Raw genomic sequence first — 115,343 nt, forward strand, 5'->3', positions numbered from 1 at the left:
ACGTGATTTAAATCATCAGGCATCAGGCTGGCAATTTTATCTGCCAGTTTAAATGACAACGGATGTGCATATTGAAAACCCGGGGAATAGTCCAATGTACCCAATTGCTTGGAAATAGCCTGATTAATTTCGGTACGTGAATGCCCTGCTCCGCACGTCCATAGGCTGGACAGGCTGTCATAAATGCGCCGACCTTGATCATCAACCAGCCAGTTTCCTTCAGCGGAGACAATGATACGTGGATCTTTTTGAAAATGACGATTAGCACTAAATGGCATCCAATGCGCTTTAAAATTCAATGATTGAAAAGAATTTCTCTCTGACATTTTTTAATTCCTCGCACAAGGTTGTAGCAAAGAGTTTGCAATGAAACTGCATTCAAGTTAAATCTCAATTATCGAATCACTAGTTATGAGTTTACTTACGTAAATGAAACTAACCAACTTTAGTCAAGCAACTCAGCCAGATCACACTAACACACCGCTTTCTAAAAATGGTTTAACAACCTCACCTGAAATACAGTAAGATTAATTATTGTGGAAATTGATCTGGATCATTAGCTTGTTAGCGCTTTTTCGTCTGTCACAACATCGAACTCCAGCTATTATCGCCCTACTAGCGATTTTGATGTTGTTCATTGCACCAGTGGTATCAAAAAGCCTGGAGTGTGACCGTGATGGAACAAAAAGCGAGATGAACCATTGCATGTCTATACCTGACATGCAACATAGCAACAACAACCATCATCAAACATCTTCGTCATCACATTCCATGAATCACCATGGTGTTGATCACGTTCATATGGGATTGATGGACGATATCGCCTGTGGTTACTGCCAGCTTCTGATTAACCTGCCATTATTGGCAGGGAGTTTTGTTCCTTTTATATTGCTGACACTGACTATTTCCCGCGCCCCACCAACACCACGTTTCTTGGGTCCAATAATTCGGCTGTTTTACGGCGAATCTCAACCTCGCGCCCCACCCCTTAATTAATCGTTTACCTGGAATAACGCATTTTATTTTTCTTGCCTTACTTTGCTTGTAAGACAATTAGTTATTATTTCAGACAAATTACAGAAACAGAATTTGTTGTTAATTAAGGAATATGCTTTTTATGTCTACTACACAATTGTTCCGCTTATCTCCTCTGACAGCCGCTTTGGCTATTGCACTTGCTATACCAACCACTGGTTGGGCTGCTAATGTGGAACACACTAAAGAGACAAAAGAAACACAGGCTATCAATAATGACGTGATAACTGTGGCTGCACCTGCGATTTCACCACTTAATGTGGCCTCTTCGCTAAAAACTCCCCGTCAGCCAATACCTGCCAGTGATGGTTCTGATTACCTGAAAACCATTCCCGGATTTTCCCAAATTCGTAATGGCGGTACTAATGGCGATCCCGTATTCCGTGGCATGTTTGGTTCCCGTTTACGGATGCTGATTGATGACGGTGAAATACTGGGAGCTTGCGGTGGACGCATGGATGCACCCAGTTCTTATATTTCACCTGAAAGTTATGATGTCCTGAGTTTGGTTAAAGGCCCACAAACCGTACTTTGGGGATCTGGTAACTCAGCAGGAACCATCCGTTTTGAACGTACTCGCCCCCAGTTCGAAAAGCTTGGTGCTCAGGGAAATGTCAGTACAGTGGTCGGTTCTAATGGACGCTGGGACGGTAATGCAGATATAAGTCTTGGTAATGAATTGGGTTATATCCGTCTGATCGGTAATAAGTCCCGTTCTAATGATTATAAAGATGGTGATGGTAATCGTGTTCCCTCTCGTTGGGATAAATGGAATGCTGATATTGCGTTAGGCTGGACACCTGATACAGATACTTTACTGGAGTTAAGTGCCGGGCAAGGTGATGGTAAAGCACGTTATGCCACTCGTGGCATGGATGGTTCCAAGTTTAAGCGTGAAAGTTTTGGTGTGCGTTTTGAAAAGTCCAATATCAGTGAGGTATTTGACAAATTTGAAACCAATTTTTATTACAACTACGCCGACCACATGATGGATAACTATTCCATGCGCCAATCGAAAAACAAAATGGTTTCAGAGCCAGATCGTCTGACGATGGGCGGGCGCATGATGGGGACATGGATTTGGGAAGATTTTAAGTTGCAAAGCGGTGTAGATATGCAAACTAATATCCATCGAAACAATACAGATCATAGTATGGATGAATCTAAACGAAATGGCTGGAAGAAAAATGCCCGTTTCCGTGATTATGGTATTTTCGGTGAGTTAACTTGGGATGCGACTGAACAAAGTAAAGTCATCGGCGGTGCGCGTTTGGATCGTGCGACAGTATATAAATATGAAACTCAGCAAGAACGCAAAGACACCCTGCCTGCGGGTTTTATCCGGTTTGAACATAACCTGAAAAATGTCCCTATGATGTTCTATGCTGGTCTTGGTTACACCGAACGTTTCCCTGATTATTGGGAAATGTTTTCGGGTAAAGCAGGTAAAAATGCTGTGACTGACATCAAATCTGAGAAAACCACTCAGTTGGATATTGGGGCACAATATGACGACCAACACCTGAAAGGTTGGGTATCGGCTTATGTAGGTAAGGTCAATGACTTTATCCTGTTCCGCTATAGTCATGTTCCTACACAGAATATTCCTGCTCATAATATTGATGCTACTATCATGGGCGGCGAAATGGGGGTTGCTTATAAGCTGAACGATCATTGGAAAACAGATGCAAGTCTGGCTTATTCCTGGGCGCAAAATACCACTAATAGCCGCCCATTACCGCAGACTCCTCCTTTGGAAGCCCGATTCGGCCTGACTTGGGATTATGGTGACTGGACTAGCAGCGGGTTGTTGCGTCTGGTTAACAGCCAACATCGAGTGGCAATCAATGAAGGCAACGTGGTAGGCAAGGATTTTGACAGCAGTAAAGGATTCGCTATTCTGTCTGCAAATGCGGCCTATAAGGTAACCAAGGATATTCAAATCAGCGCGGGCATTGACAATATTTTTAATAAAATATACAGCGAACACCTGAACTTAGCGGGAAGTCAGGGTTTTGGTTATCCCGCTGATACCCAAGTAAACGAACCAGGTCGTACTTATTGGGCTCGGTTTAACGTTAAATTCTAATCATTTTTTCTCTTCTTAGATCTGGCTCTCCCTGACTTATATCAGGGAGAGTTTTTTTAACTATTTTTAAAATAAGATATTTCAATGCGAGAATTTAAAATTAGATTTTAAAAAAGATACTTTTTCAGCCTAACTCAGAATTGGGTCATAAACCCGCATTGTTAGTCAGTGTATCGAGTGGAATTAATGGTGTTTATCCTCTTTGCGAATTACGCATGACGGGTTTTAAAAATAACCATATTTGTTTCTTGCCAGACCATTTAATTTTCCGTCAGGGTGTAGGCCTGATTTCAAAATAGTTCATCTACATGCGATGACACTATTTTTTATTCCTTATATAATCTCTGAATACTGTATTTTTATACAGCATATCGATTTTCTGGCACTTTTGTTCAATAACAAAACAAAATCAGATTTACTTTTAAACGAAATGATTGAAAAGAAATCAAACCAAGAAATGCTTGCTGCAAGTTATGGTTGGTTAAGCCTTATCGCAATTATTCTCGGTTCATTATTCGGTTCGTTCTGATAAACGCACATTTCATTTAACTAAGGAGCTACATATGTCTACTGTCGTGTTGCCCCGCATTATGGAAGTAGGTGGTGGATCTATCGCCCGTCTGCCACAAATTCTACAAAATATTGGCAGTAAAAAACCGCTGATCGTGACAGACAATATGATGATTCAATTAGGTTATCTGGACAAATTACAATCTATCTTGCAAGATCTGGGCATTGAAAATGAAGTTTATGCTGACACAGTACCTGAACCCACTGCGGTCTCGATTCAAGCCGGGATTGAAAAGGTAAAAGGCGGTTTATTTGATGCTGTTATTGCACTCGGGGGCGGCAGCCCGATTGACAGTGCAAAAGCAATTGCGGTAATGGGTAAATTGGGGGGCACAATCAACGATTACCGTTTCCCTCGTCAAGTTAATGAACAGGGGCTTCCGATCATTGCCATTCCGACTACTGCGGGAACGGGGTCAGAATGCACTCGCTTCACCATTATTACCGATGAAAAAACGGACGAAAAACTGCTTTGCGCTGGCGCAGGATTCATGCCGGTTGCCGCTATCATTGACTATGAACTGACGCTCAGTGTTCCGGCCAGGACGACGGCAGACACGGGCATTGATGCGATGACTCACGCCATTGAAGCTTATGTCAGCCGAAAAGCCAATCCCTACTCAGACAGCCAAGCCATTGCCGCCATGAAACTTATCGGTCCCAATTTGCGCAAGGTATACCACGATGGCAGTAATAAGGCCGCCCGTGAAGCGATGATGCTCGGTTCAACCCTTGCGGGTATTGCATTTTCCAATGCATCTGTTGCACTGGTGCATGGCATGAGCCGTCCTGTCGGGGCGTTCTTCCACGTTCCACATGGATTATCTAATGCCATGTTACTTCCCGCTGTCACCCGTTTCTCTTTAGAGTCTGCTAAAACACGCTATGCCGAATGCGCGCGTGCGCTGACTTTTGCAAAATTAACAGATAATGATGACACCGCCTGTGAAAAACTACTGACCACATTGGATGACTTAAATGCAGCGCTTTCCGTGCCGACACCCGCGCAATTTGGCATGGATAAAAAACACTTTTTTGCTGTTGTAGAAACAATGGCAAAACAAGCGGAAGCATCCGGTTCACCAGGCAATAACCCGAAGGTTCCCACCATCGCTGAGATGGTCGCCATTTATAAACAATTGTGGAATGGCTGAGTTTGAGTGCTATTAGTGGTTATTGACCGGATGTTGCATCGCTTTTATTCCCGGCATCCGGTTCTTTCTTCCACTACCTCGCTGACAACATATACCTGTCTTCTTTCAAACTGTAGTTTTAGACAGAAAAGTGTCCATATTTGATTCTGTAAATGATCTAATCATTTCTTGATGCCCTATGAAGTACTTTATTCCGGTGTAATATTTTCAGTAAATAAAATAATATTTCTCTAGATTTATGTTTTGTTTTTTATTACTTATTAAATTGTTTACCTCCACCACTCTTCCAAAAAAATTAATACCACACTACGAATAATAATATTTTTTAAATATAAAAAATAATGAATTAGTGAATGGATTCACTAATATTTCCGATATGATTTTCCTAAAAAACCATTTCCTTAGCAAACATCTTTGAATATATTTTTTCATTAGAAAAATCACATCTTAGCAACATTTTTAATCTAAAAAACGCAAAATATCTAATTTAACAGTCTATATAGATATCGTCATCTGTTGGTGTCTTCTTTATTTTTGTTACCAAAATGTTATAAATTAGTTAATTCGAATTATTGCATTTTAGTTATAATTATTATGCTATAGCACATTGCAGGTGGAGAATATTATGCCGAAATCATCCCGCTAGTAGTCTGATCATATGGGGTGAAAATAACCTGCTCTGATTTTTTCAGTTTATATCACCGGTTTTATTAATAAGGACTTTTCAAAGAGCAATGTGCCAGAAAGCGAATTGAAAGCCGCCACTTTATAAAAAATGGAATCTCTATTATGAAAAAAAACAACTCGGCACGACCGATATTTTTGTGGGTGACATTATTTTTTGGATTATTACCTGCCGGGGCATCAATGGCTGCGACCGAATATCAGGAACAGGGTAAGAAAAATTTACCTGATAGTTGGTTATCAGAGGAATTTAATCATCAATGGGGACTAGCTGCAATTGGTGCCCATTATGCTTATGCACGCGGTTATACAGGGAAAGGCGTTAATGTTGGTGTATTAGATGAAGCTGTTACTAATCACCCTGAATTTGCAAATAAATTGAAAATCCTGAGTCCAGAAGATCCTTGGAATTATGACGAGAATCCCTATACCGATGTTATCAGTTTCGGTGCCCATGGCAATCATGTCTCAGGAATTATTGCGGCAAACCGGGATGGCAAGGAAATGCACGGTGTGGCATTTGATGCAGGTTTGATTACTGGAAAATATTTGCAAAACGATTATAACCGTACAGAAGCCATGATCCAGAGTAATGCACGTGTCATCAATAACAGTTGGGGGGTTCGCCCGAACTATTATGTTGATCAAAATGGTAACCCCAAACGGAGACCCGATGGCACGATTGACTACTACAAAGTCACTCTGCAAGATGTGATCAATTATGTCACACCTATTAAAGATGAATTGGATCGGTTAAGTCGTTCTCCAATACCAGAACTTGATGACTACATAACCAGAAGTGCAGGTTTATTGCGTGCAGCACGTCATGGAAAATTAGTTGTTTTTGCAGCAGGAAATGCAAATAACTATAACGTGACCTGGATGCATGCAGGTACTCCCTACTTTTTCCCTGATGCATTGAAAAATTACCTCAGTGTTGCCAACCTGGCCCGAGAGAATAAGATTAACGTCTCTTCAACAAGCTGTGGATATACTGCCAGTTACTGTTTGTCCGCACCAGGGACTAAGATTTACAGCAGTACAGGTGATTTTGTTTCGAAAAATGGAAGCTATATTAACGAGCATGCTTTAAATAATGGTGAGTTGGAGATTGATCCTACCTATGCGGCTTATACAGGTACATCAATGGCATCGCCCCATGTAGTTGGTGCGGCGGCTGTCTTGATGCAACGATTTCCGTATATGACCGCAGGACAAATCTCTGATGTTCTGAAAACAACAGCGACAGATTTGGGTGAACCAGGCTTGGACGATCTGTATGGTTGGGGAATGTTGAACCTGAAAGAAGCGATTGATGGACCTAAGATGTTCATTACTGAGAAAGACATTTCCCCCAAATATTACATTCCAGGCTCCTATACTGAAACTCAGTTTATCGCCAATATTCCGGGATTAGGCGGTATGCTTGAGGAAGGAACCACGGTCGAACGGGTATGCGACAGCATTGAATGTGTTTATGACATCTGGAGCAATGATATCAGCGGTCACGGAGGATTGACGAAAACCGGTAAGGGTATTTTGGATCTTGCGGGTAAAAATAGCACCTATAAAGGCCGAACGTTGGTGGAAAAAGGTCTGTTACAGGTTAGCGGTTCCATTACCTCAGATGTTACCGTTCACGATGGAGCAACTTTAGGCGGAAGCGGTACGGTTGGTTCTATCGTAGCTGACACTGGTGCCAATATTGCACCTGGTGATTTATATTCATACGGTACAATGAGTTCAAGCGGTACAATGAACGTCAATCGTGATGTTACCTTCCATACTGGTTCACGTTATTTGGTAGAAGTTGCACCAAATAGTCAGGGGCAGAGCGATCGCATTCTCAGTAATGGCTTAGCGACCCTGAACGGCGGCGAAGTGCAAGTCAGACTGGAAAACAAAAGAAACCTGTTGTCAAAACCAGAAGTTCGCAGTTTGCTTGGTCAGCAATACAACATCCTGCAAGCAAACCGTGGTATCAATGGTAAGTTTACGACTGTAGTACCAAATTATTTATTTGTTGGTACAGAACTGAGTTATCAACCTGACCGAGTGATGTTGGATATTAAACGTAATTCCACCACATTCGCCAGTTTAGGTACGACAACTAATGAACGTGCTGTGGCTCATGCAGCCGATAAACTAAGTCTTGGTCATCCGGTTTATGAAAGTATTTTAATGTCTGACACGGAAGCACAGGCTAGCCAAGCATTCCAACAACTATCTTCTGGGCAGATCCATGATGATATCGCTATAGCTCAGGTCAATAGTAGCCGCTATTTGCGTGATACATTAAATACCCGTTTGCGTCAGGCTGATGGTGAAATTGCTGGTCAGGATATCAAAGCAGATAAAAATGGTGCTTGGGTGCAAATAATAGGTAACTGGCAACGTGCTAATGGGAACAGTGACGTCAACGGTTACCGTGTGTCCAATTACGGCGTGTTATTGGGTGCGGATAAAGAATTGGGTAATGACTGGCGGTTAGGTGTTGCCACCGGCTATACCCGTTCTTCGCTGAAAGGGGGTTATAGTACTTCAGCACGCAGTGATAATTTCCATTTGGGTCTATACGGCAGCAAACAGATTGATGCTCTGGCATTGCGTGCTGGTGCTGCCTATAGCTGGCATCGTTTTGACACAGAACGTTCGGTAGATTTTGGTCGCCAATCCGATAACCTGAAAGCTAAATATGGTGCACAAACCGGGCAATTGTTTACTGAAGCGGCTTATGGCATTAACACATCCTGGCTGAACTTAGAACCATTTGCCAACTTGTCATATGTTAACTTCCGCAACAATAGCATTAATGAGCACGGTGGTGCGGCTGCGCTACACGGTAATAAACAATCGAAAAACGCAACCTTCTCAACATTAGGTTTACGTGCTGACCAAAAATGGAAGACGGAAAATGAAATAACAGTCGGCCTGTATGGTGAATTAGGCTGGCAACACCAGTTCGGGAGCGTAGATCGCGGTACTAAATTAAGTTTCAGTAATAGCGATTCAACGTTCACCATTAACAGTGTTTCTCCAGAACGTGATGCCGCTGTCATCAAAGCTGGTACAGAATTGGGTCTCAATGAAAACACGAGACTGTCATTGGGATATAGCGGTGTATTGTCAGGCAGTAACAAAGATAACGGAGTGTTCTTGAACGCGGCTTGGAAGTTCTAATCATAATCTGTTGTTTAATAAAAAACTCACTGTTGGCAACGGCTGGCAGTGAGTTTTTTATTAGGGCATTTGTATCAACTTTCATACAAACCACTTCGCTAGAACTGATCAATGATTAAAGATCATAATTTATTCAGGTCATCAATACATGTAAAGGAGAATAAATATGACTTATCATAAAATTATATTAATCAGTTTATTGTCAGCTTCAGCAGGTACAACTGCCCTACCGATTTCAACAGCAAATGCAGATAGTAATGCTGCACCACTGATGAAGTCGACTGATCCCGGCGCTGAAAAGTACAGAACGGTCGGTAAATTCAATGGTTCATCCCACTGTACCGCGACTCTGATCTCTGGTGAAAATACACCGAGTAAGGATACACCTGCATTGATATTGACCGCCGGTCATTGTGTAGATAGCAATGTGGATACAAACAACGTGATTGTTGATCAGCCGGCACCGGAGTATTGGCGATATACACCAGATTATTTCATTGATAAAAAGGACGATTTTTCACCAATAAAAGTCAGCCGAATTTTATATTCAACGATGAAATATGAAGATATCGCGGTCTTACAATTGGATACAACTTATGGTGATTTAGCTAAAAAAGGCTATCAACCCATGAAGTTGAAAAAAAACCTTAATATGAAAAATCAGCCCATTGTATTAACTCATATTCCTGTCGATAACGTTGACTATAATTACGCTTATCTCAGAAAATCTGAGTGTGATATTACGGGTAAATCCCCATTATTGTATGAAGGCTCATCTCCATGGATTTGGTCTCCAGTCTTTTCTGTGAACTGCGCAGGTGTAGCCGGTGGAACATCTGGTTCTCCTGTTTTTGAAAAAGATAAAATAGATGTCATCGGTGTTCTTAATACAACAACAACACCAGGAATGACAGGTTGTGGATTTGGCAGGCCTTGTATTGTTGAAAACAATAAGGGTGTTCCAGAAGAAAACTACAGTTATTTTATTCCTGTAGATACTATAGCCAATGCGTTGACAAAGGATAACAAACTTGATTTGTCTAAGCTCCAGAATAATAGCGGTGATGTTTTGGAAAGAAGTCCATTTTTCTCTCCTTTTGTCTCTCAAACTGTAGATCCGTCCACTGGTGAAAAAGCAAAATGGAATGTCGCTATTAAGGAAGATGCTAACGTTAAAAATATCCGATATAAAACTGGCTTAATCAGTGGTGTGGACTGTTCGGATGCTGCGGGATATGGCGCTTCTGTTCCTTCCAGTCAGGAACCTCTGGAAAATATGCTTGTTCCAGAGAAAGACGGAATCTATAAACTCTGTGTTATTCATCAGAATAATGATGGTCAATGGCAGAATACAAAAGATGCTTCAGTCATGCTGCGAGAAATTGATAATACTCCTCCGACAATTAAACCAACTATAACCAAGCAGGATGTTGGAGATCAATGGATGGTCACTGTTCAGGTATCTCGATATGAACTTGCGGGCTTCAAGGTGAAATATGGCCCAAAAGCAAAAACAAACTGTGAAGACAAAGAAGGTTATTCTTTCCCATGGAGACCGTTTATTATTCTGGATAAAGCTGAATCCCCATGGCGTATTTGTGCATATGGCGAAGATCAGGCCAAAAATATCGGCCCGATTAACTCACTTGATATTGAATAACTGCTACTAAGACAATTACCTCGATAGTTGATTCAAGAAATTCACTGCCAGCTTTTATTGACAGTGAATTTCTTCTAAATTTTTCTGACGATAAATATCATTTCCTACACCCGTTCATCATAAATATTTCCTTGCCAGAATACATCATTTGTGAGCTGGTGGGTTTTGATTTTGCAATATCTAACATTGGGGCGGCAATATCACATCCAGATACCACTTTATCTGGTTTTCAGTCGTTATCGAAATCGTAGAATTTGGCTAATTTGCTATCCTGATAGAGTCGATCAATTGCCATACTTGATAAACCTTAGTATTATTCAAAATCTCTCATTAATATTTTTTCTTCCGCGTATATCATTTCCATAACACTAAACATTCTGCTTTAGATTTCATCAATTAATTTCAGCTAACTCATTATATCCTTTTAATCATGGGGGACTATATGTCGTCGCAACGTGTTGTTTTACCTCTTTTTTCACTTTCTGTATTTTTCATTGGTGTAACAGAATTTATGTTATCTCCCATGCTTAAACCACTGTCCGAAGCCTTTAATACCACGATAGATGAAGCCATCCGGTTAGTCTCAAGTTATGTCCTGGCCTACGCCCTTGCTGCCCCTATTTTTGGATGGCTGTCTGATTGGATAAATCGGCGCAAATTGTTGCTGGTATCCTTGTTATTTCTTTCACTTGATGGGTTGGCATTGACGATAGCACCTAATCTAGAGATAGCAATTGGATTGCGTATATTGGGAGGCATTGCTTCAGCCGCGTTGATTCCGACAATATTTGCATTAATTGCAGAAATATTTCCACCATATAAACACGCTTCGGTGATGGGTGTTGTTATGTTCGGTATGACTGTAGGGATTGCGGCAGGTCCCATTCTTGCGGGTATTTTAACGGAGTTATTTCATTGGAAGTTGCCGTTTTTGGCAACAACAGCGGGAGGATGTCTACTTTTCCTCATAAGTAGAAAATATATTCCATTTCAAATTCTCTTTTGGAAAAACGCACGACCTATAAAGATTTTTCACAGTTGGCAATAGATCTCCAGTTACGTAAAGGTCGTTCTATTATGCACGAATTAAGTAATGAAGAAATTACTTATCTTATCAATTACATTGAAAAAGAGGTGGGGGCCAAATCTGATATTATTGAGAAAGATTTTTGGACTATTTGGATAGGTATAAAATAGCGATATAAAAATAAAAGACTTGAAAGAAAACACTCTCAAATCCAATCTACACCGTTTTTCCAACTGGAAGTTGAAATATCCAGAATAAAAGACCAGCCCGAGAAAATTCTCGAGCTGGCTATAAATTAATTCCTTATATATTAACTAATTAAAATATCATATATCTAATATTCAAAACAATATTTATTAACTAATGAATAGAATATAATCGTTTGATATCAAACGTGATTTTTATCATTTTCGTCAACTAATTGGTTTAATTTCTTGACAAATATGGCTTGCAATTGCTGCCAGTACTCTTCGAAATGTTCTTCATTACGTAAACAGTACGTCATTACTGCTGCACGCAGTACATAGACACAGCGGACTTTTTCCCATTCACTACGGCTAAAACCACATTTTTCTGCGTAATACCACGGTGTGTCACCATACTCTTTGTAATCCAGTATGGTTGATGATGTGAGAAAATCATTGGTATAAGCACGTCCTGTAGAATACGAACACAGTTCATAGAGTCGTTTGTTGAGAACATTATGATTAAGCAGACTGTCGTTACCGACTTCTTTGAATGTGAAATTGATCATATGGAAGTCAGGTGATGACATGATATGAGCTTCAAACCGGTGTTTACCCACTTCTATTGGCGGCATACCGGCGAGTTTATTCAATAACCTTTGTGCCGTAACAATACCAGCAGCAATCACTTTCCCATATCCACTAATATTTAGCGGTAATAAACGATGAGTGGCCCAAAGTGCCGCAGCTGTAGCACCAGATTTTGACCCTTCCATGATAGATGAACCTAGAATTTTCCGATTATTGTTTTCAGTATTCGTTTCAGCATTCGTTGCTTCAAAGGTACCGTTTTCTTGAAAGACATACGCCGCACGGGAAGATATTAAATCTAGAATACGCTTGTCTTTCATGCAGATGGCACCAGCAGCGTATTGAATGAAACCTACTTTATGCGGGTCAATGGTAATTGAATCAACTTCTTTCAAGGCCTTGAAACTTTGGTAAACTTCTGGCTTTGGCCAACTGATATTTTCTGGCATCATTTCCATTGAACGGTGATAATCAGCCAACTTATCATACTCTATAAATTTTCCTTCTTCATTCAGTAACATAGTACAAGCATATCCTGCATAAGCGGCATCAACATGGATATAGAATGACTTTCCATAACGCTCTTCACATTCCTGCCTTAATGCAATAACTTCATCAATCCGATCAATTGCCCCAACTTCTGTTGTTCCAACAACAGCAATCATCGCCAAAATTGACTCATTCTTTTCAATTAAATCAAAAGTGATTTCGCGCATACTGACAACATCAGTTTGATAATTTTTATTGACGGGTAGTGGAACAATGTTTTCTTGACCAATACCAAAAATATCGGCTGCTTTCATCCAAGAGTAATGTTTAGATTGTGGAACTAACAACTTGCCTAGAATTTCCGGTTTCACTCCAGTACCCCGGCATGTTATATCGCGTATTTCCTCAAAAATTCCTCGCTCTTGTAACTCGCTGATTAAATCCAGAATTTCAGTTGTTGGCATATTCATCAATTGCTGGTGTGATTTATGGCTGACCAAATCTTTCGTTTCAGGGTGTTGAGATATTGCAAAAGGTAATGTTTTTAAGTTCCTGGCAACCCACAATCCTTCATAGTTAGCCACTGTTCCACCAGAAGTGATGTGCCCCCAAGCTTTTTGAGGGTCATAGCCAAACATGCGGCAGAGATCCAATCCGGATTCAAGCTCCAATTCTGTTGTCGTGGGAGATGCTTCATAAGCACAGTTATTCGGGTTGTACATCATGGCCATAACATAGGCAAGATTAGAAACCATTAAGGTATCACTGTTGATGTGACCCAGATAACGGGGAGAAAAGAAAGGAATAGATGTGTTTTTCAGTTTTGCTGATAATTGATTCAATATTCCTTCTGTTCGATAAAGTGTTTCTCTGTAGTTACTTTCATAGCGATCCATGGATGTAATTAAAGCCGCGTCTCCTGGATGAAAGCTTGAACGCCAATGCATGTGCTCACTAACTGCATACTCCATCATTTCTCTAAAAAAAACAGCATTCTCGGACTTTGGACCTAAAAACAATGCATCTACGTTCAAATTTTGATGAATCAACTTAGCCATAATCACGCAACCTTTTAACTTATTTTTGTATTTGCAGTAAATTTATAAACTTATTAATAATATTGTTTTTATTTTCTGCGCTAATGACGGAACGATTGTGACGAAGGTAAAGACATTGTAGTAACTGATTGAAAATAAAATTTATTTATTTTATATGGACTCATAAAAAATATTCTGCAATATATAGAGAGTCAATCTACTGCATAGATATAAAACATAAATCTTATAATATTAATTATAAGTTAATAATTAAGTTGAAATTTGTGCGCTACCACAAAGAAATGAGATAGCAATCCCATAATGAATATGCGGTAATATTTTTTAATGAAACTATAAAAGAGGAGGTATTCACGCATGACAAATTGGTGACGTTGTCACTAATCTGTCATGCGGAACGAAAGAATAGAATAATTAATCGGGATAGAGTGAATTATCGATCATGTATTGCATATAATGAAAAATGTATACTGATTAACCAACTCAGCAATAAACATAATAATTGTCCCGAGAATAATCGAAGTGTTATTACGAATCAAAAGCTTATCTCTTCCCTTCCATAAGGCATAAATCCAGATTGCCATTCCAATAATATATAAGCACCAAGAAATCATTCTCAGCCCAAAAGCACTTTTAACATTAAGCTCAACCGGATGAGGAAAATGAGGAAAGATAGCACTGTCATTAATTATTGTTGTTTCTGTTAACCATCCCATATAGGGGTGTTCAATGAGTCTCGTTGTTACACTGATAAATACGACAAGCAAGGCTGCCATCATCAATTTAATGGATAATTTTCCTCGGATGTATTTCCTTAGCGGGTAACCGATAAATGACAGTGCCAATGCTGGACCTAATGTAAATACAGCACTATAAAACAGAAAATAGGTATTAACATTTGTCCATATGAGCATGGCACTATTAACATAGATAATTGCCATATAATAGAGGTCAATTAATCCAATTACACCAATAAAGAACATAATGTAAACATGTATTCTTTTTACTAGCACTGTAAAAATAGCATAAAAAACAAGCAACCCAAAATAGATGGCAGCAAAGATTTTTCCTATGTTTACACATTCTTGTATAATATTGCACAATGAATGATAAATATTAAATGGACACCCCAGAATATTCAGAGAGGCGACTAGCCCTAACCCTGCCAATAATCCACTCACTAATAATGTTCTTAGTAATATTTTTTGCACAAGAATAGTCACAGGATATTGCCATGTGTTTAATTCGTGCTTAAGCCAGTAAATAAAAAGTGCGCTCATCAATACAAGCCCCACTGAGCTTTGTACTATCATTGTAAATGCAATTAATAACCATTCGCTCATGTTAACTCTATTCCATTTTTCTGTAACCAAACAACATCATCGACGCGTATTACATCCATATATTATTGATTCAATTTTAGTTTGATTGAGATTTTATATTGTACATCTAAAATTTTACGTGACTTCACTGTTAACAAAAAAATTCATTTTTTTCGCTCATAATGGTAAATAACGTGATTAATGGAAGTATCTTGCCCTTATCAGGGCTACTTAAATATGTTAAATTCACTCATATCAATCACTTCTAATGAGCATTCCCTATGATCCCGGAAAAACGTATTATTAGTCGGATTCAATCTGGTGGTTGCGCAATCCACTGTCAGGATTGTAGCATCAGCCAGCTCTGCATTCCTTTCACCTTAAATGAACATGAGCTTGATCAACTTGATAATATCATCGAGCGTAAGAAACCCATCCAGAAAGGGCAAACGTTATTTAAGGCTGGTGATGCGCTGAAGTCACTCTATGCCATTCGTTCTGGGACCATCAAAAGTTATACTATCACTGAAGAAGGTGATGAACAGATTACAGGTTTTCATCTTGCAGGTGATCTGGTTGGATTTGATGCCATCATTAATACTGAACACCCAAGTTTCGCCCAAGCTCTGGAAACATCAATGGTATGTGAAATTCCATTTGAAACTCTGGATGACCTTTCAGGGAAAATGCCTAATCTCCGCCAGCAAATGATGCGTTTGATGAGTGGCGAAATCAAAGGTGATCAGGAGATGATTTTATTGTTATCGAAAAAAAATGCGGAAGAAAGGTTGGCCGCATTCACCTATAACCTGTCTCGCCGCTTCGCACAACGTGGTTTTTCACCTCGAGAATTCCGTTTGACCATGACTCGCGGAGATATAGGCAATTACCTTGGTTTAACCGTTGAGACAATCAGTCGTTTACTTGGTCGTTTCCAGAAAAATGGTATTTTGGCAGTTAAAGGTAAGTATATTGCCGTTGAAGATATGGATAAATTGACTGAATTGGCTGGCAAGGCTCCTGCTAATGCACCCTAACGTTACCTAAAATTTAAGCCAGATCACTATATTTTGCTGATCTGGCATTCTCTTTGCCTGTTATAGTTATCCATATTGGTTTATCTTCTGTATGCAAGAAGCACCAGACTCCGCGAGGAACTCAATATGGCAAACTACCAAAATCTCTTAGTTGCAATTGACCCCAATCAGGATGATCAGCCAGCATTAAGACGGGCTGCTTATATCATTCAGCGTAATGGGGGTCGGATTAAAGCATTTTTACCTATTTATGACCTTTCCTATGAAATGACTACCCTGCTTTCTCCAGAAGAAAGAAGTGCTATGCGTAAGGGCGTGATTGGTCAGCGAGTTGCTTGGATAAAACAACAAGCTCATTATTATCTTGAATCAGGAATTGATATTGAGATTAAAGTGGTTTGGCATAATCGTCCTTATGAAGCCATAATTCAAGAAATTATCACTGAAAAACATGACTTGTTACTGAAAATGGCTCATCAACATTCTCGATTAGAGTCCATGATTTTTACTCCACTTGACTGGCATTTGTTACGCAAGTGTCCTTGTCCAGTCTGGATGGTGAAAGATCAAGTATGGCCTGATAACGGCTCTGCTGTTGTTGCCGTCAATTTATCCAATGAAGAACCTTATCATACTGAACTCAATCTAAAATTAGTTCGTGAAACGCAAGATCTTGCTAATCGAATTGTAAAAGATCCTTTGATTCACCTTGTTAGTGCTTACCCTGTTGCACCTTTAAATATTGCAACTGAACTCCCTGATTTTGACCCCAATGTGTATAATCAGGCATTACGTGGTCAACATTTGATTGCAATGAAAGAATTGCGTCAAAAATTTTATATTGATGAACAGTATACTCATGTTCATGAAGGTGTACCGGAAAAGGTCATTCCTGAAGTCTGTGATGAACTCAATACAGGTGTGGTTGTTTTAGGCATTCTGGGTCGAACTGGTTTATCTGCTGCGTTTCTTGGTAATACAGCAGAGCATGTTATCGATCGACTTAAATGTGATCTGCTGGCAATTAAGCCTGATGGATTTATTTGCCCGATTAGTTTAGATGATGAATAAAACAATTGCTGATAAATAGATTGCCAAAAAACAATTTGTGCAACTGGCCACTTAAATCGACCAGTTGCTTAACACTGTGCCCTAGAACCTTTTTCACCAACGCCAGTTCTATCGCATGATGAAAATTACTCTAGTTCTTTGTACGTTCAACTGGCTTTATATTGAGTTCATCCTCATCCTCCTTTGATACTAATATGAAACGGCTGACATTGGGGTTTAATTCCATCCGTTTAACTATTTTTGACAGTAAAATTATCTTCTTCAGCGTCTGAGTTCCGATGCTTTCAAGCTTTATATAGCGCTTAGCCGCCTGTTCAAGATTGACAATGCATATACTGGTGTCTTCTAATGCCTGATGAAGCAGTTCTAGATTTTCGCCACTGCGCCAGAGTGATAGGTTGGCTAATCTGCTATCAGAAAACCGGACGGCTGAACCCTGACCCCGATCATCTATCGTGATATGCCGATAGTGAGCCAATGTCTCGGAGGGGGAAAGCCTGTAACACAATTTGTCTGAACGTCCGGTGATAGCCAGCCGATCGATACCTGCCAGTTGCGGCAGACTGATTTTTTCACCATAAGGAACCTGACCTACCTGCAACACCAGACTCTCCGATGTTCGGTTAACAAAACGGTAATTCCCCACTGGGGTAGACTTTCTTTCGCTAACTTGCCACAATTCTCCGGTAGTCTGATCATGGACATAACTGGCTTCCTGCCCAGCAACCTGACCCAAGTAATGCAGAACATGATCCGGATTAAGTTCGCTGGAACGAAGCGTTTTCCCTTCTTTCGGCAGATACCACGCAGGATAACCACGCTCAGAAAACAGTCTAACGGCTTGCGGTAATGCAGCTTCATTCCTGAGTGCCACAATGGCTGAGGCAATTTGATTGTCCGTGCGCCCCTGCAAATGCCAGGCAATCAGCATCGGACGGTCTGTCATATTGGCGTCAGCTGACAGCAGTAAGACCGCACCGTCCGGGGTTTCCAGCCGGAGTGTATTGCCCTGACGAACCGCACTGTGGTATTGATGGCCGTCCCGGGGCCAGGGTTCCGCAGCAGGTTCTTCAGAGAGCACCCGCTTTTCACTCAATTTAAAGTTAGTCTCCGTCGATAGTGGCTGACGATATAACTGATGGTTATCGGTGTCAAAAATCCATGCCTGACTGCCATCCCCCGCCAAACCAAGGTAGTCCAGAGTGTGTTCTGTATTGAGACCAACTCTGCCCTGCACCACCTTATTTTTTGTACTGTCATACCAGGCACTGACGGGTTTTCCGTCTTTATCCTGCAACCCCAACAGTAGCAGGGTACTGAATCGATCTGGAGTATCCTGCGTCATCTGCTTCAGTACGTCAGTCAGCGTCTTCTGGCCATGTTGTTGCAGCTTCTTTTGTTGCAGTTGCAGCCAGTCTGTCGTTACCCCGATCAGACGGACACTGCCCTGATCACCTGCCAGCCATAGCATCCCCCAGCTGGAGAGTGCAACCAACTGCTTGTTCACGATGGATACGGATCTGATATCATCAATAGCCACCTTGCTGACCGGAGTGCCGGACAGGCCATTATCCTGCTGAAAATAAAGACTATGCCTCTGATGACTGTAAAAATAATAACCCGGTTTATCACCGGTCGTGGTGAAAACGAGGGTGAAATCCGCCGTCAGGGCCAGAATGCTCCGTTTTTTATCGTTCAGCCCAACCAGAATGCCGTCATTCTCCTGATCCGGATTGTTCCGTTTTTTATCGTTCAGCCCAGCCAGAATACCGGCATCCTCTTGATCCGGATTTATCCGGTTCATTCTGACCACATTCTGCAGCTGTTTTCCATCAGTCTGTAACCAGTAATGTCTATCCACACCCGCTACTTGCCCAGAAAGGCCGATGACCTCCGCTGGGCTGCCTTTAACTTGACGTTCCGGTGCGCAGAGATCGCCGATAAACCACTGAGTCGCCGCCAGTGGTGCCAGCAGGCCATTAAAATCACCGTCACTGGAATCGAGGGAGACAGGCAGAGAGATTTTTTCACTGACTTTCTCCAAACCCGCCAGCATAGCTGTATTCCCGTCAACTGCCACCAGTTTTAGTGTTTTCTCTGCCACCTGATAAGTATACGAGATACGACCTTCATCCAACTGCTGTTCCACCACGAACCAGAGCTGGTCATTGCTTTGCATCACGTGGCTGCTGATTTTTTCCTGATCATTCCCCGATAATTTTATCGGCAGATATTGCCGAAGAACTTCGCCAGTGGCAATGTCCACTTGCCATAGCGTGGCATCACGGTAAAACCACGCCTCATCACCTTCAACTTTCGCCAGCTCTGCATAGCTGAGAAAATCTGCTGCGTCAGGAACGTTGGTGTAAATCATACGATCACGACCGGTCTCATAGAATGCACGGCCGACAAGACGGCTTTTCGGCGGCTGATAGTTTTCCACCACTAAGTACGGTCTGTTGTGATGCTCAAAATTGCTTAATTGACTGAGATGTTCATGCAACTCCTGCAAGTTGTGATACGACTTAGCATTTGTTACGTTCTCTGTTATCTGCCACTGATTATCTTTGTCCTGCTCGACAGAAAATACCCCTGCATTATTTATCAGGGAAATATTATCCGACGCTTCAGGCAGGGTTATCTCTATACCGCCGATATGCAGTAGTTGTTTGTCATCTTTTTTGCTGAGGCTGGGGATAACATGAGAGCGGATATGACTGGCTTCCAGTACCCAGTGGGTATCAGTGTTTCCCTGTAAGGACAGAGAGACACCCTCCTGCAAGCTGATACGGTATTTACCCTTCCCGCCAATTAATTGGTAGGACAAGATCCCGTGAACCTTCTCTTCCTCCGGCAACTGCTGGATGACAATGTCCCGGTCTTCATCGTCCAGAATGATGTCAACTGGCGTCTTAACAAAGTCCGGCTTTATACGGCGTACCACACGTTCTCCGGGAAAAGCATAAAAATCAAAGTCGAATCGTCCGTCTTCTTCCAGTCGTCGCAGAACGTCAAACCCCCGGTCGTGGCGGCCAGTGACGAAGGGCAGGATCATATATTCGTAATTAATGTAGGACTTCATAGTAACTGGCAGGATCAATATGTCACTGCTTCTGGGATGGAAATTGAAGTTGACCTGTGCCTGTTTGTAACCGATGCCTTCACGGATATTAATTGCATGATTTTTATCAGTATCAGCCGCTCTGCCGGGCCACCAGAAAAAGTAATTACTCCGGCCTGAGCCCCATGAATGAGTCGGGTCGTTGCGATAGAGATATTGGCTGTCAAAAGTCAGGTCACCGTGGCGCAAATCGAGTTTACTAATCACTGCGCCGGGGATCGGTTCCATCACTGTGTAACGGTTGCCATCTTTCGTTACTTTTTCTGTCTGCCGATATCCCCCCTGCTGATAAGCGGCTTCCAGATCGGCAAAATAATTGCCTACCGCCTTTGCATCATCGACTACCCTGCCGAACGCCTCGGCCAGGGCTGTAAAACCAATCCCTAAACCTGCCAGTGGCACCGCTAGTGAGGAGGCAAAACCCGCAACAATGGGGGCACCGAGGATCCCGGCACCAATACCCACGCCAGTTGTCACCAGGCCAGCACTGTCAAACGCCAGCTGAGTACCATAAACAGCCTTCTGGGATTCATTCTGCGCATGCGCCAGTTCTATGCTGTCCAGTACCACACTGGCGATATTTAATCCGATCCCGACCCCCGTGCTGACATGTGACAGTGATGAAAACAGGCTACTTGTCACTCCCCGGCCTTCACTGGCCACTGCCCTGTACAAACTGGCGAGTTTAGCGATGTCTTCCAGCCCACCATGAGCCATCTGCGCCAGATTAACATAAGTGTGCACCTGCAGTGCTGTCTTTAACGTAGAGGGAAGCGTATTGGGTACCTTATCACTGGCTACAGTGGTGCGGCTTTTATCGGCAAACCAGGGGATCAGAGTCTGAATGATAAAGGCGGAATTCAGCCCGTGTACAGCTTCTACTTCGGGGATACCTGTGCGCAGGGTGAGCTTTCCTTCAGTATACTCGTGGGTTTTGCTGATAGTATCGAGATCTTTATCATAAGAATGAATAAAATCAATAATACGTCGGTCATCCGTCATGAGTGTCTGGGGAGGAAGCTCAGACTGTGCCGTATTAATAAACTGTAAAGAATAACTTCCTGATTGGGACTTATCCTCTCTGAGACTGCCCAGTACTGGTAGCCATTCTTCTGCGGACAATGTTTTTTTGCTGTACAGCTGCGCCATGGCCTGCTGAAAATCCTCTGTGCGGTTAAGCATCGCCAGCAGCCGGATGTCAATCTGCTCATTGTCTGGAACCAGAGTTGTTTTGTTTCCCAGTGGCGGGTTAACTCTACTTCCTGTAGGGACTGATTTACCTGGAGTTACTTCTACTGCCCATATCCTATGCTCCGGATTAAAAACAAACGTGGCTTTATTACCGTTTTCCGTGAGTTGTTTCCGGCCTTCAGGGCTGACCATAATTTGAGTGGTATAAGCCTTAACAGAACGCGGATGAAGAATACGCTGGTCAAGCGACTGAGCAAACTTTAGTGCATAACTTTCCTGCTGACCTTCACCAGCCAGTGAACAGCTCACCATACTGATATGTTCAGGAGAAGTAGTAATTCCGGAATTTGTGCAGAACTGGCTGAGTTGTGACGCAAGGTCTTGCGGAGTGCGTTTGGCCAGCGTCTGGTGATTAAGCTGATCCTCCCCATCGCGGCTATGACCAACCAGCTGCCAGCGGATTTTTTCTTTATCCTTCAGGATAGTCAGGTCACCATGAACCATCTGGTATTGACCGCGGACATCCAGCTGCACCAGTACCGAATCAGGGTGTTTTCCTGCCAATTTTGCCGCTGCCTCCATGACTACCGGGTCGTTTTCAAGCTGAATAATCAGCTGACCATCAAAGCGGGACGTTCCACCCTCATGGTAAGCCTCAATGACAGGCTTTTCCCAGTTACTGACAGGTTTTCCATCGAACGAAGCAACGCCCTCTGGTTCCTTCTTAGGACCAGAGCGGGTAAAACGCGGTGAATGGAACTTCTCAGCCTCTGGCAAGCCCTGATTGATGATCGGCAAGACTCGTTCCATCACTCCGGCATACAGTTCACCCTCTAACACCCTTTCTTTGCCTGCATCGCGGTACTGATCGAACATCTGTAACATGTCTTTGCCAATACTACCCTCCCCCTCCGGTTCGTAACGCGCAGCGACGTAGAAGGTTTCAAAGAACGAGTGATAGCCGTTACGGATCATGAAGGCCGTATTGGCCATCTGGAAGTTCCAGTATTCCTTGATGCTCAATGTGTTACCGAACAATTCCGGCAAGACGTTACTAACGGTTTGGGTGGTCCCGGAAATTCCGCCTACAAACGGGGTGTCGAGGTCACTCATGTAGCGTGTGGCTTCATTTTTAGGGGCGGGACGGAACTGGTTGTAGCTGCGGTATTTATCTTCCTTGATCCGGTACGGGCCATCGGCATATGCCAGCTCCGGGTGGGTATTGAGGATAAGATACGGGTCGGTCTGATTCAGCCGGTTATTGATTATGACCTTGTTGTCACCTTTTTCCGACATCAGCGCAGCATGGGGATTGACTGGCACCGCTGCCTTGGAAAAACTATCGGCTAGCGGGCGCAGGACATGGAACAATGCTTGTTTGCGCAGGCTCCGGCCCTCATTACCTGACAACAGCGCCTTGGTTGTTTGGTACAATTGCGCATCGTCAATCTCCAAGCCCTCCAAACCACGCAATAACAAGGTGAACAGTTTTCTGTCTAATGACCGTTCAACTGCAACTTGATCAAAGACATGTACTCTTGGGTTGTTTGGATGCTGTGCCGCGTTATCACTGGCGACCCGTTGGGTTTGCTCGTCGATAGCTTGCTCACGCCATTGCTCGTACAGCGGTGCCAGTAGCAATTTGGCCTGGGCAATGTCACTCTGCACATAGCCACCTTGTAGGATCTTGTTCACATCATGGTTTTTTGCCAGATTCGTCGCCAGACTGAACAACAGAGAGTCGTTATTGCGGCTCTGCCAGACTGACTCAGCGAAGTCCTGTTCCCACAGTACCTTGTTCAGGTTGTTGCCCCTGATATCGCGTAGGCTGCTGCGAATGTCTTTTGGCACCAAAACCCCTGCCGGGGTGATATGGTTACGTTCAAGCAAACGCATCAGCTGTTTCATAAATACAGCGCGTTCGGGGGTGTCTTCAATCAGGCGTTTTGCCTTGCTATCATCTTTACGCAGTTGTTCCAGTTTCTCGAAAAAGGCAGTGTTGTATTTATACAGGGTGTCAGTCTGCGCTTTGCTCAAGTGACTGCTGCTGACCTTATCACCCTCGACATCACCCTCGACGGTTATTACCACAAAAGGTGTCGCGGAGCGGTAATCGTTGCCCTGAGGCATTTCCAACAGATACTGGCGCTCGGTAAAACCGACCGATCGTTCAAGCTCATGGATATTGACGAACAACCCGTCACGATCCTGGTGGTAATTGTTCTGGTAAAACCCTTCGACACTGATGGTCTGGAAGCTTGTTATATCCGCGTTTTGATTGATTAGCTCGCTCAAGGCACCAGCCAGTGGCACTTCGCGGGTGATGATGGTATTCGGCGCCTGTCCGGAGACTTGGATCCCAATCTGGTTCGGAACTTTGCGATCAACGTTGATCAACAACAATTTTTTCCCGTTATTTAGCAACTGCGCCTTGAAGCCTTCTCGTAAGGAGTGTTCCGACACCAGGTGGTTGGCGAAATACTGCTCGACGAACTTGGTTTTGACCAACACAGAGCGAATTGGTGCATAGGTCGGTGAACGGAAGGAAGGTGGCTCATTCTTCAGCCGGTATTGTTGCTGCCAGGCCAAGGAGCGGGCTGCGGTACCGAAAGAAAAGTTGAGTACCCCATCAGTTGGTACTACCAACCTGCCGTTCTCTAAGAAGAAATCCTTGAAACGACCATCGGTGCTGGCATTGACCAGCGCAACATTCATGCGGATGTAGCCAGGGCGCTCCTCCATCATCAGTAATGAAATGTTCACCGGCAGATCATCGGAGGCTTGGGGGATCTTGACGAGGGCGTCGAGGGCTGTGGTTTTCTGCTTCTCAGGCGGTGCATTGAGAAATTTGTCGTAAAGGGTCTTGATATTTTTGGCGGCTTGCAGTCTGGAGAACAGCCTCACGTATTCTTCGGTGAACGTGGATTCAGCCACCTGAATGGTCAACTTTCGTTCCAGATGGCTGATCTGCTCATTCATTTGGTCTTGCTTAATTGATGCATTGACCATCAGGCCTGCCACTGTTAAGGGTTTATCGCTGCCGTTATTGAGTTTGAGCAGAGCCTTTTTCCAGATATTGTTATAGCTCGTGATGGCCGTCTGCTGACGGCTATACAACTCAATGTCGCGGTCTAGTTGCTGCTTATAGGCAGTGGTCGCCGGGGTGTTGGGTATGGCGTTCATCTGCTGTCGTCGTTGCTTTAAAGTTTGCAGCTGGTCGCTTACCGAAGAGGGAGTGTCTTGCATCTGAAAGTACTGGGCGGCCAGCACACTCAAAGTACTTTGCTGCATTTCCTGCAGCCGCTCGCCTACCTGACTGATGTAGTCGTCACGCTCGCTGGCATTCATGTTGAACCATTCAGTCTGACGACCCCCTTCCTTGATCTGTAGATCGATCAAAGTATTGAGCAGGTTTTTGAATTTTGTGGACATATAAACCATTACAGTAATCCTTTATCTGTTTTTGAGCGAAGCTCTTCGCGCTTCGAGAATTAGTCAGAATATCTAAAAATACCTAACTATGTTGATAATTATTATCAAAATGATAACTACTTGCAATTGCGTTTTAAGCAAATAATTGCAGATATAAATCAATTGGTTTATTTATAACAATGAGGTTTTTTATTGAATTTTTTTCGTTTATTTTATTATCTAGATATGACGTAGAGGGCTTTGTAACGACCTTTGCCAGTTTCGATATGACGGTATGGCTTATTCATTTAGTATTTTCGTCATTTTCGGATAGCGGCATCACTTGTATAAAAGCAAAATGGTTATTAAATGATGCCGCTAGGCATGAAACGAACGGATCGCATTACAATTGACATGAGTAAAGAAGATCAATTTGATTTATGTACAGAAATTTCTTTAACGTTTGAGTTAATCACCCCCCAATATACTAAAAAAACCATCATCATCATTATTATTATTCTGTAAAAGATAAATTAAACAATAAATAGATTAAAAATCCAGATTTCTGGCTGCATTTTTTAATCGCTCATCTCCACGTCGATCGTACTTTTGGGTTGTAGTAATACTTGAGTGTCCCATCGCATCTTTGACGGTAATGATATCTTCACCATTATCCAGCATAACTGATGCAAATGTTCTGCGTAGATCATGGGGAGCAAATTTCTCCAATCCACTTTCTATTCTGCGTATTTCAAGGATGTGATAGATAGCCTGGTCTGATAAACGATTATCTGTAACATCATCATGGCGGCGAATTCGGGTAAAAAGTGGGCCTGGATGATCGCCACGAACTTCATCAACCCAACGATTTAAGCGTTCCCATGTTCCTTCCGGCATATAAGACAGACGTTCTTTATTACCTTTCCCCATAACTCTTAATGCTTGTTCTCGACGAATTATGTGTTTCATATCAAGCGAAATAATTTCTGAACGACGAAGCCCACATCCAACAAGCACACCAATAATTGCAGCATCACGCAGTCCTTTTGTACTGAGATCATTTTCACAGGTAAAAAATAAAGTTTTTATTTCATAACGTTCAAGTGCCCTGCCTTTTGGTAAGCGATTTCCCCTGACAGACCGAACCTGTTTTATGTGCTGAAAGCTATCGGTGTCGAGTTGCTTCATAGTCCATGCCTCCAATGCAACACCTTTCAAAGCAGAAAGGTAAGTATTAATTGTTGCCGGTGCTTTACCTGAATCTGAAAGCATTTCCATGATAGCTTGAATATGGTGACGTCGCAGTGCTCCCCAAGTACAGTCCTGAATATTTTGATACCCAAGCATTTTTGCCACAATATTCAGAAATGACTTCATGGTCTGACGACTGCGTTTTGATCCAAGACTGACAAGATACGCAATTGCAGGGTTATCATATATCTGTGTTCCCGGAACGGATAGAGGCATCATTATGTCCGGTTCTTGTCGGGAACTTCTCAATATAATCAGTGATTTTTTATCATCATTATTTTCGTAGTTATCTTCATTTTGATTATGGCGGGTCAAAGCTGCCTCCTGACTTCAATGTCTACAGTTTGCCAAAAACGTAGCCCATAGATATAAGCCCATTCCTTATTGACTATTTTTGACTCAATTCTAAAGTCTTTTAAGGGTTACGTTCTGTGAAAAATAGGGGTGATTACTCATGCTATTTTATTTCATAAACTTTACTTTTTCAAATGTATATTTTAATAAGTAGAATGAATGATGGATAAAATATCAAATTAATACAACAAGTTATATATAATGAGAAAAACGTTGTTACTACTGTTCTTAATATCTTTTCTGCAATCTGCAGGGAAAGAATGGGCGATAACTGACTAAGTGTTAACTCTTATAGTTTGTGGGGTTTGTTGTATAACAGACTATTTTTTTGATTCAATGCTAATGAAAAATATCGCGCAATAGCAAGTAAACATAATTTCTATTTCACTTTACATTCTGATGATGATAAAAAGAGCTTCATACTATAATATGAAGCTCTTTGGATATTAAGACGATTTTAGATTATAAAGATCGAAGGATAGCTTCGACGCTCGCTTTTGCATCACCAAACAACATTTGTGTATTTTCTTTGAAGAATAATGGATTTTGCACTCCGGCATATCCGGTATTCATGGAGCGTTTAAATACAATAACGTTTTGGGCTTTCCAAACTTCCAATACTGGCATTCCAGCAATAGGGCTTGAAGGATCTTCCTGAGCCGCCGGGTTTACCGTATCATTGGCCCCAATGACTAAAACAACATCTGTTTCAGTAAAGTCTTCATTAATCTCATCCATTTCCAAAACAATGTCATATGGAACTTTGGCTTCAGCAAGCAGAACATTCATATGGCCTGGTAAACGCCCTGCGACGGGATGAATACCAAAACGGACATTCACGCCCTTCTCACGCAGTTTTGCTGTAATATCATGAACCGGATATTGCGCCTGAGCGACTGCCATACCATAGCCCGGAGTAATAATCACTGATGTGGAGTTTCTCAGTAGTTCAGCGACATCTTCCGCTGTTGTCTCACGATAATCTCCCATATCTTGTTCAATATCTGCCGAAATTCCATCAGAACCGAAACCGCCAGCAATAACACTGATAAAGGAACGGTTCATCGCCTTACACATAATATAAGAAAGGATGGCACCCGAAGAACCGACTAAGGCACCAGTGACAATCAGCAAATCATTGCTTAGCATGAATCCTGCCGCCGCCGCTGCCCAACCTGAATATGAATTCAGCATGGAAATAACTACAGGCATATCTGCACCACCGATAGAGGCAACAAGATGCCAACCAAAAGCGAGTGCAATGATGGTCATAATCAACAGTGTGAATACTTGCAAACCAATATTTTCTGTTCTGATAAAAGTGAACATAAGTATCAAAGATACGATCAGCGCCGCTAAATTGAGTTTATGCCTGTGTGATAACATCAATGGCTTAGAAGAGATATTTCCGCGCAATTTACCAAATGCCACAACTGAGCCAGTAAATGTCACAGCACCAATGAATACGCCGAGGAAAACTTCTGTAAGATGGATATTTTCCATAACAGGGGTGGCGAAGATATCATGGGTGATAAAGCTATTGAATCCCACTAAAACTGCAGCCAAACCAACAAAACTATGCAGGATGGCGACCAATTCCGGCATCTGCGTCATTTCGACTTTTTTGGCAAGGCGAATACCGATAACAGCACCAATGATCATTGCCAAAATAATCCAGCCAACTTTGCCGGAGTCAGGCCCCAGAATAGTAGCAATCAACGCGATTGCCATACCAACAATGCCAAAAATGTTACCCCGTTTTGAACTTTCATGGCGAGAAAGCCCTGCAAGGCTGAAAATGAATAAAATGGCGGCAATAATATATGCCGCTGTCACTACTCCGTTCGACATAAGTTACTCCTTACCCTTTACGAAACATTTTCAGCATACGTTGAGTGACAGTAAAGCCACCAAAAACATTAATGCTGGCAATCAATATGGCAATGAATGAGAAGAAACTTACCCATCCTCCCTCACCAATTTGCAGTACAGCCCCAACGACAATAATCCCTGAGATAGCATTGGTGACAGACATTAATGGTGTATGCAGTGAATGACTCACGTTCCAGACAACGTAATACCCTACGATGCAAGACAGTGCGAACACAGTAAAATGAGATAAAAATTCCTTCGGGGCAACATGAGCTAACCAGCCATATAGAATAATTGCCACACAGGCAATTCCATATTTCAGCCACGAAGATTTCGGGTTTTCTACTGGTTTATCCTCTTTTTTCAGCGGCGAAGGTTTGGGGGCTGGTTGGGCGGAAACCTGGATCGGGGGAGCCGGCCATGTGATTTCTCCTTCTTTAATAACAGTAACTCCACGCACAACGACATCATCAAAATCGATGGTGATTTTCCCGTTTTTCTCTTTACACAGTAATTTCAGTAAATTGACCAGATTCGTTCCGTAGAGCTGAGATGATTGAGTTGGCAGGCGGCTGGGTAAGTCAGTATATCCGATAATTTTCACACCATTTGGTGTCACGAAAAGTTTATCAGCTTGCGTATATGCACAGTTACCGCCGTTTTGGGCAGCCAGATCGACAATCACACTACCTGATTTCATGGAATCAACCATTTCTTTGGTAATGAGCAGTGGTGCTGGTTTTCCGGGTATCAACGCCGTAGTGACGATAATATCAACCTCTTTTGCCTGCGCAGCGAATAATTCCATTTCTGCTTTGATAAAGGTTTCTGACATGACTTTTGCGTAACCATCGCCGCTACCAGCCTCTTCTTTGAAATTCAATTCCAAAAATTCAGCCCCCATGCTTTGAACTTGTTCCTTAACTTCGGGACGTGTATCGAAAGCACGGACAATTGCGCCAAGACTACCGGCAGCACCAATGGCAGCCAACCCCGCGACACCCGCTCCGATGATCATAACTTTAGCTGGTGGTACCTTACCTGCTGCTGTAATTTGCCCTGTGAAAAAACGACCAAACTCATGGGCCGCTTCGACAATGGCTCGATAACCAGCAATATTCGCCATTGAACTAAGAGCATCTAAAGATTGTGCCCGGGAAATTCGTGGCACCGAGTCCATAGCCAGAACCGTTACCTTACGTCCTGATAGTTTCGCCATTAATTCCGGATTTTGTGCCGGCCAAATAAAGCTAACTAGCGTAGCACCCTCCTTCATCAAGGCTATTTCATCATCTTCGGGGGCATTCACTGTAAAAATGATATCTGATTGCCAGACTTGATGGTGTTCTGCAATCTCTGCTCCTGCTTTTTGATAGGCAACATCATCAAAACTGGCAAGTTGCCCTGCCCCTGACTCAACTATGACGCTAAACCCCAATTTACATAATTGCTCCACGGTTAATGGTGTGGCAGCAACACGAGCTTCATTGGAGAGCCGTTCTTTTGGTACACCAATATGCATAATGTTTCCTTCTCTGAGAATGAAATATATTGCCGATTATTACCTGTTGAAGCCTATTTAACGATTAGATTGATTTTATTACTGCTATCAGAAAAATCTATCAATAAAATAGTAACTCAATGAAATTAGTGTCAACAGTTTATTATGGTTGAAGTAAGAAAAACAAAAAGACGTTTCAATATAAACAATACTTCAGCTCGTATAACTCTCTATATTTATTATAATTATTAGAAACATATACCAAAAAATAACGATCGTTTATTTGGGGGGCGCAAATTCTTGCGACAATTAGCATTATTACATGTAATAATTACGCTCTATGTGATACATAACAATGTTCAGCCCGTTATAAATATTTTAATGCGCAAGGCGAAAGGATTTTTTATGAAGCTGAAGACAACGATCATCGCTACCGCGGTGTTCTCATTAACCTCGATTACTGCTGCACATGCGGCTAAAGAATTAACTCCAGAACAAGCCGCAGAGCTCAAACCCTTCGAGCGAATCGCAGTCACTGGTCGTTTTAATGCAATTTATGAAGCTGCTGATGCAATTTCACGTCAGGCGGATAAAAAAGGCGCTGAAAGTTTTTACATCCAAAGCCTCGACGATCTTAATGGACGGGGAAATTTGCGTGTTGTAGCCGACTTGTATCATAAAGATGCGGAAAAAGCAGATAAAACACCTAATTATCGCATCTACCGTGGTATCAAGGAACTTCCTAAAAATGAAGCAATTACTTTAGAACCTTTCGATACTGTCACCATGAATGGTTACTTTCCTACTGACCCTGACCTGAAAGAAGCTATTGCTAAAGAGGCTAAAAAGAAAAATGCAGCCTCTTTCTTTATCGTTCGGGATATTGCACCAAATAATGGCGGAAACCAGATAGTTACAGCATATATCTATAAAGAAGATGCACCAAAGCGCAAGGTTCAATCCAATGTTGCTGTGATCCCGGCCGACTCTGATACTGGGCGCCAAGCTCTGGCACAAGGTGGTGAAGAAGCTAAGAAAGTGGAAATTCCCGGCGTTGCTTCTTCAACTTCAACAAGCAATGTCGTCGGTCGCTTTTTTGAAACCCAGACATCAAAAGGTGGGCGTTACACTGTAACCTTACCTAATGGTGCAAAAATTCAAGAACTGAACAAAGCTTCCGCCGCCCAGATGGTTCCATTTGACTCCATCTCTTTTTCTGGCTACTACACAACTGCACCGGAAGTTTCTTATCAGGTTGCAAAACGTGCAGCAGAGAAAGGTGCAAAATACTATCACATCACTAGAGAATGGCAGTCTAATGGTGGTAACGTTACTATCAGTGCTGATTTATTCAAATAATCAGAACACGATTACTCCCATTTATGAAAAAAGGCACAAATGTAATATTTGTGCCTTTTCGCTCAGTCACTTTTCTATTTCATGAGCTTTGTCTGTAATACTTTCAACTATTTTTTAAAGCAATTCCATCGGGTTCTGCTTTTTAGGTCACGTAGCGGAACAAAGGCTGCTGCTTGAATTTGTTTTTGTTCCAGAGCAGCAAAAAGAACCGGATTTTTGATAATTCTGTCATGCCAGCCAGTGTTCCATAAAGCGATCCCATTAAAATCTACTGGACTTCCCATAATCAAGGAACCTAGGGTAGCTTCAGCTTCATTAATAGTAATAAATTCGCGTCCCTTTATAAGTTGAGGAGATAAATACCGCTTAAAACCCTCAATCCAGTCGTCAATTGAGCCATAAAATGACTTCCATCCCGAAAACTGCCCCGCCGTAGGGTCGATGATGATGGCTTGACCATTAATACTTGCAACGACAGCATAATGATTGGCTGGTGTTTTATGGTGAAGCCCAGTCCACCTAAGTAAGCCGATCACGCGATAAGGTATGTTGCGTTGTATTAGAAGTTCAACTATCCGTTTTGCACAAACGAGACATTTCCCATGTGGATTATGAGAGTAATCCACGATCAGGTAATCATTTACAATAAAATCAATAGACACGATGCTTTCACCTTTCGGTTGTGAAGTGTAGGAAATCGCAGAGCCAGAGGTCATACTGAGTCGTATACATTTGCATAATTGTTCATTATTTGTTTTTTTCATTATAAGAATCACAGTAGGTACAATGATAAATGTTTGTCTTATGAACACTTATATAATTCTTAAGTTGATAGTGTATTTTAGAAAAATTATCAGTAATTCATTTCCTTACTTTTCTGCATAAAATTTATTTTTTTTTGCATAGTCAACCATTGCATACAATCCCATCACTCCGTAAAATCGCCATGTTTTTTAGATTAATCTACTAAATCTTCTTTGCAATCCATAGCATGGATGCAATAAATATCCAATATGTGTTCGATATTTAGAGCAAGTGTTCTGGCTAATCGTATCGATTATATTATTTTTAGGAACGTATCTTTGGAAAAGAAATTAGGCCTCACATCTCTGACAGCCTTGGTACTCAGTTCGATGGTTGGTGCCGGTGTATTTAGTCTGCCACAAAATATGGCACAGGTTGGCAGCCCAGCTGCATTAATGATTGGTTGGGGAATAACAGGCATAGGCATTCTCTTTTTAGCCACCTCTTTGCTTTTGCTTTCGCGCCTTCGCCCTGATTTGGACAGCGGCATTTTTACGTATGCACGAGAAGGATTTGGGGAGTTAGTTGGGTTTTGTTCTGCATGGGGATATTGGTTCTGCGCCATTATTGCTAACGTTTCTTATTTAGTTATCGTCTTTGCAGCATTAAGTTTTTTCACTGATACCGAACATTTCGTGATCTTCGGGGACGGTAATACCTGGCAATCGTTAATAGGTGAATCTATTTTACTTTGGTTTGTCCACTGGTTAGTTCTTCGAGGTGTGCAGACTGCTGCGGGAGTCAACCAATTAGCCACGGTAGCAAAATTATTACCGTTAGGTATGTTTATTATTTTGGCTATTATCGCCTTCAAAATGGATGTATTCTCTTTTGATTTTACTGGTATTGAAATGGGAGTTCCGGTCTGGCAGCAAGTTAAAGATACGATGCTAATTACTTTATGGGTTTTCATTGGGGTTGAAGGTGCTATTGTTGTTTCAGCCCGAGCCAGAAAGCGTAAAGATATTGGTATCGCTACAGTACTGGCTGTCATTTCTGCATTGGGTATTTATGTACTTGTTACCTTACTCTCACTAGGCTTAGTTACACGACCTGGATTGGCAGCTATGCGGAACCCTTCCATGGCAAATCTAATGGTAGGGTTAATTGGTTCTGCGGGGGAAATTGTGATTATTGCCGGATTGATCATTTCTGTTTGCGGAGCTTATTTAAGCTGGACAATCATGGCGGCAGAAGTACCATTTATTGCTTCATTACACGGCTCATTTCCTAAAGCATTCAATAAACAAAATAGTAAGAAAACGCCTGAGTCATCACTCTGGATTACGAATGGAGCAGTCCAGCTGGCTTTAATTTTCATTTGGCTAAGCGGAAGTAATTATAATACGTTACTCTCTATTGCTTCAGAGATGATCCTTGTACCCTACTTTCTTGTTGGTGCATTTTTAGTGAAAGTAGCATTTGAGCGTAGTAGCCGTGCTTTATTATCGATTGCTGTGGGCGCCTGTATTTATGGATTATGGTTGCTTTACGCATCAGGTTTAGTCAATTTGCTGCTTTCAGTCGTGTTATATGCTCCGGGTTTACTGGTTTTTCTGTATGCGCGTAGACAAAACGAAGAAAGAACACCACTGAATCCCATGGAAAAATCGGCTATTGGGATTTTATTTCTAGTAACGATTCCTTCCACGTGGCTATTAATACACTAACAATGAGTCATTATTGCTGGATTGCTTCAGTTTCAAGTAGGTTTTTTAAGGGGGGAAATTTATTTCTCCTCTTATTTTTTGTCCAAAACCTGCTGAAAAACCAATCAAATCTGTTCTTTTGTTAAAAAGTATATTTTACCGTATTGAGTTTTTTTGGATTGACATGTTTCTGGATCTTTAATCTTTTATTTTTTTGTTTCATATATATTTTGTTTTTTTAATCTAAGTGTATGTTGTAACTAAAATGATGAAGGGTAGTTCATAACGCACTCAATACATAAATATTAATTATTGTTTTTACCTGGTTTATTTGAAATATGAATTAAAATTGTCTATTCCATGAGATCTTCTTGTTAGCCATTACTAATAACAAGTTAACTTTAAATAGATTCAATGTGTTCAAATTTGATTTAAATCAAATTATAAATTTTGACATAAACAAAATATTTAAAATAAAAATCAAAAGAGGGAATGTCAATCATAAATACATAATATTTAGTTAAAAACTCAGTAAAAAAATAAATCGCAAACATGTATGTGTTTTACGCCATATTTATTTTCACAAAACATCACCAATTAATAATTAATCTTATAAAACAGAATAAAAGTTCATTAGAGATCAAAAAACATTCTATGTTATGAATAACAATGCTATCAATGTTGATTTTACGGATTAAAAATCCCGAATAAGTAGATTAGTCAAGTTATTATTTTGAACTTTTCTAATTGATCGCTACTATATTCTTCGACTTATCTCTTGATAAGAAAATATGGACTGTCGTTTACCTATTATTTATCGGATGTAAATCTAGATAATTCACTTGCTGTATTAATGTACGGCTTTAATGTTAACTCAATAATCTATCTCTCTGTCGCCTAAGCTCGTCAGAGGTGGGATATATTAAGAAATGAAAAGCAAATTAATTATTTCATCTTTATTTGTTTCATCTGTATTTATGTCCGCTGCTCATGCTATTGATGGACAAATCAAATTTACGGGAAAGATTACTGCCACTGCGTGTAAAATCGATTCAGATTCCACTAATCAAACCGTAAATATGGGAACTATCAGCTCAAGTTCATTCAACGGAGCTTATAGTACTTCTGCCCCGACTCGCTTTAGTATTAAATTAACTGATTGCCCAACAGATTATCACCATGCTCAAGTCAAATTTGATGGTAACACAGACAGAGTCGGCAGTCGTTTTTTAGCACTAGACAATAATAAAGGAAACGCGGCTAAAGGTGTTGCGCTTGCTCTTTATGAAGATGACAGTAACACGTTGATTAATATAGCTGAAAACTCACGTCCTCAACCCTTGAAGGACAAAAAAATTAATAAGCTGAATTTCATTGCCAAATACATTGCGACAACTGACAGCACCGTGACTGCGGGTACGGGTGATGCAGTAGCTCACTTCACTATCATCTATAACTAATCGAATACTAATGGAATTCATGGCAAGGAAGCCAAAACAATATAACTCAGGACAATATCATTCAGGTTTAAATGACCAAAAATGATACTGGTTCGTTAATTACATTGATTGAAACATAAGAATAATATTGTTTGGAGCAACTACTTTGAAATATTTTCGCATTTTGTTTTTTATTTTAATCTACATTTTCAGTATCAATATCTCTTTTGCTGGTGTCGTAATTGGCGGCACACGAGTTATTTATATCAGCGACCAAAAAGAAGCGTCTATTTCCATTAACAATCCAGAAACAGGTATCTCTTACCTCATTCAAACGTGGGTTCAAGGTGAACACGGTGAAACTAAACCACCCTTTATTATCACTCCCCCACTCTTTAAATTAACAGCAGGGAATGAGAATATTTTACGAATTGTTAAAACCGGAAATAATTTACCAAATGACAGAGAATCTTTGTTCTGGCTCAATATCAAGTCTATTCCTGCTACGACCAAATCAGAACAAAACCAATTGCAAATCACGGTAAAGTCTCGGTTTAAGTTATTCTATCGCCCTGCCGACTTAGCAGAATATGCGGAAACTGCTTATAAGACCCTGAAGTTCAGAACCGATGGCCATAAGCTCATTGTAGAAAATCCAACACCTTATTACGTCTCTTTTTCTGAGCTGACAACCGAAAATGGGATAAAAAATTATGAAATCCAATCCCCCGGTATGATCCCTCCTTTTGAACAACTAAGCTGGGATATTCCGATTAAAAACATCAATAAAGTAACTTGGAAAACTATTAATGATTTTGGCGGCATCACGCCAGAAGAAAAACGTATGTTTTGAACAAAAATCATTCCATATATACCCAATAGATTTCAAAATATAATGTGAAAGATGGCGGGTATATCAAAATTAGAAAATTATCATGGATAACTACCGTCATTATCTTCAACAAAAAATTTCTAATAATTGGATGTTGTTTATTAAGTTAAGCCTGCAATATTTATATCGGAAAGCGCTTTTCAGTGCGTTGTTAACTTCCTGTTTTCTGGCCTATAGCAATAAAGTTTATTCTGAAGAGCATTTCAACATCAATGCATTGGAAATCCATTCAGATTTTCCAGAAGATATTGATCTGTCAATTTTTACTAAAGATGATCAGCAGCCACCCGGTCGTTATTGGGTCGATATTTATCTTAACCGAGAGCAAGTAAATACCGGAAATCTTGATTTTATTATCGTAAACAATAGACTCTCACCAAAACTTAAAATTCAGCAACTCCGGGAAATGGGAGTTAATATTGATTCATTCCCTTTGCTCCGTGATTTATCACAAGAGACAGAAATTTCTGATCTAGGTCAATATATCTCATCTGCATCAACTTTTTTTGATTTTAAACTTCAACGACTGGATATCAGTGTTCCACAGGCTGCATTACATAATCAAGCCAGAGACTATGTACCACCTAATTTATGGGAACAGGGATTAACATCTCTGCTAGTCAATTATAATTACAATGGATCTTTGGCTTGGCAAGATAACCAATCCGGCTCTACAAAAAATCATTTTCTTAATCTTAGAACAGGCGCTAACTGGGAAGCATGGCGTTTACGGAATTATTCCACCTATAGCAGCCAAAATAGAAAATGGCAAAATCTGAATACTTATCTTCAACGGGATATTCATGCCTTAAAAAGCCAATTAACATTAGGTGATAATTACACTTCCTCACCTATTTTTGATAGTTTTCAATTTTATGGTGCTCAATTGGCTTCTGATGACAGTATGTTGCCTGATAGTCTGAAAGGATTTGCTCCAACAATCCGAGGAATTGCACAAAGCAATGCTCAGGTAATCATTAAACAGAATAGTTATATTATCTATGAGACTTATGTTTCCCCCGGCCCTTTTGTTATCAACGATCTCTATCCAACAGTTTCTACCGGTGATTTAGAAGTTATCGTCAAGGAAGCAGATGGAAAAGAACATCGTTCTATGCAATCTTTTTCTACAGTACCGATCATGTTACGGGAAAATAGCCTACGGCATTCCCTGACGTTGGGAAAATATAAATCCAATTCTCATCAAGATAAGGAACCCTTTTTTATGCAGGGTACGGTGATATATGGTGTTTCCAATCATGTCACTGCTTATGGCGGGACAACAATCGCAAAAGATTATCAATCAGTGGCATTGGGTACAGGCTATAGCCTTTCTGATTGGGGTTCCATCTCTTTTGATGTGACTTATGCCAAAACAAATTCAGTACCCAGCGGAAACCATTATGGTCAATCTTATCGCTTTCAATATGCCAAAGATCTCTCACAAACCGGTACTAGCCTCACGCTCGCGGGTTATCGTTATTCAACTCAAAATTTTTACGATTTCAAAGAAGCAAATGAATTAGATGCTGCAAATGGCGGAGGTATTTACAGTGGTACCAATAAACGCAGCAAATTGCAGCTACATATTAACCAGCCTCTGGGTGACTGGGGATCTGTCTATTTCTCTGCCTTGCAGCAAGATTATTGGCATCAGAAAGGTTATGAGAAAAGCATCAACGCAGGTTATAGCACAAGTTACAACTCAATCAATTATAACCTGAACTATTCCCACAATGGTTTCCCGGGTGAAAATCGCAATGAGCAGATTATCGCATTGAGTATTCAGATTCCTCTTGACCGTTGGCTGAAAAATAACTGGGTAAGCTATAACATGACTAACAGCAAAAACAGTGATACTTCTCATCAGCTCGGTTTGACGGGTAGTGCTCTTGAAGATAACAAGCTGACTTACAATATCCAGCAGAATTACACTCACCATAATAAAACTAATGGCGGAAATATTAATGCGGAATATAAAGGAGCATATAGCCAAGTTAACGCCGGTTACAATTACAATAAACATTCCAAGCAACTGACTTATGGTTTAAATGGTGGGATTGTCGTCCATCCCTATGGCGTTACCCTTTCCCAATCTTTGGGGGATACTCTTGTATTGGTGCGTACCAATGGTGTTCAGGGCATTAAAGTACAAAACTATTCTGGTATCAAGACTGACTGGCAAGGCCATGCGATCGTGCCTTATGTCAGTAGCTACCGAAAAAACCGCATTGCTCTGGATACAAATTCGATGGGTAATAACGTTGATATTGATATTAATACGCAAACCATCGTCCCAACTCGGGGTTCATTGACTTTGGCCAATTTCCAAACTCGAATTGGTCACCGTGTCTTACTTACATTTTCCCACAACGATAAAGAGATCCCCTTTGGTGCAATTGCAACATTGGAGCAAGAAAATGAGATAGATGAACCCAATAGTACTATTGTCGGTAATGATGGTCAGGCTTATCTCAGTGGTATTCCTCAGTCAGGCCGGATATGGGTGAAATGGGGTCATAAAGATGTTCAAGAATGTCATGTTAATTATCAACTTCCAGAGGAAACTCCAGAATCTGGTCTGTACATGCTGAATGCATCCTGCGAGTAACAATTTGTGAATAACAATTTACATATTATGGAAATTATTTATGGCTAGCAGCTTAAAACTATTAATGGCAAGTTTATTTATTGCCGGCCTGATGAGCAGTTTCGCCAGTCAGGCAAACAATCAGTGCCAATATTATCCAAATATGACTGCTAAAATGACACCCGTTTCTTTTGGTACTATCGTCATTCCCAGAGATTATCCCATCGGAACAACCATCAAGGAGATTCGCCTGGATCAAATCGATGAGCAAGGACATATCGCTTTTTGTGATCAACCAACGCAAGCCTCGTGGGACAAACCTGATTTTACGCCAGCACATTACAATTACGATGCAATTTATGAATCCGGGGTACCCGGCGTGGGAATACGTATCAATACGTGGGGGCCAGGTTATGGCATTGGTTGGTTGCCCAGAGCAGTGGCACATCCCTACTACTGTAATCCACGAGACTATTCCCCTTACAACGGACTAATCTATTGCGGAAATACTTGGGGTTATTTAACCGTGCAATTAATCAAAATTGCACCTACCACAGGCTCAGGAAATACGCATAGACGGGTATTAACCCGAGCTCTATTGGGCAACGCTCTTATTAATACTTTCTATTTAGAAAATACGCGCATCGTTACTCAAGGGTGTTCACTCACTCACAGCACAACCTACGTTAATATGGGAGAAATCAAAACCAATGAGTTTCGGGGTATTAACAGTACAGCAGGAGAAAAAGGTTTTGACTTAAAATTGGATTGTGATGCCAACCTGAATGCCTCAGTTTCATTGGATGGCCGACCGGCAAAAGGAGCTTCCAACAATATCTGGGCATTGGATTATAATAGTGACAACGTCACAGCAACAGGTATCGGGATGCAAATTTTATTTCTCAACAGACTTGTATCAATGCGCGAGCCAATTAAAATCCGTTCCAGCGATCCGGTACGACATTTTGAGCTCCCATTACGTGCCCGTTATATCCAGACTGACGCACGAATTACGCCGGGTAAGGCAAATGTGACTACGACGGTGACGATTACTTATCAATAATCATCGCAATTTTAGGATGGTGAACCCCGCCCCAAAATTTATTTGATATCTTACACTTAGTTAAATGATTAATAATGACGAATGTAATGATTCGCTGATTTTGGGTGTTTTGTTATAGATACAAGTATGTTGTAACTATAAATGGATTGGTTTTTACATCAATCCATGAGCTTCATGGGCCGCAGCAAAATTACGACGGCCCATGATTTGCTACGACTCGATATTTTCCATCGTCTGTAAAATACGCTTATCAGATATTGGATACGCTGTACCCAATTGCTGGGCAAATAAGCTAATGCGAAGTTCTTCGATCATCCAGCGAACTTCTTTTACTTCCGGAAATTGTTGCTGCTGAACAGACAGTTTTGCCTGCCATTGTTGCCACTGTCGCTGAATATGTTCAATCCGACTCATATGCGCTCTATCTTTATTAGGATCAATTGCCAATTTTTCCAATCGACGCTCAATACCACTCAAGTAACGCAAAACATCCGCCAGACGTTTCCAACCGTGAGAGGTGACAAATCCATTAAAGACCAAACCTGAAATTTGTTCTTTAATATCCGATAACGCAAGTGCCAGAGCAATATCTACCCGCCCTTTTAAGCGTTTGTTGATGTTAAAAACCGAGGTCAGGATCTGTTCTACCTGTTTGGCGATATCAACGACGGCATCATTCAAATCAGCACGTACTTTATCCTGCAAGCCAGAAAATGCCTGTTCATTCCATGCCGGGCCACCGTTTCCTGCAATCAATTTGTCCACACCGCAGGAGATGCAATCATCAATCAAATCTAATACTTTTCCGTATGGGTTAAAATACAGCCCCAGTTTAGATTTATTCGGTAATTTCTCATGCAGATATTTAATCGGTGATGGAATGTTCAGCAACAACAAACGGCGTGTTCCTTCCCACATTGCATTTTGCTGTTCTGATTCGGTTTCGAATAGTTTTATGCCAATGCTGTCTTTTTCATCCACCAGCGCCGGAAATGCTTTAACGGAATAACCACCGCGTTTTTGTTCGTAACGCTCAGGCAATTCGCCAAAACTCCAGATGTGCAGACCACTTTGTTCAATACCATCATCCGCAACAGCCGAAAGTGTTTCTTGAACTTTTCCTTTCAATTTGAGTTTCAGCACTGATAAATCTTTGCCTTCAGCCAATGCTTTGTTTTTCTCTCCGAGAATACGGAATGTTATTTTCAGATGATCAGGCACCTGTTCCAATTTCCAGTCATCACGTGACACCGTCATACCCGTCATACGGCGTAATTCTCTTTCAAGGCTATCCAATAAAGTCGCTTGTGGTTGTGTAATCCGCTCCAAAAATGCCTGCGCATAATTAGGTGCAGGTACAAAATTACGGCGTATCGGTTTTGGCAATGATTTAATCAGTGCAATGACTAATTCATGGCGAATGCCCGGAATTTGCCAGTCGAATCCTTCATCCTTAACCTGATTTAATACCGGTAACGGGATATGTACAGTCACGCCATCAGCATCAGTTCCCGGTTCAAATTGATAACTCAAACGGAATTTTAAATTATCCTGATGCCAATAATTCGGATAATCCAATGCGCTGACTTTATCTGCATCTCCCTTAATCAACATGCTCTTTTCAAAGTTGAGCAATTCCGATTGTTCTTGACTCGCCGTTTTCCACCAACGGTCAAAATGACGGGCGGAAACAACGTCTTTGCCAATTCTCTGATCGTAGAAATTAAATAAGGTTTCATCATCCACCAGAATGTCCCGGCGGCGGGATTTATGCTCCAACTCCTCAACTTCTTCACGCAATTTCAAATTGGCACGGAAAAATGAATGATGAGTTTTCCAATCCCCTTCAACCAAAGCATGGCGGATAAATAGTTCACGACATAACATCGGATCTGTCTGGCTGTAATTCACTAATCGCCCCGCCACAATCGGCAAGCCATACAAAGTGACTTTTTCCGTTGCCATCACTGCGCCCTGTGATTTTTGCCAATGTGGTTCGCTGTAGTGGTGCTTAATTAAATGTGCGGCCAGTGGCTCTACCCATTCGGGTTCGATACGCGCAGCAATGCGTCCCCACAACCGGCTGGTTTCCACCAATTCAGCAACCATTGCCCATTTAGGGTTTTTTTTAAATAAGCCAGAACCTGGAAAAACAGAGAAGCGAGCGTTGCGTGCACCGGTATATTCCTGTTTATCTGTATCTTTTTGCCCGATATGGGATAACAGACCAGTCAACAAGGCAATATGAATACTGCGATAGTCCGCTTCCTGACTATTAATCGGCAAACCAATTTCTTTCACAACCTGTCGAAGCTGGGTATAAACATCCTGCCACTCTCTGACGCGAAGATAATTCAGATAATCCTGACGGCAAAGTTTGCGGAACTGAGAGCTGGACAGAAGTTTCTGCTGTTCTAGCAAAAAATCCCACAATTTCAGGTACGCAATGAAATCCGAATCTTTATCCGCAAAACGACGATGTTTTTCATCAGAAGCCTGCTGTTTTTCCAGTGGCCTTTCTCGTGGATCTTGAATTGATAACGCGGAGGCAATTACCATCACTTCACGGACACAGCCATGGGCTTTCGCTTCCAGCACCATACGAGCCAAACGTGGATCGATAGGCAACTTTGATAATTGATGCCCCATTGGTGTCAGTCGATAGACCTCTTGCGACAGAGATTCAGGATCAATGGCACCCAATTCCTCCAATAAACGGACACCATCTTGAACATTGCGTTTATCTGGAGCTTGAACAAATGGGAATGCACTGACATCCCCTAAGCCAATTGATGTCATCTGCAAAATGACAGAAGCCAGATTGGTACGCAAAATTTCAGGATCAGTAAACTCGGGGCGTGATAAATAATCCTCTTCCGAATAGAGACGAATACAAATCCCATCTGAAACACGACCGCAGCGCCCTTTTCGCTGATTGGCTGATGCTTGAGAAATAGGTTCTATCGGTAAACGCTGCACTTTGGTTCGATAGCTGTATCGGCTGATACGCGCATATCCTGTATCGATCACATATTTAATGCCCGGCACAGTCAACGACGTTTCCGCTACGTTGGTTGCCAGGATAATGCGGCGACCGATATGGGATTGGAATATCCGATTCTGCTCACTGTTAGACAGCCGTGCAAAGAGTGGCAAGATTTCAGTATGAGGGAAATCCTGCTTACTGAGCGCATCCGCCGTATCACGAATCTCTCGTTCACCACTCATGAACACCAGTATGTCACCTGAGCTTTCACACCCTAATTCATCCACTGCATCAATGATGGCTTCAAGCTGATCCCGATCACTGTCATTATCATCACCAGCCACTGGACGATAGCGGACTTCCACTGGATAGGTACGCCCAGACACTTCAATAATTGGCGCATTGTTAAAATGGCAGGAGAAACGTTCAGGATCAATGGTTGCGGAAGTAATGATAATTTTCAGATCAGGGCGCTTTGGCAACAATTGACGTAAATAACCAAGAATGAAATCGATATTCAGACTGCGTTCATGGGCTTCATCAATAATTAGCGTATCATATTGCAACAACAGACGATCTTGCTGCAATTCTGCCAGCAAAATACCGTCAGTCATCAATTTGACTAGTGTATTTTCACTGACCTGATCATTAAAACGGACTTTATAACCGACTGTCGAACCCAACGGGGTTTCCAGTTCATCCGCAATACGATTGGCAACCGAACGGGCGGCCAAACGACGGGGTTGAGTATGCCCAATCAGCCCTTTGATACCCCTGCCCAATTCAAGGCATATTTTGGGGATCTGGGTCGTTTTACCCGAACCGGTTTCCCCGGCAATAATAACAACCTGATGATCCTGAATCGCTTTGTAGATATCACCTTTTTTCTGACTAACAGGTAAATTTTCAGGGTAGTTAATTGAGGGATATGCGGCTTGGCGATTAATGATTTTTTGTTTTGCAATCGCAATATCCGTAGAAATGGATTCTGCCACAGCCTGCAAGGAAGCTTGATTCTTAATTTTTGCTGCCCCATGCAGACGTTTTCTCAAACGGAACTGATCGCGCAGCGATGTGTGATCAAGTTCAGCGAATAATTCAGCGAATGTTGCTGTCAAAGGTGATTCCACAGTAATAAATCCTTGTGACGTTCTTAAATTGAGTAGCGCTGTCTTTGCAGGCTCAGAGGATAGTTTCTTATGATTTAAACATTAGAAGTGTAACATATCTTGTTCAACTCCATGTACTTCATATCTATCTCCCTGCCAATTTACGGCTTTGTTGGCTGCGAATACACACTTCTTTCAGTCATTCAATGAATTTGAATGGTTATCTCAAAATATCAAGCTATCGCTTGAACAATTCCTTATATAAAATACCAAACATCACGCGATAATTAATCAAGTTGTTAATTTCAAATCATCGTATTAATGTTTAATAAAGGAAATAAAGAATGAGTAACGTACTGGTTCTGAAATCCAGCATTCTGGCACAATTTTCTCACAGCAATAAAATGGCCGACTATTTTATTGAAAAATGGCGAGCCAATAGCTCAGATAGCAACATTACTATACGCGATCTGGCAGAAAACCCCGTTCCGGTATTAGATGGAGAGTTGGTCGGAGCCTTGCGTCCAAGCGATGCAGAATTGACAGAGCGCCAAAAATCAGCTTTGGCCCTGTCAGATGAACTGATTACAGAATTAAAAACACATGATGTTATTGTAATCACCGCACCAATGTATAACTTCACCATTCCAACTCAGTTAAAAACCTACTTTGATCTGGTTGCCCGCGCTGGCGTAACTTTCCGCTATACGGAAAATGGTCCCGAAGGTTTGCTGAAAGATAAGCGTGTGGTTATCTTGACCAGCCGCGGCGGCGTTCATAACGATAGCCCTACAGATTTGATAACGCCATACTTGCGTATTTTTCTCAGGTTTATCGGTATTACGGACGTGGAATTCATATTTGCGGAAGGTTTGGCACTGGGGGCTGAATCAGCCCACCAGACACATCAGGATGTCCGGGATGCGGTGGATACTATCATCGAAAAAATGACACAAACGCAGCCCGAAGAAGCTGTCGCTTAATCAGGATTGAGTGCGCCAAACGGCGCGCTTATTTCTTCACCCAATTACCATTAATACCAAGCACATACTCCCCTGAAACTGCGCGATTCACTAATTTTTCACCCGTTATTTTCGCAACTTGATCTGTTGTCATATTATTCTGAGACGCTATTTCAGCATATTTCTTTTCCCGTTCCCCATTAATCCTTTTAACCATAGATTGAGCATTCAAGGTGTTTTTTACGGGAGACAGATAGCCACTAAATGTCTCGCCCACCAGGCCTTGTTGTTTGGCTTCATTCAACGTCATGCCTATGGCAAAAGAACTGAATAGCAGACCCAACAAAAATATTACTCCTGCTTTTTTCATATCTTAGCCTTTAGAATAAGTTAGAATTATTTTTGAGCATATCTTCAATTTGTCGATCAATCTTAATATGAATTTCATGCTCAATTTTTACATTCATATTAATATTGATAGGCTTATCCGGTGTTGCTACCTCCAGCCTGACACACCCCAGTAATGCCAAGTTAACCAACATTATTCCAGCCCACATCATCCCCATTTTGGCTATCGGCAACCTGAATCCAGTTTCTGTTATCATTTTTCACCCCTGCCCATTACAGATATATTCTTCTGTAACCATTCTTCCAGATCATTGCCAAAACGCAGACTACGCCATAATTGAAAAATATTCTCTTCATGGCGATAGTTGAGCCTGACTTCACGTTTTCTATCTACCAGAGGATTAACACCACTGATTTCTGAATGCAATGTCAATATTCCCAAGTTATCGAGATTAACATATGCATGCGAACGGCCGATTTCTAAATAACGCAGCCAATCCATTGCCATACCTGCTGATAAATCATTTTTGCCGATGGAATCCACCGTGTCTGTATCCAACCTCAATGTCAAATAACCCTCGTTGGATACCCAGCCTTTCTGAATAATCCAGTATTTATCATTTAACAATACAGGCAATTCACCGCTGATTTTACCTGACATCGCCATTTGTTTGATTTTTAACACGCCAAACAATTTACTCAGGCTTAATTTGTTAAATTTCAATACAGCCGCTTCTTTTTGTGGGAGCTGTAACTTATCCATCCCCATTTTGCCATCCAGAATATCAACGTTTACATTGGTCAGTACCAATGGTTTTGGCTCAGTTGGTGGATAGAAACCCAGAAGATCAGCTGTCACGTTATGCATATCAAACAATCCATTGATTGCTTTAATTCGCAATTGGACAGGTGATGTCAGCCCTAATTGCCAAGTATGATCCTGCAAACGCCACGGCAGAACAAAATTCAACTCATCAACGGTTCCATTTTTCAGCCACATACCGGCATCTTTGACTACCCAATGACCACCAGCACGTAATCCTTGCCCCTTCGACGCTGAGAAAGCGGCTTGTGCATAAACATTTCCACCACGCACCGTAATTCCTAAGTCTGGCGGAATCAATGTCTGAAATACTAATAAGGATTGCCGTGGCCAGCGGGCTTCACCTCTTAATCGTTCACCATCCCAACGCCCATAAAATGGAATGGGGCCAATCCCCTTGGAGTACAATTTACCATTCAGAATAAAATTGTCCGGAGATTGACCATTCAATGTGGCCTTAAAATCAAAGAGAGGCAAAAAACCACCAGAGCGAAATTCTATTCCCTGGGCTGATAATTGCAAATCTCCCATTAATTTTGGACGATCTAAGGCACGCTCCCAAACCAATGGCGTGATTAGTTTTAAACGCGGAGCTTTCATTTGCACAGAACCATGCTGAATGCGATCAAATCCTGTATTCAACGTCTCCACTGTTACCTGTGATTGCAGCCAATTTCCCTTACCGGCAATATCCCATTTGGCGTGTAACGGAGGTAAATTCCCATTACCCCAATAACGCCATTTCCAGTTTCCCTGATCGGGTATAAAATCTGCTGCATACCCATCTAAATGCAATTTAAATTTTCCCCAATAGTCGTCCCGTGCTTTTACAATGGCTTGAAGACGACCGGTGAGTCCATTACGAGTCAGATAAGTCCCGGCCAAGGGCAAACGAGCTTCTGTAATAGTAAAGGTTTCACTAATTTTTCCCCATGCCCGAAATAATGCCCCTGATTGAAAAGTGATTTTAGGGGAAACGAATGATCCGGTGACAACAGTAGGCAATGACATCGTCATAATCATTTGGTCGCTATTCATTTGCCCAGTCAACTGAAACGGAATATGAGTATTGGTGACATTAATTCGTGTCGGTTGTACGGAAAGAACAATATTACCTTTACCCTGCTTATTTTGAGTGACTAAATTTAACCGCCCACTGACAGACATACCATCCAAGCCTTTTTGCCATTGTTCAAGCGTGATATTCACTCTTCCAGATAATGGCTGGCCGGCATCTGTCCACTGCCATCTACCACCGGTTATCTGAAATTGAGATGTATTGAATGACCAGGGCAATTCCGCCAGTATTTGTTTTTTCTTTTCTGCACTGACGATAAGTTGGCCACTCTGCCCCTGCCATTTCAGTGCTAAGTGTAACGGCTCAGGATATTGACCCAGAGATAAATAAGCGGTGATTTGACCTTGTTCTGGCAGGGTTTCAAGATCTAAAGGTAAGGCAATATTCCCATTCAGCTTAATTTCTTGCTCCGGTAACCTTACAAAAAGTTGCTGAATAATGAGCGTTTTTTTATCTGTAATACTTGCACTTAGCTTTAATTGCTCGCCTTGATAAGAGAATATTTGATTTTGAGGAGATGAATTAAATTGAAGTTTACCGGAAAATGTCTGCCAAGGAGAGAGAGTAAAATGTTCAGCAATAAAATTAACAGAAGGTATAGAGGATAATATTTTCTGAATGGATAGAGGAGTTGACTGTTTTTGCATGACCGTTAATTGCGCCAAGCATTGGCTTTGACTATCAATATTCGCAGTGTGAACATCCCAATAACGATCTTGGGTATTTCCGTTAAGTGAATATCCTAATGATAGCCCAGACACACTGATCCATTCACATTTTTTCACTTTCAATGATAGATCATCCAACCATAACCCACTCTCTTTCCATTTAGGCTGGCTTAAAGAAAGAGTAACTCCTTGTGGCAACCAATGACTGGCAATCAATGGCAACCAGCGCGGAATTGTATACCAACCCACCAGTATCAATAACACCAACAACATTACTATCACTGCGAACACTTTTAATATCTTGGTCATCACATCCATATCTCTTCTTTTTCAACCTAAGAGCAACTTCCTGTTATGATAGTCTCATATCAGGCTATAAGCCGATTTATTATACAAGCTATCGCTATGAATAGCTTATCAGCAATTTATTCGAGTATAGAGCGATAAATAATGCTTATAACCTTCAATAAACGTCATTATTGCGAGCAGCTTATGCGGCAAAGTGGATTCAATGAATGGGCTCGAATGATTTTGCAGTTACTGTATTGACGGAGGTGTTGCTATGAAATTGGTGGTTTATAGTACAAAGCAGTATGATCGTAAACATCTTGAAATGCTCAACCAAAAACTTGGTCTAGATTATCATATCGAGTTTTTTAACTTTCCTCTGAGTCCACAAACAGCCAAAAATGCCATTGGTGCAGATGCTGTCTGTATTTTTGTCAATGATGATGGCGGACGTGAAGTGCTCCAAGAACTGGCAGAAATGAATATCAAAGTATTGGCCCTGCGTTGTGCCGGATTCAATAATGTCAATCTTGACGCAGCCAAAGAATTTGGCATTCAAATTGTTCGAGTCCCCGCTTACTCACCTGAGTCAGTTGCTGAACACACTGTTGGGCTTATGTTATGTCTGAATCGTCGTATTCACCGCGCCTACCAACGAACCCGCGATGCCAATTTTTCCCTTGAAGGTCTGACTGGTTTCAATATGTATAAACGTACCGCAGGTATTGTCGGCACGGGAAAGATCGGCCTCGCTACTTTACGAATTCTGAAAGGTTTCGGTATGCATTTATTAGCACATGATCCTTATCTAAATCCTGAAGCCTTGGACATGGGTGTGGAATATGTAGATTTAGATACTTTATACGCTGAATCTGATGTAATTTCCCTGCATTGTCCCATGACACCAGAAAACCATCATTTATTGGATGAAACAGCATTCAGTAAGATGAAAAATGGTGTGATGATCATCAATACCAGCCGGGGTGCGTTAATTGACTCCATTGCTGCCATCAATGCACTAAAAGAACAAAAAATTGGCGCATTAGGTATGGATGTTTATGAAAATGAACGTGATTTATTCTTTGAAGACAAATCAAATGACGTTATTCAAGATGATATTTTTCGCCGTTTGTCTTCCTGCCATAATGTGCTTTTTACGGGTCATCAGGCATTTTTGACTGAAGATGCGTTAACCAGCATTAGTGAAACGACTCTACAAAATATCCAGCAATTAATGTCTGGAGAAACTTGTCCGAATATTGTTGAATAATCTCAGCGCATATCTGGGGATAAAATGAAAAAAGTGATTCAGTTAGTGGTCACCACCCTATTACTCACAGCATGTCAGTCTCCAGGAGTCAGTGCTACGGAGAGTGTCACAAAGAGAGGTTTGCAAAATCATCATTTTGATTTAATCAGTGTCAATAATGAGGATATTTCGAATAAAAATGACAGCAAACTCTCTATTTCATTTGATGGAAAAATGAATATATCAGGCACTATGTGCAATAACTTCATGGGAGTCGGTAAATTAAAAAATAATATCCTGACAGTAAAAAATTTGACCGGTTCTGAGATGTATTGTGTTAATGAAAGGCTTAATCAGTGGGATCACGTGCTCAATGACGTATTAACTAAAGGGGCAAAAATCAGTTTAAAAGGTAAGCAACTTACATTAGTTAATGGTAAGAATACGTTAGTTTATATTTTGCGGGATCTCTCTCAGTAATCTTGTACTCAGTGAGCAAGATACCGTCTTCTGATGCAACATTTTCTGCCTTGAATTATTTGTGTTTACATGATCTTTGATTACCCGGTGCAATGCTGGGTAATTTGTTGTTTTCTTAATTATATCACTTTGAAAAATAAACTTATTTTTTATTTTTATCATTTGAATTGTTCGGCTTCTATAACAATACAGCTAATTTCATGCTTCATTGTATTAAATATTAGAATGGTATTTATGCTGCTTACCCAATATATATTAAGTACTGTCGATATCATTTTTGTATCAGACAGTCAAAGCCACTACCGTGCAGCTATGGAAGTTTATTTGATAATGAGGGAAAGAAAAATGAACAACAGATTGATAAGCTATATAGCGTTTGTAGGGGTTTGGATCACCATAACACTGACGATTGGCGTTATTTTGTCATAGAAATACAAAATAAATCAGTTTAATAACCTCGTTTCGGCGGGGTTTCTTATATCCAATAGATTTAGAAATGCAGCTCTTATGCCTTGGGAATAAATCTCCGGGAACATAGCTAATCATATATTTATAAAAACAGTGAATGCTTAATCAAAATCGCCATATTATTTCAAAAAAATAATACGGCTTTTAATGTAGTCTATGTACACAGACGTGTACATTATTCTCTATGAATACTACTGACTATTGACTATTGTTGATTACCACTAATGTTCATTCACACAAAATCATTCTCCCGAACCGGATTCCGTATGTTGTTTCTCGGGATATAACGATGCGCTCCAGTTACTGTAAGTGCAGACAAATATTGAAGGTTCTCTATTCGAGAAAGGCGTTGCCATAGATTTTATTTTTTCTGCTAACTGAATAGATTCCAACGATGAACTACCAATATAAGTTCCACTTGGGAGACGATGCCACTTTCCATTAGGAAAACGGATAGATTGACTAAATTGATTCGCCGTCATCCTTTTATATAATTTCTCATAACCGTCAGAACCTGTGCCATAAAGCTCCACACGAATCAAATAACTTGCCATTTCTCTTTCCTTGTATTGACGATTTAGCCAGTAAGTTATCATTTTTCCTTGACTATTAAAAGCCAGAAAAGCACAGTAATAATCTGATATCAATGGCAATTTAAGAAATTATATTTTTTTGTATTATTTTTTATCGCATTGTCTTAGGCATAAGGTAATTATAAAAAAACCACAAGGAAATAATATTCAATGAAATAATTTGATGCATTAAAATTTGTTGCAATGAATGATTGAATTTATTTATCTTTTCACTATTATCTAAAAAGTTGTTATCTGAAACCATTAAACTTAATGTTATTAAGTAAATAAAAAAACAATTAATTACCACCAAATCAGTAATCACATCTTTATTGATTTAAATTTATAAATTTGAAATTAATAATGAAATGAGAAAAGTCAATGATTAAATATGTAACCGGATTTATGTTTTCTAAAGACAAAAAGCATGTATCCCTTATTTCTAAATTACAACCCAGTTGGCAAAACGGAAAAATCAACGGCATCGGCGGAAAAATAGAAATAGGTGAAACCCCTCAACAAGCAATGGCAAGAGAATTTTCTGAAGAGGCTGGTATTGAAACACATCCTGACCAGTGGAAATTATTTACTGTTTTAAATCGCCCGAATGTTTATCAGGTAAACTTTCTCTATACGTATGATGATCGGGTTTATTCTGCAAAATCTATTGAAAAAGAGATCGTCAGTATTTATGAAACCAATGCGTTGCCTGATAATGTTATTTACAATTTGCGCTGGTTAATTCCTATGGCTATCGATGAACATTTACGTTTCGATAACTCGATAGAAATAACAGAAATGAGAGGTTAGATACCTCGATAATCATCTGCGCAGAAATAAAATATATTTCTGCGCAGATGATTTATATTTGTTACTTCTTAGCTATTGCTGTTCTGACATCAGGGAATCAAACCAAATATTAAAACAACGATGCCCCAAACATTCGTCATTGATATAAAATCCATTTTATATCAATGAATGAAGAAACTATTCAGGTTTATTAAGAATATGATCTTCCCAATCCACCACATCCACTTCACGTACAGCGATATGCCTGACAGAGATGCGCTCCGCATGCATGGCTGATTTTGAACCACTGACCAAGGGATGCCACGGCAGCAGTTTTTTTCCTTCTCCAATCAAACGATAAGCACAAGTCTGCGGTAACCATTCAAAAGTGACCATGTTTTCACGGGTTAATTTGATACAATCAGGTTCATATCTGAAACGATCTTCGTAATTCTTGCACTGGCAGGTTTTAATACTCAGTTGATTACAGGCAACATTGGTAAAGTAGATTTCATCAGTATCTTCATCCATCAACTTATGCAAGCAGCACTGGCCACAGCCATCACATAATGTTTCCCACTCTTGGTCTGTCATTTGTTCCAGGTTTTTTACCAGCCAGAAAGGTTGAGACATAATTTCTGTCATTCCTCATGTTAAATCGCTCTGGTTGTCAAAACATGTTTATTAAGAACAACGTTCAACACATCACCAGATTGTAGTGGCCCTACGCCTTCAGGCGTTCCCGTCAAGATAATATCGCCCGGACGAAGGGTAAAAAAACGCGACATATAGCTAATCAACGGGATGATCGGCGTGCGCATGTCACTCGTATTGCCGTTTTGGCGTAATTCACCATTTATGGTTAAAGAAAGCCGGGCTTTTTGTGGCTCACCAAAATCATTAACCGGAATAAAGCCCGATATTGGGCATGAGCCATCAAACGCCTTGCTCTTTTCCCATGGTTGCCCCGATTGTTTAAATTCACGTTGCAAATCACGCAGTGTTAAATCCAATGCAACCGCAAAACCTGCGATTGCCTTACTCACTCGATCTTCATTGGCGTTCTTGAGTGTCGAGCCAATCAAGATGGCCAATTCAATTTCATGGTGTACAGAGCCGAATTCCTGAGGAATGGAAATTGGTTGGCTGAGATCACAGAGCGCCGTTTCAGGCTTGATGAATAATACTGGCTCCTCAGTGGATTGGGAGCCCATTTCTTTCATATGCTTGTCATAGTTACTACCGACACACACAACCTTATTAGCAGGAAAGTTCAGCAGTACACCCTGCCAGTCCCTATGCTGATACATAATATTCTCCTTTGCCTGTTTTCAATCCAATTATTTCAAGCGATGATTGCTTAAAAATTCGATTTTCAGTGAGTAAGGAAATGAACTCGTTGTGTAATACCGTCCGCCATCATACCAACACTGAGGGCAAAATAGTAAGAACGATTCCAATGCATAATAGTTCGAAAATTTTGCGTTACCCAGAATGCCCGTTGTTCCGGATCATCAGGGATAACAATCCAACCTTTGGTATTGGCCGGTAAATTAGCAAAGTGTGGCGATGAAACACCCAATGTCTGCCATTGAGCAATGGTTTTTCCCTTCTCAGTCTTAACACCTTCTAATGCTACGTCAAAACCAGCAGGTAATGAGATGGCATACCCCCACGGTAGTCCTTTTTGCCACCCTTCTTTAGCCAAGTAATTGGCTGTTGACGCAAAAACATCTTCCTTATTGTTCCAAATATCAATTTTACCGTCTCCATCTCCATCTGCACCATACGTCAAATAAGAAGTCGGCATGAATTGGTTTTGCCCCATCGCTCCGGCCCAAGAACCTCTTAAAGTTTGCCCTTCATCAATATACTGATTTTCCATGATTCCCAGCGCTGCCAATAACTGTTTAATAAAAAATACTTCACGGCGACCTTCAAAGGCTAGCGTGGATAATGCTGAAATAACATCTTCTTTTCCCTGAATCTTGCCAAAACCACTTTCTAATCCCCACAAGGCAACAATATAGGCTTTCGGTATACCATATCTGCGACTGATTTTTTCCAACTGAGGAAGATGATTTTCATATTGAGTGACCCCTTGCTCAATCCTCCAAACTGGCAAGACTTGGTTCAGATAGCCATCCAATGTGACCTTTTTTTCTGGTTGATTACGATCAGCCTTAATGACTCGTGGAATAAAATGAATATTGGCAAATGCTCTATCTAAGGTTTTTTCACTGATTCCCTGCTCGCGAGCCTGCTGCTTCAACAAAACCACATATGCAGGAAATTGTGTTGGCTCACGCGAACTTAATGGAAATTGATCTTCCAGAGCTTTAACGTCTGTTTTTGCCAGAGGGATCAAAACGGATTGCTTATACAACTGTTTGTTACTTGATGCACTGCACCCAGTCAACAGGGTTGCCGCCAATAAAGCCACTCCGGTTATTAATTTCATACATCAGCTCCTTAGTTCAGACCCTGGCAATTACCAGCCATCCTCTATAGCTTAGTTGGTTTGTTTGATGCCAGATGTTCATTGATCAAACTTTCCACTGGGGGCGGTACTTGTAAGTAAAATCCTTGTTCACTCAACGCTGCTTTTACTTTTTCAATATCTGCATTGGCTAATTTTTTTCTGTCTGATAATGAAATCATCATTGAATATTGAGGCTGACCGAATGTTTTTAATAACTCTTCCGGAACGCGCGAAAAATCGTCTTTTTTTGTAATATAGAGATATGTTTGGTCACGTTTCAGGCTTCTGTAGATTACACAAATCATTGTTATAAACTCTTTTAAATTAACTCTGCGACTTGCTTGAATAATTCACTAACTATAACATGCTTATTATATTTAAGAATATCGTCTCCCTGAGTCTATTCTAGGAAAATGATTAAAAAAAACCACCCCGGGAAACTTAACCTTGCTGAGTCAAAATATCGATGCCACAGTCGCCAATTGAGCTAAAAGGCAGTAATTTTACGCTTTCGGTTGTTCATTTGTATGATGAACAGCCGGAAATCATTCATAGAGCTATACAGGAAAAAATGCAGCAAGCACCTGAATTCCTCAAAAATGCTCCCGTTGTCATTAATATATCTGCCCTCCCTGTCGGCGCAGATCTTATTGCACTCCATCGAGCTATCGAATCGGTTGGATTGCGTGTTGTTGGCATCAGCGGTTGTCAAGATGAAGAACAACGAAAAATTGTTTTGAAATCTGAACTTCCTTTATTGAAAGAAGGTAAAAGTAAGAAGGTTCTTACTCAAGAGAATAAACCTACTGAACCTATTTTCAAAAAAACTCGTATAATTAATACGCCTGTTCGTTCAGGACAAAGAATTTATGCACCAAATAGTGACCTCATTGTGACAAGTAATGTGAGCGCTGGTGCAGAATTAATCGCTGATGGAAATATTCATATATATGGTGTGCTACGTGGACGGGTATTGGCAGGCGCATCTGGCGATCAAGAAAGCCAGATTTTCTGCACCCATTTAAATGCTGAACTCACCTCTATTGCCGGTCAATATTGGCTCAGCGAAAAAATACCAGAAATTTTTGTCGGTAAAGCCGCAAAATTACGTCTGGTGAACAATGAATTAACTATTGAAACCTTAGTCTAGCCCTTATAACAAGGAATCGCTTCATGGCACGCATTATTGTTGTTACATCTGGTAAAGGTGGCGTTGGCAAAACCACTTCAAGCGCGGCCATTGCTACCGGTCTCGCCCAAAGAGGAAAAAAAACTGTAGTTATTGATTTTGATATCGGTCTACGGAACCTCGATCTGATCATGGGTTGTGAACGCCGAGTGGTCTTTGACTTCGTGAACGTCATTCAAGGTGATGCCAGCTTAAATCAGGCACTTATTAAAGATAAGCGCACAGAGAATCTATACATTCTGCCTGCCTCTCAAACCCGCGATAAAGAAGCTCTCACCCGTGATGGCGTCGAGAAAATTCTGAATGAATTATCTGAACAGAACTTTGAGTTCATTATCTGCGATTCTCCTGCGGGTATTGAAAGCGGTGCATTGATGGCACTCTACTTTGCCGATGAAGCAATTATTACGACAAATCCGGAAGTTTCATCTGTCCGTGATTCTGACCGTATTTTAGGTATCTTAGCATCTAAATCACGCCGAGCAGAACAAGGAAAAGAGTCTATCAAAGAGCACCTTCTGCTGACTCGTTATAATCCGGGGCGCGTGAACCGCGGAGATATGCTTAGCATGGAAGATGTACTGGAAATTCTGTGTATTCCTTTACTTGGTGTCATCCCAGAAGATCAATCTGTTCTTCGGTCATCGAACCAAGGAGAACCGGTTATTCTGGATAAAGATTCTGATGCAGGTAAAGCATACGAAGATACAGTTTTACGTTTACTCGGTGAAGAACGGCCTTTCCGTTTCATCGAAGAAGAAAAGAAAGGCTTTTTAAAACGCCTGTTTGGGGGGTAACGCATGGCTTTGTTAGATTTCTTCCTGTCGAGAAAAAAACCGACAGCCAATATTGCCAAGGAGCGGCTACAAATCATCGTGGCAGAGCGGCGCCGTGGTGACTCTGAGCCTGCTTATTTGCCCGAGATGAAACGGGATATTCTGGCAGTAATCTGTAAGTATGTACAAATCGATCCAGAGATGCTTTCTGTACAGTTTGAGCAAAAAAATGATGACATCTCTGTACTAGAACTTAATGTAACATTACCTGAGATGGAAGAATCGCCAAAATAAAGCATCAAATTATGCTATTTAATTTAAGGCCATGACTTCGCAAGGATAAATCGGGATGTTATTACATCCCGATTTAAGAACCAGATACACATCAGTTAATGCCTTTTTTAAGTTAGCATCACTGCTCCAGGCTATTGCCCAGAATAATTTGCCAATATTTCAGCAATAGGTTCAGCCAACAACTTACCACGCCAACCTCTGAGCAATTCAGGTTCAGATCCCAGCGATTTCAGTTTCCAATGACAATAAAGTAGTTGGTTAATCTGTCGGCGAGAAGCCAGAAACTCTGCACTGAAACGATGAGGTTCACTCACTCGGGTGACCACAGCTTTAATTTCTTTGAACGCCTTGCGGTAGCCCGGATAATCAATCAAATTCATAATTTGAGACGGACATTCTTCTTCTGGAATATCTCTGTTTTCCGCGACCATCGCCAGCAAACGGCGACCATGACAACGAATTTCCTGTCCGCTCAATCCTAAAGCATCTAACTCTCCCAAGGAAGTCGGCATATAACGGGCAACCTGCCACAAATTTTCCTCGCGGATCACGAAATTAACCGCCAGATCACGCTCTCGCGCCTGATTTAGCCGCCATGCAGCCAGTTTTTTCAAACAAGCCAATTGTCTTGGGCGTAACTGCCATGCATTACCAATGTCTTTATAAGCACATTCTGGCATCAATATTTCATTACGCCGTTGAGCAATCAAATTACTTTCATCTTTTGCTGCATCCAAATATCCCGCCTGCTCCGTTTTTTCCAACAAAATATCAGCAAGTGGCAATAAGTAATAAACATCGGCCGCAGCATATTTGCATTGTTTTTCGCTCAACGGACGAGCTAACCAATCGGTACGGGATTCGCTCTTATCCAATTCTACATTCAAGTATTCAGCAACCAACGTTGCAAAACCACATGATATAGGATGACCGATAAATGCAGCCAATACCTGAGTATCAATCATAGGTGTTGGCAAGCATTGAAAGCTATTCCCAAAAACCTCTAAATCCTCACTACCAGAATGAATAAGCTTTAGTACATCTGGATCAGTCAATAACTCCCTGAGGGGTTGCCATTGTGAAATTTCAAGAGGATCAATAAGAGCAAGCTGTTCACCATCAAACAGTTGTATTAAGCCTAATTGGGGATAATACGTCCGTGTACGAACAAATTCGGTATCTAATGCAACTCTTGCATTTTTTTTTGCCTGTTCACAGATTGATTGCAATTGGACATCGGTAGTAATCAACTGATAATTACAATTTAACAAAAAAATATCCTTTAAATACATTATGTTGTATAGCCGTAAATACTAAAAAAATATAATAATGCACACAGTTATGTACAGACAATAAAAATTTCTAAACATCCTTTATCCGGATAGCTATTTCTATAGTATTAAACACGCTTTTCACTTACCACAACTTTGATAAAGAATGCCAGCCGCAATATGTGAATACGAATACGGCTGGGGTTATCCATCTTTTTTCAGGCAACTGTTTTTATCAGGTCAAACTCACTGCTCAAAATCAACTGGATATAAGAATAAACAGGAATCAATTCGTAGCAGCATGATTCGCTTTTGCCATCTCTTCATTACGCAATTCTTTACGAAGAATTTTACCTACGTTGGACTTTGGCAGCTCATCGCGGAATTCAATGAGTTTCGGCACCTTGTACCCTGTCAGGTAACGACGGCAATATGCCTTCAGTTCATCCTCGGTTAAACCGGAATCTTTACGAACTACAAATACTTTAACAGCCTCTCCTGAGTTTTTACTCGGAACACCCACCACGGCTGATTCTAATACTTTAGGGTGAGAAGAAACAACGTCCTCGACTTCATTTGGATAGACATTAAAACCAGAAATCAGAATCATATCTTTTTTTCGGTCAACAATGTGTAAAAATCCGTTTTCATCTATATTGGCAATATCCCCAGTCGCCAACCAGCCGTCTTTCAGAATTTCGGCAGTGGCGTCAGGACGGTTCCAATAACCTTTCATCACCTGTGGCCCACGCACCCACATTTCACCTGCTTCTCCTTGTGGAGCTTCATTACCATCGTTCCCTACCAGTTTTATTTCTGTCGAAGCAACAGGGAAACCGATATTGCCACTGTAATGAACTAAATTATGAGGATTGGCTGAAACTAAAGGAGCACATTCTGTCAGACCATAGCCTTCCAGCAAGTGGCATCCTGTCAGATTCTCCCATTTTTCGGCTACCACTCTTTGCACGGCCATGCCGCCGCCAACAGATAAACGCAATGAGGAGAAGTCCACTTTCTGGAATTCAGGGTTATTCAACCAAGCATTGAACAGAGTGTTGACACCCGATAGTGCAGTGAAACGGTAACGCGAAAGTTCCTTGATTGTTCCGTTTACATCCCGAGGATTGGTAATCAGCAGATTTTGCCCACCCAGTTCAATGAACAGTAGGCAATTTATTGTCAAAGCAAAGATATGGTACAGCGGTAATGCTGTTACCACTAACTCTTCACCTGGTTTCATCAGCGGAGAGTAATTGCCTTTGGCCTGTTCAAGGTTCGCCAGCATATTACGGTGAGTCAGCATTGCACCTTTAGCCACACCGGTGGTTCCACCCGTATATTGAAGGAACGCCAAATCCTCACTTTTTACATCTGGTTTGACATACTGCATACGGTAGCCCTTATGCATAGCACTACGGAATGCAATAGCATCCGGCAGGTGGTATTTAGGGACGAGCCGTTTGATATATTTGACAACGAAATCGACAAGAGTTCCTTTCGGACGAGAAAGTTGGTCTCCCATACGCGTCAAAATAACATGCTTGATTTGTGTGTTAAAAACAATCTTTTCTAAGGTATGAGCAAAGTTAGAAACGATAACAATGGCGGATGTTCCACTATCATTCAGCTGGTGCTCCAATTCACGTGGAGTATAGAGCGGGTTGACATTAACAACTATCATTCCAGCTCTCAGAATACCGAACAACGCTACAGGATACTGCAATAAATTTGGCATCATCAATGCCACGCGATCCCCTTTTTGCAGCCCCAGTCCATTCTGTAGATAGGCAGCAAAGGCACGGCTACGCTCTTCCAATTTACGGAAAGTCATCACCTCGCCCATATTAATAAACGCGACTTGATCAGCATAATGCGCCACAGCATTTTCAAACATTTCAATCAACGACGAATAACGGTCGGGATCGATTTCTGCCGGAACATCTGCCGGATAATGTTTTAGCCAGACTTTTTCCAAGTTGAATACTCCTGAAATCTAATTGCGGTGTAACTACTGACCATAAAACAAACCAGAACTATACATTTAACAAATTATTAACTCAGCGTACCAGTTTGAAAAGCAACAATGTTCAGGTTGGCGATACACATCACTAATTTAATATAATTAATTATGGTAAAAAATAAGGCAGCTTCAGCCGCCTTTGTTTTTTACTTTACTTATCAATAAGTTACTTCATTAATTAATTTTATATTTATAATTAGTTGATTATACACCAATTTACTAATTTTTGACTTAAAGTTCTTTCTATTATTCCAAATAGTTATATAAATAATGCTTCAATAAAAGATAATTATTAAGAATAAAGTTTAAGATAAAATCTCATGTACAAAAAGTAGCCCTATAATCAATTGGGCTACTTAGATTTTAGTTGTCTGTATCAATGTGATGCCGGAAGGATTTATTCAGTTAAAATGGTTGCAACTGACCTAGGTTCAAATGATGAAACGCACGGCGCACCGAGATCACAGTAATATTCCAATCCCACTCTTTGAGATTCATGCCAGCTCTTCAATCCCGAGGCGTTGATTACAACATAATTGTACGGGCTATTACCTACTTTTCCCTTTTCAATACTAGTAATCAAACCTACAACAGTTACATAATGATCTTTAAAGTCGCTGGGTTCTAAAAAATAATTCACATAGGCATAAATTCGCCCCAAAGAAGCTGTCCCTAAACGTGGGGCTGCGTTACCTGCCAGTGGTAAAGTAGAAATCTCCAACCGAGTCTGGTCTTTTTCATTTAATATACTGAGAACCTTCCCACCAAAACGCCCTTCATGCCCAATATATAATTCAGGGGCATTCTTGACAGAAGATAGCTTTTCCACCAGTGTTTTAGTTGTTCCTTTGATGACATCAGGCACTGATACACAACCGACAAGTATCATTGTTCCCAATAATACTGCCGTTTTTATAATGCTTCGATAGTATGTTCCATTGAGCATAACCCCTCCAACTCAGGAAAAGTCGAATCGACTCATTGTAACCCAACTATCTATACCAATGGATAACACACCCAGCAACAAGTTACATAAATTTAATTTTTTTGGAAACGCAACATCCTTAGCGACCCGGTAATTTTTTCCATGTTACTTCATTACGCAGATAAACAGGCTCAGCATGTTCAACCACCGTTGTTTCTCCTGCTTCCCACATTTGAAGCGCCAGTGGCAACATATCTTCCGCATGGGGCAAGGTAATGTCACTGGTTATCAGTGTCAAATGACTATCCAATAATTGAGGATAAGCATCCCACCCTGTTCCTGCAATCACCCATTCGCCTGACAAGGAACGCATAATTTCTTGCGCCTGCTCAGGTTTTAAAACCGCCTCCGTCTCATCACCTTGCCACTCTCCTTGTAAATTACGACTATATTGTCCCCAATAGACTTCACCCATGCGTGCATCAATAGCAACCAAAACATTTGTTGACCCTTTCAAGCGAAATGCACCTTGTGCCATCGTTTTTAAGGAAGAAACACCGAGCATGGGTAATTCGGCTCCCAATGCCAAGCCTTGAGCAATGCCAACCCCAATCCGTACACCAGTAAAACTGCCCGGTCCACGGCCAAATGCTAATGCATCCAATTGTTGCAGACTGACATTACCTTCCAACAATACTTCTTGAACCATCGGTAAAATACGTTGAGTATGCTCTCGTGGGGATATTTCAAACTGTGCCTCAACAAGGCCATCATTCAAAAGTGCAACAGAACAAGCTTCAGTTGCGGTATCAATAGCTAAAATACGCGTGGACATGCCTTAACTCCGGCAAGAATAGAATTCGAAATAAGGGGCTATACTACCACAGCCCCAACAATTTTACTTTGACTATGATGGGCGTGATTTAAGAAACGTAACCGCTTTTGATAGATCACGGGTACGAGGTGCTGGCGGTAAACTGTTCAGAAATACTTCACCATATGGACGCATCACTAATCGATTATCACAAATGACAACCACACCATAATCATCAATATCACGAATAAGACGCCCGACACCCTGTTTCAAACTAATCACCGCATCAGGCAGTTGCACTTCATTAAAAGCATCGCCACCCTTAAGCTGACAATCTTCAATACGTGCCTTAAGCAAAGGATCATCCGGAGCTGTAAATGGCAGTTTATCAATAATTACACAGGATAACGCATCACCCCGAACATCTACCCCTTCCCAGAAACTTCCTGTAGCCACCAGCAATGCATTACCCGCAGAAATAAATTGTGACAGCAATTGCCCCTTGCTGGTTTCCCCTTGTACTAATACCGGCAATGTCATGCTGGCACGGAATTCTTCAGCCAGACTACGCATCATTTGGTGGGAAGTACAAAGGAAAAAACAACGCCCCTTATTGCTTTCGATTAATGGTTTCAACATGCGGGCTAGCCATTTTGCGCCACCATTCTGATTTGGCGATGGCAAATGACGAGGGACACACAATAGCATCTGCCGCTCATAATCAAAGGGACTGGGCAAAAGCAATGTCTGGGCTTGTTTCAGCCCTAAACGCTCCGTGAAATGGTCAAGCTGTTCATTGACCGATAAAGTTGCCGAAGTAAAAACCCAACAACCTGATTTATCACGGATCATCTCACTGAATTTATCGGAGACAGACAGTGGTGTCAGAGCCAACAAAAAATGCCGACCATAACTTTCGAACCAATAACTGTAATTGGGTATCGTGACATCAATGAGACGTTTAAGGCGGTTGCGATAAATCGTTGCTCTTTCAAAAGCCGCATCCAGCATGGCTGAACGCCCCAAAGAGAGTTTCATTACGTCATAGCAAAGTTCCAGAGCATCATCCAAACGCACTAATGCCCTCTGAACCTGCTGCCGCTGTAAAACTTCGCGCAAATTACCCCGATAACTAGTTCCGCCCAATGATAAACGGAAATCCTGTATGCTTTGACTGAGACGATCAGCACTTTTTTGCAACTGAGCCTGATCCCGGATTTCAGTACGGTAAGCCATGACAATATCCCGCGATAAATCCATCAATTGCCGACTACTTAACTGCTGCCCAAAATATTGACTGGCGATATCAGGAATTTGGTGAGCTTCATCAAAGATCACCACATCCGCCTCCGGGATTAATTCCCCGAATCCGGTATCTTTAACTACCATATCCGCCATAAATAAATGATGGTTAACGATCACCACATCCGATTCCATCGCCTTACGACGGGCTTTCAGAACAAAACATTCCTGATAACGAGGACAATCACTGCCAAGACAATTATCATTAGTACTCGTGACCAACGGCCAGACTGTGCTGTCTTCTGCCACTTGGTGACACGTACTGATATCTCCCTCTTCCGTTTGGGCCGACCAATGTCTTAGTTTGATCACTTCCGCCAATATTTCAGTTTCCAACTGAGAATGACCAATTGACTGTTGTTCTAAACGCTCAAGGCACAAATAATTTGATCGCCCTTTTAACAATGCAAGATTACCGGTAAAGTTCAGAGCATCAACAATAGTCGGGAGATCACGATTATAGAGTTGATCCTGCAACGCTTTGGAACCTGTCGAAATAATCACCTTTTTACCAGAACGCAAAGCTGGTACAAGATAGGCAAATGTTTTTCCAGTTCCTGTTCCCGCTTCCACGACCAATTGCTGCTGTTTTTTAATAGCAGCCGTAATAGCTGAAGACATTTCCCGCTGGGCATCACGTGGTTTAAAACCCGATATGGCCTTGGCAAGTACACCATTTTTCGCAAAATCGTCTGACACAAACCGTCTCTTTAATAAAATGATTTTGATAATAAAATGTTTAATATAAACAAATATATAAAAAACAAAAACATGAAAAAAAGCATAGTATGTACACACATGTACAAATAGAAAAAGCACTCAATACGGCGCATAACAATTAATTTTACACTATTTAGATAGGAAAAATTGAGGTTAGCTACAAAGTAAGAAAAAGAAGCTATTTTCACTACAGAGCAGAACCCTGCCCTTTAACATATGAGATTATCCCATGTGTACCTATGCAGAGTTCCGGCTTCCTCCAAAATGGCGGATTCATCAGCTAAATTTTCAGCCAATTAGAACTAAGCAAAAAGTTTAGCTGAATGCGTTGCCTCCGTTTGAAACGGAAACGTGAGTTAAAAGGTGAGAAATCTCACCTTTTTGTATAGGGTGAAAAGATTACCAGATTCACTGAACGAGGAATTCTACACTGATATCCATATACGATGAACTTCCGTAAACGTTAGTCTGATTGCAGTCAGCATTTCCACAAGTAGCGCTCTTAACTATATTCGGACACCCTTTAATCACCGTATACCAACCTACCTCACTGAAATCGTATCCACGCTCAAACCTCAAAGCACAACTCATAGAGCCACTAGAAACCGACCACTCAACCCATTTAGGTCTAAGCGTACAAGCACTAAATACATTATCATTGTCTTGTAAATGGGTACTTTGGTGGTTGCCGGGAGCAATATTTATCTGATCTGCACCACTATCATACATACAGTCGGTGCTTTGTTTGACTATCACGAGATCATTGACAGAAAAAGAGTCATTTTTAAATTCCATATTATAGTCAGCAGAAAGAACCTGTTTTTTTTCTGCATTAACCATTTTTTCATCTGCCAAAACTGGGGATATCAACAAACAATATAAAGCTGCACAAAATAATATATTGACAATCTTCATGTCGTGCTCCTTCTGATGAAATGCCTAAAAAATATTTCGTCAATATTTTTTGACTCGTGATTACTTCACCGTTAATGGAGTGCTGAGATAATAATTGCTATATCATATAGGTAATTTAACCTATCCGATTTAGTATAAATAAACGCCTCTGATAAGCGTCACTCAAAAACCAGCAGGTAAGTGAGGCGATTTAATATGTTCTCATTACCTCACTTTGCTATTAGAAAAGAAGCGATATCAGTGAGTAGAGATTAGTGAAAGCAATGTATTAAAAGACGGGAAATCCCGCCTTTAGGTAAGTTGTTGATTCATTGCAAAAGATTAATCATTCCAGTTTAGGTTAGGGGAGTTGATAATTTGAAAAAAACAACTAACTCTTCTTCACTTAATGTTCTTTCACCTTTGGTGGTGATTTTTTAATAAAATGTGGCAGAATTATGCCAACACTGAGTTGTAATAACCACCCAATTCAGAAAAAAACTGTATGAATTAACAGGAGATTTAATGACTATTAAACGCATTGATCCAGATACCCGCTGGTCAGAAGCGGTCGTTCACAATGACACTATTTATTATACTAGTGTGCCAGAAAAGCTGGACTGTGATATCACAGAACAAACAACCGATACACTGGCGGCCATTGATACCCTGTTACATCGTCTTGGTTCAAACAAGAGCAAAATCTTGGATGTTACGATTTTTCTGGCCGATAAAGCCGATTTTACAGGTATGAACGCAGCCTGGGATGCTTGGGTTGTTGCAGGAAGTGCCCCAGTTCGCTGCACTGTTCAAGCTGAGCTGATGAATCCTAAATATAAGGTAGAAATCAAAATCATCGCCGCTTTATAAGCTGAACCCGAACTTACCAAAAAGAGCATGGCATTGAACACATTATCAACTCGTCCAATGCCATTTTATAAATGAATTTATCAAATAAACTTTAAGGAATGGGGCATGAAAAATTAAGCCATTTTAATCATTATCATGCCAATCAATAACAGTACAATTCCCCACCATCCCTTAAAATTCAGACGCTGATTAAACATAATCCAACCTGCTGCGATTGTAGCAATAATGCCGAATGCACCCCATAAGGCATAAGCAATGGAAAGTTCAATTCCTTTAACGGCCTGAGCCAACGCACTAAATGCGCCTAAAACAGCAGACAGTGATAAAATACCTATCCAAAGACGCTGAAACCCATTGGATAATTTCAATAAAATATTCGCAACAATTTCAAGAAAAACAGCTAAAACCAAAAACGCAGCATGCCACCATTCAAATTGAGTTAACATGTTATGCTTCCTTGATTTTTTTATTCAGAACATTCTCCGGGGCTTTTTTCGCACCTATTTTAATCAAAGCAATTCCTGATATCAGCAGTGTCAACCCTCCAATTTTCATTAATGACAACGATTCATTGAACCACAGTACACTAAAAGTCGTGATAAACAGGATACCGATACCTTCCCATAAGGCGTAAGCCACTCCTAATGCCACTTTTTTTACGGCAATCGCCAACAAAATATAAGAAGTTGTGATCATGGTGTACATCACGATCATACCTGTAAAATCACCCGAAATACTGGCGTGTTTCATTGACAAAGTACCAATCACTTCTGTCACAATCGCCAGAGCAAGAAATATCCAATAAATCATTTTTTTCTCCTGAACATACTAATAGGTATGCCAAGACATCAAGCTGTATATGCCAACAGAATCAGACGCAAACTCAAATACGCGATATCAGAATCAAACTGACGTTTTAGCAAAATATTTTGACAAACAAGAATTTTATCGGTGAAGAACCGATGAACAGGAGAAGGCCCTAAAGGGCACCGCACCAGTAGTGCTCACTGGATAAGATAGCGGAAAGAAAAAGAACGTGGGTGCAACGTTGAATTTTATTACTATGTTGAATGTTGACGCTTTTGGCGCTATTCATGATGTTTTATTCTTTCATCACACGATTACTACTGTGTGATATACTACGAACCCTCATATAAGTAGACTTAATAACTGGAATACTTTTACCATAACCAAAAATAAAAAGCAACGAGATAACGCTGAACTTTCACTTCGCTATTTCTATGATAAGGGATCACCGGAAACGGCTTTTGTTTTTCAATAATATTCTTCAAACGCTGACTATCATATCGTTTATCAGCAATCCCAAAATCTGATTTGGAAGGCAGATCGCGCCACGGAATTCACATTCTCATGCGATAAAGAATTTCATTAGCAACACTAATCTACCATTAAGGAATACGGCCGACTTTATCCCCATACTTGTCTAAATAACTTTTGGGGCAATATGCAATTAGTGGCGTTTAAGACAACCTTATCCCCTTTAGGAAAATAATGACCACTCCGATTATTCCACATAGTCAATCGACCATCGTCGAAAAATAGCTCTCCTGCCAACAATACAGGGTATTTTGCATAGTCAATATCTTTATCACCTAGCTGAGAAATATTTTTATTCTTGCCATACAATCGAATCCTGCCTTTTATTAATGACGTATGACCTATAGCAGGAATCCGATTAGGATCATAAAGACCACATATAACTGTCAGAGGCATATCGGTGTAAATAACGTATAGATAATGACCATCTGGGACATGTAGCGTTATTGGTTCTATACTTTTCATAAAATAATGAGCGTCACCATCTCCTTGTAATTGGCAGTGCGTGCGCTCAAGGATATAGATTTCATCCAATTGAGCATGGGGTTGCTGCATAGCAAGTCTGCGCCCTTTACCTACAGGATCACGTTTAGTATTAAATGCGTCCAAGCAATTATAATTAATTATTTCCCCTCTATCTGCGTACGTTTTATGGAGGTTTGTCAGCGCGTTTTCTGGTGCATATTCGCAATGACGGTGTATCCGATCTGATACCCATTGATCCCTAGCGCACACTTCCTCATCATGCTCTTCAATGCATCCTTCATCACGCCTCAATGACTGTGGAAATAAGCGTGACTGTTGACCTTGGCGAAATTTTCTACTTATAAAATTACCCATCTTATCTACCTATTTGTTCTTAGAAATGCAGCTAATTAATAATTAATTAAAACTATTTTTTCCGTGACTAATATCAAAAATATTTGAAAATAAACTCAGTTTGGGAAAGTTAGAAATATTCAACAACATGATATTATTTGAATAAACATTAGAAAACGGTACTGGGATGGATGAGTACCGCTAACAAAGCTGCTGTTTGAAAAAACAAAGGGGATGACCGGACATAAGTCCGGCTTGAGTATTTTTATGTACAAATTTAATACAACCAAAGAGTATGCAGGTTACTCAAATTCATTCCATGAGCGTCCATCACGGGTAATCAAGGCAATGGAAGCAACCGGTCCCCACGTCCCTGCCTGATAAGGTTTAGGAGGTTCATTATCCGCCGCCCATGCTTCCATGATAGAATCTACCCATTTCCATGCTTCTTCCACCTCATCACGGCGGACAAACAACGCCTGAATACCACGCATAGCTTCCAGCAACAATCTCTCGTAAGCATCCGCAAGGTGCGTTTGATTAAATGTCTCGGAGAAACTCAGATCCAATTTGGTAGTCTGTAAACGATGTTTATGTTCCAGCCCCGGTGCTTTATTCAGCACTTCAATGTCGATACCTTCATCTGGTTGTAAGCGAATCGTCAACTTATTCTGCGGTAATTGTTGGTAAGATTCAGCGAATAAATTCAGCGAAGGCTCTTTGAAATAGACGACAACTTCGGAACATTTAGCAGGTAAACGTTTACCTGTTCTCAGATAGAAAGGCACGCCAGACCAGCGCCAATCATCAATATCAACACGGATCGATACAAAGGATTCCGTTTTACTGGCTTTATTCGCGCCCTCTTCTTCCAAATAACCGGGAACTTTCGTGCCATGCACAAAACCTGCGGTGTATTGCCCACGAACAGTTTTTTCCCTGATATTAGTATGATCAATCCGACGCAATGAGCGTAGCACTTTCACCTTTTCATCACGAATACGATCAGCACTCAGGTCAGCCGGTGGAGACATGGCGATCATAGTCAATATTTGCAGAAGATGGTTCTGGATCATATCGCGCATTTGCCCAGCCTGATCGAAGTAACCCCAGCGCCCTTCAATGCCGACTTCTTCAGCAACAGTAATTTGCACATGATCGATTGTGTGGTGATCCCAGTTATTGACAAACAGTGAGTTAGCAAAACGCAGTGCCAATAGGTTCAATACCGTTTCTTTACCTAAGTAATGGTCAATACGGTAGATTTGTTTCTCATTGAAATATTTTGCTACTTCATCATTGATAGATCGGGAAGAGATAAGATCTGTTCCCAGTGGTTTTTCCATCACAACACGATTGGGTTCTTTATTCAGCCCCGCAGCTCCCAATCCATGACATACTGCACCAAACGTATTGGGTGGCATAGCAAAATAGTGAATGGTAGGCAAATTATCCTTATTAAGTATCTTCGCCAATTGGGTGAAATGTTCCGTTTCATTAACGTCCAGATTACAAAATTCCAGACGTGAGTTCAATTTCTTCCACAATTCTGGGTCCAATTTCTCGGACATAAATGTAGTTAACGCTTCTTCAACAACTTTGATATAGGCTTTCTTATCCCAGTCAGCTCGGCCGACGCCGATAATCCGAGTATCAGAATGGATATAACCCGCTTTTTCCAATTGGTAAAGGGAAGGCATTAATTTCCGGCGTGCTAAGTCTCCTTTCGCCCCAAAAATTACCAAATCACAAGCCTGAGCTGTAGACGTCACCGCCATGTTGCATCTCCTCATCCTCAATTACGGGATATTGTAATTTTTTTACAGAAACTGCGTGTAATGTACTCTTTTGGTTATAAGCAGTAAACAATGATTGTTTATATATGCCTTATCCCAGCTTTTTGTACACTGTTTTGACATTCATGCTAGTTTTGTATTTATACTGGGTACGGGTTAGGGTCTGTACCAGATAATGTTCATTGATTGAAAGTTTACAACGTTTAAGAAGTAATCTTACCAAGTTGAAAGTTAGACACTTGTCATATTTTGATGAAAAATATCAAGTTACCCGGTTTTTACCACTGCCAGCCTTCAATAACAAGTAGTATATTTTCATGAAAATGATATAGATTTCTCCTGTTAATGAAATCGTTAAAACCGAGGTTAAACCACGTCTTATGAACACATTGGAACGGCTCCAAAATAGTCTTGATGTTTTGAGTAAGTCAGAAAAAAAGGTTGCGCAGGTCATCCTTGCCTCACCCCAGACAGCTATCCATTCAAGCATCGCTACTCTGGCCAGAATGGCGAATGTGAGTGAACCTACGGTTAATCGTTTTTGTCGTCGTCTGGACACCAAAGGATTTCCCGATTTCAAATTGCATCTGGCACAAAGCCTTGCCAATGGTACTCCCTATGTAAATCGTAATGTGGAAGAAAGTGACAGCGTCACATCTTATACCAATAAAATTTTTGAATCAGTCATGGCAAATCTTGAAACAGTTAAAACTAATCTGGATATCGCGGCAATTAACCGGGCAGTTGATCTGCTGACCCAAGCTAGAAAGCTCTCTTTTTTTGGCTTGGGAGCATCGGCGGCGGTAGCTCATGATGCGATGAACAAATTCTTTCGCTTCAATATTCCGGTAACCTATTTTGACGATATAGTGATGCAACGAATGAGTTGCATTAACAGTACCGAAGGAGATGTTGTTGTGCTGATATCCCATACAGGACGAACGAAAAATCTCGTGGAAATCGCCAAACTGGCCCGTGAAAATGATGCGACAGTGATAGCCATTACTTCAACAGGTTCCCCATTGGCCCAGGAAGCTACCCTCTCTATCCTTCTGGATGTCCCTGAAGATACCGATATCTATATGCCGATGGTCTCCAGAATTGCGCAACTTACCATCATTGATGTGCTGGCTACCGGTTTTACACTGCGACGAGGCTCAAAATTCAGGGATAACTTGAAGAGGGTCAAAGAAGCATTGCGTAATTCGCGGTTTGATAAGCATCAATAAATCATAAAATAGACTGTGTTTTTGTTCACTATTTATCAATTCTCCAGACTGATAGCATAGTAAGGTTTCCCGCATCTGCATCTTTTACAGTGCGGGGTTGATAATCAAGAAATTAAATGGTTATCCTACGATAATCGGAAACTCATATACCCAATGGATTTCGAATTGTAGTTCGAAAAACGAGGGATACTTCACAGGTCAACGGAGTAATACATGTCCAGACGGCTCAGAAGAACGAAAATCGTCACTACACTTGGTCCAGCAACAGATCGTGATAGCAATTTAGAAAAAGTTATCAGTGCGGGAGCCAATGTCGTCCGCCTCAATTTTTCTCATGGTACAGCAGAAGATCATATCCAACGTGCTAATAAAGTACGTGAAATAGCTGCCCGCTTAGGCTGCCACGTTGCCATCTTAGGTGATCTTCAAGGACCCAAAATACGCGTATCCACTTTTAAGGAAGGAAAAATTTTCCTCAACGTTGGGGATAAATTCCTGCTGGATGCCAATCTGGGTAAAGGAGAAGGAGACAAAGAAAAAGTCGGAATCGACTATAAAGGTCTTCCGTCTGATGTTACGACCAGTGATATCCTGCTATTGGATGACGGACGGGTTCAATTGAAAGTGCTGGATGTTCAAGGCATGAAAGTCTTCACAGAAGTCACTGTAGGAGGCCCTCTTTCCAATAATAAAGGTATCAATAAACTAGGTGGCGGGTTATCAGCCGAAGCGCTGACTGAAAAAGATAAGGAAGATATCATCACTGCGGCCAAAATTAATGTTGATTACCTAGCCGTTTCTTTCCCCCGTTCAGGTGAAGATCTGAATTATGCCCGCCGACTCGCGCGTGATGCAGGTTGTGAAACCCAAATCGTCGCAAAAGTGGAACGTGCTGAAGCCGTCAGCAGTGATGCGATTATTGATGAAATCATTCTGGCATCTGATGTTGTTATGGTTGCCCGCGGTGATTTGGGTGTCGAGATTGGTGATCCTGAGCTGGTTGGTGTACAGAAAAAACTGATTCGCCGTGCCCGTCAACTGAATCGTGTCGTAATTACCGCCACGCAAATGATGGAGTCCATGATCACTAACCCAATGCCAACCCGTGCTGAAGTCATGGATGTTGCCAATGCAGTATTGGATGGTACTGATGCCGTTATGCTCTCTGCCGAAACGGCAGCGGGTCAATATCCAGCAGAAACGGTTGCCGCCATGGCACAAGTCTGTTTGGGTGCTGAAAAAATGCCAAGTATTAATGTTTCCAAACATCGCCTGGATATGACATTCGAAAGCATTGAAGAAGCTATCGCGATGTCAACCATGTATGCGGCTAACCACCTGAAAGGTGTCAAAGCCATTATTGCCATGACTGAATCTGGTCGAACAGCCCGCATGATGTCTCGCATTAGTTCAGGTTTGCCAATCTTCTCTATGTCACGTCATGAATCTACCTTAAACCGCACTGCCCTTTACCGCGGTGTCACTCCGGTTTATTGTAGCTGGCATACTGATGGCATCGCTGCGGCAAACGAAGCGGTAAACCGCCTGCGCGATAAAGGTTATCTTTCTTCAGGTGACCTAATCCTGGTAACGCAGGGTGATCAGATGGGAACTATTGGTAGTACTAATACCTGTCGTGTACTTGAAGTAGAATAATCATTCATAAAATATATATAGGGTCGTATTATCACGATCCTATTATTTCCACAATAAGCACATCATATATTTTGTGTTTTTTATTTTTCAATATATTGTTGCCTATCCTCATTACCGTAATATAAAAACTAACCACCTCATTAAATTACTCTATTTCACTATGCCCTATAAATTTTATATTACAGCTTGCAAGATTAAAGTCACTTATTATTCCCGTACTGTGAGAGATAATAAATATTGAGGCATGAGAAGTACATGTCTGACTTTTAGTGACATAACTTATGAAAAATAAAATATTGACAAAAAAACAATAATATATTATTAATTAAGTGTTGATATCAACATCTTCCATGTAAAATAAAAAACTTACAAATGTATTAAAATATATAAAACCTCTCTAAATTAAGAATGGAGATAATTATGATTAATGCACTAAATGAAACAAATACAAATCAGGAAGCTTTAAATTCTCTATCTGCATCATTCAAAGAAACAGAATTATCCATCAGTCTGGAATCATTAGATAGCCTGAAAAACAACCCAACAATTCCAGAAATCAGCGCCTGGAACTGGAGCAAAAGTTTTCAGGACATTTAATTAAAAAAACAGGGTAGCCAACAATGGTTACCCTACATATTTTCACTATGTGAATTTATTAAAAATAATAATTACTTATATTTATAATAGTACAATAACAAGAATTATTAACAGATAAAACTTATAGAATCAACTAATTAAACTAATTTGAAAGAAAAGCATAAAAATTGTCATTATCAAAATAATGTGCTATACAATATCTATACTTTAATCATTTTTATCATACAGAAATCATCTAATAAAAATGCCAAGATAAAAAGGAATAGTAGAAATAAATGAATGTAAACAATAAATCAAATATAATAAAACATGCCAACATGGCTTTATTGATACTTTCAACATCCGTTATAATGTTAGCAATTTATTTGTTTTCTATTACTTTATATTCCGATTCTCATATTGATAACAATCAATATAATAGTGATTTTTATCGGGTAGAAACAACTTTTAACTTACCCAATGGAGAACGAGTTAGATCTGCACAATCCCCTTTACCGCTGATTAATGAACTCCAAAAAGAAGCTCTAGTTAATCAAATAGAGTATTTTTTCAAAATTAATATAACACTAGAAAAAGATGACAGAAAATTTCCTAAAGTATCAATAATAGCTGCCAGCAATGGATTTTTAAACACGCTATCTCCTTTTAAAGAAAAAGAAATCTCTTTAAAGAGAAATGAAATTCTTATCACGAAAGAATTTAATGACCAGTATCTTCACCTGCGATCCCCCAAAGGAAAGTCAATTGTGTTAAATAACCAAACTTATGTCATTAAAGATCTATTGGAAAAACGCAAGGATAGTAGCCTCAATATAAATGCTATTATTTTATTCGAACCAAATCTGATCAAAAGTTACAACATTGAACAGTCTAATTGGTATGATACTCATGCCTATTTATTCATTAAATTATCGAATAAAGTACAAAAAGAAACCCAAGATAATCTACTAAAAAATATCATCGTAACTAGCGCTCCTAACCTACCAGGGGCTCCATTCACTGCAAGTGAATTTATCCATCTTTCTCTAAAAAAAATGAAAGACATTCACTACCAAGATGGCTTACCAGATGAAATATCCATTGGATTATCAAAAGGGGTTATCTACAGTTCATATGCTGCGTTTGCATTTATACTATTTTCTGCAATTACCAATTACTATAATTCAATGTCATCTAGCTCAACAGAACTAAAAGAAATTTACCAATTAAAGAAAGCATTAGGTGCATCAACACTCAATATTATTTACGATTCATTGTCAAAAATTCTGGCCGGAACCATCTTATCAATTATCTTATTTTTGTTATTAATCCTATTTACAACTAATACCTCATCATATATTAGAGAACTATTTAATGCCCTAGAAAGAACAACATTAATATATATAGCAATAATTTCCATATTTGTTGCCATAATAATAGCTTCATTAATACACCTCTCATTTTTACTGCGTTTTTATTTTTATCAAAAAAATAGAAAAACCGATATGAGATACGAAACTGTATTTTTTTTCTGGTTCAAGAAAATATCAATATCCACTCAATTATTTGTTGCTGGTATATCCATTTATCTTGTTACAGGTTTAATCAACCAATATATCCAACTAACGAATTTTTACGTGCCTTATGATAATACCAATACATTATCAGTAGATATAAACAATGATAATAATAAAAGTTTAACTATAGATATATTAAAAAATGAGCTTATTAATAGTGCAAGTATAACATCAGCTACATTCAGTAGTTGGCGTCCATTCGATATGTCAAGAGAAAACATTAATATTTATTACTCAGGGCAAAAAAATAATGATAGTTACACTTCTTCAAATGTTATTATAGCAGATGAAAACTTCACTGATGTTTGGAAAATGAAAGTTATTGCGGGTAAAAATAATCACTTATTTCAAAGCAATGATGAAAATACTGTCAATGCTATAGTGACAAAAGCGTTTTTGACGCAAAATAATATAGTTAAATTTGACGAAATATTAAACAATTACTATTGGTATATGTCGGAACATAATAAAATTCGAATCAGATTCATTCAAATTATAGAGAATTTCAACTTAGGCTCTATTGATGAAAATTTTAAACCAATAATAATTTTTATAAAAGAAGGAAATAACAGATACTTCTCATTTAATTTTAATAATATAAATAACATTCCAATAATATTGGATAAACTATCAACATATGGATTTAGTAAAAATGAAGTCGATCTTACCAGCCAATTATTTGACTTTTATTATGATAATTATTGGAAAATAATTAAACTCACCTCTACAGCCGCTATACTTTCTATTATTCTATTGATGATATCTTGCTTTACGACAAGTATGACTGATTTCAATAACATGAAAAAAGAATTAAGCATCATGGAATCTATTGGTGGTTCAATTTACACCAATTTAGTCTATTTTTTATCAAAAAGTATTTTTCCCATGATAGCCTCAACTTTTATGGCATACTTATCAGGAAAATTCATATTCAATTACTTCGCTAAAGAATATGGAGAAATTTATACAAACAGCTTTATATATAGTGGTTTGGCCTTATCAGCAACTATGATATTCACTATTGGATTGACAATTGTCATATATTTTTTAAGCTATAGAAAACTGTCTTCTACTAAATTCTTGTGAGAGTGATAATGGATATCAAAATTGAGAGAAAAAGCACACATAGAAAAGAGAAATTATTATCCCTTATCTTCTTTATACTTTTCATTTTATTTGTTTTATTTATTATCTATTATGCTTTTTCAACACCTGAATTATCTGTAAAAAAAGATGAATTGACTCAATTTAAAGTCATTATAAAGAAAAATGAAGACATACTTAAAACAAGAGCTGTTGTAGTTCCCGATAATAGTGTCTCAATTTCAACAGAAATAGGCGGAATTGTTACAGAAATATTTAAAAAACCATCGCAAAACATATTAAAAAATGAAAAAATAGTAAAATTATCAAATTTCGACTTTACTTTGAAAAATTCAGCCATGTTAGTAGACGTTACAGACAAATTGAATAATTTGATAAATATAAAAATAAATCTACAATCTGACTATAGAGATATAAATAATAAATTTTTAGAAACAAAAAAAGAGTTAAAAATCTCCGAAGATAAGCTAAAAAGATACAGTAACATAACAAACAAAAATTATGTTCCCAAAGAAATATTGCATGAGTTAAATCTTACAGTAGAATATTGGAATGAAATGTATCATTTTTATAGTAAATTAAAGTTTGAAAAAGATAAATACATAAATCAGCAATTAAAGGAAATAGATGATACTGTCAAAAAACAGAAAAAACTTTCTGAAATAATTGAAAGCGGGTTTGAACAACTCTCAATAAAATCGACAATATCTGGAAATATTAGCTCACTAAACTTGATCTTAGGCCAGCGGCTCAAGCCAGGAGAACAAATAGCTGTTATTGATGATTTATCAAGTTTCTATTTCGAAGCTGAAATAAATGAATATTACTTAAACAAGATCATAGATAGTTCTTCCGCAAACTTAACATATAACAATAAGATTGTTCCATTATTGGTGAAACTGATTTCATCTGAAGTAAACAATGGCACATTTAAGGTCAGATTTATATTAAAAGAATTAAGAGACATCGATTTTAAGCGAGGTCAGTCTGTTGATATCTCTGTGAAACTAGCTGAAGACAAAAAAGTATTTTCTGTTCCATCTTCTATGGTCTTTTTCCTTGATAGCCAACACTATCTCTTTGTTTTAAATAAAGATAAAAATATTGCTGAACGTACTCCTATCTCTATTAGCTCAGATGATGGAGTCCACACAGATATTAAAAGTGGCATTTCTGAAAATCAGACCATAGTCAGTTTTAGTAAGAAAAACGTCGTTAACAATAGTACAGTAAGGATTGAATGATATGATTAACATGGTCAATGTTTGCAAATCATATAAAACAAAGTTTATTCAAACAAATGTTCTGAGTGACATAAACATTAATATAGATAAAGGAGAATTTGTTTCTATAATGGGGACGTCAGGTTCAGGAAAATCAACTTTACTGAATGTAATTGGAATGTTTGAAACCTTTGACAACGGAAAGTTAACAATAAACAACAGAAATATTTCAGGATTGAAATATTCACATAAAATTTCATTAAGACGTGAACTTATTGGTTATATTTTTCAGTCATTTAATCTACTACCTAATCTTACTGTATTCGAAAATATAGAACTACCACTGAAGTATAGAGGTTACTCTAAGTCACAAAGAAAGGATAAGGTTATTAATACAATAAATAAATTTGGTTTAAAAAACAGAGAAAATCATAAGCCCATACAACTATCTGGAGGTCAACAACAACGAGTTGCTATTGCCAGAGCAATGATATCCAGTCCAGCTATTTTATTAGCTGATGAACCAACAGGTAATTTAGATAGTGTAAATGGAGAAAAAATTTTATCTTCACTTAAAGAATTAAATAACAATGGTACAACAATTGTCATGGTCACTCATTCTTTGGAATCTGCTAAATTTTCTGACAGAATTTTAACCATGAAGGATGGTCATTTAATAACTTAGTCACTAACCATTAAAGAGAAATTATATATGGATACAATAATTCCTATAAAATTCTTGGATCTTTCTCAACCTCCTAACTCTGGTATTAATCCCAAAATAAATTATAAGCAATTGGCTGCCAGAATTATTGGTGAAATACCTGATCAAAAAATGTTAAATAGAGAAGAACTTGAGCTATACAATAAAGAGAAGAACATATATTTTGGTGCAGAAAAAATTAGCGCCAATAAACTTGTTGTTGTCATTAAAGCAACTAGACTTTGTAATTTAAGATGTACTTACTGCCATTCTTGGGCAGAAGGTAAAGGAAATACTTTAACTTTTTTTAATCTAATGAGATCTCTCCACCGATTTCTATCTATTCCAAATATAAAACGATTCGAATTTGTTTGGCATGGTGGTGAAGTCACTTTACTGAATGTGAATTACTTCAAAAAGTTAATATGGTTGCAAGAGCAATTTAAAAGACCAGATCAGGTTATTACTAATACGATACAGACCAATGCAGTAAACATTCCTGATGATTGGCTATTATTTCTAAAAGGCATTGGGATGGGTGTTGGCATCAGTATTGATGGTATCCCAGAAATACATGACAGCAGAAGATTAGACTATAGGGGAAGACCAACATCCCATAAGGTAGCAGCAGGTATGAAAAAATTACGCCATTATGGAATACCGTATGGCGCATTGATTGTTGTCGATCGCGATGTTTATCAATCAAATATAGAAAAAATGCTCTCTTATTTTTATGAAATAGATTTAACTGATATTGAATTTTTAAATATCGTTCCAGATAACAGGCTAAAATCTGGAGATGATCCGGGAGGAAGCTACATTACTTACCATGATTATATCAATTTTCTTTCTAATGTTTTTCACATTTGGTGGAATGGCTACCGGGATAAAATTAATATCCGTCTATTTGATGGTTTTATTAATAGTATTAAATATTCTCAAAAGAAAATTTCAGATTGTTATTGGGCGGGTAACTGCTCACAAGAAATCATTACCCTTGAACCAAACGGAACTATATCTGCATGCGACAAATACGTTGGTGCAGCAGGAAATAATTATGGTTCAATCATAGATAACGATTTAGCTTACCTCTTGAAAAAATCTGATACAAATAAAAACCATCTTGTAGAAGAAAAAAAATCATATGAAAAAATGCATAGATGCAAATGGTTTTTCATATGCAATGGTGGATGTCCCCATGATCGAGTCATAAACAGAAAACATAACCCATATTATAATGATTCATGTTGCGGAACAGGCAATTTATTGGAAATAATAAAACAAACAATAAGTTAATATATTTATTAAAAATGTTACTGTAAATATTTAATAGCTTATCCCCCTAATAAAAGAATAATTATCAATTAGGGGGAAGGTTTAATCAGTCGATAAAAATAAATTTCTACACATTCTTTATTTCAACAAACCTTAAGTTAAAGATCTTCTCTCTTATAGGGTTCAATATCCCCTTCTTTCCGCGTCTTAAGCAGTTTTAATATCCATGTATATTGTTCAGGATTAGGTCTAACCATCTCTTCTAGCTCATGATTCATACGACGAGCAATATACGCATCATCCTGCCCTGCAATATCATCCATTGGTGGCCGGATATAAATATCCAGTTGATGGGTTTGGCTGTTATAAACAGGAAATAATGGAATAACAGCTGCGCGGCAAACTTTCATTAAACGCCCGACCGCAGGTAATGTCGCTTTGTAAGTGGAGAAAAAATCAACAAATTCGCTGTGTTCTTCACCATGATCCTGATCGGGCAAATAATAACCCAAAAATCCCTCACGTACCGATGCAATAAAAGGCTTAATACCTGCTTCACGGGAATGCAAACGGCCACCAAAGTGTGTGCGCACTTTATTCCATAAGTAATCAGCTACAGGATTGCTCTGATGGTTGAACATGCCTGATATTTTGTAACCACGTGCCGCCAAAAGCATAGCTGGAATATCAATCGCCCACCCATGAGGAACCATGAGAATGATATTTTTTCCTTGTGCTTTTAAATCATCAAGAATTTCATCACCATGCCACTGAGTTCGCTTTAACGTCGATTTAGTACCTTTTAGGCAAAGTTCTGCCAACATAACAAATGACTGAGGAGCGCAAGCAAACATTTGGTCAATTACGTCTTCCCGCTGCTGGTCTGTTAATTCAGGAAAGCAATAAATTAGATTTATTTTTGCCCTACGGCGGGCACTTTTTGCTTTTCTGCCAGCCCAAACACCTATCTTCGCCAGTAATGGATCACGCCATTTTACTGGAATATAAGCTAACCCCGCCAATATTCCCACACCAGCCCAAAGCCCCCAATGGCGAGGATGCAAATAAGAGCAATGAAATTTAGGGATATACCCCAATTTACTATCTGTATCTTTCTCTTTGTTCATGAGCTAACTCTGATGATTCCAATGCTCGTTTTCGAGACTCAAACTTCTAACAAAAAATAACACAAAAGCGGATGATACCAATCATCCGCTTTTGTGTCTGTCAATTATCCGGCATTAATTCATTCAATCGAGTAATAATTGAGGCTTAATATCCTTAACCATTGCAATATATTCAGCTCGCTCTTTACCACTTAATCCACCAGAACGTGGTAATTTTGCCGTAAGTGGGTTAACAGGTTGCTGATTATCCCAAAATTCAAAATGCAAATGTGGACCCGTTGAACGACCTGTATTACCTGATAAAGCAATGCGTTCACCGCGCTTCACTTTCTGGCCCGGTTTTACCAATAATTTTCTTAAGTGCATGTATCGGGTGGTGTATTGACGCCCATGGCGAATGGCGATGAAATTACCTGCTGCTCCATCAAATTTAGCGACAACCACTTCCCCATCACCGACTGCCAGAACCGGAGTTCCTATAGGCATGGCAAAATCAACCCCTCGGTGTGAAGTGATCCGCCCTGTCACTGGGTTTAAACGACGCGGATTAAAACTGGATGATACTCTGAATTGTTTCGTTGTAGGGAAACGCAAGAAGCCGCGTTCTAAACCGGAAGCATGACTATCATAAAAACGGCCGTCATCAGCCCGGAAAGCATAATAATCACTTCCGCCACTTTGCAGGAGAACGCCCAATAATTGGCTCTGCTCACTCTTCCCATCAAGCATTTCACGGGACATCAGGACAGAAAAACGATCGCCTTTACGTAATTTACGAAAGTCTATCTGCCATTGCAGAGCCTTAGTAACCTCACGGGCTTCGCTTCCGCTTAATCCAGCAATGAGGGCACTACCATTAAAACTGCCGTCAACAGTGCCTCGGATAACACTATTTTTCCACTCGCCTTTCTGAAACTCTTTTGTTTCGCTAAACGTATCCCCTTCACGGGTATAATCTCGTGTTTCTCGACGTGATATATTCCACGTCAGCGTTTTTAAATTACCGTTTTCATCAATGGACCAAGATAGCGATTGACCAATTCCTAAATTACGCAGCGCTCTATATTGATTTGCTAACAAAGCCACATCTGAAGAATCAATCCCAAATTGAGTCAAAATGGAACTTAAAGTATCACCATTGGAAACAACATATTGATGAGGGACATTTGCCGTTGCATCTGAACTGCCCTCTTCATCATTAATTCCTTCATCAGGCAGTTGTTCATTGATATCGCCGACCTCATCATCGCTCGCATCAGAGATATGATTAGGCGTACTGAGAATAATACTACCTGGCCGTTCTTCTCGCTCATGATAAACAACCGGCCGCCACACTGCGACCGCCAAAGTGACTAACGTCAAAGACCCAAGCATGATCTTGTGTGGTTTAGGTAGATTGTTGTATACCAAAGCGATAGTTTTAACTATCTGCTGCACTAATAAAATTCCTTATTGTACTAATTCAGGCAGCTCAAATATTGTTTTGACAACTGAGTTATAAATTTTATGTAGCTGTCTTTGTCCAATACAATGCCACTCCCTAATGGGTCAAGTGTCCCGATCTTCACACCGGTATCTTTTGCTATGGCATGAATGACGGCAGGCCTGAATTGAGGTTCAGCAAAAACACATCTTGCTTTCTGTTCAACCAATTGTGTTCGTATATAGTGTAATCTTTGCGCCCCGGGCTGTATTTCAGGATTAACAGTGAAAACCCCTAGCGAAGACAATTTATAATGTTTTTCAAAATAACTGTATGCATCATGAAAAACAAAATATTCCTGCTTTTGTACAGGCTTTAAAATACTAGCAATATTCTTATCAGATTCTATAAGCTGTCCATTGAATTTACGTAGGTTTACTTCTAGTTGCTGTTTTTGTTGAGGGTAACGCTCAACAAGTCGATTATATATTGCCTGAGCGGCTTTCTCTGCAACCTCGGGAGAAAGCCAAATATGCATATTATATTCACCGTGATGATGATGTTTGTGATCAGTTTCATGTTTATGCTGATGCGATTCACCTAAATCATTATTATCACCACTATTTTTCAATAACAGTGGTTTTATAGTAGATAATTCAGCCAGTACCAGTTGTTTATTACTGTCTATTCTAGAAATTGGTTTTGCCAGAAAGGTTTCCATATCTGGGCCAATCCAAACCATTAAATCAGCTTGATTGATTTTTCTGATATCCAGAGGCCGTAAAGCATAATCATGTGGAGATGCACCATCAGGTAAAAGCACTTGAGTACCTGTTACACCATCAGCAATAGCGGCGGCAATAAAACCTAGCGGACGAATAGATGTAACAACATCTGCCTGCGCAGCGTTGTTCACTCCAGCCATCAGACCAGTCACTAATGCGATTTTGTGAAAAAATTTATGCACGTATTTCTGTGGTTTGTGTAACATAATATGAATATTCCATGCAGTAATTTGAGGTTTGTTATATTATAACATTTCAATGTTTCTGCAAGACACTTTTAACATGCCAACTATGATTACCCTAAAAAATGTTACGGTTGAGTTTGGTAACCGCAAAGTATTAAACAATATTTCTTTCACTCTCAAACAAGGCAAAATCCTGACACTGATTGGTCCAAATGGAGCCGGAAAATCAACGTTGGTTCGTGTTGTCCTTGGTTTAGTTCCCCCTACTTCAGGGATTATCGAACACAACCAAACGCTGAAAATTGGTTATGTTCCGCAAAAACTTAGCCTTGACCCCACACTTCCCCTGACTGTTAAGCGTTTTATGATGCTAAGACCTAATGTAAAATCGGCAGATATCATACCGGTGTTAGACCGGGTCAAAGCAGCCCATTTATTAGATCAGCCGATGCAAAAGCTATCAGGCGGAGAAACTCAACGAGTTTTGCTTGCCAGAGCGTTGCTCAACCACCCTCAACTTCTGGTACTTGATGAACCAACACAAGGCGTAGATGTCAACGGCCAGCTGGCACTCTATGATTTAATTAATCAAATCAGAACTGAGCTTAATTCCGCTGTACTTATGGTATCCCATGACCTGCATTTAGTGATGGCGAAAACAGACGAAGTTTTATGCCTTAATCAACATATTTGCTGCTCTGGTACCCCGGAAGTGGTGTCTATGCATCCAGAATTCATTGCCATGTTTGGCCGTCATGGTGCCGAGCAACTGGCAGTCTACCGACATCACCATAATCATCATCATGATCTGAGAGGAAAAATTATTTTGAAAAATGGTGGAGAACCACGTCGATGATTGAACTATTACTTCCCGGCTGGTTAGCCGGTATTTTATTGGCAATTGCCGCAGGGCCTCTTGGTTCTTTTGTCGTCTGGCGCAGAATGTCCTACTTTGGTGATACATTAGCACACGCATCACTACTGGGTGTCGCGTTTGGCTTCTTACTGAATGTGAATCCTTTTTATGCCGTTATTGCCGTCACATTGATATTAGCCATTCTTTTAGTCTGGCTGGAAAAACGTCCTCAGCTGGCAGTTGATACATTGCTGGGCATTCTGGCTCACAGTGCCTTATCTCTGGGTTTAGTTGTTGTCAGCTTTATGACCAGTGTACGGGTCGATATGATGGCCTATTTATTTGGCGATTTATTGTCTGTCACTTATGAAGATCTTTGGCTGATTGCAACAGGTGTTGCGATTGTTACCGGATTGCTGACACGGCAATGGCGTGCGCTGTTATCAATGACAGTTAGCCAAGATCTAGCTTTTGTTGATGGGATTAAAATTCAGCGCCTGCGGGTTCTATTGATGTTAGTGACAGCATTGACCATTGGTCTGGCGATGAAATTTGTCGGGGCGTTGATCATCACTTCCCTACTGATTATCCCGGCTGCCACCGCACGCCGATTCTCTCGCACACCAGAACAAATGGCTGTTTTTGCTATTATTGTCGGTATGCTTTCTGTCACGGGAGGGTTAACATTATCCGCATTCTATAATACCCCTGCCGGGCCTTCGGTAGTGCTTTGTGCGGCAATGTTATTTGCGTTGAGTTTAACGTGTAAGGCAAGAAGCTGATTATTGGTAAAATAATCTAAAGATTGACTACCTCCCATCCCATGGGCCGGTAGTCTGTTTTCACCATATGCCCGAAAGTACAGATGCAACAATCTCTATCACTTTTTCTTTATTTTGATCAATAAAGAAATGATCTCCTGATACAACCTGTACCGTTAAGTCTTCACTGGTTAATTCTGACCAAGCATAAAGTTCAATCGGTTTAACATCTGGATCAGCATCCCCATTTAAAACTGTTATCGGGCTTTTCAGGACAAATCGCTCTGGTTGGTAGATTTCAGCCATTTTGAAATTCTAAACCCAAAAGAGACGATTTTTTATATTTGATAATAGTTATCCATGTATGGATTATAGAGAAGGTCATACAGAGATTTTTCTTGTTGGGCGAGAAATTAGAGTCACTCCAGTCGATTACGCAACAGTTATTGAACCTTTCATGGGGAGATTTAACGACCCATCCCCTGCTTAGCTACCAGCCAGCACTTCAAAAAACTGAACTGGTATATTGCCATAGTAGTGGCTTATACGCTCTCTTTACTTAACCCAAAATGTCGGTAAGCATGATTGGTTGCCATTCGCCCTCTTGGTGTGCGTTGAATAAATCCTTGTTGGATCAGGAAAGGTTCTAAAACATCTTCTATGGTTTCTCTTTCTTCACCAATCGCCGCCGCCAAGTTATCCACCCCAACGGGACCACCCATAAACTTATCAATTATGGCAATCAACAATTTACGGTCAAGGTAATCAAACCCTGCCGAATCCACATTCAGCATATCAAGAGCCTGAGCCGCAATATCGTTATTCACAGTTCCATCGCCCTTGACCTGAGCAAAATCACGTACCCGACGTAATAAGCGGTTGGTTATACGGGGAGTGCCCCGTGAACGCATTGCGATTTGTCTTGCTCCATCGTCCGAGACACTCAACCCCATATAATGGGCACTTCGGGAAACAATACTCTGTAAATCATCAACATTGTAAAACTCAAGGCGTTGCACAATACCGAATCGATCACGCAGCGGTGAAGTTAAGGAACCGGCACGGGTCGTTGCACCAATCAGTGTAAACGGAGGAAGATCAATCTTAATCGAACGGGCAGCCGGCCCTTCCCCAATCATGATATCCAGTTGGTAATCTTCCATCGCAGGATAGAGAATCTCTTCAACAACCGGCGATAAACGGTGGATTTCATCAATGAATAGAACATCGTGAGGTTCCAGGTTGGTCAGCATGGCAGCGAGATCCCCCGCCTTTTCCAGCACCGGGCCAGATGTTGTTCGGAGATTAACGCCCATTTCATTCGCTACGATATTTGCCAATGTGGTTTTGCCCAATCCAGGGGGACCAAAAATCAATAAATGATCCAGTGCATCCCCACGTTGCCGCGCCGCCTGAATAAAGATTTCCATCTGCTCACAAACATGAGGCTGCCCAACATATTCAGATAGAAATTTTGGCCGAATAGCGCGATCAATGGCTTCATCATCTTGCAGAACTTCTGCTGAAACCAGACGGTCAGCTTCAATCATCACTTAACTCCTGCGATTATAGAACTGCACGAAGCGCTTCACGAATTAGCGTTTCACAATCTGCACCCGGTTTAGCCACTTTACCCACCATCCGGCTGGCTTCTTGCGGTTTATATCCCAGAGAAACTAGTGCGGCGGAAGCTTCTGCTTCAATATCAGCATCAGAATTCGCTTGTTTGGTGGCAGCAGGCAAACTAATGTCACTACTTTGGCTAAACAGATCGCCATTAAGCCCTTTAAAGCGATCTTTCATTTCGACCACCAACCTTTCAGCGGTTTTTTTACCCACTCCCGGTAATTTAACCAATGAAGCAATAGCTTCCTGTTCAATAGCCGTAACAAATTGCTGAGCAGACATGCCAGACAGGATAGCCAGAGCCAATTTCGGCCCAACACCATTTACTTTAATTAATTCACGAAAAAGAGCGCGTTCTTGTTTGTCATTAAAGCCGTATAATAACTGGGCATCTTCACGCACAATAAATTGCGTAAATAAAATAGCTTCTTGCCCAATTTCAGGCAGTTCATAAAAACAGGTCATTGGCATATGAACTTCATAACCGATACCATTAGTTTCCAATAACACCAACGGTGGCTGTTTTTCCAACACGGTTCCTCTCAAACGCCCTATCACTGTTTACCCCCTGAAAATAAAAATAAATCGTTCCGCTAGCTTATAGCACAAAAAAGGCTGGACGTATATCCAGCCTCGCTCATTTCAGACGGCCCCGCGTTAAATTTAATCGTGCATCTCCGACCCGTAGCAAATTTTGACTAAGATGACAATGTGTAATAGCGATAGCCAACGCATCGGCGGCATCAGCCTGCGGATTGGCAGACAATTTCAACATTGAACGAACCATATGCTGGATCTGGCTTTTTTCGGCTGCCCCTGTACCCACTACCGTTTGTTTAACCTGACGGGCAGCATACTCAAATACCGGAACAGATTGGTTAGCCGCAGCTACAATCGCCACACCACGTGCTTGCCCCAATTTCAAAGCTGAATCTGGATTTTTTGCCATGAAAACCTGTTCTATTGCAAAGGCATCAGGCTGGAATTGAGTGATGATTTCGGTAACGCCTGCATAAATCCTCTGTAAACGACTGGGTAAGTCATCTACTTTTGTTCGGATACAACCGCTACCAAGATAAATAAGTTGTCGTCCCTGCTGGCGGATAACGCCATACCCTGTGACTCTGGAACCGGGATCAATACCAAGAATAATCGCCATATCGAACTGTTCGCCTAGATATGTGCCTAAGATATGGGATAAAACGTTAGAGAAAGTACTTTGATATTAGAAGCACTTTCTCTACGCTGTGAACCCTGAAATTAATTACAGCAATGCTGCAATTTCATCAGAGATTTCACCATTATGGTAAACTTCTTGAACATCGTCAGAATCTTCAAGCATATCGATCAGACGAAGTAATTTAGGCGCAGTTTCCGCATCCAGTTCTGCTTTGGTGGATGGGATCATAGATACTTCTGCGGAATCCGATTTGAAGCCCGCTGCATCCAGTGCATCCTTAACGTCACCAAACGTTTCTGGTGTAGTATAGACGTCAATCGCACCATCATCATAAGTTTCAACATCATCAGCACCTGCTTCCAATGCTGCTTCCATCACCAGATCTTCATCCAGGCCCGGAGCGTAGGAAATTACCCCTTTTTTGGTGAACAAATAAGAAACAGAACCATCTGTACCCAAGTTACCGCCGGTTTTGGTGAACGCATGACGAACTTCAGAAACAGTGCGATTGCGGTTATCACTCAGACACTCAACCATCACCGCTGTACCACCCGGGCCATAGCCTTCATAAATGATGGTTTCCATGTTATCTGCATCATCGCTGCCAACACCACGGGCAATCGCGCGATTTAAGGTATCGCGAGTCATGTTATTAGACAGTGCCTTATCGATGGCGGCACGCAAACGTGGGTTAGACGTTGGATCTCCCCCCCCCAGACGCGCAGCCGTCACCAATTCACGGATAACTTTGGTAAAAATCTTACCGCGTTTTGCATCCTGTGCTGCTTTGCGGTGTTTCGTATTGGCCCATTTACTATGACCTGCCATGAAAATATCTCCGATAAAACGTCTATACCCATCATTTTTCAAATTGCAGCTTAGTAGATAGACTGCACCTTAAAATTTATTGGAAACAATAGACTAAATAACAAATTCTTCAATTGCCTGCCGATTGCTCCATGACTTGGTCAATTCAGCAGCTTCTTCAGCCACCAGCCATTGATAAGCCAGATGTTCAGTCAGCAGGATCATTCGCTCTTCAGGTAATGCCAGCGAGAACCAATGTTCTTTATTGCGTGTCACTCCTGATGCATATCTATGTCTTAAGTGCGGGAAAATCTCATAATAGAGACTGCGTTGGCAATCTATCAGCTCAATATCTTCCTTGGTAACATCAATGCCAATCTCTTCCTGAACTTCACGCAACGCCGCCTCCAATGGTTTTTCTCCCTCTTCGAGGCTACCTGTTACGGACTGCCAGAATTCGGGATCATCACGTCGCTGTAACATCAGCACCCTTTTGCTGTCAAAGGCATAAATCATAACCAATACAGATTCAGGGCGCTTGTAAGCCATTATTCGCTCTCTTTTTTAATAACTGAAATTGCCAGTTCTTTCAATGATGCCGGATTTGCGAAACTTGGTGCATCAGTCATCAGACATGCCGCTGCTGTTGTTTTCGGGAAAGCGATTACATCACGGATATTATCGGTACTGGTCAACAACATGACGAGACGATCCAGACCGAAAGCCAAACCTGCATGTGGAGGTGTGCCATATTTCAGGGCGTTCAGCAAGAAACCGAATTTTTCCTGTTGCTCCTGCTCGTTGATGCCCAGAATTCGGAATACTGTCTGCTGCATTTCATTGCGATGAATACGAACAGAACCACCACCTACTTCGTAGCCATTGATAACCATGTCATAAGCGTTCGCAATAGCTGATTCTGGGTTGCTTTCCAATTCAGGGGCCGACATATCATACGGAGATGTAAATGGGTGGTGCATTGCCGTCAAACCACCTTCTCCATTGTCTTCAAACATTGGGAAATCAACGACCCAGAGCGGTTTCCAACTTGCCAGATCTGTAATGTTCAGATCACGGCCCAGTTTCAGACGCAATGCGCCCATTGCATCGGTAACCACATTTTTCTTGTCAGAACCGAAGAACAGAATATCGCCATCCTGTGCATTTGTGCGGGACAATAAACCTTCAACCACCTCAGCGGACAGGAATTTGGCAACCGGGCTTTGTACTCCTTCCAGACCGGCAGCACGGTTGTTAACTTTCATCCATGCCAGACCTTTCGCACCATAGATACCAACAAATTTGCCATATTCATCAATCTGCTTACGGCTTAATTCTGCACCACCCGGAACACAAATGGTGGCAACGCGGCCTTTTGGATTGTTTGCCGGTTCTGCGAAAACAGAAAACTCAACATCTTTAACCAGATCTGCAACATCCACCAGTTCCAATGGGTTACGCAGGTCTGGTTTATCCGAACCGAAGCGACGCATGGCTTCTTCGAATGTCATGATTGGGAAGTTGCCCAAATCAACACCACGTACTTCCTGCCACAGTTCACGGATCATTTTTTCCATAATTTCGCGAACTTGTTCGGCCGTCATAAACGAGGTTTCAACGTCGATTTGAGTGAATTCTGGTTGACGATCTGCACGCAGGTCTTCATCACGGAAGCATTTCACAATCTGGTAATAACGGTCAAAACCGGACATCATCAATAATTGTTTGAAAAGCTGCGGAGACTGAGGCAGTGCATAAAATTCACCTTTATGGACACGGCTTGGCACTAAATAGTCACGAGCCCCCTCAGGTGTTGCCTTGGTCAGCATAGGTGTTTCCACATCAAGGAAACCAGCATCATCCATGAAACGACGAACAAAACTGGTGATTTTTGCACGAGTCTTCAAACGTTGTGACATTTCTGGACGACGCAGGTCGAGATAGCGATACTTCAGACGCTGTTCTTCGCTGTTGTTCTGATTGCTATCCAGTGGCAATGGCTCTGACCGATTGAAAATCATCAGACTTTCCGCAAAAATTTCAACTTCGCCGGTTGCCATTTCTTTATTGATTTGGCTGTCAGGGCGTGCACGCACAATCCCTGTAATTTGAATACAAAATTCATTACGCAGTTCAGAAGCCTGAGCAAAAGCCTCTTTCTGGTCTGGGTCAAAGAATACCTGAACGATACCTTCGCGATCTCGCATATCAATAAAGATCAAACCGCCCAAATCACGACGACGGTTTACCCACCCACAAAGGGTCACTTTTTGGCCTTCATGGGATCGGCTCAACTGCCCACAATAATTAGTACGCATACAATATCCTTTTACTCAGCTCGTTATGCTTTCTGCTGCGGAAATTTTGGCATTATTCTTCTTAGGAAGAATTGTCAAAAAAGGCAGCCATTATACTGGAAATTCTGACCGGAGATAAGGCTATAACATCGTTCTTACTAAGACAATTTTTTGCTACCAGATAACATTCACCGCATTTATCATTAAATACTATGATTTATAGCGACAGTTTTCTTTTTGGGGTTTATCATCATCTGGCCGTTTTTGGATTAGGCAATGGAGTTAAAAATGGTTAGCTCGCTTTATATTGTATTGGGCGCACTATTATTGATTAAGCTGTCTCTGGATGTAGTCAAATTAAGAACGCAATATCGGATAGCCTATGGCGATGGCGGTTTTTACGAATTGCAAACAGCCATCCGGGTTCATGGTAATGCTGTTGAATATATCCCAATTTCAATGCTGTTATTAATCATGATGGAGATGAATGGAGCAGCCGTCTGGATGCTACATATTTGTGGATTGGTGCTGCTTTCAGGTAGAGTTTTGCACTACTTTGGCCTGCGTCATCGCGAAATACACCGGCGGCGTATGGGCATGGCCGCAACATATATCTCAATGATAATAATGATTATCACCAATATTTATTATTTGCCGTGGGAGCAAATCTTCTCTCTATATATCTAATGCTCACCATGTATGCGCCTATATCCCATTGATTTCAGATAAAGTGTATAAGCCATACATATCCATGCCAACTACAAAAAATTGTGATGCCATGACATCACAAAATTCTATCATTACCCAAGGCGGTATTACTGCCGCCAGAGGGTTTCTGCTGATCCCTTCTTTCTGCCCTTTCCTGCATCCTGCATTCTGCTAGAATAACCGCTTCTTATTGTTTCCAAAATCAATGCTGTTATGTCAAATCAAGATCCTCATAATCAACGGGATAGCCTGTTATCCACTCCCATTGCCAATTTAGGTGACTGGAGTTTCGACGAACGTGTAGCCGAAGTTTTTCCTGATATGGTGAAACGCTCCATTCCCGGTTATTCCAATATCATTTCCATGATAGGTATGCTGGCAGATCGTTTTGTCACGCCAAACAGTCAAATTTATGATCTCGGCTGTTCACTTGGTGCAGCCACATTATCGATCCGCCGTGCTATCAGTACTAATGATAATCCTGACAGCCATACAAATGGTTGCCGTATTATCGCAGTCGATAACTCGCCGGCAATGATAGAACGTTGCCGGCGTCATATTGACTCTTTCAAGGCCAGAATCCCCGTTGAGGTAATCGAACAAAACATTCTTGATACCGACATTAAAAATGCATCCGTAGTTGTGCTGAATTTCACATTACAATTCTTGCATCCTGATGATCGCCAAAAAATGTTGGATAATATTTATACAGGATTAAAGCCCGGAGGTGTTCTGGTTCTGTCTGAAAAATTCAATTTTGAAGATGAGCACATTGGCGAATTACTGTTCAATATGCACTATGATTTCAAACGAGCCAACGGTTACAGCGAACTGGAGGTCAGCCAAAAACGCAGTATGCTGGAAAACGTTATGCGGACAGATTCCGTTGAAACCCATAAAGCACGTCTCAAAAAAGCCGGATTCCAGCATGTTGAAGTCTGGTTCCAATGCTTTAATTTTGGTTCATTACTGGCAATAAAAGGGACTGAACAATGATCGATTTCGGTAACTTTTATCAATTGATTGCCAAAAACCACCTGAATCATTGGCTGGAATGTCTGCCTGCACAATTAAACCATTGGCAAAAAGCTTCATTGCACGGTCAGTTCAGTTCATGGGTAAAAGTGCTAGAAAGATTGCCTGAAATTAAACCGACTCAGATTGATCTGAAAAATGGTGTCATCGCTCTCCATGAACCAGAACTGTCAAACGGTGAAAAAGCCCGTATTCACAATATCCTGAAAATATTTATGCCATGGCGTAAAGGGCCTTTTTCTCTGTATGGCGTTGAAATTGATACCGAATGGCGCTCTGATTTGAAATGGGATCGGGTTCAGCCCCATATTTCGCCTTTAAAAGACAAAACTGTACTTGATGTCGGCTGTGGCAGCGGTTACCACATGTGGCGCATGGTGGGTGAAGGTGCACAGTTAGTTGTTGGCATCGATCCAACCCAACTCTTTCTTTGTCAATTTGAAGCCGTCAGAAAATTGCTGGGTAACGACCAACGCGCACATCTTCTGCCCTTGGGTATTGAACAATTACCGGAACTAAAAGCCTTTGATACTGTATTTTCAATGGGAGTACTCTATCATCGCCGTTCTCCACTCGATCACCTATGGCAACTGAAAAACCAACTACTCTCCGGTGGTGAACTCATTTTAGAAAGTTTAGTGGTCGAAGGTGATGAATACCAATGCCTCATTCCCGGTGAACGTTATGCACAAATGCGGAATGTCTACTTTATTCCATCAGCTCAAATGCTGAAAGTCTGGTTGGAAAAATGTGGTTTTGTGGATGTAAGGATTGTCGATCAGGCACTCACGACACCAGATGAACAACGTCAGACAAAATGGATGAAAACTGAATCGCTAACTGATTTCCTTGACCCTGACGATCAGAATAAAACAGTTGAAGGCTACCCTGCGCCACTACGTGCTGTCCTTATTGCCCGCAAGCCATGATGCCATAATATTGATTGTGAACTGCTCATTTTGGCAGTTCACATCCTCAGGAACTAACCCAAATAAAACCGTATCCCGCAGTCCTCAAACTACAACCTGAAAACGAACGGGGCAAATGCTATCTTTTCCGTTGAATCAAGCTAATCACTCCCTGCATAGACTCAACTAGCTGACCATCAACACAATAGTGGGAATATTCATCGACATCGCAATCATCTGAACTCATCGTTACCCCAGCTTTCCGGTATTTCATCGAAGAAGGCTTAAGTTGACCTGCCGAACTGTGAACTTCCGTCATACCAAATTCCAGAAATTTACTGACGTTACTTACCCTGACTCCCGCACCCGGCATAATAATGGGTCCCTGACTGGCTTGAACCAGCTCTTTCAACAGGGGTAACCCCATTTCAGCATTTTGCTGCTGGCCTGAAGTTAAAATACGCTTTACACCGAGTTCTGTCAGTTGTTCCAGAGCGACATGTGGATCAAAGCACATATCAAAAGCACGATGAAAAGTAACCTCCATATTCCCTGACAACGACATCAATTGTCTCATCCGAAGTCGATCGATATGACCCACTTCATTCAAAATACCAAAGACAACGCCCGGAAATCCCATATCCCGGAGATAGGCGACATCATTTTTCATGACTTCAAAATCAATGTTGTTGTAACAGAAATCGCCCCCTCTTGGCCGTACAATCGGATGTACGGGAATAGATATCTGCTGTATAGCTTGCCGCAATGCTCCTGAGCTAGGAGTCAAACCACCTTCCGGCGGGCTTGCACACAATTCAATGCGATCAGCGCCTGCTTTTTGCGCAATCAAAGCACAATTTACGCTATAACAGCAAATTTCCAGCGTTATCATTAAAAGCCCCTCATTATAGCTTCGCAACAGACCATTTATACCCTTCCTTCTTCAATCGACTGATTTATTGCCCCTTATTGATTGGCTATTCTGCAACTCGAAATCTATTAGATATATCTGTTCCCAAAATCATTATGAAATTAATGATAATGAGATTGTGTGAAAAACAATAGTTATAAAACAATGAGTTAAATGAAACATCGGACTTGAAAATTAAAATATAGGTATTTATACACAAGCAAAGAAGCTGCCCAAAACATTCTCCGCTCAGGAATTGCCTCTTACTCTATAGTATTAGACATGTTTTCCGCCAATCACAACGTTGGAAGGTTCACACTCTGGAACATTGAGTAAACATTTGGACGAGAAATATTTAATTTTGTGATAATAACCAATATATAATATCTGTATATGGGATTGATGCCTTGATGGATTCCAGGCCTCACGTGATAAGTGAGACTTATTTTGATTGATTACTGACTAAACTTCACTCTTGACAATGTCTTTGATAGAAAAAGGATGAAACTTAACCGTGACTTCACTATTTGTTATAGCCAATGTTGGATTCGGTAATCTTTCATTATTTCCTTTAGGGTGACTTTCCTTTGTATGAAAACCCTCAGGCAGAGGATCTGGAAGCAATCTGTAAGCTTCATCCATAAGTTGCTCTGGCTGTGTTGGCAGAACAAGTTCAATATGTTCCCACCCTTGGTGAATATATTGTTTTTGACTCGGATAAGGCAATTCAACACAATCAATCCGCCAGCCAAGTAAGATTATTGATTGTTCCAATTCAAACAAACAGATTGGTCGTCCATTAATAATGCTTTCAGACATCAAATGACCACATTGTAGAAAACCCCAGCGCCAACGCTCTGCCAGTGAAACTTGATTACAACGCAGTGAAATATGATCTGCGGGATATTGCGCAAAATCCAAACCAGAATCTTCGCCAAATTGTTTTAATTTTTGCGCAAACACACCCAAATCAGCAGCTAAATCCTGCAATTCAGGAACTGTTGAAAAATGAATCATTTTATTCTCATTAAAAAAACCATCAAAATCGTTCTCTCCCCCTGCAAAACATAACCTAAGTAATGTTAAATGGCGAAGAATCGACTGAAAGGCAAACTGAAAACGAAAAGTAATACCACCACCAGCGGCTGATAGTAGCATGCAGGATACTGAATATGATATAAACCCCGTTATTTTCTCATAACCCACGCGTGTGAAAGCATGTGCATAATTCAAATGCAGAAACTTTCGTGCGTAACTTAAGGTAACACGGTGAATATTCAAGGCATTCTTTCAGAAAAAATCAGCCACGCGCTGATTGCAGCTGGTGCTCCAGCCGACAGCGAAGCTCACGTCCGTCAATCTGCAAAAACTCAGTTTGGTGACTACCAAGCGAATGGTGTCATGGCGGCAGCTAAAAAAGTGGGCATGCCACCCCGACAATTGGCAGAAAAAGTCGTTAGCTTTCTGGATCTGCAAGGAATTGCCAGCAAAGTTGAAATTGCAGGGCCGGGCTTTATCAATATTTTTCTGGATAAAAGCTGGATTTCGGCCAATATTGAATCAGCGCTGAAAGACAAAAAACTGGGTATCGCGCCAGTCGAATCTCAAACCATTGTTATCGATTATTCTGCACCGAATGTTGCCAAGCAAATGCACATTGGCCACATTCGTTCTACTATTATTGGCGATGCGGCGGCACGTACCCTTGAATTTCTGGGGCACAAAGTCATTCGCGCCAACCACCTTGGTGATTGGGGAACCCAATTTGGTATGCTGATCGCCTATCTGGAAAAAATCCAGAATGAAAATGCCAGCGATATGGCTCTCGCGGATTTAGAAGAATTCTACCGTGAAGCCAAGAAGACTTACGATGAGAACGAAGAGTTTGCCGTTCGCGCCCGTAATTACGTAGTAAAACTGCAAGGTGGTGATGAATATTGCCGTGCAATGTGGCGCAAACTGGTTGATATCACTATGTCACAAAATCAGGAAACCTATAATCGCCTGAATGTCACCCTGACTGAAAAAAATATTATGGGTGAAAGTTTGTATAACGATATGCTGCCAGGTGTCGTTGCAGATCTGAAACAGAAAGGCCTTGCTGTTGAAAGCGACGGCGCTACCGTGGTCTATCTTGATGAATTCAGGAATAAAGAAGGCGAACCAATGGGAGTTATCATCCAGAAAAAAGATGGTGGCTACCTTTACACTACAACAGATATTGCCTGTGCCAAATACCGCCATGAAGTTCTGCATGCCGACCGCGTCCTTTATTATATCGATTCACGCCAGCATCAACATTTAATGCAGGCATGGACGATTGTTCGCAAAGCCGGTTACATTCCTGAATCTATGTCACTTGAGCACCATATGTTCGGCATGATGTTAGGCAAAGATGGCAAACCTTTCAAAACCCGCGCCGGCGGTACAGTAAAGTTGTCTGATTTATTGGATGAAGCCATTGAACGTGCGCATACCCTGATCCGTGAGAAAAACCCGGATATGCCTGAAGATGAACTGAAAAAAGTCGTTCAAGCTGTTGGTATTGGTGCGGTGAAATATGCTGATCTTTCCAAGAGCCGTACCACAGACTACGTTTTTGACTGGGACAACATGCTCGCATTTGAAGGCAATACCGCACCTTATATGCAATATGCCTATACCCGAGTAAACTCTATCTTTAAACGTGCGGAAATTGATGAAAGCAGCCTGACACAACCAGTCATTCTGAACGAAGAGCGTGAGCAAGCTCTGGCAACCCGTTTGTTGCAATTTGAAGAAACGATCACGACTGTTGCCCGCGAAGGTACACCTCACGTAATGTGTGCTTACCTGTATGATTTGGCTGGCTTATTCTCTGGTTTCTACGAACATTGCCCAATCCTGAATGCAGACAGCGAAGAAATGCGCCAAAGCCGTCTGAAATTGGCTCTGCTGACAGCAAAAACCTTGAAACAAGGCCTTGATACTTTGGGTATTCAGACTGTAGAACGGATGTAATAACCTTTTGCTAAAACTGGCATGACTTTTCGTGCCAGTTTTCCTGCCTACCCAATATTTTCTCCCTCTTTTTATATTTCTAATAAATAATCGGAATGAAAAAGATTGAACACATAAAAACAATGTTGACACAAAGAAAAGAAGAATCTGATCACGCTGAATGTTTAAATGAATTATGTCGGCAAGAAAGACGGAAGTGATGCCGCTCAATAAATAATTGGGCGGCATTTAACAAAAGTTTGATCAGCTAAATAATTAGTTCATTCCCCGAAGAGCAAAATCTTTAAATCGAAAACCCATCAAAGCCAATGCAACAAAATAACTACCTGCGCCAGCAATCACAACGCCCATTAATCGTAGCAGGCGCATCGCCATATTGCCCTGCTCCCACGCTGGCATAAACCACAATACCGTCAGTAATACGCCGACCATAACCAATATCGCCACAACCAATTTCAACAGAAATCCACTCCACCCTGCCAATGGTTTGAAGATATCACGTTTACGTAATTGCCAATAAAGCATAGAGGCATTAAAACAGGCAGCCAGACCGATAGAAAGCGCCAGCCCTGCATGCTTCAATGGGCCAATAAAAACAAGGTTCATTAACTGAGTCAAAATCAGGGTTGCAATCGCAATCCTAACCGGCGTTTTTATATCCTGGCGAGAATAGAAACCCGGTGCGAGAACTTTAACAACAATCAATCCCATTAACCCAAAGCAGTAAGCGATTAATGCCCGCTGAGTCATTTCTGCATCAAAGGAAGAAAAATTGCCGTATTGAAAGAGTGATACAGTTAATGGTTCCGCCAAAATACCTAATGCTACTGCACAAGGTAATGCCAAAAGAAAGCAGAGACGCAAACCCCAATCCATTAATTTTCTATATTCTTCATGATTTCCACTGGAAAAACTTTTTGCCAGTGAAGGCAGCAAGATCGTTCCTAATGCTACCCCCAAGACTCCAGAAGGCAATTCCATTAAACGGTCGGCATAATACATCCACGAAACCGAACCTGAAACCAGAAATGAAGCAAAAATAGTATTGATGATCAAGGAAATCTGGCTAACAGAAACCCCTAAGATCGCCGGTCCCATCTGGCGTATAACACGCCATACACTGCTGTCACGAAAAGAAACCCTTGGTAATACCAGCATGCCTATTTTTTTCAAATGAGGAAGCTGGTAAGCCAATTGCAAAACCCCACCGGCAACGACCGCCCAACCCAATGCCATGACCGGCGGATTACAGTAAGGTGCAACAAACAGTGAGAAGACGATCATACTGAGATTGAGCAACGTTGGTGCAAAAGCGGGGACAGAAAACCGATTCCATGTATTGAGGATTGCTCCTGCCAAAGACGCTAAAGAGATCAAAAAAATGTAGGGAAAGGTAATTCTCAGCAGATCATGGGTTAAGGCAAATTTATCCGGTGTATCCGTGAACCCCGGAGCCGTCACATAGATAACCCAAGGTGCAGCAATCACCCCGATTATTGTGACTATCGCCAGAATCAATGTCAGCATTCCTGACACATATGCGATAAACGTACGTGTTGCTTCATCTCCCTGCTGATTTTTGTATTCAGCCAGAATAGGCACAAACGCTTGAGAAAAAGCGCCCTCAGCAAAAATACGGCGTAGCAAGTTCGGCAGCTTGAACGCAATAAAAAAAGCATCTGTCGCTACACCAGCACCAAATATGCGGGCAATGATAGCATCTCGAATAAAGCCCAGAACGCGCGAAAACATCGTCATTGAGCTAACCGCTGCCAGTGATTTAAGTAAATTCATGGTGTTATTCTAAAAAGTGATTTTTATGAAATGAACATAAAAGATGTAAAGCTATCACCAAGATGTCATAAACGTGGTAGATAAAACATTCCGGTGAGATAGCAGCCGTGTTTCAAGTCTAACAGACAAAAATTATGTCTACATTGGTTATATAACTATAGTTTCATAAGCTACAAACTTATAAACCCGTCTTTCCCCACATATCATCAGTCAGTGATGTCAGTACATGGTCTTGCCAGATACCATCAATCATCAAATAATTCTTGGCATAACCTTCCCGTTCAAATCCTAATTTCTTGAGGAGATTTCCACTGCGGTGATTATGTGGCATATAGTTGGCCATAATCCGGTGCATTTTCTGGTGGCGTTGCATATAACGAATGGCAGGCTGCAACGCTTCATACATCAAACCCTGTCCCTGCCATTTTTCGCCCAAAGAGTAACCCAGATAACAAGAATAAAATGCTCCACGCACAACATTCGTGAAATTAGCAACCCCTATCACCTCATTTTCATCAGGGTCTAACAGTAAAAAATTAAATGCAGCCTCTTGTCTTTGCAGCTCGGCAAGATAACTCAATCTATTTGTCCATCCTGAAGGTTGATAAAAACTACCATCCCTTGTGGGTTCCCATGGTTTAAGAAAATCTTTATTTTCCGCATAATATTCAGCCAATCTATAGGCATCACGTTCATATACCAAACGAACAATCATCCTATCAGTCATAAAGCGAATCTTAGGCGATGCAGAACGATAACCAAACATGCCTTCTCCCGATCTTTACCTTGAAAAAATCCTCAATAATTTAGCTCTTATAAGAGTTTTTATCACCGTCTCACGATAAAAAAATATCATCTATACTCCTCTATCTTAAGGATAAAATTCAGTCCAGAATAACAAAAATTTATATTTATTTTTTCATATTTTGATGGTGCGAAATGTCATTAGTTTCACAAGCTCGTAGCTTGGGTAAATATTTTCTTTTATTCGACAATTTATTGGTTGTTCTGGGATTTTTCGTTGTTTTTCCCTTAATTTCAATTCGTTTCGTCGAACAACTTGGCTGGGCTGCCGTCATTGTCGGCTTTGCACTGGGTATGCGCCAATTTGTGCAGCAAGGGCTTGGCATTTTTGGCGGGGCTATTGCAGACAAATTCGGTGCCAAGCCAATGATTGTTATCGGAATGTTATTACGCGCATCGGGTTTCGCCATGATGGCAATGGCTTCCGAGCCTTGGATACTAATCCTTTCCTGTGTTTTATCAGCATTGGGCGGAACTCTGTTTGACCCCCCACGGGCAGCGCTGGTAATCAAGTTAACCCGTCCCCATGAGCGCGGTCGCTTTTATTCATTATTATTAATGCAAGATAGCGCAGGTGCTGTAGTCGGTGCTCTGCTAGGAAGTTGGTTGCTGCAATATAATTTTGATGTTGTCTGCTGGATTGGAGCAATAATTTTTGTACTGGCGGCACTATTTAATGCATGGTTTTTACCTGCATATCGCATATCAACAACCCGAACCCCCATCAAAGAGGGTATGAACCGAGTCATTAAAGATCGCCGGTTCTTTTACTATGTGCTGACATTAACTGGTTATTTTATTCTGTCGGTACAAGTCATGTTAATGTTTCCGATTATTATCCATGAAATTTCCGGCACACATACTGCCGTTAAGTGGATGTATGCCATTGAAGCTGTGATTTCTCTGACATTGCTTTATCCTATTGCCCGCTGGAGTGAAAAATATTTTCGACAGGAACAACGCCTGATGGCCGGGCTGTTTTTAATGAGCCTCTGTATGTTCCCAATCGGTTGGGCAGATCAACTGCATCTCTTGTTTGGCCTGATTTGTCTGTTCTATCTGGGCATAGTGACAGCAGAACCTGCACGTGAAACACTCAGTGCTTCACTGGCTGATCCACGGGCCCGTGGTAGTTATATGGGGTTCAGTCGACTGGGGCTGGCGCTAGGAGGTGCATTGGGCTATACCGGCGGCGGATGGCTTTATGACACAGGAAAAACCTTGAATATGCCACAATTACCATGGATTTTGCTGGGTTTGACAGGATTAATTACTATTTATGCTCTTCATCGTCAATTCAATCGGAAAAAAATTGAACCCATCATAATGAGTCAGCCTTAACCATGTAATACATAAATCATGTAATAAATAGTGTAAGATCTACCCGTTGAAAATAAAAGGAGACAAGATGAGACAGTTTTTATTAGGAGTAGTATTGATACTGGTAGGGTTAGTCAGTGGCTGTGACCAATTCAAAGAATTCAGCATCAACGAAGGCCTACTCAATGAATATTTATTAAAAAGAGTTCATTATCAGAAGCAAATTAGCCTTCCCGGTGCAGCCAAAGCCAATATTACACTAGGGGATTTAACCAGTCAGGTCGGCCGCAAAGATCCAGAAAAAATTGAACTGTCCAGTCAGGCAAAAATTCAGTTAATCACTTTATTGGGTAATGTCCAAGCTGATATGAAACTTACTATCAGAGCTAAACCGATATTTGATGCAGAAAAAGGGGCTATTTTCATTAAGGGACTGGAAATTGTAAACTACCAGACAACACCAGAAAAAGTCGCCGCTCCAATTAAGGTGTTAATTCCTTATCTGAATACTTCTTTGAGTGAATTTTTTGACACTCATCCTGTTTATGTCTTAAACCCAGAAAAAAGCAAGACTGAAGCAGCCGCATCAAAATTAGCCAAAGGTTTGGCAGTTAAACCGGGTAAATTAGTTATTGACTTGGCTGATAAATAATTTTTATTGTCAATGAAATAATAAGAGCCAGTTACTAACTATAATTGGCCCTTATTTGATCCACAATCTACCAATAATTTCGTCTATTTAAATAGTTACCAGCCTGATAAAGTGACATTGTCACTCAGATTCAAGTTCTTCACGCAACGCTTGCAGTGCTTCACGGGTAACAATTGCCAATGTTCGATAAAAACTGCTAGTTGCATGAGCTTCCACTTTACCGAGAAACTTTCCGCACCAAGGCAGTAAGTATTCATCAAACAAAGTGATTTGGGCTTGAACTTCATCTTCTGCTGCCTGATCTTCCAACCATGACGCAGCCAATAACAAAGAGCCAAATTGATCAGCCGGTGCATCAGACAAAGGCATACCCCGCTCTGCTAAAAACTGACGCACTTCACTTTCTTTTTCATCCGTATAATCAGTACGGCAAGCTGCAACACTTGCTGACTCTCCGGTAAACAGGGCGTGATAATCCGCTTCGATAACCGACAATTCACTGTTTTGCTGCAATCGCTCCAATAACTCATCCTGCTCCAAAGGCCATGCTTGTTTCAATTTTCCATCTGCAATCATGGTAATGAGGGGTTGCAGAACAGGATCTTGTGGTGCCCGATTAAATAACGTTCCCAAAATACGACAAACAATAGAAAACTCGTTCATAACTTCATCCAATCCCAATAACTTACCTAAATAATGAATTCAGTTATTGTCCCTAATCGTCTGCCTTGCTGTAAAGCGGCTTGTTAATAACCGCTGTTAATATCAACGAGACCAAAAGGTTGCTTACCATTTTCCATCCGTCGGATATTTTCGCAAATAGCATCCATAGCCTCATCAGGAATGGTATTTGCTGCAATATGCGGAGTTATATTAATGCGAGGATGAGTCCAGAAAGGATGTAAATTTGATAATGGTTCTTCGGCAAAGACATCAAGGGTCGCACCAGCAACATAACCTTTATCAATTGCAACCAGCAAATCCTGCTCGACGAGTTGAGCACCGCGTGCAATATTGATTACATATGAACCCGATTTTAACTGACTGAATAGTGAAAGATTAAGAATACCACGAGTTTCCGTTGTATCTGGCAGGATATTAATCAGCACCTTACATTCAGAAAGAAAATCGCCCAATTGCTCTTTTCCGTAAAAACTTTCGACGTTATCAATTTGTTTTGGCGTTTTGCTCCAACAACGCACATGAAAATCAAACCCCTTCAGTTTTTCGATAACGCTGCGCCCTAAAACGCCGGCACCTAAGACGCCAATAACAAAATCCTTTCTATTGTGTCGAGCCAAAGGTTTCCAAAGACGCTGTTCCTGATATTGCTTATATTCATCCATGCGACGGAAATAGTGTAAGACTGAAGTCATCGCATATTCCTGCATCTGCTGCGCCATTCCGGTATCTTCAAGACGTATCAGCGGAACGCTCGCAGGTAGTGTGCCGGGTTTTTTCAACTCTTGCTTGAGAACGGAATCGACACCCGCTCCGAGTACAAATAGACCTTTTATCTCCTGATGATTAGCCAACATTTCATAAGGAGGAAGCCAAACTAAAGCGTAATCGGTAGGAGCATTATCACCACGAACCCATTGCCGAACTTTAGCTTCAGGTAACCTAGCCTGTATCCCCTGAATCCATTCATCAGCATTAAAATAAGGGTGGAAGAAAATGATGTTCATAAAATCTCATTCCTTTTTGTTTTTCCGATAGGGTCAACCTATTGCTTGGAGGTTGCAAGCCTCTGATGTAAAGGAGTGAATGAAAATATTGATAATGTTATCTGGTTAACATATTTTTCATGATTCGTTGCAAAAAAAAGAGGGTTCCCTTCCTTCCGTAATTGACTGCCAAGCGCACAAATTGTTTTTTATTTGTCTAATCAGTCAAAAAGCCAGAAAAAATACTTATAAGCATGTTGACGCCCGCCCTGCTTTTCCCTATAGTAGCGCCCCGTTGCAACGGTGAACACAATCTGAATTCCTGTGGCAACAAAATATGGTGAGGTGTCCGAGAGGCTGAAGGAGCACGCCTGGAAAGTGTGTATACGTGAAAACGTATCGAGGGTTCGAATCCCTCCCTCACCGCCATATTCTATAAGAGAGCCTGAACAAAACGCTCAGGCTTTTTTAGTGCCTTAGAAGGCAAATAGGTATCTTCTATAAAGATATTGAAAAACAAAATTCGGTGAGGTGTCCGAGAGGCTGAAGGAGCACGCCTGGAAAGTGTGTATACGTGAAAACGTATCGAGGGTTCGAATCCCTCCCTCACCGCCATATTCTATAAAAAAGCCTGAACATATGAACTGACCCCAAAAAGTTGGACATTTTAGTTAAGCGGCATGTAAGGCCTGATTTCGATATTCTATCGGAGTTAGGCCTTTTAATTTCACCTTAATCCGTTTTGTATTGTAATATTCGATGTATTCTTCTATCTTTTCAATCAGTTCATCAGCATCTTTAAAGTACTGTCGGTGATACATTTCTGTTTTGAGTAAGGCAAAAAAGTTTTCGGCCATCGCATTATCCAAACAGTTCCCTTTCCTCGACATACTTTGCTTAATATCTTTATCAGCAAGTTGTTTTTGATAAGCCCTATGTCGATATTGCCAACCTTGATCACTGTGAATGAGTGGCTTAGCGTGAGCATCTAGCCTCTCTAATGCCTCTTTTAGCATTTCAGTCACTAAAGGCAGACTCGCCTTTTTCGCCACGTTGTAAGCGATAACCTCTTGATTAAATAAATCAATAATAGGTGATAGATAAACTTTTTGTTCATTCACTTTAAACTCCGTCACATCCGTTACCCATTTCTCATTCGGTTTTGTCGCGTGAAAATCTCTTGCTAACCAATTCGGTGCTGTTTTACCCACTTCTCCACGATACGAACGATATTTCTTCGGCCTTACCGTGGATTTTAGGTTTAATTGTCCCATTAATCGTTGTACTGTCTTGTGATTGATTTTAAAGCCATTTTTTCTCAATGCTAAATGAATGCGACGATAGCCATAACGACCTTTATGCTCATGATAAATAGTCTTAATCATCTCTATTTCTTGTTCATAAGCACGCGTTTTTTTAAGCGCTTGACACTGATAGTAAAACACGCTTCTTGCAAGATTAATGGCACAAAGTAAGTGCTTTAATGGATATTTCTTTTTAAGAGCTAAAACAATTAACGCTTTTTCTTTGCTCGTTGGCGTTTCTTCTGTTCCAGCCCCTCTAACTTTTTTAGGACAGCATTTTCTGCACGTAAATAAGCTAATTCTTCTTTAAGTTCCTCAACTGTCATTTCGTCATCAGACTTCGGCGGAATTTTAGGTCGTGATTTCATTGGGGGTCTTCCTCGCTGAGGACTTTCAAGCCCTTTGATACCTGTTTCATTATACTTATCAAGCCAGACTGATAAGGTACCCGGGGTCGTTAAATTGAGAACTGCGCTAGTGTGAGTGAGAGACCAATCATTTGTCCACATTAATTTCAAAGCATGGAGTTTTGTTGCAGCACAAAGAGAGTGAGGCGTTGGCAAAAAAGCGTTATCACCATGAATGGCAACAACTTGAGACCAGTATCGAATTTGTCGAGAAGAGATTGAATATTCCGCTGATAGCTTATCCGATGCGTTACCTGCTAGACATCGTTTAGCAATCATGATTTTTAGTTCACGACTATATTTAGACATAAAAAACCCCCAGTCATTGGTTGTCCAACTATTGGGGGTCACTTCAATATGTTCAGGCTTTTTTATTTCTATGTTTTGCCACATACTTCGGATTCTCTCAGACATGTTTAATTTAGCAAACTGAGATTAATTTAATAAGAATTCTTTCAAAAATGGCACCAATAACTCAGGTTTTTCTTCATGGGGTGAATGCTCCGTAAAAGGAATATTTAGCAAGCAAGAGTGAGGAACCTGATCGGCTAATTCCGCTGCATGGATACGTGAAACCAATCTATCGTTATCTCCCCGCACTACCAATAATTCACCCACTATTTTACGAATAGTTTGATTGGGATAACCGCTCTCTTTGGTATCTGTCCACATAGGGACAATACTATCAATCAACTTGTTGAAATCCGCTTGCGGGTTCAATCTATGGTAACTGTTATAACTGTCAGGTAGCATTGCGCGCCAGCCTTCAGCCGTTACACTCTTAAGTATCTCCTGCATCGGATCATCTTCTTGTAATGTACAACCAGCGCCAATGACCACTGTTTTATCGACGGGGATGATACCTGCCGCAGCCAAGCGCAACGCAACAATTCCGCCATCGCTATGAGCAATAATGCTGAATTTTTTTAACCCTAAGTGTTTGATCACCGCTTCTACATCTTGTTGAAGGCGTTGATAGGTCAAGTTTCCTTGCCCTAAAGTAGACTTCCCCTGCCCACGGCTATCTATGCCGATGAGCTGGTAGGTATTTCCAAAGTCACCCACTATTCGGTTAAATGTCTCAATGTCACTTAATCCGCCATGCAAAAAAATTAGTGGATAACCATTTGCCTTACCTCGGATTTCATAATAGATATCCGCACCATCAATCTCTAAATAACTGCCATCTTGATGATTAAAACCGAACATACACATTATCTCCTTCATTTGCCTTAATCCAAAGGACACACTCGAATAATATGACCGTCAGGATCTATTACAAGGAAAGTGCGACCAAAAACATCAGTGTAAGGTTTTTGCTTAATTGCAATGTTTGGATTCTTTTGCCACTTTTCAAAGAGTTGATCGACATTTTCTTCGGACGGTAACATAATGCCAATTTCCGAAAATCGCGGAACAGCACTATCAGGTTTTTCTCCCCCACTCCAAATAGCAAAAATGGCTTCTTTATCTGCGGGAAATGCCACATAACGCGGACTGGAAAAGATTGGTTCAGCATTGAATAAGGTTTTATAGAAAGTTGTAGAACGCTCAATATCAGAGACATAAACCAATTGAAGATTAGGTTTAACGAAAGCAGAAATTTCTCTCTCAGCATGTTCAGCCTTTTCAACCACCGCCTTGAGCCTCGATACTGTTACCACCAAATCTTGGGTCACCTGTTTGAAGAAACTTTCCGCTTGAATACTGGGGACATTGGTTTCAGGCTCAAAAGAAACAGTGACCTGAATACGCTCCGCCATATTGTTTTCATCAGTCAGAATTTGATGACAAAAAGTTAACATTCCCATCTGCGGGACATTAACCTGATCAGTAACCTCTTTATTTATTTCAATATTCGCAAGATAAAAGCGGATTTCAGGCATGTCACTTAATGTCATCCGACTATACTGCCCTGTCCTAATTTCCCCCTCGAACTTAAAATATTCGAGATCAATTTCCCATTTTTTCCGTAAATCAAAATCGACATAATGAGCCCAAATTTGTGAAGGTTTGGCGCTCACTGATGTAGAAAAAGTTAGGATTAGCATAAAAAAACTCCAACAATTATAAACTGACTTAAAATACCAAGAGTCCGCAGAGTAACAACTGGGGATGTCAGTTTCTGTCAGTAGTCTTTTCATGAAAAATATTATGATTGACTCGGTATGTTTTCCGTTTCCCGCCATTCTTTCAGTAATGACTGTCTTGAACGCGGATAACTTTGTTTTTCAATATGCAAACAAATCATCCTATCCGATCTAAAATGGCGTATTGCTTCCCGTAATTCACACCAACCAATGACGATACTGATATTTTCAAAATACCCTAACGCAAATGGCCATATTGTTCTTTCAGATGAGTTGCCTTTCAGATCCAGATAAGAAAAAGTGATTTTGTGCCTGTTATTAATAGATTGACGTATTTGCCGGATATCAATAGAAGGTTGAATTTTTGTAGAAGCAGACCCGACCAATAATGAACTCGTTTCTAAAAATTGTTTAAGTTCTTCTGGAATTACCGCTGCAATTTTACTGATTGCACTATTGGCAGATTGTTTTAACTGTGGATCTGTACGCTTAGATACCCAATTAGCCCCTAATACCAAGGCTTCTATTTCGTTTTGCGTTAGCATCAGTGGCGGTAAGACAAACCCCGGCCGTAAAACATAGCCTATCCCTGCTTCCCCTTCAATGACGGCGCCCTGAACCTGCAAAGTCGCAATATCCCGATAAAGTGTTCTTAAGCTGATATTCAATTTCTGCGCCAATACTTTTCCTTGTACGGGAAAATGATAACTACGTAAAATTTCCATCAGGGATAACAAACGCTGTGCCCTAGACAATTCATCATATCCTTAAAGTTAATCGACTAACTTCACAAAATTTATAAGACAATCATCACTTATTCTTACTATATTTTCAAATTGTCAGGAAACTGTAGTGACCTAATAATTCAAGACACTTTATAAACTGACACAATCGACATTCCTGCCCAGACGGTAGATCACTGAATTGTCCTGAGTGAGTTATTGTTCAATAACATTTCGTACTTTACTCAGAACAGTTCGTAAAGAATCTAAAATCAGGAATAACGAGCAAGGCGAAAGATATTTCTTTTTGATCTACTTTGAAAATTTACTTGATGTTATTTTATTTTTCCGAATCTGATTTAGATAAATTGATTAGAATTCCTAACTTAATATATTTATTTATCATATATGTAATTTTTCGCTCTTCAATAGTCAGGGAGTTTAGCAAGTTGCTTCTTCTAAAATTTTTACTCTGGCAAAGATATTGTAAATTTTAAATATCTCTATTTTACCATTCTTACTTTTTGCAATCTTTATTTAGGGATTTTAACAACCTCTGATAATGACTTATTGAAAAGATAAAATGAGCAAATAAAAGGCCACTAAGTAACACTTAGAATCCTATTCATTAATGATAATATCGCTATGAAGATCGATGAAAATACATGTAAACTCTTCATTGCCTAACGCTATTGATTTAGTAAGTTTATTTATTTTAATAACCTTGATATTTTATCTATAAAGGACTTATAGAAATATGACCATCTATAATCTAAAGCCATATTTTCAGAATCTATTACGTCCTATCGTGATTTTTCTACACAAACACGGAATTACCGCCAATCAGGTAACATTAGGTGCGATGTTATTATCAATCACGATTGGTTTACTACTGAGTTTATTTTCTTTCCCCGGCATCTATTGGTTATTGCCTGTTTTTCTCTTTATCCGTATGGCTCTTAATGCCATTGATGGTATGTTAGCAAGAGAACATCACCAAAAATCTCATTTAGGGGCCATTTATAATGAACTGGGAGATGTTATTTCCGATGTTGCTCTCTATCTCCCTTTCTGTTTTCTGCCTTATATCAACAGCGTAAGCCTGCTGGTGATTTTGTTCTTAACCATCCTGACAGAGTTTATTGGTATTTTGACACAAACCATTGGTTCATCACGACGCTATGACGGTCCAATGGGAAAAAGCGACCGCGCTTTTGTTTTTGGTACTTATGGGCTGATCATTGCCATTTTCCCTTCAGCCTTGAACTGGAACCACTATTTGTTCCCTTTTATGATTATTTTACTCTTGGTAACTTGCTGCCAGCGCGTGGTTAAAGCCTTGCATGAAATCAAGCTGTCTGAACAATCACAATCAAAATAAGCCTTAACATGACACAATCATCCTCTCAACGTATTGCCGAAGAGCATTATTTCACAACATCAGATCAGTCTTCCCTGTTTTACCGCTATTGGCCACAAGAACAGACTACTGCTGAAAAAGCTATTATCATTTTTCATCGAGGTCATGAACACTCAGGTCGAGTCCAACATGTCGTTGATGAACTCAATCTTCCTGATGTACCCATGTTCGCTTGGGATGCCCGTGGACATGGAAAGACAGAAGGAAAACGTGGTTATAGCCCCTCAATGGGAACATCCATTCGTGATGTCGATGAATTTGTAAGATTTATCGCCACTAAATACAATATTGAAATGAAAAATATAGTGGTGATTGGTCAGAGTGTCGGAGCCGTATTGGTATCGGTCTGGGTACATGATTACGCACCCAAAATTCGGGCCATGATCCTCGCAGCACCAGCATTTGATATTAAATTGTATATCCCTTTTGCTGTACAAGGGCTGCAATTAATGCAAAAAGCGCGGGGAGTATTTTTCGTCAACTCCTATGTAAAAGCAAAATTTCTGACTCACGATGAAGCACGCATCTCGTCTTATAATAGCGATCCCCTCATTACCCGAGAAATTGCCGTCAATATTTTGCTGGAGCTGTATCAAACCGCGGAGCGTGTAGTGAAAGATGCGAGCGCTATCACTATACCAACTCAGCTATTTATTTCTGGCAGCGATTATGTCGTTAACCCAAAACCACAACATAAGTTTTATCAACTGTTGAATACCCCGATTAAAGAAAAACATGTTATGACGGGGTTCTATCACGATACGCTGGGTGAAAAAGATCGCCATCTGGTCTTCGAAAAAATGCGTGATTTTATCGGGCGCATTTTTGCTATTCCTCACTATCAACATGATTATAGTAATGAAGATATCTGGGGCCATACCGCAAATGAATTCCGGGAATTAAGTCTGCCATTACCACATCTGTGTCCAAAAAACCTCGTTTATAAACTAATGCGTAAGGCAATGAGTACGCGCTGGGGAAAAGCATCCGAAGGTATTCGAATTGGTCTTGATACGGGTTTCGATTCTGGCTCCACATTGGATTATGTCTACCGCAATAAACCACAAGGCCAGGGAATTTGGGGGCGGATTTTAGATCAGCTATATCTCAGGAATAATATTGGCTGGCGCGGCATACGACAGCGCAAGATCAATATGGAAAAGTTAATCCGCCAGACCATTCTCTATCTGCATCAACAACATCAGCCCGTTCATATTCTCGATATAGCCGCCGGACATGGACGTTATATTCTTGATGCAATTAATGATTTTAGTAAAATTGACTCTGTTTTGTTAAGGGACTACAGCGAACTTAATGTTAATCAAGGGAAAGCCTATATCGAAGAACGTAATCTCACTGATAAAATCAGTTTTGTCATCGGTGATGCATTTAATGCTGGCAGCATTGCATCCATTACCCCACCGCCAACATTAGGCATTGTTTCTGGCCTTTATGAATTGTTCACCGACAATACGCTGATTAGAAACTCCCTGAGAGGCCTTGCTGATGCTATCGAAGAAAATGGTTATTTAATCTATACCCATTGGATTTCAAGATGCAGCGCGACGGCAAGGAACAAATCCCCTGGAGCATAGATAACTATGTGACCGGGGTGAGTGAGCGCAGCCAACAAAGCTGCAACTTGAAAGACGACAGGTATATACCGGGCAACCCTGGCATCCACAGCTTGAGATGATCGCACGTGTTCTATCCAGTCATCGTGAAAACCAACCGTGGATTATGCGTCGACGCACGCAAAGCGAAATAGATGCAATGGTGGAAGCAGCTGGTTTTGAAAAAATGTATCAATTAACTGACAACTGGGGAATTTTTACTGTATCGATTGCCAAAAGAGTCTACCGTTGAGAATAATTAGCATGAAACACCTGACAAAACGCCCCTATGATAGCCGGCGACGATTGTGGCTAACAGCCTGTGTGTGGTTGTTATTTCTGGCACCGTTTTTTTTTCTCACTTATGGGCAGGTCAATCAGTTTACTGCGCAAAGAGATAATGTGGATGTTGTGGTGTTCAGTTGGGAACAGCATATTCCTTTTTGGCCATGGATGATTATTCCTTACTGGAGTATCGATCTGTTATATGGAATATCCCTATTCATATGCACCAGCCGCCGTGAACAATGGATGCATGGCTGGCGATTAGTGACAGCATCACTTATTGCCATCCTCGGATTTCTGCTATTCCCGCTGAAATTTTCGTTTTCCCGCCCTACGACTGAAGGTATTTTTGGATGGTTATTTGATCAGCTAGAATTGTTTGACTTGCCCTACAATCAAGCCCCTTCATTGCATATTGCCCTGCTATGGTTACTCTGGTTGCGTTATTCCGAACACCTGCATGGATATTGGCGTGGCTTGCTGCATGTTTGGTCTTCCCTGATTGCATTATCGGTTCTCACCACATGGCAGCACCATTTTATTGATGTAATCACTGGCTTTGCGGTAGGTGTTTTAACGAGTTATCTGTTACCGATTTTACATCGTTGGCATTGGCAACCAAGCCAGGATCGTTATGCCCGAAAGCTAGTTGTCTATTATGCCGTAGGCAGTTTGCTATTCACACTGATGGCATTTGGGTCAGGCGGTATTTTATGGATGCTATTGTGGCCTGCTATCTCATTATTGATTATCTCTCTCGGCTATGCGGGATTAGGAAGTTCAGTTTTTCAAAAACAATCAGATGGCCGAATGTCACTCTCTGCTCGCTGGTTAATGGCACCATACCATTTGGGAGCCTGGCTCTCTTATCGTTGGTTCCGGCGTAAGTGCGCGCCCTATAACCAAATTGTGGAAGGCATTATTCTCGGTAGTTTGCCATGCCAATCAATTATCACATCAGCCAATGTAACCAGTGTATTTGATATGACGGCCGAATGGCACCAATGTTCTTATCGCTATGCCGGGCACAATCATACTTATCCGCAAAACTATGCCTGCCAGCCGCAAATCGACTTACTGCCATTGTCCCCCGAAGCGCTGAAAACGGCAGTTGATACATTGGATAATTTGCATTCCAAAGGAAGAGTATTCATTCATTGCACACTCGGATTGTCCCGCAGTGCCATGGTTGTTGCGGCATGGTTACTGAAACGGCATCCTGAATATGATATTGTCACTGTTATAGATATTCTGCGCCAAGCCAGACCGCATATTACTTTTAGGCAAGGCCATTTGGATGCCCTTGTCCAATGGACAGAATGCTACCGGTACCGGAAAACATAAGACTGTTCCTGCAATTAGGGCTAATTTTGTTATTTATATTGATAAGATGAGAATAACAATCAGAATTTTCCGGCACTACCGCAAATCACAAATTAGCATAATCAGTATTAAAAACATTCAATTTTAAATACAGGACAGCTTTCTATTTACGCTGCATTCACAAAACCACCTTGGTTATTTGATTTTTATTTCGCCAAGGCTAACCTATTAGTTAACTTTTTGACATATAACACCTTTCAGGTCTGGTAAAAACGATATGCTGACATCACTTTTTTCAGACTGTCATCGACATCTTATTTTTGGTTTTTATTTCAATGAATACTCGTAAAATTAAGGGGATACGTCCATTTAGTGCGTTTATTGACTCATGTTGGAAGGAGCCTTACTCTTTTTCCCGTTTTATCAAAGATATCATCGCTGGGATTACCGTGGGCATTATTGCCATCCCACTGGCAATGGCTCTGGCTATCGGCAGCGGTGTTGCTCCGCAATATGGTCTGTATACCGCAGCTATTGCAGGCATTGTTATTGCTCTCACCGGAGGCTCACGTTACAGCGTTTCCGGACCAACCGCTGCTTTTGTCGTGATCCTTTACCCGGTTTCACAGCAATTTGGCCTGAGTGGATTACTGATTGCAACACTCATGTCAGGCATTATTCTGGTCATCATGGGGTTAGCGCGATTAGGCCGGCTTATTGAATACATTCCCTTGTCTGTCACTCTTGGGTTTACTTCCGGTATTGCAATCACTATTGCCACCATGCAGGTGAAAAATTTCTTTGGCCTGACTCTGGAACGTGTACCGGAAAATTATATTAATAAAGTCATGGCGCTCTTTCAGGCTTTCCCTTCTCTACAACTAAGCGATACCCTCATCGGCTTCACAACCTTGCTGGTCTTGATTTTCTGGCCAAAGTTGGGATTAAAGTTACCCGGTCACTTACCCGCCCTGATTGTCGGTACGGGTATTATGGGTCTTATGCACTTACTGGGTCATGATGTGGCAACGATCGGCTCATCATTCAGCTATATGCTGGAAGATGGCACACAAGGTCAGGGTATTCCCCCTATCCTTCCCCAACTTATTTTGCCGTGGAATTTACCGGATACCCATTCTTTCGATATCAGTTGGAATACCGTATCAGCATTACTGCCTGCCGCATTTTCGATGGCAATGTTGGGCGCCATTGAGTCACTGTTATGCGCCGTCATTCTGGATGGCATGACCGGCAAAAAACATCACTCCAACAGTGAACTATTGGGTCAGGGAATGGGGAATATCGTTGCCCCTTTCTTTGGCGGGATCACGGCCACTGCGGCCATTGCCCGTTCAGCCGCCAATGTCCGTGCAGGCGCAACATCACCCATTGCGGCAGTTATTCACTCTCTGTTGGTATTACTGACGTTGCTGGTTCTCGCACCGATGCTCTCGTATCTTCCGCTGGCGGCTATGTCAGCTATTTTACTGATCGTCGCTTGGAATATGAGTGAAGCCCATAAAATTGTCGATCTCATTCGCCGTGCCCCTAAAGATGACATTATCGTCATGCTACTGTGCCTGTCCCTGACCGTTTTGTTTGATATGGTCATAGCGATCACAATCGGCATTGTGCTGGCCTCACTTCTGTTTATGCGCAAGATTGCCAATATGACCCGCATCAGTACATCACCTTTAACGAACAGCGATAAAGGATTGCTGGTTGTAAGAATCAATGGCCCTTTATTCTTTGCTGCCGCAGAACGCATTTTTGCTGAGCTGAGAGAGAAAGGCGCTGATTACCACACCATTATTATACAATGGGATGCCGTACCCGTGCTGGATGCCGGCGGCCTGAACGCCTTTCAGGGGTTTATCCGGGATATCGGGGGAGAAAAACATATCGTTGTGTGTGATATCCCTTTCCAGCCCTTAAAAACATTGGCCAGAGCCAAAATAGTTCCCATTGAAGGGCAATTGAGTTTTTATGCGACGTTATCCAAGGTGCAGAAAGAAATGGAAATTGCTTAATCTAACAGCCCGCCTCAGGATGAAAGTTTTAATAATTAATCCCCAATTTCTTTAAGCGTGAGATCAAGGTTGTTGGGTTTATTCCCAACAACCTTGCTGCGCCGTTATCACCAAAAATTTTCCCTTTACATTGTTTCACAGCAAGGGAAAGATTTTTAATTTCCAACGCCTTGAATTGTTCTATAGTCAGCACGCCTTCGGTTTGTTGATGTTCATTGTGAATATCCTGACGCGGAATCTTAGGTTGCTGTTGATCTTGCTCTAACAAATATTTAAAGGAAACAGCTCCTTGCCTTGCCGTAATCAGCGCCCGTTCGATGACATTTTGCAGCTCACGGATATTACCGGGCCAGTCATATTGCTGAAGTTCCAAAATATGCTTTTGTGAAAATGGCAGATACTTAATTTTACGATTATCACAAATCAGCCTGGTAAAATGTGTCACCAAAAGCGGAATATCTTCCTTACGGTCACGTAAGGCAGGGGAATGAATCGGAAAGACATTTAAACGGAAATACAGATCTTCACGAAAGCGTTTGTCTTTCACATCTTCTTTTAAATTGCGGTTGGTGGCGGCAATAATCCGCACATTCACATGCCGCGTTTTTTCTTCGCCAACCCGTTCAAAGGTGCCTTCCTGCAATACCCGCAGCAGTTTACTTTGTAACTCTGGTTGAATGTCGCCAATTTCATCTAAAAATAATGTGCCCTGATCTGCCAATTCAAAACGACCGATACGGTCACGCACAGCGCCAGTAAACGCGCCTTTGACATGCCCGAAAAATTCACTTTCAAACAATTCCGAAGGAATGGCGGCACAGTTGACCCGAATAAGTGGTTGCTGTTTACGGTGACTGGATTGGTGAATAGCACGGGCAATCAGTTCCTTGCCTGTACCGGATTCACCATAAATCATCACGTTGGCATCCGTGGAGGCGACGACCTTGATTTTTTCTATAATCTGTAAAATAGAGACACTGTTGCCGACAATTTCATGGTATTTATTTTCCTGTAAAATTTCTTCCTGTAAATATTCGTTTTGCTGTTCCAGCCGACTTTGCAAATCTTGCAGTTCTTCAAGGGCATGAGTCAATTGTTTTTCGGTATTCAGCCGATCGGTAATATCACGGAATACCACCACAGCACCAATAATTTCACTGTCACGGATCACGGGGGTACTGGTAAATTCCACCGGAAAGCAACTACCGTCACGCCGCCAAAAAATTTCCTGAATACCTTCATACACAATACCGTCATGTACCGCTGCGTAAATCGGGCACTCCTCAACAGGGTAATGATCACCATTTTCATGGGTATGATGATGAATCTCATGAATATTATTACTCAGCACATCTTCCGGTTGCAGCCCCAGCATTTTAGCCCCGGCAGGATTGATAAAAGTGCACAAGCCTTGCTTGTTGATACTGTAAATACCGTCACCGACTGAACTCAGTAATAAGTGTTTGCCTGTATCGGAGTCGATAAACAGTTCTTGCAAGGCTTGCCATTCTTTTAAATCTGTACGGATGGCTTTATCGGTATTTTTTTTAAGTTGACGAAGTTCTAACTCTTTAACATCCACCAGCGACCATATCAGCAATGTCTTGTTTTTGTAGGGCAATGAAATGGAAGTGATCTCTAACTGAATTTTTTCACCCTGTTTATCAAAAGAACATAGCTCATTGCTCCAAGCCCAATCATTTTCCAGCGCTTCTTCGGTAAATGCCAGCAGGTGTGGCAATTGGCTTAAATGACCAAAAATGGAAGTGACTGTTTTTTGAGTAATTTCATGACGTTCATAACGCAATAATCGAGTGGCACTGATATTCACATCAATAAACTGGTTTTGATGTGGGTCCAGCACAATTAATGCCTGTGAGGTGTGTTCAAATACCAGCGGGCGAATCGAGTTTTCAGAAGTGACCCAATCCGAAATAAAATCAGTTGCATTCATGTTATTCATCATATTCATATTATGAAGT

General features: G+C 40.8%; 90 protein-coding genes, 2 tRNA genes and 2 pseudogenes (1 of these 94 only partly in view). 45 read left to right on the forward strand and 49 right to left on the reverse strand.

The genetic code is table 11. The features are described from left to right. On the reverse strand, nt 1-326 hold the start of the coding sequence (gene aptA / locus AC5JQI_RS09830; protein WP_493912009.1) for an omega-aminotransferase AptA. The gene continues 1,006 nt to the left of window position 1, outside the view; only the first 326 of its 1,332 coding nucleotides appear in the window; the start codon lies at nt 324-326; its stop codon lies beyond the left edge, outside the window. A 235-nt stretch (nt 327-561) separates the two neighbouring features. Between aptA and AC5JQI_RS09835 the strand changes: the two genes are divergently transcribed. From AC5JQI_RS09835 to AC5JQI_RS09860, 6 genes are all read left to right on the forward strand, one after another. Beyond that, complete coding sequence (locus tag AC5JQI_RS09835) at nt 562-996, forward strand: DUF2946 domain-containing protein (protein ID WP_493912010.1); 435 nt, start codon at nt 562-564, stop codon at nt 994-996. Nucleotides 997-1,117: 121 nt separating this feature from the next. Then, nucleotides 1,118-3,124, forward strand: coding sequence for a TonB-dependent copper receptor (locus AC5JQI_RS09840; RefSeq protein WP_493912011.1), 2,007 nt, complete (start codon nt 1,118-1,120; stop codon nt 3,122-3,124). A 563-nt stretch (nt 3,125-3,687) separates the two neighbouring features. Further along, entirely contained in the window at nt 3,688-4,848 is a 1,161-nt protein-coding gene (locus tag AC5JQI_RS09845) for an iron-containing alcohol dehydrogenase (RefSeq protein ID WP_493912012.1), read from the forward strand. A gap of 789 nt (nt 4,849-5,637) precedes the next feature. Continuing rightward, the gene (locus tag AC5JQI_RS09850) at nt 5,638-8,712 is read left to right on the forward strand and encodes an autotransporter domain-containing protein (RefSeq protein ID WP_493912013.1); all 3,075 of its coding nucleotides are present in this window, start codon (nt 5,638-5,640) and stop codon (nt 8,710-8,712) included. Between the two features lie 166 nt (nt 8,713-8,878). After that, a complete protein-coding gene (locus tag AC5JQI_RS09855) occupies nt 8,879-10,372 on the forward strand; it encodes a trypsin-like serine peptidase (protein ID WP_493912014.1) in 1,494 nt (497 codons plus the stop codon). A 442-nt stretch (nt 10,373-10,814) separates the two neighbouring features. Next, nucleotides 10,815-11,420, forward strand: a complete 606-nt coding sequence (locus tag AC5JQI_RS09860) for an MFS transporter (RefSeq protein ID WP_493912015.1) — start codon at nt 10,815-10,817, stop codon at nt 11,418-11,420. Between the two features lie 367 nt (nt 11,421-11,787). Here AC5JQI_RS09860 and AC5JQI_RS09865 read toward each other — a convergent pair whose 3' ends face one another. Both AC5JQI_RS09865 and AC5JQI_RS09870 read right to left on the reverse strand, forming a co-directional pair. Continuing rightward, nucleotides 11,788-13,722 carry a pyridoxal phosphate-dependent decarboxylase family protein gene (locus tag AC5JQI_RS09865; RefSeq protein WP_493912016.1) on the reverse strand — a complete coding sequence of 645 codons (1,935 nt, stop codon included), beginning with the start codon at nt 13,720-13,722 and terminating at the stop codon, nt 11,788-11,790. A gap of 437 nt (nt 13,723-14,159) precedes the next feature. Next, complete coding sequence (locus AC5JQI_RS09870; protein WP_493912017.1) at nt 14,160-15,062, reverse strand: dimethyl sulfoxide reductase anchor subunit family protein; 903 nt, start codon at nt 15,060-15,062, stop codon at nt 14,160-14,162. A 260-nt stretch (nt 15,063-15,322) separates the two neighbouring features. Here AC5JQI_RS09870 and fnr point away from each other — a divergent pair, with 260 nt between their 5' ends. Together fnr and uspE are read left to right on the forward strand one after the other, a co-directional pair. Beyond that, nucleotides 15,323-16,078, forward strand: coding sequence for a fumarate/nitrate reduction transcriptional regulator Fnr (gene fnr / locus AC5JQI_RS09875; RefSeq protein ID WP_493912018.1), 756 nt, complete (start codon nt 15,323-15,325; stop codon nt 16,076-16,078). Between the two features lie 126 nt (nt 16,079-16,204). Next, nucleotides 16,205-17,149 (forward strand): universal stress protein UspE, encoded by a 945-nt coding sequence (gene uspE / locus AC5JQI_RS09880; RefSeq protein ID WP_493912019.1) that lies wholly within the window; start codon nt 16,205-16,207, stop codon nt 17,147-17,149. Nucleotides 17,150-17,279: 130 nt separating this feature from the next. On the opposite strand, the gene AC5JQI_RS09885 is transcribed toward uspE, so the two are convergent. From AC5JQI_RS09885 to pntA, 4 genes are all read right to left on the reverse strand, one after another. Further along, the gene (locus AC5JQI_RS09885; RefSeq protein WP_493912020.1) at nt 17,280-24,902 is read right to left on the reverse strand and encodes a TcdA/TcdB pore-forming domain-containing protein; all 7,623 of its coding nucleotides are present in this window, start codon (nt 24,900-24,902) and stop codon (nt 17,280-17,282) included. Between the two features lie 519 nt (nt 24,903-25,421). Beyond that, nucleotides 25,422-26,339, reverse strand: coding sequence for a tyrosine-type recombinase/integrase (locus tag AC5JQI_RS09890; RefSeq protein WP_493914653.1), 918 nt, complete (start codon nt 26,337-26,339; stop codon nt 25,422-25,424). A gap of 600 nt (nt 26,340-26,939) precedes the next feature. Continuing rightward, nucleotides 26,940-28,328 carry a Re/Si-specific NAD(P)(+) transhydrogenase subunit beta gene (gene pntB / locus AC5JQI_RS09895; RefSeq protein ID WP_493912021.1) on the reverse strand — a complete coding sequence of 463 codons (1,389 nt, stop codon included), beginning with the start codon at nt 28,326-28,328 and terminating at the stop codon, nt 26,940-26,942. Between the two features lie 10 nt (nt 28,329-28,338). Then, nucleotides 28,339-29,871: a Re/Si-specific NAD(P)(+) transhydrogenase subunit alpha gene (pntA, locus tag AC5JQI_RS09900; RefSeq protein ID WP_493912022.1), complete on the reverse strand. Its 1,533-nt coding sequence runs from the start codon at nt 29,869-29,871 to the stop codon at nt 28,339-28,341. Nucleotides 29,872-30,255: 384 nt separating this feature from the next. On the opposite strand from pntA, the gene ydgH reads away from it, so the two are divergent. Continuing rightward, a complete protein-coding gene (gene ydgH, locus AC5JQI_RS09905; RefSeq protein ID WP_493912023.1) occupies nt 30,256-31,209 on the forward strand; it encodes a DUF1471 family protein YdgH in 954 nt (317 codons plus the stop codon). 107 nt (nt 31,210-31,316) lie between these two features. Here the strand turns inward: ydgH and AC5JQI_RS09910 are convergent, their stop codons facing one another. Then, complete coding sequence (locus tag AC5JQI_RS09910; protein ID WP_493912024.1) at nt 31,317-31,871, reverse strand: hypothetical protein; 555 nt, start codon at nt 31,869-31,871, stop codon at nt 31,317-31,319. Nucleotides 31,872-32,291: 420 nt separating this feature from the next. On the opposite strand from AC5JQI_RS09910, the gene AC5JQI_RS09915 reads away from it, so the two are divergent. The 5 genes from AC5JQI_RS09915 to AC5JQI_RS09935 all read left to right on the forward strand — a co-directional run bounded on the left by AC5JQI_RS09915 (nt 32,292) and on the right by AC5JQI_RS09935 (nt 39,646). After that, nucleotides 32,292-33,683 (forward strand): basic amino acid/polyamine antiporter, encoded by a 1,392-nt coding sequence (locus AC5JQI_RS09915; protein WP_493912025.1) that lies wholly within the window; start codon nt 32,292-32,294, stop codon nt 33,681-33,683. A 908-nt stretch (nt 33,684-34,591) separates the two neighbouring features. Next, complete coding sequence (locus tag AC5JQI_RS09920) at nt 34,592-35,122, forward strand: fimbrial protein (protein WP_493912026.1); 531 nt, start codon at nt 34,592-34,594, stop codon at nt 35,120-35,122. A 145-nt stretch (nt 35,123-35,267) separates the two neighbouring features. Then, nucleotides 35,268-35,954 carry a fimbrial biogenesis chaperone gene (locus AC5JQI_RS09925; RefSeq protein WP_493912027.1) on the forward strand — a complete coding sequence of 229 codons (687 nt, stop codon included), beginning with the start codon at nt 35,268-35,270 and terminating at the stop codon, nt 35,952-35,954. An 82-nt stretch (nt 35,955-36,036) separates the two neighbouring features. Continuing rightward, a complete protein-coding gene (locus tag AC5JQI_RS09930; protein WP_493912028.1) occupies nt 36,037-38,604 on the forward strand; it encodes a fimbria/pilus outer membrane usher protein in 2,568 nt (855 codons plus the stop codon). A gap of 40 nt (nt 38,605-38,644) precedes the next feature. Next, on the forward strand, nt 38,645-39,646 hold the full coding sequence (locus AC5JQI_RS09935) for a fimbrial protein (protein WP_493912029.1): 1,002 nt from the start codon (nt 38,645-38,647) through the stop codon (nt 39,644-39,646). Between the two features lie 210 nt (nt 39,647-39,856). Here the strand turns inward: AC5JQI_RS09935 and hrpA are convergent, their stop codons facing one another. Continuing rightward, nucleotides 39,857-43,762, reverse strand: a complete 3,906-nt coding sequence (hrpA, locus tag AC5JQI_RS09940) for an ATP-dependent RNA helicase HrpA (protein ID WP_493912030.1) — start codon at nt 43,760-43,762, stop codon at nt 39,857-39,859. A 323-nt stretch (nt 43,763-44,085) separates the two neighbouring features. Between hrpA and AC5JQI_RS09945 the strand changes: the two genes are divergently transcribed. After that, nucleotides 44,086-44,724 (forward strand): FMN-dependent NADH-azoreductase, encoded by a 639-nt coding sequence (locus AC5JQI_RS09945; RefSeq protein WP_493912031.1) that lies wholly within the window; start codon nt 44,086-44,088, stop codon nt 44,722-44,724. A 28-nt stretch (nt 44,725-44,752) separates the two neighbouring features. Here the strand turns inward: AC5JQI_RS09945 and AC5JQI_RS09950 are convergent, their stop codons facing one another. The 3 genes from AC5JQI_RS09950 to AC5JQI_RS09960 are packed head-to-tail and all read right to left on the reverse strand — an operon-like array spanning nt 44,753 to nt 47,929. Continuing rightward, the gene (locus AC5JQI_RS09950) at nt 44,753-45,073 is read right to left on the reverse strand and encodes a YdbL family probable chaperone protein (protein ID WP_493912032.1); all 321 of its coding nucleotides are present in this window, start codon (nt 45,071-45,073) and stop codon (nt 44,753-44,755) included. Nucleotides 45,074-45,083: 10 nt separating this feature from the next. After that, nucleotides 45,084-45,269, reverse strand: coding sequence for a YnbE family lipoprotein (locus AC5JQI_RS09955; protein WP_493914654.1), 186 nt, complete (start codon nt 45,267-45,269; stop codon nt 45,084-45,086). A 35-nt stretch (nt 45,270-45,304) separates the two neighbouring features. Beyond that, on the reverse strand, nt 45,305-47,929 hold the full coding sequence (locus AC5JQI_RS09960; protein WP_493912033.1) for a YdbH family protein: 2,625 nt from the start codon (nt 47,927-47,929) through the stop codon (nt 45,305-45,307). Between the two features lie 253 nt (nt 47,930-48,182). Here AC5JQI_RS09960 and AC5JQI_RS09965 point away from each other — a divergent pair, with 253 nt between their 5' ends. Together AC5JQI_RS09965 and AC5JQI_RS09970 are read left to right on the forward strand one after the other, a co-directional pair. Beyond that, nucleotides 48,183-49,178, forward strand: coding sequence for a 2-hydroxyacid dehydrogenase (locus AC5JQI_RS09965; protein ID WP_493912034.1), 996 nt, complete (start codon nt 48,183-48,185; stop codon nt 49,176-49,178). A 24-nt stretch (nt 49,179-49,202) separates the two neighbouring features. Next, complete coding sequence (locus AC5JQI_RS09970; protein ID WP_493912035.1) at nt 49,203-49,637, forward strand: META domain-containing protein; 435 nt, start codon at nt 49,203-49,205, stop codon at nt 49,635-49,637. Nucleotides 49,638-50,347: 710 nt separating this feature from the next. Here AC5JQI_RS09970 and AC5JQI_RS09975 read toward each other — a convergent pair. Beyond that, nucleotides 50,348-50,659: a PX domain-containing protein gene (locus tag AC5JQI_RS09975; RefSeq protein WP_493912036.1), complete on the reverse strand. Its 312-nt coding sequence runs from the start codon at nt 50,657-50,659 to the stop codon at nt 50,348-50,350. 399 nt (nt 50,660-51,058) lie between these two features. Here AC5JQI_RS09975 and AC5JQI_RS09980 point away from each other — a divergent pair, with 399 nt between their 5' ends. Beyond that, complete coding sequence (locus tag AC5JQI_RS09980) at nt 51,059-51,487, forward strand: NUDIX domain-containing protein (protein WP_237387578.1); 429 nt, start codon at nt 51,059-51,061, stop codon at nt 51,485-51,487. A gap of 177 nt (nt 51,488-51,664) precedes the next feature. Here the strand turns inward: AC5JQI_RS09980 and ycgN are convergent, their stop codons facing one another. The 4 genes from ycgN to AC5JQI_RS10000 all read right to left on the reverse strand — a co-directional run bounded on the left by ycgN (nt 51,665) and on the right by AC5JQI_RS10000 (nt 54,253). Beyond that, nucleotides 51,665-52,102, reverse strand: coding sequence for a cysteine cluster protein YcgN (gene ycgN, locus AC5JQI_RS09985; protein ID WP_493914655.1), 438 nt, complete (start codon nt 52,100-52,102; stop codon nt 51,665-51,667). A 17-nt stretch (nt 52,103-52,119) separates the two neighbouring features. Further along, the gene (locus AC5JQI_RS09990; RefSeq protein ID WP_493912037.1) at nt 52,120-52,776 is read right to left on the reverse strand and encodes a fumarylacetoacetate hydrolase family protein; all 657 of its coding nucleotides are present in this window, start codon (nt 52,774-52,776) and stop codon (nt 52,120-52,122) included. Between the two features lie 65 nt (nt 52,777-52,841). Continuing rightward, nucleotides 52,842-53,927: a lytic murein transglycosylase gene (locus AC5JQI_RS09995; protein WP_493912038.1), complete on the reverse strand. Its 1,086-nt coding sequence runs from the start codon at nt 53,925-53,927 to the stop codon at nt 52,842-52,844. 44 nt (nt 53,928-53,971) lie between these two features. After that, nucleotides 53,972-54,253 (reverse strand): YcgL domain-containing protein, encoded by a 282-nt coding sequence (locus AC5JQI_RS10000; protein ID WP_237387575.1) that lies wholly within the window; start codon nt 54,251-54,253, stop codon nt 53,972-53,974. Nucleotides 54,254-54,414: 161 nt separating this feature from the next. On the opposite strand from AC5JQI_RS10000, the gene minC reads away from it, so the two are divergent. The 3 genes from minC to minE are packed head-to-tail and all read left to right on the forward strand — an operon-like array spanning nt 54,415 to nt 56,207. Further along, the gene (gene minC / locus AC5JQI_RS10005) at nt 54,415-55,098 is read left to right on the forward strand and encodes a septum site-determining protein MinC (RefSeq protein ID WP_237387574.1); all 684 of its coding nucleotides are present in this window, start codon (nt 54,415-54,417) and stop codon (nt 55,096-55,098) included. A gap of 23 nt (nt 55,099-55,121) precedes the next feature. Next, nucleotides 55,122-55,934: a septum site-determining protein MinD gene (minD, locus tag AC5JQI_RS10010; RefSeq protein ID WP_493912039.1), complete on the forward strand. Its 813-nt coding sequence runs from the start codon at nt 55,122-55,124 to the stop codon at nt 55,932-55,934. A 3-nt stretch (nt 55,935-55,937) separates the two neighbouring features. Then, nucleotides 55,938-56,207, forward strand: coding sequence for a cell division topological specificity factor MinE (minE, locus tag AC5JQI_RS10015; protein WP_237387572.1), 270 nt, complete (start codon nt 55,938-55,940; stop codon nt 56,205-56,207). Between the two features lie 131 nt (nt 56,208-56,338). Here minE and rnd read toward each other — a convergent pair whose 3' ends face one another. The 6 genes from rnd to AC5JQI_RS10045 form a co-directional block, all read right to left on the reverse strand. Beyond that, the gene (rnd, locus tag AC5JQI_RS10020) at nt 56,339-57,499 is read right to left on the reverse strand and encodes a ribonuclease D (RefSeq protein WP_493912040.1); all 1,161 of its coding nucleotides are present in this window, start codon (nt 57,497-57,499) and stop codon (nt 56,339-56,341) included. A 265-nt stretch (nt 57,500-57,764) separates the two neighbouring features. Continuing rightward, entirely contained in the window at nt 57,765-59,456 is a 1,692-nt protein-coding gene (fadD, locus tag AC5JQI_RS10025) for a long-chain-fatty-acid--CoA ligase FadD (RefSeq protein ID WP_493912041.1), read from the reverse strand. A gap of 442 nt (nt 59,457-59,898) precedes the next feature. Beyond that, entirely contained in the window at nt 59,899-60,447 is a 549-nt protein-coding gene (locus AC5JQI_RS10030) for a Slp family lipoprotein (RefSeq protein WP_493912042.1), read from the reverse strand. Between the two features lie 118 nt (nt 60,448-60,565). After that, nucleotides 60,566-61,261 carry a tRNA (adenosine(37)-N6)-threonylcarbamoyltransferase complex dimerization subunit type 1 TsaB gene (gene tsaB, locus AC5JQI_RS10035; protein WP_493912043.1) on the reverse strand — a complete coding sequence of 232 codons (696 nt, stop codon included), beginning with the start codon at nt 61,259-61,261 and terminating at the stop codon, nt 60,566-60,568. Nucleotides 61,262-61,333: 72 nt separating this feature from the next. After that, the gene (gene yoaA, locus AC5JQI_RS10040; protein ID WP_493912044.1) at nt 61,334-63,241 is read right to left on the reverse strand and encodes a DNA repair helicase YoaA; all 1,908 of its coding nucleotides are present in this window, start codon (nt 63,239-63,241) and stop codon (nt 61,334-61,336) included. 429 nt (nt 63,242-63,670) lie between these two features. Then, nucleotides 63,671-64,177 carry a hypothetical protein gene (locus tag AC5JQI_RS10045; protein WP_493912045.1) on the reverse strand — a complete coding sequence of 169 codons (507 nt, stop codon included), beginning with the start codon at nt 64,175-64,177 and terminating at the stop codon, nt 63,671-63,673. 504 nt (nt 64,178-64,681) lie between these two features. Between AC5JQI_RS10045 and AC5JQI_RS10050 the strand changes: the two genes are divergently transcribed. Next, nucleotides 64,682-65,026 (forward strand): RidA family protein, encoded by a 345-nt coding sequence (locus AC5JQI_RS10050; RefSeq protein WP_237386399.1) that lies wholly within the window; start codon nt 64,682-64,684, stop codon nt 65,024-65,026. A 113-nt stretch (nt 65,027-65,139) separates the two neighbouring features. On the opposite strand, the gene mdtI is transcribed toward AC5JQI_RS10050, so the two are convergent. From mdtI to zwf, 4 genes are all read right to left on the reverse strand, one after another. Further along, nucleotides 65,140-65,472, reverse strand: a complete 333-nt coding sequence (gene mdtI, locus AC5JQI_RS10055) for a multidrug/spermidine efflux SMR transporter subunit MdtI (protein ID WP_493912046.1) — start codon at nt 65,470-65,472, stop codon at nt 65,140-65,142. Between the two features lies 1 nt (nt 65,473). Beyond that, the gene (mdtJ, locus tag AC5JQI_RS10060) at nt 65,474-65,836 is read right to left on the reverse strand and encodes a multidrug/spermidine efflux SMR transporter subunit MdtJ (RefSeq protein WP_493912047.1); all 363 of its coding nucleotides are present in this window, start codon (nt 65,834-65,836) and stop codon (nt 65,474-65,476) included. 618 nt (nt 65,837-66,454) lie between these two features. Next, nucleotides 66,455-67,204, reverse strand: a complete 750-nt coding sequence (locus AC5JQI_RS10065) for a hypothetical protein (protein WP_493912048.1) — start codon at nt 67,202-67,204, stop codon at nt 66,455-66,457. Between the two features lie 281 nt (nt 67,205-67,485). After that, nucleotides 67,486-68,961 (reverse strand): glucose-6-phosphate dehydrogenase, encoded by a 1,476-nt coding sequence (gene zwf, locus AC5JQI_RS10070; protein ID WP_493912049.1) that lies wholly within the window; start codon nt 68,959-68,961, stop codon nt 67,486-67,488. A 398-nt stretch (nt 68,962-69,359) separates the two neighbouring features. Between zwf and AC5JQI_RS10075 the strand changes: the two genes are divergently transcribed. The 7 genes from AC5JQI_RS10075 (at nt 69,360) to darE (ending at nt 78,343) form a co-directional block, all read left to right on the forward strand. Continuing rightward, nucleotides 69,360-70,208 carry a MurR/RpiR family transcriptional regulator gene (locus tag AC5JQI_RS10075; RefSeq protein ID WP_493912050.1) on the forward strand — a complete coding sequence of 283 codons (849 nt, stop codon included), beginning with the start codon at nt 69,360-69,362 and terminating at the stop codon, nt 70,206-70,208. A gap of 213 nt (nt 70,209-70,421) precedes the next feature. Continuing rightward, the gene (gene pyk / locus AC5JQI_RS10080) at nt 70,422-71,864 is read left to right on the forward strand and encodes a pyruvate kinase (protein ID WP_493912051.1); all 1,443 of its coding nucleotides are present in this window, start codon (nt 70,422-70,424) and stop codon (nt 71,862-71,864) included. A gap of 420 nt (nt 71,865-72,284) precedes the next feature. Then, nucleotides 72,285-72,461 (forward strand): darobactin family peptide antibiotic, encoded by a 177-nt coding sequence (gene darA, locus AC5JQI_RS10085; protein WP_493912052.1) that lies wholly within the window; start codon nt 72,285-72,287, stop codon nt 72,459-72,461. A 275-nt stretch (nt 72,462-72,736) separates the two neighbouring features. Continuing rightward, on the forward strand, nt 72,737-75,103 hold the full coding sequence (gene darB / locus AC5JQI_RS10090) for a darobactin export ABC transporter permease subunit (protein WP_493912053.1): 2,367 nt from the start codon (nt 72,737-72,739) through the stop codon (nt 75,101-75,103). An 8-nt stretch (nt 75,104-75,111) separates the two neighbouring features. Continuing rightward, entirely contained in the window at nt 75,112-76,365 is a 1,254-nt protein-coding gene (locus AC5JQI_RS10095; protein ID WP_493912054.1) for a hypothetical protein, read from the forward strand. A gap of 1 nt (nt 76,366) precedes the next feature. Then, a complete protein-coding gene (locus AC5JQI_RS10100; protein WP_493912055.1) occupies nt 76,367-77,029 on the forward strand; it encodes an ATP-binding cassette domain-containing protein in 663 nt (220 codons plus the stop codon). Nucleotides 77,030-77,056: 27 nt separating this feature from the next. Then, nucleotides 77,057-78,343, forward strand: coding sequence for a darobactin maturation radical SAM/SPASM protein DarE (gene darE / locus AC5JQI_RS10105; protein ID WP_493912056.1), 1,287 nt, complete (start codon nt 77,057-77,059; stop codon nt 78,341-78,343). Between the two features lie 137 nt (nt 78,344-78,480). Here the strand turns inward: darE and lpxM are convergent, their stop codons facing one another. From lpxM to znuA, 3 genes are all read right to left on the reverse strand, one after another. Then, nucleotides 78,481-79,449 carry a lauroyl-Kdo(2)-lipid IV(A) myristoyltransferase gene (lpxM, locus tag AC5JQI_RS10110; protein ID WP_237386406.1) on the reverse strand — a complete coding sequence of 323 codons (969 nt, stop codon included), beginning with the start codon at nt 79,447-79,449 and terminating at the stop codon, nt 78,481-78,483. Between the two features lie 123 nt (nt 79,450-79,572). Beyond that, nucleotides 79,573-80,886, reverse strand: a complete 1,314-nt coding sequence (gene mepM, locus AC5JQI_RS10115; RefSeq protein WP_493912057.1) for a murein DD-endopeptidase MepM — start codon at nt 80,884-80,886, stop codon at nt 79,573-79,575. A 20-nt stretch (nt 80,887-80,906) separates the two neighbouring features. Further along, entirely contained in the window at nt 80,907-81,863 is a 957-nt protein-coding gene (gene znuA / locus AC5JQI_RS10120; RefSeq protein ID WP_493912058.1) for a zinc ABC transporter substrate-binding protein ZnuA, read from the reverse strand. A gap of 76 nt (nt 81,864-81,939) precedes the next feature. On the opposite strand from znuA, the gene znuC reads away from it, so the two are divergent. Both znuC and znuB read left to right on the forward strand, forming a co-directional pair. After that, nucleotides 81,940-82,698 carry a zinc ABC transporter ATP-binding protein ZnuC gene (gene znuC, locus AC5JQI_RS10125; protein ID WP_493912059.1) on the forward strand — a complete coding sequence of 253 codons (759 nt, stop codon included), beginning with the start codon at nt 81,940-81,942 and terminating at the stop codon, nt 82,696-82,698. Further along, nucleotides 82,695-83,480, forward strand: coding sequence for a zinc ABC transporter permease subunit ZnuB (gene znuB / locus AC5JQI_RS10130; protein ID WP_493912060.1), 786 nt, complete (start codon nt 82,695-82,697; stop codon nt 83,478-83,480). The genes znuC and znuB overlap by 4 nt, the downstream gene beginning before the upstream one ends. Nucleotides 83,481-83,540: 60 nt before the next feature. Here the strand turns inward: znuB and AC5JQI_RS10135 are convergent, their stop codons facing one another. The 7 genes from AC5JQI_RS10135 to aspS form a co-directional block, all read right to left on the reverse strand. Beyond that, entirely contained in the window at nt 83,541-83,765 is a 225-nt protein-coding gene (locus AC5JQI_RS10135; RefSeq protein ID WP_493912061.1) for a thioesterase II family protein, read from the reverse strand. Nucleotides 83,766-84,001: 236 nt separating this feature from the next. Then, a complete protein-coding gene (ruvB, locus tag AC5JQI_RS10140; RefSeq protein WP_237386412.1) occupies nt 84,002-85,009 on the reverse strand; it encodes a Holliday junction branch migration DNA helicase RuvB in 1,008 nt (335 codons plus the stop codon). Nucleotides 85,010-85,025: 16 nt separating this feature from the next. Then, complete coding sequence (gene ruvA / locus AC5JQI_RS10145; RefSeq protein WP_493912062.1) at nt 85,026-85,643, reverse strand: Holliday junction branch migration protein RuvA; 618 nt, start codon at nt 85,641-85,643, stop codon at nt 85,026-85,028. Between the two features lie 79 nt (nt 85,644-85,722). After that, nucleotides 85,723-86,244: a crossover junction endodeoxyribonuclease RuvC gene (gene ruvC, locus AC5JQI_RS10150; protein WP_237386414.1), complete on the reverse strand. Its 522-nt coding sequence runs from the start codon at nt 86,242-86,244 to the stop codon at nt 85,723-85,725. Between the two features lie 105 nt (nt 86,245-86,349). Beyond that, nucleotides 86,350-87,093: a YebC/PmpR family DNA-binding transcriptional regulator gene (locus AC5JQI_RS10155; protein ID WP_493912063.1), complete on the reverse strand. Its 744-nt coding sequence runs from the start codon at nt 87,091-87,093 to the stop codon at nt 86,350-86,352. A 93-nt stretch (nt 87,094-87,186) separates the two neighbouring features. Continuing rightward, nucleotides 87,187-87,621 carry a dihydroneopterin triphosphate diphosphatase gene (gene nudB / locus AC5JQI_RS10160; protein WP_493912064.1) on the reverse strand — a complete coding sequence of 145 codons (435 nt, stop codon included), beginning with the start codon at nt 87,619-87,621 and terminating at the stop codon, nt 87,187-87,189. Continuing rightward, nucleotides 87,621-89,390: an aspartate--tRNA ligase gene (gene aspS / locus AC5JQI_RS10165; protein ID WP_493912065.1), complete on the reverse strand. Its 1,770-nt coding sequence runs from the start codon at nt 89,388-89,390 to the stop codon at nt 87,621-87,623. Before aspS ends, nudB begins: the two co-directional genes overlap by 1 nt. Before the next feature lie 267 nt (nt 89,391-89,657). On the opposite strand from aspS, the gene AC5JQI_RS10170 reads away from it, so the two are divergent. The 4 genes from AC5JQI_RS10170 to cmoB all read left to right on the forward strand — a co-directional run bounded on the left by AC5JQI_RS10170 (nt 89,658) and on the right by cmoB (nt 92,041). Continuing rightward, nucleotides 89,658-90,056 (forward strand): MAPEG family protein, encoded by a 399-nt coding sequence (locus AC5JQI_RS10170; protein ID WP_323853996.1) that lies wholly within the window; start codon nt 89,658-89,660, stop codon nt 90,054-90,056. A 64-nt stretch (nt 90,057-90,120) separates the two neighbouring features. After that, complete coding sequence (locus AC5JQI_RS10175) at nt 90,121-90,252, forward strand: hypothetical protein (protein ID WP_493912066.1); 132 nt, start codon at nt 90,121-90,123, stop codon at nt 90,250-90,252. 38 nt (nt 90,253-90,290) lie between these two features. Next, entirely contained in the window at nt 90,291-91,073 is a 783-nt protein-coding gene (cmoA, locus tag AC5JQI_RS10180; protein WP_237386419.1) for a carboxy-S-adenosyl-L-methionine synthase CmoA, read from the forward strand. After that, nucleotides 91,070-92,041 carry a tRNA 5-methoxyuridine(34)/uridine 5-oxyacetic acid(34) synthase CmoB gene (gene cmoB, locus AC5JQI_RS10185; protein ID WP_493912067.1) on the forward strand — a complete coding sequence of 324 codons (972 nt, stop codon included), beginning with the start codon at nt 91,070-91,072 and terminating at the stop codon, nt 92,039-92,041. Before cmoA ends, cmoB begins: the two co-directional genes overlap by 4 nt. 118 nt (nt 92,042-92,159) lie before the next feature. Here cmoB and cutC read toward each other — a convergent pair whose 3' ends face one another. Beyond that, the gene (gene cutC, locus AC5JQI_RS10190; protein ID WP_493912068.1) at nt 92,160-92,912 is read right to left on the reverse strand and encodes a copper homeostasis protein CutC; all 753 of its coding nucleotides are present in this window, start codon (nt 92,910-92,912) and stop codon (nt 92,160-92,162) included. A gap of 480 nt (nt 92,913-93,392) precedes the next feature. Continuing rightward, nucleotides 93,393-94,211: a VOC family protein gene (locus tag AC5JQI_RS10195; protein ID WP_493912069.1), complete on the reverse strand. Its 819-nt coding sequence runs from the start codon at nt 94,209-94,211 to the stop codon at nt 93,393-93,395. Between AC5JQI_RS10195 and argS the strand changes: the two genes are divergently transcribed. Beyond that, the gene (gene argS / locus AC5JQI_RS10200) at nt 94,200-95,930 is read left to right on the forward strand and encodes an arginine--tRNA ligase (protein WP_493912070.1); all 1,731 of its coding nucleotides are present in this window, start codon (nt 94,200-94,202) and stop codon (nt 95,928-95,930) included. The genes AC5JQI_RS10195 and argS overlap by 12 nt on opposite strands. Before the next feature lie 255 nt (nt 95,931-96,185). Here argS and murJ read toward each other — a convergent pair whose 3' ends face one another. Both murJ and rimJ read right to left on the reverse strand, forming a co-directional pair. Continuing rightward, complete coding sequence (gene murJ, locus AC5JQI_RS10205; protein WP_493912071.1) at nt 96,186-97,724, reverse strand: murein biosynthesis integral membrane protein MurJ; 1,539 nt, start codon at nt 97,722-97,724, stop codon at nt 96,186-96,188. Nucleotides 97,725-97,902: 178 nt separating this feature from the next. Beyond that, nucleotides 97,903-98,490 carry a ribosomal protein S5-alanine N-acetyltransferase gene (gene rimJ, locus AC5JQI_RS10210; protein ID WP_323854003.1) on the reverse strand — a complete coding sequence of 196 codons (588 nt, stop codon included), beginning with the start codon at nt 98,488-98,490 and terminating at the stop codon, nt 97,903-97,905. Nucleotides 98,491-98,663: 173 nt separating this feature from the next. Between rimJ and mdtH the strand changes: the two genes are divergently transcribed. Further along, nucleotides 98,664-99,869: a multidrug efflux MFS transporter MdtH gene (mdtH, locus tag AC5JQI_RS10215; RefSeq protein WP_493912072.1), complete on the forward strand. Its 1,206-nt coding sequence runs from the start codon at nt 98,664-98,666 to the stop codon at nt 99,867-99,869. Between the two features lie 67 nt (nt 99,870-99,936). Then, the gene (locus AC5JQI_RS10220; RefSeq protein WP_493912073.1) at nt 99,937-100,500 is read left to right on the forward strand and encodes a lipoprotein; all 564 of its coding nucleotides are present in this window, start codon (nt 99,937-99,939) and stop codon (nt 100,498-100,500) included. Nucleotides 100,501-100,620: 120 nt separating this feature from the next. Here AC5JQI_RS10220 and AC5JQI_RS10225 read toward each other — a convergent pair whose 3' ends face one another. Together AC5JQI_RS10225 and ghrA are read right to left on the reverse strand one after the other, a co-directional pair. Beyond that, on the reverse strand, nt 100,621-101,163 hold the full coding sequence (locus AC5JQI_RS10225) for a TorD/DmsD family molecular chaperone (protein WP_493912074.1): 543 nt from the start codon (nt 101,161-101,163) through the stop codon (nt 100,621-100,623). A gap of 83 nt (nt 101,164-101,246) precedes the next feature. Further along, nucleotides 101,247-102,188: a glyoxylate/hydroxypyruvate reductase GhrA gene (gene ghrA / locus AC5JQI_RS10230; protein WP_493912075.1), complete on the reverse strand. Its 942-nt coding sequence runs from the start codon at nt 102,186-102,188 to the stop codon at nt 101,247-101,249. 318 nt (nt 102,189-102,506) lie between these two features. Between ghrA and AC5JQI_RS10235 the strand changes: the two genes are divergently transcribed. Together AC5JQI_RS10235 and AC5JQI_RS10240 are read left to right on the forward strand one after the other, a co-directional pair. Next, nucleotides 102,507-102,596, forward strand: a tRNA-Ser gene (locus tag AC5JQI_RS10235). Between the two features lie 96 nt (nt 102,597-102,692). Further along, a tRNA-Ser gene (locus AC5JQI_RS10240) sits at nt 102,693-102,782 on the forward strand. A 56-nt stretch (nt 102,783-102,838) separates the two neighbouring features. Here AC5JQI_RS10240 and AC5JQI_RS10245 read toward each other — a convergent pair. The 5 genes from AC5JQI_RS10245 to AC5JQI_RS10265 form a co-directional block, all read right to left on the reverse strand. Then, entirely contained in the window at nt 102,839-103,771 is a 933-nt protein-coding gene (locus tag AC5JQI_RS10245) for an IS3 family transposase (protein ID WP_493914656.1), read from the reverse strand. After that, a complete protein-coding gene (locus AC5JQI_RS10250) occupies nt 103,681-104,187 on the reverse strand; it encodes a helix-turn-helix domain-containing protein (protein WP_493912076.1) in 507 nt (168 codons plus the stop codon). Before AC5JQI_RS10250 ends, AC5JQI_RS10245 begins: the two co-directional genes overlap by 91 nt. Nucleotides 104,188-104,313: 126 nt before the next feature. Continuing rightward, nucleotides 104,314-105,087: an alpha/beta fold hydrolase gene (locus tag AC5JQI_RS10255; protein ID WP_493912077.1), complete on the reverse strand. Its 774-nt coding sequence runs from the start codon at nt 105,085-105,087 to the stop codon at nt 104,314-104,316. Between the two features lie 23 nt (nt 105,088-105,110). Then, complete coding sequence (locus AC5JQI_RS10260) at nt 105,111-105,929, reverse strand: VOC family protein (protein ID WP_493912078.1); 819 nt, start codon at nt 105,927-105,929, stop codon at nt 105,111-105,113. A gap of 101 nt (nt 105,930-106,030) precedes the next feature. After that, nucleotides 106,031-106,723 (reverse strand): helix-turn-helix transcriptional regulator, encoded by a 693-nt coding sequence (locus tag AC5JQI_RS10265; protein WP_493912079.1) that lies wholly within the window; start codon nt 106,721-106,723, stop codon nt 106,031-106,033. 724 nt (nt 106,724-107,447) lie between these two features. On the opposite strand from AC5JQI_RS10265, the gene AC5JQI_RS10270 reads away from it, so the two are divergent. From AC5JQI_RS10270 to dauA, 5 genes and pseudogenes are all read left to right on the forward strand, one after another. Next, entirely contained in the window at nt 107,448-108,071 is a 624-nt protein-coding gene (locus AC5JQI_RS10270) for a CDP-alcohol phosphatidyltransferase family protein (protein ID WP_493912080.1), read from the forward strand. An 8-nt stretch (nt 108,072-108,079) separates the two neighbouring features. Further along, nucleotides 108,080-109,656, forward strand: a pseudogene (locus AC5JQI_RS10275) (bifunctional alpha/beta hydrolase/class I SAM-dependent methyltransferase); the annotation flags it as partial. Between the two features lie 110 nt (nt 109,657-109,766). Beyond that, nucleotides 109,767-109,976 (forward strand): annotated as a pseudogene (locus AC5JQI_RS10280) (class I SAM-dependent methyltransferase family protein); the annotation flags it as partial. A gap of 11 nt (nt 109,977-109,987) precedes the next feature. Then, nucleotides 109,988-111,352, forward strand: coding sequence for a phosphatase PAP2/dual specificity phosphatase family protein (locus AC5JQI_RS10285; RefSeq protein WP_493912081.1), 1,365 nt, complete (start codon nt 109,988-109,990; stop codon nt 111,350-111,352). Nucleotides 111,353-111,666: 314 nt separating this feature from the next. Then, the gene (gene dauA, locus AC5JQI_RS10290; RefSeq protein ID WP_493912082.1) at nt 111,667-113,361 is read left to right on the forward strand and encodes a C4-dicarboxylic acid transporter DauA; all 1,695 of its coding nucleotides are present in this window, start codon (nt 111,667-111,669) and stop codon (nt 113,359-113,361) included. 28 nt (nt 113,362-113,389) lie between these two features. Here the strand turns inward: dauA and AC5JQI_RS10295 are convergent, their stop codons facing one another. After that, the gene (locus AC5JQI_RS10295; RefSeq protein WP_493912083.1) at nt 113,390-115,333 is read right to left on the reverse strand and encodes a sigma 54-interacting transcriptional regulator; all 1,944 of its coding nucleotides are present in this window, start codon (nt 115,331-115,333) and stop codon (nt 113,390-113,392) included. Nucleotides 115,334-115,343 lie beyond the last annotated feature (10 nt).

It is taken from the genome of Xenorhabdus sp. XBWT, assembly GCF_059072735.1.

Bases quoted from the DNA above. Each gene is read 5' to 3' on its own strand.
- AC5JQI_RS09960 (WP_493912033.1), bottom strand. From the start codon at position 47,929: ATGACCAAGATATTAAAAGTGTTCGCAGTGATAGTAATGTTGTTGGTG.
- AC5JQI_RS10050 (WP_237386399.1), top strand. From the start codon at position 64,682: ATGACTATTAAACGCATTGATCCAGATACCCGCTGGTCAGAAGCGGTC.
- AC5JQI_RS10170 (WP_323853996.1), top strand. From the start codon at position 89,658: ATGGTTAGCTCGCTTTATATTGTATTGGGCGCACTATTATTGATTAAG.
- AC5JQI_RS09845 (WP_493912012.1), top strand. From the start codon at position 3,688: ATGTCTACTGTCGTGTTGCCCCGCATTATGGAAGTAGGTGGTGGATCT.
- AC5JQI_RS09860 (WP_493912015.1), top strand. From the start codon at position 10,815: ATGTCGTCGCAACGTGTTGTTTTACCTCTTTTTTCACTTTCTGTATTT.
- ruvC (WP_237386414.1), bottom strand. From the start codon at position 86,244: ATGGCGATTATTCTTGGTATTGATCCCGGTTCCAGAGTCACAGGGTAT.
- AC5JQI_RS09950 (WP_493912032.1), bottom strand. From the start codon at position 45,073: ATGAAAAAAGCAGGAGTAATATTTTTGTTGGGTCTGCTATTCAGTTCT.
- ydgH (WP_493912023.1), top strand. From the start codon at position 30,256: ATGAAGCTGAAGACAACGATCATCGCTACCGCGGTGTTCTCATTAACC.
- pntA (WP_493912022.1), bottom strand. From the start codon at position 29,871: ATGCATATTGGTGTACCAAAAGAACGGCTCTCCAATGAAGCTCGTGTT.
- AC5JQI_RS10270 (WP_493912080.1), top strand. From the start codon at position 107,448: ATGACCATCTATAATCTAAAGCCATATTTTCAGAATCTATTACGTCCT.
- pyk (WP_493912051.1), top strand. From the start codon at position 70,422: ATGTCCAGACGGCTCAGAAGAACGAAAATCGTCACTACACTTGGTCCA.
- nudB (WP_493912064.1), bottom strand. From the start codon at position 87,621: ATGGCTTACAAGCGCCCTGAATCTGTATTGGTTATGATTTATGCCTTT.
- AC5JQI_RS09885 (WP_493912020.1), bottom strand. From the start codon at position 24,902: ATGGTTTATATGTCCACAAAATTCAAAAACCTGCTCAATACTTTGATC.
- darE (WP_493912056.1), top strand. From the start codon at position 77,057: ATGGATACAATAATTCCTATAAAATTCTTGGATCTTTCTCAACCTCCT.
- AC5JQI_RS09840 (WP_493912011.1), top strand. From the start codon at position 1,118: ATGTCTACTACACAATTGTTCCGCTTATCTCCTCTGACAGCCGCTTTG.
- znuC (WP_493912059.1), top strand. From the start codon at position 81,940: ATGCCAACTATGATTACCCTAAAAAATGTTACGGTTGAGTTTGGTAAC.
- minE (WP_237387572.1), top strand. From the start codon at position 55,938: ATGGCTTTGTTAGATTTCTTCCTGTCGAGAAAAAAACCGACAGCCAAT.
- cmoB (WP_493912067.1), top strand. From the start codon at position 91,070: ATGATCGATTTCGGTAACTTTTATCAATTGATTGCCAAAAACCACCTG.
- AC5JQI_RS09995 (WP_493912038.1), bottom strand. From the start codon at position 53,927: ATGAAATTAATAACCGGAGTGGCTTTATTGGCGGCAACCCTGTTGACT.
- mdtH (WP_493912072.1), top strand. From the start codon at position 98,664: ATGTCATTAGTTTCACAAGCTCGTAGCTTGGGTAAATATTTTCTTTTA.
- zwf (WP_493912049.1), bottom strand. From the start codon at position 68,961: ATGGCGGTGACGTCTACAGCTCAGGCTTGTGATTTGGTAATTTTTGGG.
- AC5JQI_RS09990 (WP_493912037.1), bottom strand. From the start codon at position 52,776: ATGTATCAGCATAGGGACTGGCAGGGTGTACTGCTGAACTTTCCTGCT.
- ruvB (WP_237386412.1), bottom strand. From the start codon at position 85,009: ATGATTGAAGCTGACCGTCTGGTTTCAGCAGAAGTTCTGCAAGATGAT.
- AC5JQI_RS10135 (WP_493912061.1), bottom strand. From the start codon at position 83,765: ATGGCTGAAATCTACCAACCAGAGCGATTTGTCCTGAAAAGCCCGATA.
- fnr (WP_493912018.1), top strand. From the start codon at position 15,323: ATGATCCCGGAAAAACGTATTATTAGTCGGATTCAATCTGGTGGTTGC.
- mdtI (WP_493912046.1), bottom strand. From the start codon at position 65,472: ATGTTAACTCAATTTGAATGGTGGCATGCTGCGTTTTTGGTTTTAGCT.
- AC5JQI_RS10100 (WP_493912055.1), top strand. From the start codon at position 76,367: ATGATTAACATGGTCAATGTTTGCAAATCATATAAAACAAAGTTTATT.
- AC5JQI_RS09850 (WP_493912013.1), top strand. From the start codon at position 5,638: ATGAAAAAAAACAACTCGGCACGACCGATATTTTTGTGGGTGACATTA.
- aspS (WP_493912065.1), bottom strand. From the start codon at position 89,390: ATGCGTACTAATTATTGTGGGCAGTTGAGCCGATCCCATGAAGGCCAA.
- AC5JQI_RS10155 (WP_493912063.1), bottom strand. From the start codon at position 87,093: ATGGCAGGTCATAGTAAATGGGCCAATACGAAACACCGCAAAGCAGCA.
- AC5JQI_RS10075 (WP_493912050.1), top strand. From the start codon at position 69,360: ATGAACACATTGGAACGGCTCCAAAATAGTCTTGATGTTTTGAGTAAG.
- darA (WP_493912052.1), top strand. From the start codon at position 72,285: ATGATTAATGCACTAAATGAAACAAATACAAATCAGGAAGCTTTAAAT.
- pntB (WP_493912021.1), bottom strand. From the start codon at position 28,328: ATGTCGAACGGAGTAGTGACAGCGGCATATATTATTGCCGCCATTTTA.
- mdtJ (WP_493912047.1), bottom strand. From the start codon at position 65,836: ATGATTTATTGGATATTTCTTGCTCTGGCGATTGTGACAGAAGTGATT.
- AC5JQI_RS10000 (WP_237387575.1), bottom strand. From the start codon at position 54,253: ATGATTTGTGTAATCTACAGAAGCCTGAAACGTGACCAAACATATCTC.
- AC5JQI_RS10255 (WP_493912077.1), bottom strand. From the start codon at position 105,087: ATGTTCGGTTTTAATCATCAAGATGGCAGTTATTTAGAGATTGATGGT.
- AC5JQI_RS09855 (WP_493912014.1), top strand. From the start codon at position 8,879: ATGACTTATCATAAAATTATATTAATCAGTTTATTGTCAGCTTCAGCA.
- AC5JQI_RS09870 (WP_493912017.1), bottom strand. From the start codon at position 15,062: ATGAGCGAATGGTTATTAATTGCATTTACAATGATAGTACAAAGCTCA.
- AC5JQI_RS10030 (WP_493912042.1), bottom strand. From the start codon at position 60,447: ATGCTCAATGGAACATACTATCGAAGCATTATAAAAACGGCAGTATTA.
- dauA (WP_493912082.1), top strand. From the start codon at position 111,667: ATGAATACTCGTAAAATTAAGGGGATACGTCCATTTAGTGCGTTTATT.
- tsaB (WP_493912043.1), bottom strand. From the start codon at position 61,261: ATGTCCACGCGTATTTTAGCTATTGATACCGCAACTGAAGCTTGTTCT.
- minC (WP_237387574.1), top strand. From the start codon at position 54,415: ATGCCACAGTCGCCAATTGAGCTAAAAGGCAGTAATTTTACGCTTTCG.
- lpxM (WP_237386406.1), bottom strand. From the start codon at position 79,449: ATGAACAAAGAGAAAGATACAGATAGTAAATTGGGGTATATCCCTAAA.
- AC5JQI_RS09920 (WP_493912026.1), top strand. From the start codon at position 34,592: ATGAAAAGCAAATTAATTATTTCATCTTTATTTGTTTCATCTGTATTT.
- AC5JQI_RS10045 (WP_493912045.1), bottom strand. From the start codon at position 64,177: ATGAAGATTGTCAATATATTATTTTGTGCAGCTTTATATTGTTTGTTG.
- rnd (WP_493912040.1), bottom strand. From the start codon at position 57,499: ATGTATTTAAAGGATATTTTTTTGTTAAATTGTAATTATCAGTTGATT.
- AC5JQI_RS10175 (WP_493912066.1), top strand. From the start codon at position 90,121: ATGCCAACTACAAAAAATTGTGATGCCATGACATCACAAAATTCTATC.
- AC5JQI_RS10295 (WP_493912083.1), bottom strand. From the start codon at position 115,333: ATGAATATGATGAATAACATGAATGCAACTGATTTTATTTCGGATTGG.
- minD (WP_493912039.1), top strand. From the start codon at position 55,122: ATGGCACGCATTATTGTTGTTACATCTGGTAAAGGTGGCGTTGGCAAA.
- AC5JQI_RS09890 (WP_493914653.1), bottom strand. From the start codon at position 26,339: ATGCCTCTATCCGTTCCGGGAACACAGATATATGATAACCCTGCAATT.
- AC5JQI_RS09945 (WP_493912031.1), top strand. From the start codon at position 44,086: ATGAGTAACGTACTGGTTCTGAAATCCAGCATTCTGGCACAATTTTCT.
- AC5JQI_RS10225 (WP_493912074.1), bottom strand. From the start codon at position 101,163: ATGAACGAGTTTTCTATTGTTTGTCGTATTTTGGGAACGTTATTTAAT.
- AC5JQI_RS09980 (WP_237387578.1), top strand. From the start codon at position 51,059: ATGATTAAATATGTAACCGGATTTATGTTTTCTAAAGACAAAAAGCAT.
- AC5JQI_RS09935 (WP_493912029.1), top strand. From the start codon at position 38,645: ATGGCTAGCAGCTTAAAACTATTAATGGCAAGTTTATTTATTGCCGGC.
- AC5JQI_RS10065 (WP_493912048.1), bottom strand. From the start codon at position 67,204: ATGGGTAATTTTATAAGTAGAAAATTTCGCCAAGGTCAACAGTCACGC.
- darB (WP_493912053.1), top strand. From the start codon at position 72,737: ATGAATGTAAACAATAAATCAAATATAATAAAACATGCCAACATGGCT.
- AC5JQI_RS10220 (WP_493912073.1), top strand. From the start codon at position 99,937: ATGAGACAGTTTTTATTAGGAGTAGTATTGATACTGGTAGGGTTAGTC.
- AC5JQI_RS10260 (WP_493912078.1), bottom strand. From the start codon at position 105,929: ATGCTAATCCTAACTTTTTCTACATCAGTGAGCGCCAAACCTTCACAA.
- cmoA (WP_237386419.1), top strand. From the start codon at position 90,291: ATGTCAAATCAAGATCCTCATAATCAACGGGATAGCCTGTTATCCACT.
- AC5JQI_RS09955 (WP_493914654.1), bottom strand. From the start codon at position 45,269: ATGGGGATGATGTGGGCTGGAATAATGTTGGTTAACTTGGCATTACTG.
- znuB (WP_493912060.1), top strand. From the start codon at position 82,695: ATGATTGAACTATTACTTCCCGGCTGGTTAGCCGGTATTTTATTGGCA.
- AC5JQI_RS09930 (WP_493912028.1), top strand. From the start codon at position 36,037: ATGGATAACTACCGTCATTATCTTCAACAAAAAATTTCTAATAATTGG.
- AC5JQI_RS09865 (WP_493912016.1), bottom strand. From the start codon at position 13,722: ATGGCTAAGTTGATTCATCAAAATTTGAACGTAGATGCATTGTTTTTA.
- AC5JQI_RS10285 (WP_493912081.1), top strand. From the start codon at position 109,988: ATGAAACACCTGACAAAACGCCCCTATGATAGCCGGCGACGATTGTGG.
- AC5JQI_RS09975 (WP_493912036.1), bottom strand. From the start codon at position 50,659: ATGGCAAGTTATTTGATTCGTGTGGAGCTTTATGGCACAGGTTCTGAC.
- AC5JQI_RS09965 (WP_493912034.1), top strand. From the start codon at position 48,183: ATGAAATTGGTGGTTTATAGTACAAAGCAGTATGATCGTAAACATCTT.
- murJ (WP_493912071.1), bottom strand. From the start codon at position 97,724: ATGAATTTACTTAAATCACTGGCAGCGGTTAGCTCAATGACGATGTTT.
- AC5JQI_RS10250 (WP_493912076.1), bottom strand. From the start codon at position 104,187: ATGTCTAAATATAGTCGTGAACTAAAAATCATGATTGCTAAACGATGT.
- uspE (WP_493912019.1), top strand. From the start codon at position 16,205: ATGGCAAACTACCAAAATCTCTTAGTTGCAATTGACCCCAATCAGGAT.
- rimJ (WP_323854003.1), bottom strand. From the start codon at position 98,490: ATGTTTGGTTATCGTTCTGCATCGCCTAAGATTCGCTTTATGACTGAT.
- znuA (WP_493912058.1), bottom strand. From the start codon at position 81,863: ATGTTACACAAACCACAGAAATACGTGCATAAATTTTTTCACAAAATC.
- cutC (WP_493912068.1), bottom strand. From the start codon at position 92,912: ATGATAACGCTGGAAATTTGCTGTTATAGCGTAAATTGTGCTTTGATT.
- AC5JQI_RS09970 (WP_493912035.1), top strand. From the start codon at position 49,203: ATGAAAAAAGTGATTCAGTTAGTGGTCACCACCCTATTACTCACAGCA.
- ghrA (WP_493912075.1), bottom strand. From the start codon at position 102,188: ATGAACATCATTTTCTTCCACCCTTATTTTAATGCTGATGAATGGATT.
- AC5JQI_RS10095 (WP_493912054.1), top strand. From the start codon at position 75,112: ATGGATATCAAAATTGAGAGAAAAAGCACACATAGAAAAGAGAAATTA.